Source organism: Rossellomorea aquimaris, from assembly GCF_001877785.1.
GTDB classification, from domain to species: Bacteria; Bacillota; Bacilli; order Bacillales; family Bacillaceae_B; genus Rossellomorea; species Rossellomorea aquimaris_A.
The window spans coordinates 1-112,521 of sequence record NZ_MINN01000150.1 but is presented as its reverse complement, the minus strand read 5'-3'; the positions used below and the strand labels follow the sequence as shown (position 1 = coordinate 112,521).

At 45.3% G+C, this 112,521-nt stretch carries 122 protein-coding genes and 2 riboswitches; of the genes, 76 read left to right on the top strand and 46 right to left on the bottom strand.

The window, feature by feature from the left end; all coding sequences use genetic code 11:
* Nucleotides 1–408 precede the first annotated feature (408 nt).
* Nucleotides 409–1,281, top strand: a complete 873-nt coding sequence (locus BHE18_RS21590; protein WP_083573925.1) for a nuclease-related domain-containing protein — start codon at nt 409–411, stop codon at nt 1,279–1,281.
* An 8-nt stretch (nt 1,282–1,289) separates the two neighbouring features.
* Here BHE18_RS21590 and BHE18_RS21585 read toward each other — a convergent pair whose 3' ends face one another.
* Nucleotides 1,290–1,604, bottom strand: coding sequence for a winged helix-turn-helix transcriptional regulator (locus BHE18_RS21585; RefSeq protein ID WP_071620537.1), 315 nt, complete (start codon nt 1,602–1,604; stop codon nt 1,290–1,292).
* Between the two features lie 140 nt (nt 1,605–1,744).
* Between BHE18_RS21585 and BHE18_RS21580 the strand changes: the two genes are divergently transcribed.
* A complete protein-coding gene (locus BHE18_RS21580) occupies nt 1,745–2,596 on the top strand; it encodes a VOC family protein (protein WP_071620536.1) in 852 nt (283 codons plus the stop codon).
* A 110-nt stretch (nt 2,597–2,706) separates the two neighbouring features.
* Here the strand turns inward: BHE18_RS21580 and BHE18_RS23390 are convergent, their stop codons facing one another.
* Nucleotides 2,707–2,871: a hypothetical protein gene (locus BHE18_RS23390; protein ID WP_169792821.1), complete on the bottom strand. Its 165-nt coding sequence runs from the start codon at nt 2,869–2,871 to the stop codon at nt 2,707–2,709.
* Between the two features lie 137 nt (nt 2,872–3,008).
* On the opposite strand from BHE18_RS23390, the gene BHE18_RS21575 reads away from it, so the two are divergent.
* Nucleotides 3,009–3,992: an LLM class flavin-dependent oxidoreductase gene (locus tag BHE18_RS21575; protein ID WP_071620535.1), complete on the top strand. Its 984-nt coding sequence runs from the start codon at nt 3,009–3,011 to the stop codon at nt 3,990–3,992.
* Here the strand turns inward: BHE18_RS21575 and BHE18_RS21570 are convergent.
* The 6 genes from BHE18_RS21570 to BHE18_RS21545 form a co-directional block, all read right to left on the bottom strand.
* Nucleotides 3,950–4,513 (bottom strand): DUF6944 family repetitive protein, encoded by a 564-nt coding sequence (locus BHE18_RS21570; RefSeq protein ID WP_071620534.1) that lies wholly within the window; start codon nt 4,511–4,513, stop codon nt 3,950–3,952. The genes BHE18_RS21575 and BHE18_RS21570 overlap by 43 nt on opposite strands.
* A 110-nt stretch (nt 4,514–4,623) precedes the next feature.
* Entirely contained in the window at nt 4,624–5,811 is a 1,188-nt protein-coding gene (locus tag BHE18_RS21565; RefSeq protein ID WP_071620533.1) for an NAD(P)/FAD-dependent oxidoreductase, read from the bottom strand.
* Nucleotides 5,812–5,930: 119 nt separating this feature from the next.
* Nucleotides 5,931–6,353, bottom strand: a complete 423-nt coding sequence (locus tag BHE18_RS21560; RefSeq protein WP_071620532.1) for an organic hydroperoxide resistance protein — start codon at nt 6,351–6,353, stop codon at nt 5,931–5,933.
* A 78-nt stretch (nt 6,354–6,431) separates the two neighbouring features.
* The gene (locus BHE18_RS21555) at nt 6,432–6,719 is read right to left on the bottom strand and encodes a hypothetical protein (RefSeq protein WP_071620588.1); all 288 of its coding nucleotides are present in this window, start codon (nt 6,717–6,719) and stop codon (nt 6,432–6,434) included.
* A 140-nt stretch (nt 6,720–6,859) separates the two neighbouring features.
* Nucleotides 6,860–7,396, bottom strand: a complete 537-nt coding sequence (locus BHE18_RS21550; RefSeq protein WP_071620531.1) for a flavodoxin family protein — start codon at nt 7,394–7,396, stop codon at nt 6,860–6,862.
* A 130-nt stretch (nt 7,397–7,526) separates the two neighbouring features.
* The gene (locus tag BHE18_RS21545; protein WP_071620530.1) at nt 7,527–7,982 is read right to left on the bottom strand and encodes a hypothetical protein; all 456 of its coding nucleotides are present in this window, start codon (nt 7,980–7,982) and stop codon (nt 7,527–7,529) included.
* Nucleotides 7,983–8,074: 92 nt separating this feature from the next.
* Here BHE18_RS21545 and BHE18_RS21540 point away from each other — a divergent pair, with 92 nt between their 5' ends.
* The 6 genes from BHE18_RS21540 to BHE18_RS21515 all read left to right on the top strand — a co-directional run bounded on the left by BHE18_RS21540 (nt 8,075) and on the right by BHE18_RS21515 (nt 15,373).
* Entirely contained in the window at nt 8,075–9,643 is a 1,569-nt protein-coding gene (locus BHE18_RS21540; protein ID WP_235860410.1) for a DEAD/DEAH box helicase, read from the top strand.
* A gap of 490 nt (nt 9,644–10,133) precedes the next feature.
* Nucleotides 10,134–11,714, top strand: a complete 1,581-nt coding sequence (locus BHE18_RS21535; protein ID WP_071620529.1) for a long-chain-fatty-acid--CoA ligase — start codon at nt 10,134–10,136, stop codon at nt 11,712–11,714.
* A 373-nt stretch (nt 11,715–12,087) separates the two neighbouring features.
* On the top strand, nt 12,088–12,435 hold the full coding sequence (locus BHE18_RS21530) for a KGG domain-containing protein (protein WP_071620528.1): 348 nt from the start codon (nt 12,088–12,090) through the stop codon (nt 12,433–12,435).
* Nucleotides 12,436–12,515: 80 nt separating this feature from the next.
* Entirely contained in the window at nt 12,516–12,833 is a 318-nt protein-coding gene (locus BHE18_RS21525; RefSeq protein WP_071620527.1) for a KGG domain-containing protein, read from the top strand.
* A 148-nt stretch (nt 12,834–12,981) separates the two neighbouring features.
* Complete coding sequence (locus tag BHE18_RS21520; protein WP_071620526.1) at nt 12,982–13,842, top strand: dimethylarginine dimethylaminohydrolase family protein; 861 nt, start codon at nt 12,982–12,984, stop codon at nt 13,840–13,842.
* A gap of 151 nt (nt 13,843–13,993) precedes the next feature.
* Nucleotides 13,994–15,373: an alkaline phosphatase gene (locus tag BHE18_RS21515; RefSeq protein ID WP_071620525.1), complete on the top strand. Its 1,380-nt coding sequence runs from the start codon at nt 13,994–13,996 to the stop codon at nt 15,371–15,373.
* A 51-nt stretch (nt 15,374–15,424) separates the two neighbouring features.
* Here the strand turns inward: BHE18_RS21515 and BHE18_RS21510 are convergent, their stop codons facing one another.
* Together BHE18_RS21510 and BHE18_RS23385 are read right to left on the bottom strand one after the other, a co-directional pair.
* Nucleotides 15,425–15,604, bottom strand: coding sequence for an H-type small acid-soluble spore protein (locus BHE18_RS21510; protein WP_071620524.1), 180 nt, complete (start codon nt 15,602–15,604; stop codon nt 15,425–15,427).
* A 37-nt stretch (nt 15,605–15,641) separates the two neighbouring features.
* Entirely contained in the window at nt 15,642–15,782 is a 141-nt protein-coding gene (locus BHE18_RS23385; protein ID WP_171910770.1) for a hypothetical protein, read from the bottom strand.
* A 154-nt stretch (nt 15,783–15,936) separates the two neighbouring features.
* Between BHE18_RS23385 and BHE18_RS21505 the strand changes: the two genes are divergently transcribed.
* The gene (locus BHE18_RS21505; protein ID WP_071620523.1) at nt 15,937–17,376 is read left to right on the top strand and encodes a PGAP1-like alpha/beta domain-containing protein; all 1,440 of its coding nucleotides are present in this window, start codon (nt 15,937–15,939) and stop codon (nt 17,374–17,376) included.
* A gap of 65 nt (nt 17,377–17,441) precedes the next feature.
* Here BHE18_RS21505 and BHE18_RS21500 read toward each other — a convergent pair whose 3' ends face one another.
* Nucleotides 17,442–17,756, bottom strand: a complete 315-nt coding sequence (locus BHE18_RS21500; RefSeq protein ID WP_071620522.1) for a thioredoxin family protein — start codon at nt 17,754–17,756, stop codon at nt 17,442–17,444.
* A 149-nt stretch (nt 17,757–17,905) separates the two neighbouring features.
* Between BHE18_RS21500 and BHE18_RS21495 the strand changes: the two genes are divergently transcribed.
* Nucleotides 17,906–18,943, top strand: a complete 1,038-nt coding sequence (locus BHE18_RS21495; RefSeq protein ID WP_071620586.1) for an oxidoreductase — start codon at nt 17,906–17,908, stop codon at nt 18,941–18,943.
* A gap of 469 nt (nt 18,944–19,412) precedes the next feature.
* Here the strand turns inward: BHE18_RS21495 and BHE18_RS21490 are convergent, their stop codons facing one another.
* The 4 genes from BHE18_RS21490 to BHE18_RS21475 all read right to left on the bottom strand — a co-directional run bounded on the left by BHE18_RS21490 (nt 19,413) and on the right by BHE18_RS21475 (nt 24,629).
* Entirely contained in the window at nt 19,413–20,507 is a 1,095-nt protein-coding gene (locus BHE18_RS21490; RefSeq protein ID WP_071620521.1) for a Ger(x)C family spore germination protein, read from the bottom strand.
* Nucleotides 20,504–21,592, bottom strand: a complete 1,089-nt coding sequence (locus tag BHE18_RS21485; protein WP_071620520.1) for a GerAB/ArcD/ProY family transporter — start codon at nt 21,590–21,592, stop codon at nt 20,504–20,506. Before BHE18_RS21485 ends, BHE18_RS21490 begins: the two co-directional genes overlap by 4 nt.
* A 14-nt stretch (nt 21,593–21,606) precedes the next feature.
* Nucleotides 21,607–23,106: a spore germination protein gene (locus tag BHE18_RS21480; RefSeq protein ID WP_071620519.1), complete on the bottom strand. Its 1,500-nt coding sequence runs from the start codon at nt 23,104–23,106 to the stop codon at nt 21,607–21,609.
* A gap of 557 nt (nt 23,107–23,663) precedes the next feature.
* On the bottom strand, nt 23,664–24,629 hold the full coding sequence (locus tag BHE18_RS21475; RefSeq protein WP_071620518.1) for an ABC transporter substrate-binding protein: 966 nt from the start codon (nt 24,627–24,629) through the stop codon (nt 23,664–23,666).
* Between the two features lie 206 nt (nt 24,630–24,835).
* Between BHE18_RS21475 and BHE18_RS21470 the strand changes: the two genes are divergently transcribed.
* The 5 genes from BHE18_RS21470 to BHE18_RS21450 are packed head-to-tail and all read left to right on the top strand — an operon-like array spanning nt 24,836 to nt 28,769.
* Nucleotides 24,836–25,825 carry a FecCD family ABC transporter permease gene (locus BHE18_RS21470; protein WP_071620517.1) on the top strand — a complete coding sequence of 330 codons (990 nt, stop codon included), beginning with the start codon at nt 24,836–24,838 and terminating at the stop codon, nt 25,823–25,825.
* 1 nt (nt 25,826) lies between these two features.
* The gene (locus BHE18_RS21465; protein ID WP_071620516.1) at nt 25,827–26,882 is read left to right on the top strand and encodes a FecCD family ABC transporter permease; all 1,056 of its coding nucleotides are present in this window, start codon (nt 25,827–25,829) and stop codon (nt 26,880–26,882) included.
* Between the two features lie 15 nt (nt 26,883–26,897).
* Entirely contained in the window at nt 26,898–27,713 is an 816-nt protein-coding gene (locus BHE18_RS21460; RefSeq protein ID WP_071620515.1) for an ABC transporter ATP-binding protein, read from the top strand.
* On the top strand, nt 27,710–28,486 hold the full coding sequence (locus BHE18_RS21455) for an IucA/IucC family C-terminal-domain containing protein (protein WP_071620514.1): 777 nt from the start codon (nt 27,710–27,712) through the stop codon (nt 28,484–28,486). Before BHE18_RS21460 ends, BHE18_RS21455 begins: the two co-directional genes overlap by 4 nt.
* Before the next feature lie 19 nt (nt 28,487–28,505).
* Nucleotides 28,506–28,769, top strand: coding sequence for a DUF2573 family protein (locus BHE18_RS21450; protein ID WP_071620513.1), 264 nt, complete (start codon nt 28,506–28,508; stop codon nt 28,767–28,769).
* Nucleotides 28,770–29,300: 531 nt separating this feature from the next.
* Here BHE18_RS21450 and BHE18_RS21445 read toward each other — a convergent pair.
* Nucleotides 29,301–29,660, bottom strand: a complete 360-nt coding sequence (locus BHE18_RS21445; RefSeq protein ID WP_071620512.1) for a spore coat protein — start codon at nt 29,658–29,660, stop codon at nt 29,301–29,303.
* Nucleotides 29,661–29,677: 17 nt separating this feature from the next.
* A complete protein-coding gene (locus tag BHE18_RS21440; RefSeq protein WP_071620511.1) occupies nt 29,678–29,941 on the bottom strand; it encodes a hypothetical protein in 264 nt (87 codons plus the stop codon).
* Nucleotides 29,942–30,227: 286 nt separating this feature from the next.
* Here BHE18_RS21440 and BHE18_RS21435 point away from each other — a divergent pair, with 286 nt between their 5' ends.
* Entirely contained in the window at nt 30,228–31,148 is a 921-nt protein-coding gene (locus BHE18_RS21435) for a proline dehydrogenase family protein (protein ID WP_071620510.1), read from the top strand.
* Between the two features lie 136 nt (nt 31,149–31,284).
* Nucleotides 31,285–32,952, top strand: a complete 1,668-nt coding sequence (locus BHE18_RS21430; RefSeq protein ID WP_071620509.1) for a potassium/proton antiporter — start codon at nt 31,285–31,287, stop codon at nt 32,950–32,952.
* Between the two features lie 13 nt (nt 32,953–32,965).
* On the opposite strand, the gene BHE18_RS21425 is transcribed toward BHE18_RS21430, so the two are convergent.
* The gene (locus tag BHE18_RS21425) at nt 32,966–33,913 is read right to left on the bottom strand and encodes a bile acid:sodium symporter family protein (protein ID WP_071620508.1); all 948 of its coding nucleotides are present in this window, start codon (nt 33,911–33,913) and stop codon (nt 32,966–32,968) included.
* A 174-nt stretch (nt 33,914–34,087) separates the two neighbouring features.
* Here BHE18_RS21425 and BHE18_RS21420 point away from each other — a divergent pair, with 174 nt between their 5' ends.
* Complete coding sequence (locus BHE18_RS21420; RefSeq protein ID WP_071620507.1) at nt 34,088–34,786, top strand: DUF421 domain-containing protein; 699 nt, start codon at nt 34,088–34,090, stop codon at nt 34,784–34,786.
* A 15-nt stretch (nt 34,787–34,801) separates the two neighbouring features.
* Nucleotides 34,802–35,509 carry a YetF domain-containing protein gene (locus BHE18_RS21415; protein WP_071620506.1) on the top strand — a complete coding sequence of 236 codons (708 nt, stop codon included), beginning with the start codon at nt 34,802–34,804 and terminating at the stop codon, nt 35,507–35,509.
* Nucleotides 35,510–35,538: 29 nt separating this feature from the next.
* Here the strand turns inward: BHE18_RS21415 and BHE18_RS21410 are convergent, their stop codons facing one another.
* Both BHE18_RS21410 and BHE18_RS21405 read right to left on the bottom strand, forming a co-directional pair.
* Nucleotides 35,539–36,168, bottom strand: coding sequence for a YczE/YyaS/YitT family protein (locus BHE18_RS21410; protein WP_235860409.1), 630 nt, complete (start codon nt 36,166–36,168; stop codon nt 35,539–35,541).
* A 497-nt stretch (nt 36,169–36,665) separates the two neighbouring features.
* Nucleotides 36,666–36,800, bottom strand: coding sequence for a YuzL family protein (locus tag BHE18_RS21405; protein ID WP_071620505.1), 135 nt, complete (start codon nt 36,798–36,800; stop codon nt 36,666–36,668).
* A 271-nt stretch (nt 36,801–37,071) separates the two neighbouring features.
* Between BHE18_RS21405 and BHE18_RS21400 the strand changes: the two genes are divergently transcribed.
* The 30 genes from BHE18_RS21400 (at nt 37,072) to BHE18_RS21245 (ending at nt 69,111) form a co-directional block, all read left to right on the top strand.
* Nucleotides 37,072–39,456 carry a 3-hydroxyacyl-CoA dehydrogenase/enoyl-CoA hydratase family protein gene (locus BHE18_RS21400; RefSeq protein ID WP_071620504.1) on the top strand — a complete coding sequence of 795 codons (2,385 nt, stop codon included), beginning with the start codon at nt 37,072–37,074 and terminating at the stop codon, nt 39,454–39,456.
* Between the two features lie 34 nt (nt 39,457–39,490).
* A complete protein-coding gene (locus tag BHE18_RS21395; protein ID WP_071620503.1) occupies nt 39,491–40,669 on the top strand; it encodes an acetyl-CoA C-acetyltransferase in 1,179 nt (392 codons plus the stop codon).
* A 358-nt stretch (nt 40,670–41,027) separates the two neighbouring features.
* Nucleotides 41,028–42,812, top strand: a complete 1,785-nt coding sequence (locus BHE18_RS21390) for an acyl-CoA dehydrogenase family protein (protein ID WP_071620502.1) — start codon at nt 41,028–41,030, stop codon at nt 42,810–42,812.
* Between the two features lie 215 nt (nt 42,813–43,027).
* Complete coding sequence (locus BHE18_RS21385; protein WP_071620501.1) at nt 43,028–43,810, top strand: SDR family NAD(P)-dependent oxidoreductase; 783 nt, start codon at nt 43,028–43,030, stop codon at nt 43,808–43,810.
* A gap of 32 nt (nt 43,811–43,842) precedes the next feature.
* Complete coding sequence (locus BHE18_RS21380) at nt 43,843–44,145, top strand: ArsR/SmtB family transcription factor (RefSeq protein ID WP_071620500.1); 303 nt, start codon at nt 43,843–43,845, stop codon at nt 44,143–44,145.
* A gap of 143 nt (nt 44,146–44,288) precedes the next feature.
* Nucleotides 44,289–44,645, top strand: a complete 357-nt coding sequence (locus tag BHE18_RS21375; RefSeq protein ID WP_071620584.1) for an arsenate reductase family protein — start codon at nt 44,289–44,291, stop codon at nt 44,643–44,645.
* Between the two features lie 136 nt (nt 44,646–44,781).
* Nucleotides 44,782–45,165, top strand: a complete 384-nt coding sequence (gcvH, locus tag BHE18_RS21370; protein ID WP_071620499.1) for a glycine cleavage system protein GcvH — start codon at nt 44,782–44,784, stop codon at nt 45,163–45,165.
* A gap of 91 nt (nt 45,166–45,256) precedes the next feature.
* Nucleotides 45,257–45,493 (top strand): YusG family protein, encoded by a 237-nt coding sequence (locus tag BHE18_RS21365; RefSeq protein WP_071620498.1) that lies wholly within the window; start codon nt 45,257–45,259, stop codon nt 45,491–45,493.
* A 408-nt stretch (nt 45,494–45,901) separates the two neighbouring features.
* Complete coding sequence (locus BHE18_RS21360; protein WP_071620497.1) at nt 45,902–46,264, top strand: toprim domain-containing protein; 363 nt, start codon at nt 45,902–45,904, stop codon at nt 46,262–46,264.
* A gap of 1 nt (nt 46,265) precedes the next feature.
* Nucleotides 46,266–46,589 carry a thioredoxin family protein gene (locus BHE18_RS21355; protein WP_071620496.1) on the top strand — a complete coding sequence of 108 codons (324 nt, stop codon included), beginning with the start codon at nt 46,266–46,268 and terminating at the stop codon, nt 46,587–46,589.
* A 244-nt stretch (nt 46,590–46,833) separates the two neighbouring features.
* Nucleotides 46,834–47,187 carry an SCP2 sterol-binding domain-containing protein gene (locus tag BHE18_RS21350; protein ID WP_071620495.1) on the top strand — a complete coding sequence of 118 codons (354 nt, stop codon included), beginning with the start codon at nt 46,834–46,836 and terminating at the stop codon, nt 47,185–47,187.
* 117 nt (nt 47,188–47,304) lie between these two features.
* Nucleotides 47,305–47,411: riboswitch (SAM riboswitch) on the top strand.
* Nucleotides 47,412–47,558: 147 nt separating this feature from the next.
* Entirely contained in the window at nt 47,559–48,581 is a 1,023-nt protein-coding gene (locus tag BHE18_RS21345; protein ID WP_071620494.1) for a methionine ABC transporter ATP-binding protein, read from the top strand.
* Complete coding sequence (locus BHE18_RS21340) at nt 48,578–49,246, top strand: methionine ABC transporter permease (protein WP_071620493.1); 669 nt, start codon at nt 48,578–48,580, stop codon at nt 49,244–49,246. Before BHE18_RS21345 ends, BHE18_RS21340 begins: the two co-directional genes overlap by 4 nt.
* A 14-nt stretch (nt 49,247–49,260) precedes the next feature.
* Complete coding sequence (locus BHE18_RS21335; RefSeq protein WP_071620492.1) at nt 49,261–50,088, top strand: MetQ/NlpA family ABC transporter substrate-binding protein; 828 nt, start codon at nt 49,261–49,263, stop codon at nt 50,086–50,088.
* A 120-nt stretch (nt 50,089–50,208) separates the two neighbouring features.
* Nucleotides 50,209–50,574: a carboxymuconolactone decarboxylase family protein gene (locus BHE18_RS21330; protein WP_071620491.1), complete on the top strand. Its 366-nt coding sequence runs from the start codon at nt 50,209–50,211 to the stop codon at nt 50,572–50,574.
* A gap of 1,213 nt (nt 50,575–51,787) precedes the next feature.
* Nucleotides 51,788–52,573 carry a Fe-S cluster assembly ATPase SufC gene (gene sufC / locus BHE18_RS21320; protein ID WP_071620489.1) on the top strand — a complete coding sequence of 262 codons (786 nt, stop codon included), beginning with the start codon at nt 51,788–51,790 and terminating at the stop codon, nt 52,571–52,573.
* A gap of 17 nt (nt 52,574–52,590) precedes the next feature.
* A complete protein-coding gene (sufD, locus tag BHE18_RS21315; RefSeq protein WP_071620488.1) occupies nt 52,591–53,901 on the top strand; it encodes a Fe-S cluster assembly protein SufD in 1,311 nt (436 codons plus the stop codon).
* Complete coding sequence (locus tag BHE18_RS21310; protein ID WP_071620487.1) at nt 53,901–55,130, top strand: cysteine desulfurase; 1,230 nt, start codon at nt 53,901–53,903, stop codon at nt 55,128–55,130. Before sufD ends, BHE18_RS21310 begins: the two co-directional genes overlap by 1 nt.
* The gene (gene sufU, locus BHE18_RS21305; protein ID WP_071620486.1) at nt 55,120–55,560 is read left to right on the top strand and encodes a Fe-S cluster assembly sulfur transfer protein SufU; all 441 of its coding nucleotides are present in this window, start codon (nt 55,120–55,122) and stop codon (nt 55,558–55,560) included. Before BHE18_RS21310 ends, sufU begins: the two co-directional genes overlap by 11 nt.
* 40 nt (nt 55,561–55,600) lie before the next feature.
* Complete coding sequence (gene sufB / locus BHE18_RS21300; RefSeq protein ID WP_071620485.1) at nt 55,601–56,998, top strand: Fe-S cluster assembly protein SufB; 1,398 nt, start codon at nt 55,601–55,603, stop codon at nt 56,996–56,998.
* 743 nt (nt 56,999–57,741) lie between these two features.
* Nucleotides 57,742–58,593 carry a DUF72 domain-containing protein gene (locus tag BHE18_RS21295; protein WP_071620484.1) on the top strand — a complete coding sequence of 284 codons (852 nt, stop codon included), beginning with the start codon at nt 57,742–57,744 and terminating at the stop codon, nt 58,591–58,593.
* 47 nt (nt 58,594–58,640) lie between these two features.
* Nucleotides 58,641–59,465 (top strand): sulfite exporter TauE/SafE family protein, encoded by an 825-nt coding sequence (locus BHE18_RS21290; RefSeq protein WP_071620483.1) that lies wholly within the window; start codon nt 58,641–58,643, stop codon nt 59,463–59,465.
* 25 nt (nt 59,466–59,490) lie between these two features.
* Entirely contained in the window at nt 59,491–60,849 is a 1,359-nt protein-coding gene (locus tag BHE18_RS21285) for a bifunctional metallophosphatase/5'-nucleotidase (RefSeq protein WP_071620482.1), read from the top strand.
* A 57-nt stretch (nt 60,850–60,906) separates the two neighbouring features.
* Nucleotides 60,907–61,209, top strand: a complete 303-nt coding sequence (locus BHE18_RS21280) for a YunC family protein (RefSeq protein WP_071620481.1) — start codon at nt 60,907–60,909, stop codon at nt 61,207–61,209.
* A 482-nt stretch (nt 61,210–61,691) separates the two neighbouring features.
* A complete protein-coding gene (locus BHE18_RS21270) occupies nt 61,692–62,804 on the top strand; it encodes an HD-GYP domain-containing protein (protein ID WP_071620479.1) in 1,113 nt (370 codons plus the stop codon).
* A gap of 101 nt (nt 62,805–62,905) precedes the next feature.
* Complete coding sequence (gene yunB, locus BHE18_RS21265) at nt 62,906–63,628, top strand: sporulation protein YunB (RefSeq protein ID WP_235860408.1); 723 nt, start codon at nt 62,906–62,908, stop codon at nt 63,626–63,628.
* 159 nt (nt 63,629–63,787) lie between these two features.
* A riboswitch (Lysine riboswitch) is annotated at nt 63,788–63,970 on the top strand.
* A gap of 114 nt (nt 63,971–64,084) precedes the next feature.
* Nucleotides 64,085–65,644, top strand: coding sequence for a Na+/H+ antiporter NhaC family protein (locus tag BHE18_RS21260; RefSeq protein WP_071620477.1), 1,560 nt, complete (start codon nt 64,085–64,087; stop codon nt 65,642–65,644).
* Between the two features lie 136 nt (nt 65,645–65,780).
* Nucleotides 65,781–67,262 carry a flavin monoamine oxidase family protein gene (locus tag BHE18_RS21255; protein WP_071620476.1) on the top strand — a complete coding sequence of 494 codons (1,482 nt, stop codon included), beginning with the start codon at nt 65,781–65,783 and terminating at the stop codon, nt 67,260–67,262.
* A 213-nt stretch (nt 67,263–67,475) separates the two neighbouring features.
* The gene (locus BHE18_RS21250; RefSeq protein WP_071620475.1) at nt 67,476–69,002 is read left to right on the top strand and encodes a sodium-dependent transporter; all 1,527 of its coding nucleotides are present in this window, start codon (nt 67,476–67,478) and stop codon (nt 69,000–69,002) included.
* 1 nt (nt 69,003) lies between these two features.
* Nucleotides 69,004–69,111 carry a methionine/alanine import family NSS transporter small subunit gene (locus BHE18_RS21245; RefSeq protein WP_071620474.1) on the top strand — a complete coding sequence of 36 codons (108 nt, stop codon included), beginning with the start codon at nt 69,004–69,006 and terminating at the stop codon, nt 69,109–69,111.
* Between the two features lie 84 nt (nt 69,112–69,195).
* Here BHE18_RS21245 and BHE18_RS21240 read toward each other — a convergent pair whose 3' ends face one another.
* Nucleotides 69,196–70,188 (bottom strand): M23 family metallopeptidase, encoded by a 993-nt coding sequence (locus BHE18_RS21240; protein ID WP_071620583.1) that lies wholly within the window; start codon nt 70,186–70,188, stop codon nt 69,196–69,198.
* Between the two features lie 410 nt (nt 70,189–70,598).
* Here BHE18_RS21240 and lipA point away from each other — a divergent pair, with 410 nt between their 5' ends.
* Nucleotides 70,599–71,519 (top strand): lipoyl synthase, encoded by a 921-nt coding sequence (gene lipA, locus BHE18_RS21235; RefSeq protein WP_071620473.1) that lies wholly within the window; start codon nt 70,599–70,601, stop codon nt 71,517–71,519.
* Nucleotides 71,520–71,564: 45 nt separating this feature from the next.
* On the opposite strand, the gene BHE18_RS21230 is transcribed toward lipA, so the two are convergent.
* Entirely contained in the window at nt 71,565–72,278 is a 714-nt protein-coding gene (locus BHE18_RS21230) for a YhcN/YlaJ family sporulation lipoprotein (protein WP_235860406.1), read from the bottom strand.
* 115 nt (nt 72,279–72,393) lie between these two features.
* Here BHE18_RS21230 and BHE18_RS21225 point away from each other — a divergent pair, with 115 nt between their 5' ends.
* Nucleotides 72,394–72,669 (top strand): YutD family protein, encoded by a 276-nt coding sequence (locus BHE18_RS21225; protein WP_071620472.1) that lies wholly within the window; start codon nt 72,394–72,396, stop codon nt 72,667–72,669.
* 43 nt (nt 72,670–72,712) lie between these two features.
* On the opposite strand, the gene BHE18_RS21220 is transcribed toward BHE18_RS21225, so the two are convergent.
* Both BHE18_RS21220 and BHE18_RS21215 read right to left on the bottom strand, forming a co-directional pair.
* Nucleotides 72,713–73,021 carry a cytosolic protein gene (locus tag BHE18_RS21220; RefSeq protein ID WP_071620471.1) on the bottom strand — a complete coding sequence of 103 codons (309 nt, stop codon included), beginning with the start codon at nt 73,019–73,021 and terminating at the stop codon, nt 72,713–72,715.
* Nucleotides 73,022–73,083: 62 nt separating this feature from the next.
* Complete coding sequence (locus BHE18_RS21215) at nt 73,084–73,353, bottom strand: DUF3055 domain-containing protein (RefSeq protein ID WP_071620581.1); 270 nt, start codon at nt 73,351–73,353, stop codon at nt 73,084–73,086.
* Nucleotides 73,354–73,493: 140 nt separating this feature from the next.
* On the opposite strand from BHE18_RS21215, the gene BHE18_RS21210 reads away from it, so the two are divergent.
* The 3 genes from BHE18_RS21210 to BHE18_RS21200 all read left to right on the top strand — a co-directional run bounded on the left by BHE18_RS21210 (nt 73,494) and on the right by BHE18_RS21200 (nt 75,335).
* Entirely contained in the window at nt 73,494–73,931 is a 438-nt protein-coding gene (locus BHE18_RS21210; RefSeq protein WP_071620470.1) for a DUF86 domain-containing protein, read from the top strand.
* A 95-nt stretch (nt 73,932–74,026) separates the two neighbouring features.
* Nucleotides 74,027–74,791, top strand: coding sequence for a TIGR01457 family HAD-type hydrolase (locus BHE18_RS21205; protein ID WP_071620469.1), 765 nt, complete (start codon nt 74,027–74,029; stop codon nt 74,789–74,791).
* A gap of 286 nt (nt 74,792–75,077) precedes the next feature.
* Nucleotides 75,078–75,335, top strand: a complete 258-nt coding sequence (locus tag BHE18_RS21200; protein ID WP_071620468.1) for a helix-turn-helix domain-containing protein — start codon at nt 75,078–75,080, stop codon at nt 75,333–75,335.
* Here BHE18_RS21200 and sda read toward each other — a convergent pair.
* The gene (gene sda / locus BHE18_RS22775) at nt 75,271–75,447 is read right to left on the bottom strand and encodes a sporulation histidine kinase inhibitor Sda (protein ID WP_083573924.1); all 177 of its coding nucleotides are present in this window, start codon (nt 75,445–75,447) and stop codon (nt 75,271–75,273) included. The genes BHE18_RS21200 and sda overlap by 65 nt on opposite strands.
* A 244-nt stretch (nt 75,448–75,691) precedes the next feature.
* Entirely contained in the window at nt 75,692–76,192 is a 501-nt protein-coding gene (locus tag BHE18_RS21190) for a phosphatidylglycerophosphatase A family protein (protein ID WP_071620467.1), read from the bottom strand.
* Nucleotides 76,193–76,418: 226 nt separating this feature from the next.
* Between BHE18_RS21190 and yutH the strand changes: the two genes are divergently transcribed.
* Together yutH and BHE18_RS21180 are read left to right on the top strand one after the other, a co-directional pair.
* Nucleotides 76,419–77,420 (top strand): spore coat putative kinase YutH, encoded by a 1,002-nt coding sequence (gene yutH, locus BHE18_RS21185; RefSeq protein WP_071620466.1) that lies wholly within the window; start codon nt 76,419–76,421, stop codon nt 77,418–77,420.
* Between the two features lie 72 nt (nt 77,421–77,492).
* Nucleotides 77,493–78,455, top strand: a complete 963-nt coding sequence (locus BHE18_RS21180) for a 2-hydroxyacid dehydrogenase (RefSeq protein ID WP_071620465.1) — start codon at nt 77,493–77,495, stop codon at nt 78,453–78,455.
* Nucleotides 78,456–78,498: 43 nt separating this feature from the next.
* Here BHE18_RS21180 and BHE18_RS21175 read toward each other — a convergent pair whose 3' ends face one another.
* The gene (locus BHE18_RS21175; protein ID WP_141771959.1) at nt 78,499–78,954 is read right to left on the bottom strand and encodes a hypothetical protein; all 456 of its coding nucleotides are present in this window, start codon (nt 78,952–78,954) and stop codon (nt 78,499–78,501) included.
* Between the two features lie 207 nt (nt 78,955–79,161).
* Nucleotides 79,162–79,398 (bottom strand): NifU family protein, encoded by a 237-nt coding sequence (locus BHE18_RS21170; RefSeq protein WP_032086472.1) that lies wholly within the window; start codon nt 79,396–79,398, stop codon nt 79,162–79,164.
* 880 nt (nt 79,399–80,278) lie between these two features.
* On the opposite strand from BHE18_RS21170, the gene BHE18_RS21160 reads away from it, so the two are divergent.
* Entirely contained in the window at nt 80,279–80,605 is a 327-nt protein-coding gene (locus tag BHE18_RS21160) for a YuzD family protein (protein ID WP_071620463.1), read from the top strand.
* A 96-nt stretch (nt 80,606–80,701) separates the two neighbouring features.
* On the opposite strand, the gene BHE18_RS21155 is transcribed toward BHE18_RS21160, so the two are convergent.
* Nucleotides 80,702–81,769 (bottom strand): NAD(P)/FAD-dependent oxidoreductase, encoded by a 1,068-nt coding sequence (locus BHE18_RS21155; protein ID WP_071620462.1) that lies wholly within the window; start codon nt 81,767–81,769, stop codon nt 80,702–80,704.
* Nucleotides 81,770–82,083: 314 nt separating this feature from the next.
* Here BHE18_RS21155 and BHE18_RS21150 point away from each other — a divergent pair, with 314 nt between their 5' ends.
* Complete coding sequence (locus tag BHE18_RS21150; protein ID WP_032086469.1) at nt 82,084–82,326, top strand: YuzB family protein; 243 nt, start codon at nt 82,084–82,086, stop codon at nt 82,324–82,326.
* Between the two features lie 101 nt (nt 82,327–82,427).
* Nucleotides 82,428–82,802 (top strand): VOC family protein, encoded by a 375-nt coding sequence (locus BHE18_RS21145; protein ID WP_071620461.1) that lies wholly within the window; start codon nt 82,428–82,430, stop codon nt 82,800–82,802.
* A gap of 32 nt (nt 82,803–82,834) precedes the next feature.
* Here the strand turns inward: BHE18_RS21145 and BHE18_RS21140 are convergent, their stop codons facing one another.
* Nucleotides 82,835–83,542, bottom strand: a complete 708-nt coding sequence (locus BHE18_RS21140; RefSeq protein WP_071620460.1) for a DUF2225 domain-containing protein — start codon at nt 83,540–83,542, stop codon at nt 82,835–82,837.
* A 299-nt stretch (nt 83,543–83,841) separates the two neighbouring features.
* Between BHE18_RS21140 and BHE18_RS21135 the strand changes: the two genes are divergently transcribed.
* Nucleotides 83,842–84,204 (top strand): HesB/IscA family protein, encoded by a 363-nt coding sequence (locus BHE18_RS21135; RefSeq protein ID WP_032086466.1) that lies wholly within the window; start codon nt 83,842–83,844, stop codon nt 84,202–84,204.
* Between the two features lie 53 nt (nt 84,205–84,257).
* Here the strand turns inward: BHE18_RS21135 and BHE18_RS21130 are convergent, their stop codons facing one another.
* Nucleotides 84,258–84,899, bottom strand: a complete 642-nt coding sequence (locus tag BHE18_RS21130; RefSeq protein ID WP_071620459.1) for an SDR family oxidoreductase — start codon at nt 84,897–84,899, stop codon at nt 84,258–84,260.
* Between the two features lie 426 nt (nt 84,900–85,325).
* Nucleotides 85,326–86,324: a ferredoxin--NADP reductase 2 gene (yumC, locus tag BHE18_RS21125; protein WP_071620579.1), complete on the bottom strand. Its 999-nt coding sequence runs from the start codon at nt 86,322–86,324 to the stop codon at nt 85,326–85,328.
* 452 nt (nt 86,325–86,776) lie between these two features.
* Between yumC and BHE18_RS21120 the strand changes: the two genes are divergently transcribed.
* Nucleotides 86,777–87,994, top strand: a complete 1,218-nt coding sequence (locus BHE18_RS21120) for an NAD(P)/FAD-dependent oxidoreductase (RefSeq protein WP_071620458.1) — start codon at nt 86,777–86,779, stop codon at nt 87,992–87,994.
* Between the two features lie 408 nt (nt 87,995–88,402).
* Nucleotides 88,403–88,885 carry an NUDIX domain-containing protein gene (locus BHE18_RS21115; RefSeq protein ID WP_071620457.1) on the top strand — a complete coding sequence of 161 codons (483 nt, stop codon included), beginning with the start codon at nt 88,403–88,405 and terminating at the stop codon, nt 88,883–88,885.
* A 42-nt stretch (nt 88,886–88,927) separates the two neighbouring features.
* Here BHE18_RS21115 and BHE18_RS21110 read toward each other — a convergent pair whose 3' ends face one another.
* A complete protein-coding gene (locus tag BHE18_RS21110) occupies nt 88,928–89,692 on the bottom strand; it encodes an STAS domain-containing protein (RefSeq protein ID WP_083573923.1) in 765 nt (254 codons plus the stop codon).
* 319 nt (nt 89,693–90,011) lie between these two features.
* On the opposite strand from BHE18_RS21110, the gene BHE18_RS23895 reads away from it, so the two are divergent.
* From BHE18_RS23895 to BHE18_RS21100, 3 genes are all read left to right on the top strand, one after another.
* Nucleotides 90,012–90,137 carry a YuiA family protein gene (locus BHE18_RS23895; protein ID WP_162266043.1) on the top strand — a complete coding sequence of 42 codons (126 nt, stop codon included), beginning with the start codon at nt 90,012–90,014 and terminating at the stop codon, nt 90,135–90,137.
* Between the two features lie 407 nt (nt 90,138–90,544).
* On the top strand, nt 90,545–90,868 hold the full coding sequence (locus tag BHE18_RS21105; RefSeq protein WP_071620455.1) for a YuiB family protein: 324 nt from the start codon (nt 90,545–90,547) through the stop codon (nt 90,866–90,868).
* A gap of 198 nt (nt 90,869–91,066) precedes the next feature.
* A complete protein-coding gene (locus BHE18_RS21100; protein WP_071620454.1) occupies nt 91,067–91,768 on the top strand; it encodes a 3D domain-containing protein in 702 nt (233 codons plus the stop codon).
* A 52-nt stretch (nt 91,769–91,820) separates the two neighbouring features.
* Here the strand turns inward: BHE18_RS21100 and BHE18_RS21095 are convergent, their stop codons facing one another.
* Nucleotides 91,821–92,612 carry a cobalamin-binding protein gene (locus tag BHE18_RS21095; protein WP_071620453.1) on the bottom strand — a complete coding sequence of 264 codons (792 nt, stop codon included), beginning with the start codon at nt 92,610–92,612 and terminating at the stop codon, nt 91,821–91,823.
* Nucleotides 92,613–92,622: 10 nt separating this feature from the next.
* Complete coding sequence (locus BHE18_RS21090; RefSeq protein WP_071620452.1) at nt 92,623–93,102, bottom strand: divergent PAP2 family protein; 480 nt, start codon at nt 93,100–93,102, stop codon at nt 92,623–92,625.
* 160 nt (nt 93,103–93,262) lie between these two features.
* Between BHE18_RS21090 and BHE18_RS21085 the strand changes: the two genes are divergently transcribed.
* The 3 genes from BHE18_RS21085 to BHE18_RS21065 all read left to right on the top strand — a co-directional run bounded on the left by BHE18_RS21085 (nt 93,263) and on the right by BHE18_RS21065 (nt 97,425).
* A complete protein-coding gene (locus BHE18_RS21085) occupies nt 93,263–94,768 on the top strand; it encodes a leucyl aminopeptidase (RefSeq protein ID WP_071620451.1) in 1,506 nt (501 codons plus the stop codon).
* 650 nt (nt 94,769–95,418) lie between these two features.
* Complete coding sequence (locus BHE18_RS21075) at nt 95,419–96,735, top strand: Na+/H+ antiporter family protein (protein ID WP_071620449.1); 1,317 nt, start codon at nt 95,419–95,421, stop codon at nt 96,733–96,735.
* A gap of 483 nt (nt 96,736–97,218) precedes the next feature.
* A complete protein-coding gene (locus tag BHE18_RS21065; protein WP_235860402.1) occupies nt 97,219–97,425 on the top strand; it encodes a hypothetical protein in 207 nt (68 codons plus the stop codon).
* Between the two features lie 112 nt (nt 97,426–97,537).
* Here BHE18_RS21065 and BHE18_RS21060 read toward each other — a convergent pair whose 3' ends face one another.
* A complete protein-coding gene (locus tag BHE18_RS21060) occupies nt 97,538–97,942 on the bottom strand; it encodes a hypothetical protein (RefSeq protein ID WP_071620447.1) in 405 nt (134 codons plus the stop codon).
* A 169-nt stretch (nt 97,943–98,111) separates the two neighbouring features.
* Here BHE18_RS21060 and BHE18_RS21055 point away from each other — a divergent pair, with 169 nt between their 5' ends.
* Together BHE18_RS21055 and BHE18_RS21050 are read left to right on the top strand one after the other, a co-directional pair.
* Nucleotides 98,112–98,495 carry a PaaI family thioesterase gene (locus tag BHE18_RS21055; protein ID WP_071620446.1) on the top strand — a complete coding sequence of 128 codons (384 nt, stop codon included), beginning with the start codon at nt 98,112–98,114 and terminating at the stop codon, nt 98,493–98,495.
* Between the two features lie 86 nt (nt 98,496–98,581).
* Nucleotides 98,582–98,950, top strand: coding sequence for a DUF2188 domain-containing protein (locus tag BHE18_RS21050; RefSeq protein ID WP_071620445.1), 369 nt, complete (start codon nt 98,582–98,584; stop codon nt 98,948–98,950).
* Nucleotides 98,951–99,013: 63 nt separating this feature from the next.
* On the opposite strand, the gene mnhG is transcribed toward BHE18_RS21050, so the two are convergent.
* From mnhG to BHE18_RS21015, 7 genes are read right to left on the bottom strand one after another with little or no spacing between them, the layout of a single operon-like run.
* Nucleotides 99,014–99,379, bottom strand: a complete 366-nt coding sequence (mnhG, locus tag BHE18_RS21045; RefSeq protein ID WP_071620444.1) for a monovalent cation/H(+) antiporter subunit G — start codon at nt 99,377–99,379, stop codon at nt 99,014–99,016.
* Nucleotides 99,363–99,599: a Na(+)/H(+) antiporter subunit F1 gene (locus tag BHE18_RS21040; RefSeq protein ID WP_440480408.1), complete on the bottom strand. Its 237-nt coding sequence runs from the start codon at nt 99,597–99,599 to the stop codon at nt 99,363–99,365. The genes mnhG and BHE18_RS21040 overlap by 17 nt, the downstream gene beginning before the upstream one ends.
* 47 nt (nt 99,600–99,646) lie before the next feature.
* Nucleotides 99,647–100,123 carry a Na+/H+ antiporter subunit E gene (locus BHE18_RS21035; RefSeq protein ID WP_071620442.1) on the bottom strand — a complete coding sequence of 159 codons (477 nt, stop codon included), beginning with the start codon at nt 100,121–100,123 and terminating at the stop codon, nt 99,647–99,649.
* A gap of 6 nt (nt 100,124–100,129) precedes the next feature.
* Complete coding sequence (locus BHE18_RS21030) at nt 100,130–101,611, bottom strand: Na+/H+ antiporter subunit D (RefSeq protein ID WP_071620441.1); 1,482 nt, start codon at nt 101,609–101,611, stop codon at nt 100,130–100,132.
* Nucleotides 101,604–101,945, bottom strand: coding sequence for a Na(+)/H(+) antiporter subunit C (locus BHE18_RS21025; protein ID WP_032086395.1), 342 nt, complete (start codon nt 101,943–101,945; stop codon nt 101,604–101,606). Before BHE18_RS21025 ends, BHE18_RS21030 begins: the two co-directional genes overlap by 8 nt.
* Entirely contained in the window at nt 101,945–102,373 is a 429-nt protein-coding gene (locus BHE18_RS21020) for a Na(+)/H(+) antiporter subunit B (RefSeq protein WP_032086394.1), read from the bottom strand. Before BHE18_RS21020 ends, BHE18_RS21025 begins: the two co-directional genes overlap by 1 nt.
* On the bottom strand, nt 102,370–104,775 hold the full coding sequence (locus BHE18_RS21015; protein WP_141771958.1) for a Na+/H+ antiporter subunit A: 2,406 nt from the start codon (nt 104,773–104,775) through the stop codon (nt 102,370–102,372). Before BHE18_RS21015 ends, BHE18_RS21020 begins: the two co-directional genes overlap by 4 nt.
* Nucleotides 104,776–105,091: 316 nt before the next feature.
* Between BHE18_RS21015 and BHE18_RS21010 the strand changes: the two genes are divergently transcribed.
* Nucleotides 105,092–105,361, top strand: a complete 270-nt coding sequence (locus BHE18_RS21010) for a hypothetical protein (protein ID WP_071620440.1) — start codon at nt 105,092–105,094, stop codon at nt 105,359–105,361.
* 160 nt (nt 105,362–105,521) lie between these two features.
* The gene (locus tag BHE18_RS21005; protein WP_071620439.1) at nt 105,522–106,097 is read left to right on the top strand and encodes a DUF5366 family protein; all 576 of its coding nucleotides are present in this window, start codon (nt 105,522–105,524) and stop codon (nt 106,095–106,097) included.
* 300 nt (nt 106,098–106,397) lie between these two features.
* Here the strand turns inward: BHE18_RS21005 and BHE18_RS21000 are convergent, their stop codons facing one another.
* Together BHE18_RS21000 and BHE18_RS20995 are read right to left on the bottom strand one after the other, a co-directional pair.
* Nucleotides 106,398–108,248, bottom strand: coding sequence for a transglycosylase domain-containing protein (locus BHE18_RS21000; RefSeq protein ID WP_071620438.1), 1,851 nt, complete (start codon nt 108,246–108,248; stop codon nt 106,398–106,400).
* 17 nt (nt 108,249–108,265) lie between these two features.
* Nucleotides 108,266–109,480 (bottom strand): MFS transporter, encoded by a 1,215-nt coding sequence (locus BHE18_RS20995; protein ID WP_071620577.1) that lies wholly within the window; start codon nt 109,478–109,480, stop codon nt 108,266–108,268.
* Nucleotides 109,481–109,753: 273 nt separating this feature from the next.
* Here BHE18_RS20995 and kapD point away from each other — a divergent pair, with 273 nt between their 5' ends.
* Nucleotides 109,754–110,374, top strand: a complete 621-nt coding sequence (kapD, locus tag BHE18_RS20990; protein WP_071620437.1) for a 3'-5' exonuclease KapD — start codon at nt 109,754–109,756, stop codon at nt 110,372–110,374.
* 54 nt (nt 110,375–110,428) lie between these two features.
* On the opposite strand, the gene BHE18_RS20985 is transcribed toward kapD, so the two are convergent.
* A complete protein-coding gene (locus tag BHE18_RS20985; protein WP_071620436.1) occupies nt 110,429–110,833 on the bottom strand; it encodes a kinase-associated lipoprotein B in 405 nt (134 codons plus the stop codon).
* A gap of 96 nt (nt 110,834–110,929) precedes the next feature.
* Between BHE18_RS20985 and BHE18_RS20980 the strand changes: the two genes are divergently transcribed.
* Together BHE18_RS20980 and BHE18_RS20975 are read left to right on the top strand one after the other, a co-directional pair.
* Entirely contained in the window at nt 110,930–111,664 is a 735-nt protein-coding gene (locus BHE18_RS20980) for a peptidylprolyl isomerase (RefSeq protein WP_071620435.1), read from the top strand.
* 350 nt (nt 111,665–112,014) lie between these two features.
* Nucleotides 112,015–112,218, top strand: coding sequence for a hypothetical protein (locus BHE18_RS20975; RefSeq protein WP_071620434.1), 204 nt, complete (start codon nt 112,015–112,017; stop codon nt 112,216–112,218).
* Nucleotides 112,219–112,521 lie beyond the last annotated feature (303 nt).

Sequence of the window (112,521 nt, the reverse complement as noted above, 5' to 3'; positions counted from 1 at the left end):
GTCATTCTTATTCATGGGAAGGGTGGTTTTTTTGGGGGAGTAGCGTTAGAAGTTTGTCGTTTTTTTGTCGATAAATCGGTAGTTCGCCCTTAAACTTGTGCGTTCGCCCATATTTTAAAAATATCGCCCTTAAATCTCAGATTCCGCCCTTAAAATTAATGAATCCGCCCTTAAAAATAGAAGTGAAATCTTTTTACTGAAAATAAAGGATTTTCCTTCCAATTGTAGAATGATTTATAGATCATATAAGATTGGAGTGGTGAAATGATAATTAAAGATCGTGAAATTCCTCGAATTATCTTAAAACTGCAAGCTTTACTTCGTAGATTCCCCCTGCACCACCATAAAATTCAAATATTAGTGGATGAATTGAATAGAAGAACAGCTGGACATAAGGGTTAAGAAGCCTTGGATTATCCCCTCAGCCTTCTTAACCCTGAGAAATATTTGATATTCCATGGACTACGCCTGCAAATCGGCAATCATTTCTTTCAAATTGACACTTTAGTTATATCAAAAAACTTTATCCTCTTGATAGAAGTGAAAAACTTAGCCGGCACAATATATTTTGATCCAGTCTTCAGCCAGTTGATTCAAATAAAAGATGAGCAAAAGCAAGCATATCCAGATCCTCAAATACAGCTTCTCAGGCAAGTGGAACAACTAAAAAAATGGCTTAAGCACCATGGTTTTTCATCTATTTCTATATTTTCTTTGGTAGTAGTAAGCAACGACAAAACGATCATTAAAACTTCGCCTGAAAACCACAATCTTAATTCCTCAGTCATCCATCGCCATCTGCTTCCAACCCATATTAAAACGTTCGAAAAATCAACTCAATCAGAAGTATATGATCATAAGGAAATTAAAAAGTTGGTTCGCTTGTTGAAGAAAAAACATGTTGAGGCAGAACATTCAATTTTGGAAAGGTTTAATATATCACCAAGTGAAATCAAAAAAGGAGTATTTTGTGAGGTATGCACTCATAGTCCACTTGTCAGGAAACATGGATCATGGTTCTGTACAAACTGCAAAGCAAAGAATTTAAATGGTCATGTTCAAGCATTAATGGATTATTGCCTGCTTATCAAACCCATAATAACAAATGAAGAAGCAAGAAAGTTCCTCAATATCGAATCAAGGTATGTTACAAAAAGACTTTTAAAATCCCTCAACCTCCCAACCACCGGCACCAAAAAATCCACCACCTACGACCTCACCCAACTAACTAAACAAAACGTCCCCACAAACTCAAACAAAAAACCCGCCACCACCAAGTGACGAGTCCTTCATTCCTCCTCAATCCATTCCTGAGACCATTTTTCGATATTTTTCATCAGCGGTTCCAATGAATAGCCTTTTTCAGTAAGGGAGTATTCAATTCTTACCGGGGTTTCCGGGTAGACTTTGCGTTCGACGATGCCTTCTTCTTCGAGTTCTTTCAGGCGCTGGGAGAGCACTCTGCCGCTGATGCCGGTTGCATCTTTTATGGTGCAGTTGCGCTGCGGACCGGAAAGCAGCTGGTAAATGATAAGAGCGTTCCACCGCGGGCTGATGATGCTGATGGCTTTTTCGAATCTTGGACAAATTTCAGTAGTGTTCATCTCATCAGTCCTCCTTTTGTAAGAAAAATTATATCATATGTCATGATAAATTATAAATTAGTTACTTGACTAACTATAGTTATTAAAATAAAATAAGTTACATAAAGTAACCAACTTACATCCATAAAGGAGACAAAACCATGAACTTCCACCAACATCCATATACTCATATCAATCACGTGACCATAAATGTTCAGGATTTGAAAAGATCGCTTGATTTTTATCAAGAAGTTATCGGATTCAGTATTTTAAGCAAATTTGAAGATACAGTACAGCTGACGGCAGACGGGGAGACTCCTCTGCTCACAATCCATCAGCCGGAAAATGTCATCCCTAAACAGCCAAGAACAACAGGCCTTTATCATTTTGCCATCCTATTACCAGAGAGAGCGGACCTGGGAAGTGTCCTCAATCATTTTGCGCAGTTGAATATTCCATTGGGCTCATCCGATCACCTCGTAAGCGAGGCACTGTACCTCAACGACCCGGACGGAAATGGGATTGAAGTGTATTGGGATAAGCCTCATACCATTTGGACGTGGAATGGCGGACAGGTGGAAATGGCAGTCGATCCGATTGATGCCAGGGCCATTTTAGCTGAAGGAGAAGGGGAGCCATGGACAGGACTGCCTTCGAAAACAGTGATGGGGCATCTGCATCTGCATGCTGCAGACCTCGATGAAACAGCCGGTTTTTATACTAAAGGGCTTGGGTTTGAGGTCGTATCAGCTCTGGGGAATCAGGCGCTGTTCCTTTCAACCGGACGCTACCATCATCACATTGGGTTGAATACATGGAACGGTGCCGGGGCGCCAAAACCTGCGGAAAACAGCGTTGGCCTGCAGTCATTCAATGTTCATTTTCCGAATCAGGATGAGAGGGATGCAGCAGCAACCCGCTTGAAAAGCCTCGGATATCAAGTGGAAATTGACCAGGACGGCAGCATCTCAGCTGAAGACCCTTCAGGCAACAAGATGTTTTTAACGGTGTAAGGCTGCAAAGTTGCATGAATTGGTCTAATCCGGAAAATAACGAGACAGTATCTAACGGGTAAAATGATAAAAGCCGTCCCCATCACCAGGGGACGGCTTTTAACCATTTTTCATCCTTCGCTCGGATCGACCTCATCATAAACGAGCCGGGTCACCATCGTGGCCTCCCCGTTCTTCACTTCCTCTTCCGTAGCGTCCTCGCCAAAGGATTGTTCTTCATCATAAGTGGGAGCCACATTGTTTTCTTTTGAAAGGTTCGGGGTTCTCTTTCTCATGGTTATTCCTCCTGTCTTCTGTTTATTGTTTAGTGTAAAGAGAAACATGGAAAGTATACTGCTCAGGCAGATTTTTTTAAAAAGAAGCGCGGTTGGTGGGATACTATTCATATGAAAAGCTTATTGGAGGGGACATCATGAAATTGAGTGTGCTGGATCAATCGGTCATTACGAAGGGTCAGGATGCGGCAGCGGCATTCGAAGAGACTTTGAGGCTTGCCAAATTCACTGAGGAACTGGGCTATACCAGGTTCTGGGTGGCCGAGCATCATAATACGAACGGTATGGCAGGATCTGCGCCGCAAGTGCTGATTTCGCATCTTGCTTCTTTGACAAATCGCATGAAAATCGGATCCGGCGGGGTGCTGCTCCCTCAGTACAGCCCATATAAAATAGCAGAGGATTTCAAGGTGCTCCAGACCCTCTTTCCGGGAAGGATCGATCTTGGGATCGGTCGTTCGCCCGGCGGTTCTTATGAGACACGCCTGGCACTGACGGATGGCTTGAAAAAAAGCATGAATGAGTTTCCCGGTCAGGTGGAGAGGCTTCAGCATTTCCTTCATGGGGAGCCGGGAGTCAAGGCTTATCCTTACGTTGACACACCGCCGGATATATGGATTCTCGGGATTACCCATAGGGGCGCAAGGGTGGCTGCCGAGAACGGTACTGCTTTTACTTATGGACACTTCATCAATCCTTCGAACGGGAAGAAGGCACTTGACTACTATCATCATCAATTCCGTCCATCTGCAGGTTTAGAATCCCCGCTCAGCAATGTCTGCATATTCGTCGTATGTGCACCGACCCAGGAGGAAGCGGAACGGATCGCCAAAAGTCAGGATATCTGGTTATTGGAAGTGGAAAGGGGAATCGATACCCGAATCCCCTCGAAGGAAGAAGCGGACAGCCGGATATTCACCTCCAGGGAGATGGAGAAAGTAAGGGAGAATCGCAAACGTGCAATTGTGGGGACGCCGGAAAAAGTGAAAGAGGAGCTGCTTTTGCTTAGTGAGATATACCGGACCGATGAATTCATGATCATTACGAATGTGTCGGATTTTGGGGACAAGTTGAGGTCTTATGAATTGCTTGCTGATGCACTGATGGATCCGGGGCTTTGAACCAGTGCGGACAGGACCGCACCGACAGCCTGGATCCAGCTTCCGATTACATTCAAATCCCCGCTGTCTTCGTTGTTTAATTCCAAGATGCCTGAAATCGCCTGCAGGGAATTTCCGATGACCTGAAGTGCATTGCCGTAAATTGAAAGCAATTCATCCAGGGTACGTTCTTCATCCAGGGAATCAGCGACTGCAGCAGATCCGCCAAGTGCCTGCAGGAGATTTCCTTTGATATCAAGTTCCTGCTTGGTCACTTCATTAAAATCTAAGACTAGACCTGATAAAACAGTTAGATTTCCTATTGATTGAACTTGATTTCCGATCTTTGTCAAATCGAAAGGGTTTTTAATGGCATCAGCTTCAAGGGCATTTCCTGTAGCCTGCATTTCATTTCCGATAATGTCAAAATTGGTGAGTGTATCGTCTGAAAGAGATTTGCTCGGAGTATTTCCGATTGCGGAAAGGACCGTACCGACAGCCTGGACCCACGCCCCCAACGTTGCTTTGAATTCATTACCCATGGAAATCGCCTACTCTTTAAGTTCTACGATAGTGTATACAAATAGGGCATGTAAGGTTAATCCACACAAGAAAAAGACAGGAGACGCAAATGGTCTCCTGCCTTCTCTTATTATCTGTCCAGTTTAACTAAATCTGCATCCTCATTAGGACGGCCGAGGATCAGATCCCTCAGGATCCTGCTCCCGAGCATGCTGTATACCGTCCCGTTCCCGCCGTAGCCCAGCAAATAGTAGATCCGCTCTTTATCGGGATGCCTCCCTATATACGGAAGATGATCGAGGGATTCACCGAAGCTTGCCCCCCAGGCATATTCCATTTCAACGTTGAGGCCGGGGAACATCTTCTGCACCTCTTTTTCAATCTTTTTACCATGTTTTTCGATTTTTTCCATGCTTTGCGGAGCTTCCGCCGGGTCTTCATCGAGGCCTCCGGCAATGATCCGGTTATCCACGGTGGTTCGCAGATACAAATAAGGCCTGTCCGTTTCCCAAATAAGTGCCCGTTCATGCCACTGTGACAAATCATCGACGGGCTTGGTGGCGATGGCATAGGAACGATTGATTTCGGTCCCGATGTTTTCGCTTAGCGGAGGAGTTTCATAACCGGTAGAATGCACGACGTGAGAGGCGGTCAACGTCCCCTTGGTCGTTTCTATGATGACCTTTTCACCGTCTTCCTTTACTTCAATCGCTTCTGTTCCTTCGAAGGCTGTCGTGTTATGTTCCTTCAAATATTCGAACATCCCATTTACAAACCGGAATGGATTCACTTCCGCGTCCCCGTGGGTGATCAGCGCCCCGGATTTGGAGAACGGGAGGTGTTCCTTCATATCTTTCTTGGACCAGTATTCCACCGGGAAACCGTGCTCCTTCAAAGTTTTATATTCTTTTTTCAGCTTTGGCAGATGCAGCGGCGAGCTCGCATAATAGATGCTCTTCCTGCGGGTGAATTCCGGTGAGACGGGCAGGGTCATCGCCACTTCTTCCAGGTGTCCGACCGCTTCCTGACATAATTTATAAAAACGGACCGCCTGCTCCTCCCCGATCTCGTCGATCAATTCATGGAGCATGATGTCATTTGAAAATTGCAGAAGCCCGGTGTTTGCAGACGAACTGCCGGATGCAAGCTGCCTTTTTTCAATGATGGCCACTTTTAATCCTTCACGGGAAAGCACATAGGCACAGAGAGCCCCGGACATTCCTCCGCCGATGATTGCGACATCGTAATGAGTATCGAACTCTTTTTCTGAATCATTATAAGTGGTGGGCCAAAATAATTTCCCATTATGTAGTTCCATTTTCTTTATCCCCTAACTGTCAGCTTCTTTGTGACTATTGCATTCCCTCTTATAGAATTGTTGAAACGTTATGTTTCAACAAAACAGGGGGAGGCTGTCAAAGAGCCTCCCCGGTAGTCTTAATGTGTGGATGTATTCAGTTTGACTTCGATATTATCTCTTGTGGCTTTTGAATAAGGGCAGACACCATGCGCTTTTTCCACAAGCTGTTTCGCTTCATCCAATTCTAAGCCGCCGACTGAAACGGAGAGGACGACTGCCAGTTTGAATCCTCCGTCTGTATCTTTTCCAATCGAAACTTCTGCAGTGACTTCCGAGTCTATTTTCTTTTTCTCCTGTCCTGCCACGAGGTTCAAGGCACTGTCGAAACAGGCTGAATATCCTGCCGCAAAGAGCTGTTCAGGGTTCGTCGCTCCTTCAGCCCCGCTTCCCCCGAGGGATTTTGGCATGGCAAGGTCAAATTCCAATACCCCGTCGCTGCTTTTTACCTTTCCCTGCCGGCCGCCGTTTGCGGTTGCTTTTGCTGTATATAATGCGTCCATTCTGATCACTCCTATTTAAGATTTGTTCACTCTTACTTTTTACTATTCAGGTTCGGGCTAAACCTGCCAATGTGCTCCTCATTCCACGATCTCCCGCTGTCTCCGGTATGCGAGGAAAGTGGTCTTTAACGAAGCATAATTTCCGATAGCGGCATATCCGTAAAAAAAGCCCATGAAGATTCCGACTACGAGATGTCCTTTATGGCTGATGAAAATGGAAATGAGCAATCCCAGAATGACCGCGATATTCGGGACGAGGAATGCCGGGGGTCTGAATGCAAGCTTTATGGCCTGGGTGATGAGAATGATGATGGGGATCGCGATGATCGCATCCCATATGTTTGTATGGATTGTCGGTAAATTCATGTCGTGCCTCCGATGGTTGGTATAATCATAATGTTTCCAATTGAAGGCTGAATAAACAAAAAAGGATGATCCCATGGATCATCCTTCACTGCAATTGTGTTCAGCTTTATCAAATCTCAGGGCTGAACTTCGATGTTATTTTATCTGAACAAAGCGTTCCAGCGCTCCGCCTTTTCAAGCGCGGCAAGGTCGGTGGCCACTTCACCAGGGCGTACGCCGGCACCGATCATATAGTCTGCGAATTCCATGTTCACGAATTCAAAGATGTAATTGAACTGCTGAACAAGCGGAAGTCCCTTGATGCGGGCGCTTGGTCCGCCGCTGATGACGACATAAGCTTTTTTCTTGGTCAGTTCTTCTTTCAAGTTGAACCGTTCATCGCGCAAGTATTGACTCCAGCGGTCGAAGAAGTTTTTCATCGGCCCGCTCATACCGTACCAGTAAAGCGGAGTTGCAAACAGAAGGATGTCGTGTTCCTGAATCAATTCAACGAGTTCCTCATAATCATCTTCGACAGGTGAGAATCCTTCTTCTGTATGTCTCATATCCACGATTGGCTTAATATTCAAATCTGCAAGCGACACAATGGTATGGTCGGTCCCCTCGACGATTTTTTTCGCAAGGTATTCGGAGTTCCCGTCTTTTCTCGTACTTCCGAGCAGCGCTAATACTTTCATCTGTAACTCTCCTCCTCTTTTGGTTGGGCAGTTATCCCCAGTATATTCATCCATGGGCAAACAGGGAATGGCAACGGATTCCCCGTGGGTTGTTTGTTATTGATATGACTGGGTTATTTTGAAAAAAATATTATCGGATCTTAAATCCTTCTTCCCTCAAATACAAAGCAGCTTCATCATATCCGCCGAAGCTGTCCTCAAGGTTTTCATCGGCATAGATGTTCCAGCGGTCGTCTTCTTCCACGAGAAGAAGGGTGTGGCCTTCGGAATCTTTCCATGTTTGTTGGGCAGCAGGCTCGATTTCTTCTTCCTGGGATAAATAAGTGATCGAGGCGGTGATGATGGTACGGATCTCTTCTTCAGAATAGTCGCGGATATTCACAAGACCCTTTGCATTAGATTCATATTGGGGAAGCTCCCCGGTGTAGACAAATCCGTTTCCATTCGGATGCAGGTGGTATACAACGACTGTTTTATCATAAAGGCTGTCCTCAAAGTGAAAATTCACCCGGTTGAGAGACACCTCTTTTTTGGTCAGTTCATCGAATGTTTCAATGATATCCAGTTTTTCCTGGAAGGTCAGCATGCTCATTCCTCATTTCTATTACAACGATTTTTTCATTATAGCACAGTGCCCTATTTTTATAGAAAGGATAGGGGTATAATGAGGGGGAAGAGGTGACCATATTGAACGATTTCACATCCTTGGGGATTCAGCCCAAGTACACAGAAGCATTAAAAGAACAATCCATTACAGAACCGACACCGATCCAGGTTGAAACGATACCTGTTTTATTAAATGGCGAAGATGTTATTGGACAGGCACAGACCGGCACGGGGAAAACAATGGCCTTCCTGCTGCCGATGCTTGCGAGTATCGATAAAGAAAAAGAAAGCATCCAATCCCTTATCGTAACTCCGACAAGGGAACTGGCGATCCAGGTGACGGCTGAACTCAACCAGCTGCTGGCTGCATCAAAAGAAGACATCAATGTGCTTGCGGTCTACGGCGGCCAAGACGTCGAGAAACAGATCAAGCGTTTGACAAATAAGGCGGTCCACATCGTCATCGGAACACCGGGACGGATCCTTGATCACGTACGCCGCGGGACGGTCGATTTCACTGAAGTGTCATTCCTGGTCTTGGATGAAGCGGATCAAATGCTCCATATCGGCTTTTTCGATGAGGTCGAGGCAATCATCCGCGAGACGCCTTATACGAGGCAGACCGCCCTATTCTCGGCGACGATGTCAAAGGACATCCGGAAAATAGGGAAGCGCTATATGAACAACCCTCATAACGTTCAGATCCGGGAAAAGGAAAAGATCGTCGAGGAAATCCAGCAGGAAGTCATCGAAACGACCGACCGTCAGAAACTTGATGCCCTCAGTCAAACGATCCACGACGTCCAGCCGTTTCTCGGCATCATTTTCTGCCGGACGAAGAGGCGGGTAAGCAAACTGCACATGGATCTTAAGGCAAGGGGATTCCTTGTCGATGAGCTTCACGGTGACCTTTCCCAGGCAAAAAGAGAAGCGGTCATGAAAAAGTTCCGTGACGCCAAAATCCAACTATTGATCGCCACGGATGTTGCGGCCCGCGGCCTTGACGTTGAAGGCGTCACGCACGTCTTCAACTACGATATCCCGGAGGATGTGGAAAGTTATATCCACCGGATCGGCCGGACGGGGCGTGCCGGAAATGACGGACTCGCCATCACGTTTGCGGCATTGAAGGATAAGCAGGCACTCGAAATGATTGAAAAGGGCATCGAGCGTTCGCTGCCGAGGCGTGAGGTGGAAGTGGCGGCTGCTGCTGAAAGCAGCCCGTCCCCGTCCCGCGGTAAAGGGAACAATGAAAGTGCCAAGGATAGAAGGGAACGTAAAATTCAGGAGAGCCGGGAACGCAGCAGGAAAAGCGGACGCGGATCAGGCGGCCGTGACGGTGAACGGACATCCTCCGGAAGAGGCAGTGGACGAGGTTCGAGCGGACGTTCGGCTGCCGGCTCTGACAGCAGACGCGGGCCGAGCGACCGTTCAGCTGGCAGGTCTGACGGCAGAAGTGGAACGAGCGGACGTTCGGGTGATAGACCTGATGGCAGACACGGATCAAGCAATCGTTCAGCTGCTAGATCTGATGGCAGGAATCCATCTGGAAGAGGATCGTCATCGGCTGGCAGAGGCGGCGGCCGTGGACGCAGCGGCAGCTCAAGCAAGGGTTCAGGCGGTAGAAGAGGCCGGTCTTAAATTGAAAAAGCATGGCTGCGCGATGGTGCGAAGCCATGCTTTTTTGTCTTTATTTTATGGATATTATTGGTAAGTGGCGGAATTAATCGCAGAATCGAAAGAATAATTGGGTAAATTCGAAGAATAAAGATGAAAATTAAAAGATTATCGACTGAATTCGAAGATTACGCCACGAATTCAAAAGATTTCCCATTTCAATTCCAATTCAACCTGTCCCAATCCCGAATTTCACTCTATACGGATACCCTAAAAAAGCCCCCAACCACCAATTTGACTAAATATACCCCTTCACATAGCTTCAACCCAGCAATTTTAACTAATCTGACTCCTCAATACACCCCAATTTCAAATCCATCTAAAAAAGTTTCATATACAAATCTTCACTCATCATTTATCAGAAAATTGACACAACTAACTTGATATCTCTCCCGCATTCCCTTTAAAATAAAGTAAACGCTTTACTAATTTGGGAAGGGGATGGAATGACAGCATGCATGTACCTTTAGTGTTAACGGACTTTCTTGATCGGGCGGTGGAGCAATACGGTGATAAGACCGCGATCATCGATGATGAAAAAAGACTTACATATAAACAGCTGAATGCCCGTGTAAACCAGTTATCCCGGGGGCTGCAGGAACTTGGCATTGAAAAAGGGGACAAAGTCGCATACCTCGCGCCGAACACGACGGAGATGCTAGAAGGGTTTTGCGGGGTATACGGAGTCGGCGGTGTGATGACCCCTCTGAATACTCGCCTCAAGCCTGCGGACTATCAATTCATTTTGACCCACAGTGAAAGTAAGGCATTGTTTGTGGATGAAGAACTGTATCCGCTCGTCCAACCGATCCTGTCGAAAGTATCAAACCTGAAACACGTGATCATCCACGGCGATTCTCAGGACGATTACCCTGGATATGACGAGTGGAGGGGGAAGTACAGTACCGAACTATTCGACAGGGTGCCGCTCGAAGAAACCGACATCGCTTCCCTTCTGTACACGAGCGGGACGACCGGGGATCCGAAGGGAGTTCTCCTCACGCACCGGTCTAATTATCTTCACGCTCTGTCCAGCATGCACCACCTGAAGGTTTCGGATCAGGACACTCTCCTTCATGTGCTGCCGATGTTCCACGTGAACGGCTGGGGATCGCCTTTCTACTATACGGCGAACGGTGCGACACAAGTGATGCTGAGGAAGGTCGATCCGAAAGTCATTTTGGAAAAAGTGAAAAGGCACGGGGTGTCGGTCATGCATATGGCCCCGACCGTCCTCAATATGATCCTTGAACAATATGAATCTGAAAAGCCGGGTATCGATCAGCCTTTAAGGGTCGTCATCGCTGGTTCGGCACCTCCTCCTGCTTTTGTGAGAAAAGTGGAAGAGGACCTGAAGTGGGAATTCATCCAGGTGTACGGGATGACGGAGATTTCTCCGCTCATCACGACTTCTGCAATCCGTTCCATGGAACAGGAAAAAACCAATGAAGAGAAGTATCGGCTAAAGGCCAAGGCGGGATACAGCATGATCGGGGCCAGGGTCAAGGTCGTAGATGAGTTAGGGAATGAGGTCCCTCATGACGGGAAAGCAATTGGGGAAATCGTGACCAGGACGAACACGGTCATGGAGGGATACTTTAAAAATCCGGAAGCGACGAATGCAGCGATCAGGGATGGGTGGCTTCATACGGGGGATATGGCGGTTGTCGACGGAGACGGTTTTATCGAGATTGTAGATCGTATGAAAGATGTCATCATCAGCGGCGGGGAAAATATTTCCTCAATCGAAGTAGAGGGGGCGCTTTATGAACATCCGGGCGTCCTCGAAGCAGCGGTGGTTGCCGTACCGGATGAAAGATGGGGGGAAGTCCCGCACGCGGTGGTGGTCCTCCGTGACGGGCACAATCTTGCTGAAGGAGAGCTTATCACTTTCTGCCGGGAGAAGCTGGCCCATTTTAAAGCGCCAAAAGGCATTACTTTTGCGGAGGAACTTCCGAAGACCGCCTCCGGAAAAATCCAAAAAGTCGTGATCCGGAAAGAATTTTGGAAGGACCGGGACCGGATGGTTCATTAATTAGTAAAAAGACGTGTGCATGCACACGTCTTTTTTTATGGAAACGGGGGAGGGTGTATGTAAACAAATTATTTGAAAAATTTTTTATAAAGAGCAAGTCGCGTCCTATTGGGAATCGGAGAAATAATGAAAAAATTATTCCACATCCCCATGTTTATATTTCCAATAAGATGGTAAACAAGCAAATGTAACATTAAAAATCGAAGGAGGATTCTTACAGAATGGCATTCTATTTTAAGAGAAAAGACAAGCCATAGTGAAGGCGAACATGGCATGAGAATTCTGCTTAGGTTTTGGGGAAAGTCATTGGAAACATCATTTCTTAAGAGTCATTGGTCATCACACTAATTACACTTAAAGGAGAGGAAACAAAATGGCAAACAATAATAATAGTAATAACAACAATAATAGTAAAAACAACAATAACAACAGCAACGGAAACATGAGCCGCGAGGAAAGAGGACGTAAAGGCGGGGAAGCTACATCACGCAATCACGATAAGGAATTCTATCAGGAAATCGGAGAAAAAGGCGGAGAAGCGACTGCCCAGAATCATGATAAAGAATTCTACCAGGAGATCGGTGAAAAAGGCGGCAGAAATTCCAGCAACTCAGGAAATTCAAACCAATCAAGAAGCAATAACTCAAACTCCGGATCCAATGGTTCAAATTCCGGTTCCAACAGCTCTAATTCAGGATCCGGCAACTCAAACAACAGTTAATACTTAAAAATCATGTCATAGAAACGTCATTTCCGGTAAACGTCATGGAGACTAATTACATTTAAAGGAGAGGAAACAAAATGGCAAACAATAATAATAATAGTAATAACAACAATAATAACAACAGCAAAAACAACAATAAAATGAGTTATGAAGAAGCGGGGCGCAAAGGCGGAGAAGCTACGTCACGCAATCACGATAAAGAGTTCTATCAGGAGATCGGAGAAAAAGGCGGAGAAGCCACCTCGAATAATCATGATAAAGAATTCTACCAGGAAATCGGTGAAAAAGGCGGTAGAAATTCCAGCAACTCAGGAAATTCAAATCAATCAAGAAGCAATAACTCAAACTCAGGCGGCTCCAACCGTTCAAACAACAATTCAAATAACAACAATTAATATTATCTTAACAAATAAAAGGGATCCTTTGCAAAGGGTCCTTTTTATTATGAGGAGACTGGCTGCAATATAAATTTCCAAGGTTTCATCCCTTACCAAACGGGGAATAGTCCTCCGTAATGAAAAATTTTGGGAGGTAAAAAACCCTATGAACCTGTCTAGAGAAACAGTTCAGGACAATGATGTGAATTGTCCTTCTGAATACGGAAAATTAAAAAAGGTATTGGTGGTTTCGCCTCAAAACATGAGAATTACGGAAATCATCAATGAAACACAAAAACATTTTATGAAAGATAATATCAATATAGATGAAGCCGTGTACCAGCATGAGCAGTTTGTGAAAATCCTTGAGGAAAACGGCGCTGAGGTGCATCACCTCGCACCCCAAAAGGAAATGAACGAGCAGGTATTCACAAGGGATATCGGATTCTGCATCGGGAATGAACTCATCGTTTCATCGATGAATACTGAGCTTAGAAAAGGAGAAGTGAAGGTTCTTCTCGGGTGGCTCGAAGAACATAAGATCCCGCATACCCATCTGGCTGCTCATTCAATCGAAGGAGGGGATGTGCTGGTAGACGGTAAAGATGTCTGGGTAGGTATAAGCGGCCGCACAAACCGTCTGGCAGTCCAGGCCCTGAAAAAACTGCTCCCCGACTATACCGTGCATGCACTTCCTTTGAGGAGTGATATCCTGCACCTTGATTGTGTGTTCACGATCATTTCGGAGGAAGCGGCACTCGTTTATCCGCCTGCTTTTTCGAAAAAAGATCTGGAAAAAATCAAAGAGCACTACAACATCATTGAAGTAAGCGAAAAGGAACAGTTCCGTATGGGACCGAATGTCCTTGCCATCGGTGACAAAACGATTGTCAGCCTCCCGCAGAATGGAGAGTTGAATGGAAGAATAAGAGAAAAGGGCTTCAAGGTCATCGAAACCGACTTCTCGGAAATCATCAAATCAGGCGGCTCCTTCAGGTGCTGCACCCTGCCTCTTGTAAGGGAATAGACAAAGGCCCGCCCCGCGTTCCGTAAAGGAATGAGGGGACGGACCTTTTTGCATTTACAAATCTTTTACAAGATTGTCGTCTCTTTGAAAATAATTCTTTATAATTCTCTATTATCCTAGTAACTGTATTCATAATCTAGGAGGTTGCGACATGAAAAAATCCATGAAGAAGATCCTTCCTTTGGCAGTTGTTTCATCATTGGCAATCGGAAGTGTGATCGGTATGAATCAGGACAACCCTGAGGCGCAAGCGAAAGAATCTAAAAACGGGAAAGCCAAAAATGTCATCTTCATGATTGGTGACGGCATGGGTGTCCCTTATACAACAGCCCTTCGTTATATAAATGACAATCCGGATACACCGGAATTCGAGAAAACGGCATTTGATCCGTATCTTGTGGGACTGCAGTCCACTTATCCTGAAGACGAAAAAGAAAATGTAACGGATTCAGCGGCAGCAGCCACTGCGATGAGCGGCGGTAAAAAAACGTATAATAACGCTATCGCCCTGGATAACGATAAGACAGAAATCAAAACGGTTTTAGAACAGGCAAAGGAAAACGGTATGTCGACGGGTATCGTTTCGACTTCCCAAATTACGCATGCCACACCTGCTTCTTACGGTGCGCATGATGAACACCGTGACAATGAAAATGAAATCGCAAATGATTACTTCGATGAAATGATCAATGGCAAGCACAAAATCGATGTTATGCTTGGCGGAGGGACAAAGTTCCTTGAACGCGAAGACCGCAACATTGCAGAAGAATTCAAGAAAGACGGATACAGTTATGTAAAGACAGCAGATGAAATGAAGAAAGACGATAATGAACAGGTTCTCGGACTTTTTGCTGAAGAAGGAATGGACAAGATGATCGACCGCGATGAAAAACAGCCGAGCCTTGCCGATATGACTACTTCAGCTCTTGACCGCCTGGAAGGGGATAAAGACGGATTCTTCCTCATGGTTGAAGGAAGCCAGGTCGACTGGGCTGGCCATGACAATGACGCAGTGGCTGCCATGAGTGAAATGAGGGATTTCGAAAAGGCATTTGAAAAAGTGCGTGATTTTGCCAAAGAAAATGGTGAGACCCTGGTCGTCGTGACGGCCGACCACTCAACGGGCGGATTCTCAATCGGTTCAGATGGCGACTATAACTGGGATCCAAGTGTAATTGATGCTGCAAAACGCACGCCTGACTTCATGGCAGAAGAAATCGCGAACGGCGCATCTGTAGAAGAAACTCTTTCACAATACGTCGACCTTGAATTGACAGACGAAGAAATTGCATCCGTAAAAGATGCAGCGGCCGCGAAGGATAAAGTGGAAATCGACAATGCAATCGAAAAGATCTTCGATACGCGTTCAGGTACTGGCTGGACGACGGATGGACATACAGGGGATGACGTACCTGTTTATGCATTCGGTCCTCAGAAAGAAAAGTTCGCAGGGATGATCGACAATACGAACCAGGCTCAGTTGATTTTCGAAATTTTAAAGAATAAAGGTAAAATCAAAGAGAATAAATAATGCTAAAAAAGCCACGCGGATCCTTTCCGCGTGGCTTTTCCAATTGTGCTATCAGCCTTCCTGGAGATCCGCAATGCTTACCTGTGATCTCTCTTCAAGCGGACCGCGCAAGTGTACCACTGCTGTCTGTCCGTCTTCCATCACTTCATCGATCCAGACAGAAGCGTCTTGAAATTTCACTTCTATGTCTGCAGATGAAGATAAAATTTGCTTCGCACGTTTAAGCTCCATATTCGGCATCCTCCTTATGTTTAACCGGTGTAAGTTCTCAGTCAGTCTTATTCTTTTGGTCCTTGTTATGTTTGTTGCCCTTGCTGTTATCCCCGCTTGTCAGTTCCGAAGCGAATTCAGTGGTCCCCCGCTTTGGGGAGTTCTGGTTGCTGCTTCCTTTATTATCTTTTTTCGTCATTGGTCATTCCTCCTTCGTCTAGTCACTTTAGTTTTGGAAAAAAGGGTGAGGGATATGCATGGGGATGAAGTCCCTATTTAAAAAGATGGAAGCCGATTAAAGGATTTCAGGTGCGGGATAAAGAAAAGAACTATAAATAGAAGGGGGCGGTTTTATGATGGAGTCTCTAAATTCCCGTATGTCATCGGGCACAGCGGGTGAAACCATTCCGGGAAGCTGGTATACGGGGGAAGAGCCTGACGAAGTAAAGCCCGGCAGCTATCCTATCCTTTTCATTCATGGTATAAACACGACATCTGCAACATGGAGCGTAGATGGGAATGATATCCGTGAAACAGCGCGGGCAAAAGGATACCGGACAGCGTTCATCAATCTTTCAGGGACGGCAGATATGTGGTCGAATGGACTGCTGCTGGCTGAAAAACTGAAGGAGATTTTTGTATCTTTTCAAAAAAAAGTGGTGATTGTGGCTCACAGCAAGGGAGGGATCGATGCCCAGACGGCAATGGTTTATCATGATGCCTCGCAGTTTGTGAAGCGGGTGATCACCTTATCGACTCCTCATCACGGATCCCAGCTTGCAGATCTGGCATTCAGCAAATGGGCAGACTGGATCGCGGATACGCTCGGCAGCAGGAGTGAAGCGGTTTTTTCCCTGCAGACGGGCTATATGAAAGCCTACCGGAAACGGACGGATGACAACATGGAGCGGGGGCATTCATCTTTTTATACATTCGGCGGTACGGGCTGGGGCAGCATGGGATCAGAATTGTTTTGGGGCGGTTTGTATTTGAAGCGGTTCGGTGCAAGTGACGGTGCGGTGACGGTGAAGAGCTCACAGCTTCCTTACGGGGAGGAAGTGATGGTCGGTGACTGGACCCACAAGACAATCAAACTGGGAAATGAAATCTTTCCTTATATAGAAAAATTGGTTCTTGAGGAAGTGGAAGAACTTCCTGGAGCCATTGCCGCGGAATCGACTGAAGAGGAGTTGCCCGTTACAGTCCTCCACAAAGGAGGGGTTTATACGGGTGTCGCAACAGAACGATTCTATGTGGAAGATGGGGTGGATGAGCTGACGGTTGATTGGATCAGTTCATCAACCGATGCCTCCTATGTATTGACGGACCCTGATGGCAGGCGGCATGTCCGTTTTGTCACAGTGGGTGATGAGACCGGCTTCTTTCCGGATGCACTTCACCATTCGATCATCATCCCGTCGCCGGCTAAGGGCAGATGGGTGATGGAGGCAAAGAATGATTCACGGGAGTCCTATTTGCTGAACGTCATCTTTTCAGGCGGTGCGAATGTGGGGATGGATGAATTCATCAGCGGTAAAGTGTCTGAGTCCGAAAGCAAGGAAGTGAAGATGACAGGGATAGTGGATATTGAAAAACAATTTCATCTTTCCCACTTCCCATCAGGGAAAAAGGATCAACCGGCGGATCTCAAACCGGAAACCCTTGCAGGATATGGTGAAGGCATCCATAACATCACGATTGACTTAAAGGGAACGACCGCACAGGGGGATCGGTTCCAACGGACGGTCATCAGAACCGTTACGGTCGATGAGTATGGAAACGTTCATGAGTAATTCATCCAATCCTGCTAAAATGCTTAAAGCCCGTCCCGCCGTAAAGCGGAGGACGGGCTTTGTCATTATAAGGATTCCAAGAAGTCTGTCACCTGATCAGGCGTTTTTGCATTCGCACTGTGAAGATGGGCGGCCTTTTCGCCGTTTTTCCAGACTAGCAGGCTTGGGATCCCCATGACGTCATACTTTTCCGCAATCTCTGGAAGTTCATCCTTGTTGATATCATACCATTTATATTGATCGTATTGTTCCATGATTTCATCAATGAACATGTCCATGCGGCGGCAGTCAGGACACCAGTCTGCATGGAATTTTACGATTACGGGCTGTGCTGAAGAAATGATTTCTTCGAACGTTTCTTTATTTTTGATCGATTGCATTTGTAACCCCCCTTTCCCTCTTATTTTAACCCTATGTGGAACTTTACGTAAACTGCAAGATATCAGATCCCGTCCTGCAAAGCATTTCCCTGATCTGTACAGGACATGATAGTATAATGGATACATTCTATAGAAATTCAGGTGATAAAATGAAACCGATCAACGTTGGACTTGCCGGCTACGGATTTTCAGGACAAAGCTTTCATCGTCCTCTTCTGCAGCACTCCAAGGACTATCATATACATACAGTCTTGTCTTCTAACGAAGAGAAAGTCCGGAAAGACTTAGAAGATGCAAGGGTCGTTCAAACATTGGGTGAACTGCTTCAGGAAGACATCGAGCTTGTCGTCATTACAACACCGAACCACCTCCATTACAGAATGATCAAGCAGTCCCTTCATGCCGGGAAACATGTGGTGGTGGAAAAACCCTTCGTCACCTCAAGTTCCGAGGGAGAAGAGCTGATCTCACTGGCCGAAGAAAAGGGCCTTCTGTTGTCCGTTTTCCATAACCGCCGCTGGGATGCTGACTTCTTGACGATCAAAAAGATTTTAGAAGAAAAGCGGCTGGGGGAAATTGCGACATACGAAGCTCATTTCGACCGTTACCGTCCGCAGGTGAAGGATCGTTGGAAGGAGAACAAAATCGAAGGCGGTGGCGTGTTGTTTGACCTCGGTTCACATTTGATCGATCAGGCGTTATGTCTGTTCGGTACGCCTCAATGGGTATTTGCAGATGTATTTTCACAGCGCGATCCGGATAAGGCGGAGGACTATTTCCATATCATAATGGGGTATGAAGGGATGAGGGTTTCCCTCAATTCCCGCTCAATGGTACTTGATCCCGGACCCCGCTATCAGGTACACGGCCGCAGCGGGAGTTATATGAAATACGGTATGGACCGACAGGAAGCAGACCTGAAAGAGGGTCTCGATCCATATTCGGAAACATGGGGACAGGAGAAAGAAAGTGCTTGGGGGACGCTATCCGTTGCGGACGGAGAAAAGGTGGACACCGTAAAACTTCCTTCTGAAAAAGGAGACTACACTCTTTTTTATCAAGGAATCCTTGATGCCATCAGGAATAATGATGCGTCACCGGTAAAAGCAGCAGAAGCCCTTGAAGTCATCAGGATCATTGAAGCCTGCAAGGAAAGTTCGTCCGATGGAAAGGTAGTCCAACTGTAAAAGCAAGTGAATAGAAAAGTAGACTGGGACGAAAGTGTTACAGCCTATGTGAAACCCGAACTGATTTGCATTATAAAAAGTAAATCAAATCGGGTTTTTAGTTGAATTGTATAATTGGGTGTGAAATATTACCAGCGTTTGATTGGAGTGCAAGACGTAGACTCCTGCGGGAAAAGCGAGACAGGTGGAACTTGTCCAGCTCCAGCGGCTAGAGGCTCGAGGTCATAAGTCAAGCAAGCCAAAAGGCAAAGTACGCCTTTCCGGCTTGCTCGCCTTATGCTTGTCGCCTCTGGGCGAGCCGCTTCCGCTTTTCTAACCCGCAGGAGCGCAGCGACGAGGAGGCTCACCGGCCGCCCGCGGAAAGCGAAGTCTTGCACGGAAATCATTAGCGGTATTAAGAGCCTTTACTGAGATTTTTCGTCTTTTTGTTGAGCTTTTGTCCCAACTGCTTTTTTCAGTCTTCACGAACCTATTCTACAGTCCCTGACTCAAGTATTTCCACATCAGGTTTAATATCGAACTGGACATTCGGATATAATGACTTTTCCCATTCCTTTATATTAAACCCGCGCATTCCGTGTTTTTGCAGCTGCCCGATGCCGATGGGGTCTATACCCAGCTCCTGGAAACGGGCGAGCAGTTTCTTTGAATGGTCCACAATATCCGAAGACATCTTTTCTTCTATTTCTTTTATTTTTTTTGGTGTTAAGCTTTTTCCTGTGTATTCTTTTATGATCCCGCGAATCGTGATTTTGATGGTCACCTTTACTGGATCCGTTTTATTCACTACTTTGATTTTATGCTTCGATTTTATGCTCGTTACCGCTGCTTCGACTCTTTGCTCCGTGCTTCCGTCTTTGCCCCCAAGCTTTACCACATGGCTTCCCTCTGAAAGCTTATCCACCAGAAGTTTGAAAAAGAACAGATCATCGGCTGCAACCCTGTCGATCATCTTGTCATCATCCATCAGGGCTACCCCCGTCACTTCCAGGGTATTGTCGGAAACTTGTTTGATGATCGGCAGATAAGGAGTCTGCCCGTCTTGATAATAATCAAAGAGGAACATATGTAAATTGGTTTCAGGAAGCTCCCGCCTCTTGATGTTCTGATGAAGGAGATTCGAAATGAACATCCCGTTCCCCCTGATTCCGTAATTGCCTTTCAGAATATCTCCTGCATTTCCCTCGGTTATGGCCAGCATTACCCGCGCCCCGATGCTTGCATCTCTCTGCAGTGAATCCGCCACATCCAGGATCCCTTTCTTCGCCAACTCGTCTCCGATAAGCACGACATCCAGGCTTCCCCGAACGAGGGGCTGCTGTGACTTCCTGGATAATGTCTCCAGTACTTCCCGAGTGGAAGGGGCTTCGGCAGACAAGGTTCTGTTTTCAATTGCTCCGTCTTTGATATATACAGGAAATAATGCCGTTCCCCTGATAGTATTCTCACCTATCAGGTCATATCCTTTGGCGGTCTCGATATTCAAGTCATCAAGGATTTCCCTTTCGACACAGCCTGTCAGCACTAATAACAGTGTAATACATAATGTCAGTTGCTTTCTCATGATTTCCTTTTCACCTTCTTCATGATGATCACCAATAAGAGGAGAAGAGGGATGTATCCGTAGTTGATATAGAAACCGACTTCTCCGGAAAGAGTATTCAAGAAGTTCACCTGCTGGCGGTTTGTCAAGAATGTCAGGATGCCGATGACAATTGCCGATAGAATCCATACAGAATGACGCTGTTTGAGGAAGGTAGTCCTCTTCATGATCCTGCTTCCGCACCATAAAGAGATACAGACATTCGGCAGGATGATCAGGCACCAGTTGGCTATCCCGATATATTCGAACCGTTCAACAAATGGCATCTCGACGATTTTCCACATCGATAAAGTGGCCCAGACCGTCTTTGCAAGCTGCTTCTCACTGAAGAAGGCAAACGAAATAAGTGCGATAATGACATATACCGTTGTAGTGGTAAACAGCCCCCATTGTGCATATTTCTGGGACTTCTTCGCATTTTTTATGAAGGGATAAAGCAGCAGGATCGATTCATAGCCAAGAAACGTCAGCGACATTTTTTTTGTGGCCAGCATGATTTCCTTAAACGAATGATCAAAGACGGGAAGCATATTCCGGAAATCGCTGAACGGGAATGTGAATGCGAATGTCAACAACAGATAGCTCGGAAGGATCGTCCCGAAAAAAGCCACCCCTGCAATATTCCTTACCCCGCCCGAAACGATATAATAAGCCAGGATCATAAAGCCAAGGGCGAAATAAAAGGTACTGAGCCTTGGATACATCCATACCTGGACGACCTCGATATAGGTTCTCAAAATCGTGACGACAAGCAGTGTGAAATAAAGGACGAATATAAGGTCCATCACTTTCCCTAACCATTTTCCAAAAACGAGGGCATGGGCTTCTATAAGGTCGCCGCCGCCTTTGTCCAATAAAAGATACATGATGAACATGAGGATATGGGTGGTGATTCCGGCGAGTATTACTGAAATCCATCCATCATACCCTGCAACCTGAGAGATGATCCGCTGAAAGCCCAACACTCCGGCTCCGACCTGGATCGCATGTATAAGAAAGAATACGAGAAAAGGGGAGACTTTTCTGCTTTCAGGAATCGGCTGCATTACAGCACCTCCAATCATTCGTCGATATCAAGCTTTTTCTTCCCTTCGGAGGGATTGAATCGCGTAGATTTATTTGTCCGCAGGAATGAAGGACGGTCCGGCTGCTTGAAAAACGGAAACCTTATGAGAGCGTCCTTCAAATCCTTTAAACGCGGCGGGTATAAAGGCTCCAGGAATGGCCGGCCGAGTGAGGTCAGATTCATTAGGTGCCCCAGAAGGAAACAGAAACAGAAAACAATTCCGAGGAGCCCCCACAGCTGTGCCAATAGTAAAAATGGAAAGCGGAGGATACGGATTGTATTACCCATCCGGTAAACCGGCGTTGTGAACGAAGCCAGTGCGGCAAGGGCAACAAGGATGAGCAGGACGTTACTCGTAAGGCCTGCTTCAACCGATGCTGTCCCGATAACGATACCGCCCACGATACCGATCGTCTGGCCGACCTTCGTCGGGAGCCGCGCCCCTGCTTCCCGCAGCAGTTCAATGGTGAGTTCCAGGAACAGTGCTTCGAGTATCGGAGGCAGCGGGATTTCCTGCCTCGATGTGACGAGTGTGGCCATCAAGTCCTTCGGTATCAGCTCGTAATGATACGTAAGGGCCGCTACATAGATTGGCGTGATCAGAATCGAGAAGGCAACCGAAAATACACGTACAAGACGGAAGAAGGATGCGACTATAAAGTTAAGAAAATAATCTTCATATGCGTTGAAAAATTCAACAAGTGTGGTGGGCCCGATCAATGCATGAGGCGATCCGTCCACCAGTATGGCAATTTTGCCTTCTATCAACACGGAAGCGACGCGGTCCGGACGTTCCGAATCCAATAGCAATGGAAAGGGTGATAAGGTATTATCCGATATCAGCTGTTCTATGAACGAGCTGTCCATAATCTGGTCGAAATCAACGGCATCCAACCGCTGACGGACCGTGTTTACATTCGCTTCATCTGCTAAACCATCAAGGTAAATGAGGGCGATTCTTGTATGAGTGATGGTACCGACACTCAATTCTTCGACCGTAAGCTCCTTTACCGGGACCCGTTTACGCAGGAGGTTCAAGTTGTCGCTCAGTGATTCAACAAATGCCTCTTTAGGACCGACTACACTGAATTCAACTTCCGGCTGTGACACTTTGCGTCCCATTTCATTTTTGGTCGCGATGAAAGCGAATTTCCGATTGGATTTGTCCATCGTCAACATGGAATATCCGTTCAAAAGTTTCTGTTCGATGACGGCTTCGTCTTGTGAGATTTCTATATCCATAATCGGGACGATAGTTTTCAGGTCGTCAAGGTCATTGAAATCCTTTGACAGCACATAGGGAAGAACATCTTCCTGCAGTATTTTTCCGTCAATCAAAGTAGTGAAATAATGAAGGCTGAATTTCACCCCGGTAAAGGGATTCAGGTAATAAGAATGCTGATAATCAACTGATTTATCAAAAGCGGATTTGATGCTATTAAAGGACGGCTTTTTTTTGTTCTTATCATTGTTATTCTTAAAGAAAGAAAACATAGGAATCCCTCAAGTTCGTCTTGGTGTATCCTCTAGTGTTTCCGAAAAAGGGAGAATTATGAAAAGTTGAAGGGGAGCTGGGATGGGTTTTTTAATCAAAAGAGGTTGGACCAAAACTAAGAAATTGCCATATAAAGACGAACAATACGAACAATATCAATATAGGTTCTTTATACCGCTAATGATTTCCGTGCAAGACTTCGCTTTCCGCGGGTAGCCCGTGAGCCTCCTCGGCAAGCCTGCGGGGTCTCACTTGTCCAGCTGCAGGGCTTAGAGGCAACTGTCATAAGCCAAAACGACCAAGAAGGCAAAGAACGCCTTCGTGGCCGATTCGTCTTATGCCACACGCCTCTGAGCAAAGCCCTTCCGCTTTTCTAATAAGCTACTCTTCCCGCAGGAGTCTTCGTCTTGCACTCCAATCAACCGCTAGGAAAGGCTGAAATCTGAATATATTTTTAACAAATTAAAAACCCGAACTAATTTGCCGCATAGTGTGCAAATTAATTCGGGTTTTACTCAGACCAAAACAATTTTGTCCCAGCCTCTTTCGTTGCTTCTTATTCTTTGTCCAAGAAAATTTTCTCGATGTCGTCGAGCATTGCGTTAGCAGCCATTACGCCGCCTGCGGTGTTCCAGATTGCGTCGCTTACTTCGTGGACGTTTCCTGATTTGGCTGCTTCAAGGTTTTTGAACAGTGGATCATTGATCCATTCTTCAGCCAATTTGTTTGCTTCGCCGTCCCCTGTTTCATATGTGAAATAGAAGAGGACATCCCCGTCCATTGCAGGGATACGTTCTTTCGTTACACCATTTTCGGCAAAGTCATCTTTATCCTGCTCAGCAGGTCGTGCGAATCCCAATTGATCAAGGATGACGCCCGAGAATGAATCTTTGTGATAGATGCGGACATCGCCTGCAAGGAAGCGTACCATTGAAACTTCCTGATTCAGCTTATCGCCCAATTTGCCTTTCAGGTCTTCAATGCGCTGATCGTATTCAGCCATTACTTCTTTTCCTTTTTCTTCATTATTCAATGCTTTTGCATACAGTTCGAAGTTTTCTTTCCAGTTGCCTTTAAGTGTTTCAGACATAACAGTCGGAGCGATTTCTTTCAGTTGGTTGTACTGCTCTTCCTGACGGAGTTTCGTACCGATGATCAGATCCGGCTGAAGCTTTGCGATCGCTTCGATGTTCAATTCACTTTCAGTTCCCACTACTTCAACGTCTTTCATATCATCAGCGATGTGATCATACCAAGGATCACCAGTCCAAGATTGGACAGCACCAACAGGAGTCACACCCAATGCAAGAAGTGCTTCCGTGCCTTCATTTGTCAGGATGACGACCTTTTTGGGAGTGCCTTTTATTTCAGTCTTACCCATTGCGTGTTCTACTGTGTATGTTTCTTCTTTTTTGTCATCATTACTTGCTGATGAATCCTTTTCTTCCTCTTTGTTCCCGCAGGCTGCCAGGAAAAGAAGGGAAGAGATCAACAGTAAAGACAATAAACTTCTTACTTTCATATGTATGAATCCTCCTAAAAATAGTTTGGTTGATAATGATTATCATTCACAAACATAATCATAATTGAGAAGGTTTTCATTGTCAACAACTAATTGATAATGATTTTCAAAGTCATTGACGGCACTCCCAATCTTCTCTAAAATAGGAAGTGGGTAAGAAGGATTATTCTACCCATTACGTAAACTGTGACCTGAAAGGTAAACATATGATTAAAACGCAAAAACAATTCATTTTATTTCTAGGGACGGTCTTTTTCCTTATTATATGTATCGGAATGAGCATCGTATACGGATATACGGATACATCCTGGAAAACGGCATTGGAATCGTTTATGAATCCCGACCAGTCCACCGAACATCTGGTTCTGCAGACAATCCGGCTGCCAAGAGCGCTGATCGCTGCCGTTGTCGGGGCTTCACTCGCCATTTCCGGGGTACTCATGCAGACGTTGACGAAGAATCCGCTCGCATCACCGGGCATATTCGGCATCAACGCAGGGGGTGGTTTCATGGTGGTGGTCGCCGTGACTATGTTCGGGATCACCGACCTGCAGACCTTCACCTGGCTTTCCTTCTTCGGTGCGGGGATCGCCGCTTTTGGCGTATATGCCATCAGTGCAGCAGGCAATAACGGTCTTACACCGATGAAACTGACCCTTGCCGGGGCTGCGATCACAGCGATGTTCTCGTCCTTTACGCAAGGCCTGCTCGTACTCGATGAATCGGCGCTTGAACAGGTTCTGTTCTGGCTTGCCGGTTCGGTACAGGGCAGGAAGCTGGAGATTTTGACAGGGGTTTTCCCTTACATCCTGACAGGGTGGATCGGGGCGCTCATACTCGCAGGCAAAATGAATATATTAGCAATGGGTGAAGACGTAGCCAAGGGACTTGGATTGAAAACCAACCTCATTAAGTTCCTGGCGCTCTTGATCGTCGTCCTCTTAGCAGGTGGTTCCGTCGCAATTGCGGGACCGATCGGATTCATCGGGATTGTCATTCCTCATCTGGCCAGGAAGCTGATAGGAGTCGATCACAAGTGGCTCATCCCTTACGCAGGTTTACTGGGCGCGGTCCTTCTTTTGACTGCCGATATAGCTGCACGCTACATCATCATGCCCCAGGAAGTGCCTGTTGGTGTGATGACCGCTGTCATCGGTGCTCCATTCTTTGTGTATGTGGCCAGGAAGGGGTTCTAAAATGAATAGATTCATAGGGAAACGCTGGTTTAAAGATAGAATATCTTTTTTGATCGATTTGTCCGCATTAAAAAAAGTGACGATACTTGGTGTGCTGACTGCCCTTGTATTGATTGTAAGCACCGGGATAGGGGATATGAAGATCGCCCCGTGGAATGTCGTCAGCGTCTTTTTCGGAGGCGGAACGGGCCTTGAAGAGCTCGTCGTGAAATCATTTCGTCTGCCCCGTATCATCATCGCTCTCCTTGCAGGTATGGCCCTTGCAGTTGCCGGCGGAATTCTGCAGGGAATGATCAGAAACCCCCTGGCTTCTCCGGATATCATCGGGATCACCGGCGGGGCGGGAGCCGCGGTCGTGGCATTTTTAACGATTTTCAGTAATGAGGACGGCACGCTTCCGGTCAGCATCCAGTGGATGCCGGTCGCTGCTTTCATAGGGGCAGCCGTTGTCGCATTCCTCGTTTATTTTCTTGCTTGGAGAAAAGGCGTCTCGCCAGTAAGACTAGTCTTGATCGGTATCGGGATTTCAGCTTTGACCCAGGCAGTCACAACGCTGTTGATGATCATGGGTCCCATATACAGGGCCAGCCAGGCAAATATCTGGATCACCGGTACTGTCAACGGGTCGGACTGGCAGGATGTTTCGATCCTCCTTCCATGGAGCATCGTGTTCATCCTGATCAGCTTTTTCATCACACGTCAATTGAATATCCAGGAACTTGGTGAAGAACTGGCCAAGGGAGTGGGAGGGCATGTCCAAAGGCAGCGCTTCTTCCTTCTCATCATGGCGACGGTATTGGTAGGCGGAGCGGTTTCCTTTGCAGGGGGGATTGGATTTGTCGGCTTGATGGCCCCTCATATGGCGAGGCGGATGGTAGGCTCATCTTACGGCGCACTGCTTCCGGCATCTGCTCTCATCGGCGGGATCCTTGTGATGCTCGCTGACTTGATCGGACGGACGCTGTTCCTGCCCCTCGAGGTTCCTGCAGGAGTATTTACCGCCGCAATCGGTGCACCGTATTTTATCTATCTTCTATTTAAAACAAGAAATTCTTAAGGAGTTGGCTGCGTAATGAGCATGCTTGAAACGAAAGACTTAACCCTGGCTTATGGTGAAAGGATTATCATCGATGAACTGAATATTGAAATTCCCAAAGGGGAAATCACCGTATTCATCGGTGGAAACGGATGCGGGAAGTCGACATTGCTCCGCTCCATCGCGCGTTTATTGAAACCGAAGCAGGGATCTGTCCTTTTAGAAGGCGATGCCATTGCCAAGCTGTCCACCAAGGAAGTGGCGCGCAAGATGGCGATCCTTCCTCAATCGCCGACGGCACCCGAGGGATTGACGGTACTCCAGCTGGTTAAACAAGGGAGATATCCGCATCAGACATGGCTCAAACAATGGTCCCATAAAGATGAGGAAATCGTCCAGAATGCACTTAAAGCCACGAAAATGGAAGAACTGCAGCACCGCAAAGTCGATGAACTGTCGGGAGGGCAGCGCCAGCGTGCCTGGATCGCGCTCACCCTTGCCCAGGATACGGACATCATCCTGTTGGATGAGCCCACCACTTATTTGGATATGACCCATCAGATCGAAATCCTAGATCTGTTGTTTGAATTGAACGAGACGGAAGAGCGCACGATCGTCATGGTCCTTCACGATTTGAACCTTGCCTGCCGCTACGCGCACAATATCGTGGCTATCCGGGATCAAAAGATTTATGCACAGGGGAAACCTGAAACGATCATCAGCTGCCAGTTGGTGAAGAATGTCTTTGATATGGACTGCCAGGTGACGAGCGATCCGTTGTTCGGAACGCCGCTCTGCATCCCGTTCGGAAAAGGCAGATGCATCCTCAATTCTATAGGTGAGCCTGTATGAGGACTTCTTCACTGACTCAAGATCAGTGGTCACTTCTGGAGCAGTACCGCTTTTTGAAGGGGGTCCCGTCTGGTTCTGGAGGCACTGAAGCATCGCGGCTTATTTTCGATGAAGGGGAGATGGTCCGCTATCTTGAAGACAGGTTTGCACTAATGGGATCCAGCGAGTTGAAGACAGCCGGATCCCTTTTCATGAAGCGTTATGCGTTTGTCGCAGCTCTTGGGATACTTTCTGCAACCTGCTGGAACCGGAAATTGAATCTGTCACCAGAGAATCTTGTGCTTGTCGATCATGTAAATGATCAGGGACTGTGGCTCCCTCAATTCTATCTGAAAGATCTTGGCGTCGGGGAATTTACTTCCCCTGCTGAAAAAGAAGAATTCATCCGCTCCCTGTTCGCAGGACACGTTGAAAAAATGATCGGAGTGTTGAAACGCTCCGTTAAGCTGCCGGGTCTGATCCTGTGGGAGAATGTTGCGGTCTATCTTTTCTGGATTTATGAAAATGAGGCATTCACTTCTGAAAGGGAACAGAAGCAGCATGATTTTGCCCAATTATTAAGCGACGAAAACAGCAGCTGGTTCGGTGAATATAAGAAGAATCCTTTGAAGAGATATTATACTGAAAAAGTAAAAGTTGAAGGTCTGGACGATGAAATCCGGGTCCGGAAGACATGCTGTTATTCCTATCGATTGGAGAACGGCGAACAATTCCGCTGCAAGAGCTGTCCGCAAATGTGCAAGGTGAAGCGGACGGTTTGCGAATCAAACTAAACTGGAGGTGCTGAATATCATGAGCGAATTTCAGAAACAATTTGATGCACTCCTTGATAAATACACAGAGCTTCTTATCGGCGACACGTCCCCAGAGAAAAAAGAAATGGTGACCCAATATGCACTTTACTCATTCGTCGCCAAACAAATGCCTGCACTCGTGAAGCACTGGAACTCCCTGTATCCAGAGGGCAAAGAAGAAATAAAGAAAATCATCGGTGAGATCAAAGAGCTGAACGAGGCCCACCGGGAGGAAATGAACCGGAAGAAGAAGGATGAATAGATGATTTTGGCTGATAGGTGTTGAAAGTACCCTGGGATGGGTGCTTTTTTTGTGGATTGTATGAGGCTGGAGCAGTGGATGGAGTGTTAATCTGGGTCTGGGTATGCGAGCACGGCACCCATAAAGAAAATTCGACATGTTGCTTGAAAAACGGGGAAAGTGGCTCGTATTTCTGAAAAGTGGCACGTGAATTTGGAAAGTGGACTGTATTTTTCAAAAGAGGCTTGTAAATCTGAAAAGTGGCACGTATTTTACACACAAGCCGAATGCTGCGGTGAAAGACAGGCTGGTTTTTATAAAAATGAGTCAATTTCCATTGAAATCCACGGGAATCCTGCCAAATTCATTAGTAAATCGGGCCCGAAGAGGTCCATTTCTTCTCCATCAATGCATCAAACACCACCCTGAAAATAAACCCGGCCTCTTGTTTTTTCGTCAATGCTGAAAAAGGCCCGAGCCCGTTCCTTTCATCCGCGCGCGCCCACACGAAAAAGCGGTCCCCATAAAAGAGACCGCACCATCAAAAACAAACTATTGAAGCTGTCCGCCTGCACCTGTCCCGTATGGGAACTGGGAAGAATACTGCTGGTGCTGCTGATAGGACTGCTGGATTTTCTGGCTGTCAGCTGCTTCGAGCTTGTACCAGCCTTTGCGGAACATTTCATTGTACAGTTCGCGCTGGGCGTTCTGTGTTTCGTTGAAGATCGTAAGCAGATCTTGATACAGCGCCTGGTGGCTTGCCTCATTAAGAGCCGTGCAGTATGAAGCGGTCATGTATTTTTCGTGAGTCAGTACATCGGTGATGAAATCACGGTCGTTCATTTGCGGAGTTGATGGTACCTGCGTCTGCGGATTTTGGATCTTCTGCTGATTTTGATTTTGCTGATTCATGCGGTTCAGTCTCCTTTCTACATCATGCCCTGATTAGTAGTAGTCGTGTTCAAGTGCACCAATAATTGCTCATAATGACGTTGATGCATCTGCCCGCACTTATCCAGCTCTGCCTTGATTTCCTGGTCCTGGCACTGGGTGGCTGCAAAATGACATTTCTTCATCGCCGTCAGATTCCATGCAAGCATATCATTCAAATACAGTGAATCCTTCGTCGTTAACATTTGAGGGGGCTGCGTATACGTTTGCTGCTGGCTGCCCTGCTGGGGTTGCTGCTGCATAAATGATTCCTCCTTAAAGTATAAGTATTTTGACCTAATGTATGTTTTGAAAATAAAACCATGCTCAAGCTCCAACAACCGTTATTGTGCCTTTTTTCATGCACGTTATGCACCTTCAACAAATTTCGATAATATTCTACTAAGAAAGTAACAAAAGTATATTCAAAACGTTTAATAGGTGATAAAATGTTGGTAAACAGAATACTACACGAAATCTTTTCTTTTTATCAAAAAAGAAAACGTTTTCATAGTATGACATATATGTTCTTTTCAGGGAGGTAGCAACATGGAGCAAGCAATGCGTAATTTCTTTTTATTCCTTTCTAAAAATAAGCCGATAACCAAAATGGCCAAAAAGTACGGCCTGCGTTTCGGGGCGGCCAGATTTGTTGCAGGTTCTTCAATAGATCAAGCAGTAGAGGTCATTCGCGAATTGAATAAACAGAATCTTGTGGTAACAATAGATTATTTGGGTGAGTTTGTCGATAACGTAGAGGAAGCCAATCAAATGGCCCTTGAATGTGTAGAAGCAGTCCGTGCGATAGGCAGAGAGAAATTACGTTCCCAATTATCGCTCAAATTGACATCGATGGGGCTTGACCTCCAAGAGGATGTTGTAACGAAGAACATGAGGATGATCCTTGAAGAAGCAAGGAAGCACGATGTCTTTGTGACAATCGATATGGAGGATTACTCACGCTGTGAGAAGACCCTCGAGATCTTCAAGACACTGAAATTGGAATATGACAATATCGGTACGGTCATTCAGGCGTACCTTTACAGAACAGAAAAGGATATGGAAGAGCTGAATGCCTATTCCCCGAATCTGCGTCTTGTGAAAGGTGCATATAAAGAGTCATCGAAAGTTGCATTTCCTGAGAAAAAAGATGTAGATGATAACTTCAAAAAAATCATCAAGATGCATATGCTGAACGGTAACTATACGGCGATCGCCACTCACGATGACAAAATCATCGACTATACAAAGAAACTTGCTGAAGAACATAACATCCCGCGCGATCAATTCGAATTCCAGATGCTCTTTGGGATCTGCGTTGAACGCCAGCGAGAACTGGTGGAGGAAGGCTACAAAATGCGAGTGTATGTCCCATATGGCACTGACTGGTATGGCTACTTCATGAGACGTCTTGCTGAACGCCCTGCAAACGTCGCATTTGTGTTGAAAGGTGTTATGAAAAATAAATAAGAATGAAAAACTCCACGGCTATCCTTGTGGAGTTTTATTTTTTTAAATTATTTTGAAAAAAGGGGTATTGATTGTGACCTTATTCACAATATAGTATAATAAACCATAACATAAATACTTTCTACGGGGCGATTAAATGGATTTTTCTATTGAAAATGTTTCATTCCTTCTTGCACTCCTGCTTCTTATCGGAGTCCTTTTTGCCAAGTTTTCATCAAGTCTTGGCGTTCCATCTCTTGTTCTCTTCATTGCTGTCGGTATGATCCTGAATTCATATTTTTTCTTTGATAACGCTCATATCACTCAATTCATCGGTACAATTGCACTTATCATCATTTTGTTTGAAGGCGGACTTCAGACTAAATGGAGCGATATAAAAAGTGTCTATAAACCGGCGTTATCACTTGCTACTATCGGTGTCGTTGTTACGACCCTGTCCATAGGGGTCGCCGCAAAATATATCCTCGACCTGACCTGGCTTGAAGGGATGCTGTTCGGTGCCATCGTCGGCTCTACTGATGCAGCAGCCGTATTCTCGGTACTGGGCAATAAGAACATCAAGCCGAAAATTTCAGCTACATTGGAAGCAGAATCGGGTAGTAACGATCCGATGGCAATCTTCCTGACTGTAGCGTTTCTGCAGCTGCTCCAATTCCCTGATTCAAATCCAATCAATCTGATTTTGAACTTTTTCTGGCAGATGGGGATGGGAGCTGTGTTCGGGATTTTATTTGGACTTGCTTCCGTCTGGATCATAAACCGCATCAATCTTGATTCTTCCGGATTATATCCGGTTCTCTCTGTATCATTGGCCATCCTTACTTATTCTCTCACCACCATTGCCGGTGCCAGCGGTCTGCTCGCTGTCTATGTAATGGCGATACTAGTAGGGAATGGGGAACTGACCTACAGACAGTCCATCATCCGATTTAATGAAGGATTTGCATGGATGTTTCAAATCGTCATGTTCATCCTGCTTGGCCTGCTCGTATTCCCGCAGCATCTGCCGGGAATCGCGCTTCAGGGCATCATATTATCTGTTCTCCTCATCTTTGTTGCCCGTCCGCTTGGCGTCTATATCAGCCTTGCGTTCGGTAAAAGCTTCAATATGAAAGAAAAGTTCTTCATATCCTGGTCCGGCCTGAAAGGGGCAGTTCCGATCGTACTTGCCACCTTCCCGATGGTGGCGGGGATTGAAAACAGTGAGATTATCTTCAATGTGGTGTTCTTCGTTGTCCTTTTATCCGCTTTGGTGCAAGGCGCAACGATCACCCCGCTTGCGAATTATCTCAAGCTTGCCGGCAAGGACCGGCCGCCGCTTGCCCACACGATCGAACTTGTGAGCATCGGTAAGACCAATAATGAGATGATTGAAGTCCACATCAATGACGAAGCATTTATTACAGGTAAAGCCATCAAGGAGATCGAACTCCCTGAGAAAACACTGATTTCAGCGGTGATCAGGGAAAATGATCTCATCACCCCTACAGGGGACACAATCATTAAAGCAGACGATACGTTGTATGTGCTTGCGAGTAAAAGTCAACGAAAGCATATTCATCAGCTGTTGAATGCGAAGAAAGATCCTGAGGAGACTGGCGAAGGTTTTGTGAAAAAAGATGAGAGTCCTGGTCTAGCTGAACAAAGCGACGGGATTAAAGAAGATTGTCAAGATGAATGCAGCGGCTCCAGTGAAGCCGGGATTGAATCCACTGAGGACTCCCCTGAACTCGGGGAGGTACACGAAAATCCCCTTCATTCAGAACCTGAATCGAATAGCAGCTCAACAAAAAAGGACCTTTGACGGGTCCTTTTTGTTATGAATTCATTTTCACTTCATGGCGATAAAATAAAAAGCCGAACAGTGAGGCGAGCACCTGCTGAAAAAGCATGCCGATCACGACAGGGACTGCAACGGCAGCGGGAAAGTATTGAACGGCGATGACAGCCCCTGCACTGATGTTCCTCATCCCCCCGGTGAATAAAAGGCTTGCTTTGGTATCTCTTGTTTGTTTAAGCAGGCTGCCAAGCAGCCATGCCAGTGCGAACCCGGAGATGGCGATGAAAAGCACGGTGAAAGCAATCAGGAAGAGTTTAAGACTGATATCTTTTAAATAAGGAGCGACAGCCGAACTATTGATGGCAACCACCACTCCGATTCCGATTTTAGTAAAAGGGGATAACTGTTTCCCGACTGTGTCCTTGATGCTTCCTTTTGTCAGGTGATTACATAGCATTCCAATGATGGATGGAATCACGACCATCCACAATAAACCGCTCATGATACTCCAGCTGTCCATTTCAACCTTTTGTCCGACAATCAGAGACAGGCTGGCCGGCACGATGAAGGGGGAAAGGATTGTATCGACGAGAATGATGGAAAGGGCGAGACCGATATTTCCCTTATAAATGGTCACCCATACGAAGCTCGTGATTCCGGTGGGAATGACCATCGCCAGCAGTAAGCCCGTCACTGTCAGCCCATCCTCAGGAAAGACGATGCTTCCCATCCCGAACGCCCAAAGCGGCATGATGATGTGAAGGATGAGGAGGGAAGCCAAAAGGGGCACCGGGAATTGAACGGCCCGCTTAACGGAATGGAAATTTGAGCTCAAGGACCCCGAAAATGTCATAAATGCGAATACCCAAGGCACAATGAACGTCAAAGGTGATAAATATGGAGCAAACAATACACCGAGCAGAACGGCTGAGGGTGTAATGAAGGGCATAAGCTTCTCTAATTTCTTATTTAATACCTGCAGCATAAAAAACGCTCCTAATAATGAAATAGAATAATAGAAACATCATATCATTTTTGGGCTTGGTTTTGATGAAAAAGGTATTATAAACCGGAGTTTATTGTACCGATGTATTGTCAGCGATGAACTAACAAACAATAGGGAGGGAGGAGAGTGCATAACGAGAAGGAGTGTAGCTGGGTGGAATGGAAAGATATACTTTTTAAAGCAGAAGAATTGAATTATCTGGAATTGTTCATACGTACGACAATTTTATATTTTGTCCTTTTCCTGGCTGATAAATCATTAGGCTTTAGACAGCCGGGAATTATGACACCTTATAATTTCCTGGTTGCGGCGGGAATCAGTCATATTGCAGCTTCACGTATGGTGCAGCCTGAATCCCGTCCAATCGATGCCATCTCGATCATAACCGTTTATATCATCATCATACTCTTGCTTTCCTACAGTTATTTAAAACTGTCACCTTATTTTGCATCAAAAAGAGAGACTGTCATTGTAGAAAAAGGAAAGGTACACAAAAAGAATTTGAGAAAGACGCTGCTTACCATTGATAATTTATTTTCAATCCTGAGGCAGAAGGATGCCTTTGATTTGAAAAATGTGGAATATATGATTGCAGAGCCTAACGGGGATTTCAGTGTGGCTAAAAATAGTAACAGCCTGCCGGTAACAAAGGCAGCCATGGAAGTTCCGATGACTACAAAGCAGTTATCAGATATCGTCATATACGAAGGCAGGATTGACAAGGAAGTATTAAAAAAAAGGAAGTTGGATGTGAACTGGATCATGGCAGAATTGGACAGACAGAACGTTACAGGTTTGGAGAAGGTTTATATCGGACTTCTGACTCCAGCAGGTGAACTGTACATTAATTAAAAGGGAGGTATAAAGATGCCTGAAGTATTTGGAAGGATTGAGGATATCACATTGGCGGGGTTTCTGATCAGAACGGTTATAGTAGGGTGCGTAGGGTATCTGGTCGGAAGAAATGTATATAAACGGGCAGTAAATCAGCTGACCACCTATGATTTTGCACTTATATGGATCCTTGGTGCCATTACGGTATCACCCGTTCTTGACGGAAAGGTTTCTTTCACTTATATGTTCGTACCTTTACTTACCCTATTTTTCTGGCATACCGCATTCAGCTTCATCTCATTGAAAAATCGAACGTTCAGCTTCTTCTTTAATGGAAAACCAGCCATTTTGATTGATAATGGAAAAGTCGTAGTGAAAAATCTGAAACGGCAGTTTATCAGTGTTGATTTGCTTTTATCCGAACTGAGGATACATAATGTTTTTGACGTGAGCGAAGTGAAGTATGCAATTTTGGAGCCGAATGCACATATATCCGTCATGAAGTTTGATGCCGGATCAGCTGTTACCCCTGCCGACATGAACCTGCCAGTCAAGCCTTCACACATCCCGCTGATTATCATAAACGAAGGCAAATTCATCCCTGAAAACCTTGAAAAAGCGGGGGTGGATGAGAGTTGGGTGCTGAATCAACTGAATATGAAACATGTAAAGGATATCAAATCCGTCTTTCTTGCTACTATGGACAGTTCAAAAAAAGTATATCAATTAAAAAAAGGATGAAACTCTCAAAGTCTCACCCTACCCAGCCTTTATTCAGTTGGAACCGCCGCTTTAGAAAACGATTTTTTCTCGAATAACTGTTCAAAAATCGGATACATATATTGTACGACGAATCCTAATAGAACCGTTACAAGAATTGTGCCGATCCCGATATCCCCCTTAAATAAGAAGGCAAGTGTCAATGCAAATCCTTCTGAGAGGATCCGTGAATTGCGCAGGTTCAGCCCGAAGCGGGTATGAATTGCCACCATAAGCGTGTCCATTGGACTTGCAGGGAATTTAGCCTGAAGGTAAATGGAAACACCTAATCCTACTGTCAATATTCCGAGTCCAAGAGCAATAAATTGATTGACCATCATCACTGGAGCAAAGTCAGCCAACACAATCAGCAGCCAGAAATCAATTAACAGGCCAATAACAAAAATCGTCAATGTCGCCAGAACATCTGGACGTTTTTTCATAATAAGGGCGTTGAGAACGATCAACACGATTCCATTAACGAACACCGCGGTACCGACCGTGATGCCGAACATTCTCGACTCGCCCACCGCGAGCGCATCCCACGCAGAAGCCCCAAGCCCCGATTTAATGATCAATGAAACACCCATCGTCAAAATGAATAATCCTATAGTAAAAAATACTGATCTACGAATCATCATCGTATTTTCTCTCCTTATCTGTAAACGTTATCAAAAGACTGTTGGTTGTACCCTCTACTCTGTTGAAGTAAGAGGTCTGACAACCAAACACAATACTTTTAGTTTACTTCATAACGTACAGGGAAGCAAAGTTAATTTTTGCATTTCAGCATATTTTATTTATTTTGTCTGGGGTTTGCACTTTAGTGCGTTATTGAAGCGAGGGATGGGCCTTAAGGGGAAACGGCTGTCATTGCAGAAGAGGAATTTGTTTCCGTTTTTTACTAAAGTCAGCATAAATCTAAATAATTCAGCATAAATAAAAATTTGTCAGCATATATCCGAAAAAATCAGCATAAAAGGATATTTTTAAGCATTCAGCATAAACCAAATCCGGTGGTGAAGTAGTTGGTCCTTGCCGCCGAATTCCCTACCGTTTACTCCTTAAAATCACAACTCAACATAAAAATGGACCAAAAACAATCACAGGAGCCTGCAAAGACGCCTGTGATCATCTCTTATTGCTTTTTAAATTGATTGTTTTGACTGTTTACTTTTCCGCCGCCGTCAGTTTCAACTGTCGGACCGGCATTCCCTTTTACACTGGCAGCGCTGACGCCTGCTCTTGAAGGATCTTTTTTGCGTTTTGCCATGAAAAACACCTCCATTCTTAAAATGTCCTTATGGAGGAGAGTTTATGACATGGGAATTAAGGCACTAGAAAAACTGAAAAAATTTCACAATTTTAAACGTTTAAATATTGCGATATTTTAGAATATCCGATATATTATAGATAACAGAAACTCATTCGGATCTTTTTTTTGAGGAAAAAATGAATGAGTATTCATTCAAAGTTGTCCGGACCAGACCAAATCAGGCCGGTTATCCAATGAAAACACAGTGCAAACAAAGGGGGAGAACACATTGACGCGCAGAATTCAAAAAGCTGCAGTATTGGGATCGGGAGTAATGGGATCCGGGATTGCGGCACATTTAGCGAACATCGGTATTCCAACACTATTATTAGACATCGTCCCGCGTGAATTGACAGAAGAAGATAAAGCAAAGGGTTTAACATCAGAGAGCAAGGCATTTCGCAATCGCATGAGTGAAAACGCTTTAAAAAAGCTCCTTAAGCAAAAACCTGCTCCACTCACTTCCAAACAAAACTTATCGCTGATCACAGCCGGTAACTTTGAAGATGACATGAAAAAAATCAGCGAGTGCGATTGGGTCATCGAGGTCGTAGTTGAAAATTTGGACATAAAAAAGAAGGTATTCGCACAGGTTGAACAACACCGTAAGCCTGGAAGCATCATCAGCTCCAATACATCTGGCATCTCAATCGAAGCAATGGCAGAAGGCCGTTCGGAGGATTTCCAGAAGAACTTCCTCGGCACCCACTTCTTCAATCCGCCGCGCTACCTGAAGCTTCTTGAAGTTATCCCGACTAAGAAGACTGATCGTGACGTCGTGGACTTCATGAAAACATTCGGTGAAGATGCACTCGGGAAAGGTGTCGTCTTTGCAAAAGATACACCGAACTTCATCGCAAACCGAATCGGGACATACGGACTGCTCGTGACAGTGCAGGAAATGCTGAAAGGCGGTTACAGCGTGGGAGAGGTCGATTCCATAACAGGTCCGTTGATCGGCAGACCAAAGAGTGCAACGTTCAGAACGCTTGACGTCGTTGGTCTGGATACGTTCGCGCATGTGGCTAAAAATGTCTACGATCAAGTGGACGGCGATGAAAAGAAAGTATTCGAAGTGCCTGCATTCATGCAAAAGATGCTTGAAAACGGCTGGCTTGGAAGCAAGAGCGGCCAGGGCTTCTTCCTGAAGCAGGGCAAAGAGATCCTTGAACTGGACCCGGCAACATTGGAATACGGGCCGCGTAAAAAGCTGAAAACCGCTTCAGTTGAAATGAGCAAGAATGAAAAGGGACTCCGGAATAAAATCAAGTCCCTTGCCTATGCGAAAGATAAAGCAGGTTCCCTCCTATGGAACATCCTGTCCCCGGTCCTTACTTATTCAGCGCAGCTGCACGGTGAAATCGCCGATGATATCGTGGCGATCGACCGCGCCATGAAATGGGGATTCGGCTGGGAGCTAGGACCGTTTGAAACATGGGATGCGATCGGGATTGAAAAATCCGTCACACGCATGAAAGAAGAAGGCGTGACCGTGCCTCAGTGGGTGGAAGAAATGCTTGAGGCGGGGCATACCCATTTTTATAAAGAAGAAGAGGGAGAGCTGTATTTCTACCATAATGGTGAATACAAGCTTGTAGAGCGCAACCCGAAAGTGATTGACTTGAAGCTGTTGAAAAAACAAGGAAAGCTGATCAAGAAGAATTCAGGTGCAAGCCTGATCGATATCGGGGACGGTGTTGCCCTTCTTGAATTCCATTCTCCGAACAACGCAATCGGCCTTGATATCATTCAGATGATCAAATTCGCGGTTGACGAAGTGGAGAAGAACTATAAGGGACTTGTCATCGGAAACCAGGCCAAGAACTTCTGTGTAGGTGCCAACCTCGCGATGATCCTGATGGAGGCCCAGGATGACAATGTGTTTGAAATCGATATGGTCGTCCGCCATTTCCAGCAGGCAATGATGAAAGTCAAATATTCATCCAAACCGGTCGTTGCAGCGCCATTCGGCATGACGCTCGGCGGAGGAAGCGAAGTCTGCCTGCCGGCTGCACATATTCAGGCAAGCATGGAAACCTATATGGGGCTTGTGGAAGTCGGAGTCGGCCTGATCCCGGGCGGAGGCGGAAACAAAGAACTTTATATGAAACATCTGGCGAACCTTCCGAATGGAGTGGAATTCGACCTTCAGAAAATAGCGAATAAAGTATTCGAAACGATCGCCATGGCAAAAGTGTCGACTTCTGGCGATGAAGCAAGGGAAAACAACTTCCTCAGCAAGGCTGACGGAGTGAGTGTGAACGGCGACCACTTATTATATGATGCGAAACAGGCTGCTATCGCCCTTTATGAGAGCGGCTATAAAGCACCGATCCGCAAGAAAGTCCCGGTAACAGGTGAAACAGGATACGGTACGCTGCTGCTCGGAGCACAATCGATGTATCAATCAGGCTTCATCTCAGAACACGATCTTTTGATCGCCAAGAAGCTGGCGTACGTAATCGCCGGCGGAAAAGTGCCGTTCGGAACCGAAGTCGATGAGCAATACTTACTAGATCTTGAAAGGGAAGCATTCCTGAGCCTGATCGCTCAGCCTAAATCACAGCAAAGAATGCAGCACATGCTTGTCAAAGGAAAGCCATTACGCAACTAATCATATAAATCAAACCAGAAAGCGGGGGAACATCATGCGTGAAGCAGTCATAGTGGCTGGTGCCAGAACACCAGTCGGAAAATCAAGAAAAGGGTCATTGGCGGGAGTGAGACCGGATGACCTTGGTGCCCTTGTCGTAAAAGAAACATTGAAACGTGCCGGGAACTATGAGGGGAATATCGACGATCTGATCATTGGATGTGCCATGCCGGAAGCCGAGCAGGGCCTCAACATGGCGAGGAATATCGGAGGCCTTGCCGGGCTTCCGAGTTCGGTTCCCGCCATCACGATTAACCGTTACTGCTCATCAGGCTTGCAGTCCATTGCCTATGCAGCTGAAAAAATCATGCTGGGCCATTCCGACACGGCGATTGCCGGCGGTGCGGAATCGATGAGTCTTGTACCAATGATGGGGCATGTCGTACGACCGAATTCAAAGCTTGCTGAAACGGCTCCGCAGTACTACATGAGCATGGGTCACACGGCAGAAGAAGTGGCGAAGAAATTCGGCGTATCGCGTGAAGACCAGGATGCATTTGCGGTGAGAAGCCATCAGAAAGCGGCAAAAGCGATAGCAGAAGGAAAGTTCGACGATGAAATCGTGCCGGTTGATGTGGTGCAGCGTTCTGTGAATGCCGAGAACAAACTGGTAGAAAAGACGTTTCAGTTTGCGAAGGACGAAGGGGTCCGTGCTGAAACAAGTGCACAGGTACTTGGCAAACTGCGTCCCGCATTCAATGTAAAAGGGTCTGTCACGGCAGGGAACTCTTCTCAGACAAGTGACGGGGCTGCAGCGGTGATGGTCATGGACCGCGAAAAAGCGGATGGACTTGGATTGCAGCCGATGGCGAAGTTCAGAAGCTTTGCCGTAGCAGGCGTGCCGCCGGAAATCATGGGGATCGGCCCAGTCGAAGCGATTCCGCGCGCACTTAAAATGGCAGGTCTTGAACTGTCCGATATCGGCCTATTCGAACTGAACGAAGCATTCGCTTCCCAGTCGATCCAGGTCATCCGCCAGCTTGGCCTTGATGCAGACAAAGTGAACGTAAACGGCGGAGCGATCGCACTCGGTCACCCGCTTGGATGCACAGGTGCAAAATTGACCCTGTCACTCGTCCACGAAATGAAACGCCGCAACCAGCAATTCGGCATCGTCACCATGTGCATCGGCGGCGGAATGGGAGCAGCCGGGGTGTTTGAACTGATCGGTTAAGAGAATGAAGATATCGAATTTAAAATCGTCTATTTTCATGGAGCTTAATTGGATTAAATGGATCTAGCTGTTGATTGGAGTGGAAGACGAAGACTCTTGCGGGAAGAGTAGCTTATGTGAGACTTGTCCAGCACCGGCGGCTAGCCCCTCGAGATCATAAGCTAAATAGGCAAAAAGCGCCTTTTCAGCCTATTCATCTTATGCTTGTCGGGGCTGAACGAGCCGCCTCCGCTTTTCTTCCCGCAGGAACGAAGTGACGAGGAGGCTCACGGGCTACCCGCGGAAAGCGAAGTCTTCCACGGAAATCAACAGCGGTGTTTATAGAACCTTTCAAAAAAACGTTAAGGGGATGTCAATAATGGCAAATCAAACTGATAAATTGATTAAGGGTGGAAGTTTTTTAATCGAAGATGTGAGCTTTGATCAAGTATTCACACCGGAAGAATATTCCGACGAACAAAAAATGATCGCGAAAACCACTGAAGATTATGTGCTGAACGAAGTGGTTCCGGTCATCGATAATCTTGAAAACCACGAATTCGATCATTCCGTACGCTTATTGAAAGAAGCTGGGGAACTGGGTCTCCTTGGAGCGGATGTCCCTGAAGAATACGGCGGACTTGGTCTTGATAAAGTGAGCTCGGCTTTGATTGCTGAAAAAATGTCCCGTGCAGGCGGTTTCTCCATCTCCCACGGTGCCCATGTCGGAATCGGATCACTTCCGATCGTCCTTTTCGGTAACGAAGATCAAAAGCAAAAGTACCTTCCTGCACTTGCAACAGGTGAAAAGCTTGCTGCTTATGCATTGACGGAGCCGGGTTCAGGTTCAGATGCACTTGGTGCGAAGACGACAGCGAAACTGAACGAAGCGGGCACGCATTATATTTTGAATGGTGAGAAGCAGTGGATCACAAACTCGGCATTCGCTGATGTATTTGTTGTGTATGCGAAAATCGACGCCGAGCATTTCTCTGCATTCATCGTTGAAAAAGATTATCCAGGCGTATCGACTGGTCCGGAAGAAAAGAAGATGGGAATCAAAAGTTCTTCCACACGTACATTGATTCTTGAAGATGCAGAAATCCCTGTGGAAAACCTTCTCGGCCAGGCAGGAAAAGGGCATATCATCGCCTTCAATATCCTGAACATCGGGCGCTATAAGCTTGGTGTAGGTGCAGTCGGTGCAAGTAAACGTGCGTTTGAAGTAACGGTACAATACACAAATCAGCGCCAGCAGTTCAAGACACCGATTTCTTCTTTCAACCTGACTAAAGAAAAATTGGCGACAATGGCAGCGAAATTGTATGCAGCCGAAAGCTCCGTATACCGTACTGTAGGATTATTCGAAGACCGCATGAGCAAGCTTACAGATGAAGAAGTCAAAAATGGAACGGAAGTGGCGAAGTCGATCGCTGAATATGCCATCGAGTGCTCACTGAATAAATTCTTCGCGACGGAAGTACTGGATTATGTAGTAGACGAAGGCGTCCAGCTTCACGGCGGATATGGCTTCATGCAGGAGTATGAGATTGAAAGAATGTACCGCGACTCCCGCATCAATCGTATCTTCGAAGGAACGAATGAAATCAACCGCCTGCTTGTACCGGGCACGTATCTTCGCAAAGCAATGAAAGGCGAACTGCCGCTCCTTCAAAAAGCGCAGGCTCTTCAGGAAGAACTGATGATGCTTATGCCTGAAGAAGTGGGCGACGAGCCGTTGGCACAAGAAAAATATCTTGTGAAAAACGCGAAGAAAATCGGTTTGATGTTAGCTGGATTAGCAGCTCAGAAGTTCGGAAATGCACTCGAAAAAGAGCAGGAAATCCTTGTGAACATCGCGGATATCGTATCGAACGCATATGCCATGGAATCCGTTGTCCTTCGTACAGAAAAAGCGCTTGAGAAGGGCGGAGCTGAAAAAGCGAAACAAAAGCTTCTTTACACGCAAATCTTCTGTCAGGAAGCGTTCAATGAAATTGAAGCACATGCAAAAGAAACCCTCGTGGCAACAGAACAGGGCGACACTCTCCGCATGATGCTTTCAGCACTCCGTAAATTCACGCGCCACACACCGATCAACGTGATCGCAGTGAAGCGTGAAGCATCTGAAAAGCTGGTTGACGCTGAGAAGTATGTAGTTTGATAAGTGAATGGTTGGTGAAAGGAACGGACCTCTTATTTAGTTGGGGGTCTGTTTTTTGTTTTGGGTTTAATTTTGGTAAGGAAGTTAGTAAACCTCAATATTGCAGCTGGAGTAAATGCCGCTTACCTATTGTCTTGACATAACGCTGAATAATAATTATTATATGTTTAAACGTTTAAGTGTTTAAACATAAAGACGAAAGGCGGTTAATATAAATGAACAACAAAACAGTTCTGATCACTGGGGCATCAAGCGGGATAGGTCTTTCCTTCAGTCACAAATTTGCTGGAGACGGACATGATCTTGTTCTTGTTGCCCGCAGTAAGGATAAGCTTCTTTCACTTGCAGAGGAATTAGAAGGGAAATACAGCGTTAAGGCACATGTCATTGAGGGTGACTTAGCGGCCCCAAGGGCTTCAAAATCTATATACGAGCAGGTTACTGCGAAAGGCATTGAAGTCCACACTCTCATCAACAATGCCGGTTTCGGCTTGTTCGGCGAATTTGAACAGACAGAAATCAGGAAAGAAGTCGATATGATACAAGTAAATATAACCGCTCTTACTGAGCTCAGTAAGTATTTTGGCAAAGAAATGGTGAAACGGAAACAAGGACAGATCCTGAACGTCGCTTCCACTGCAGCTTTCCAGCCGGGACCATTAATGGCTGTCTATTATGCAACCAAGGCTTACGTCCTTTCATTCTCTGAGGCTCTGGCAAATGAATGGGAGTCTCACGGAGTAGAAGTTATGGCCCTATGTCCCGGTGCAACCTCTACAGGGTTTAAAGAGGCAGCCGACCTTCAGGAATCGAAACTTTTCCAATCAGGCGTCATGACTGTTGAGGAAGTTGTGGACGAAGCATATAAGCAAATGATTAATCAAAAGAAGGTTGTCATCATACCGGGAGTGAAGAATAGATTGCTTGCAGGGTCCATACGGTTCCTCCCGCGCAGGATGGTCACTAAGATTGTGCGCAAAGTCCAGGAACGGATATAATAATAGCTGAAAGAAAGAGAAGGGTGAACATTATGGGGCAAAAATCCATTGAAATATTTCGTGCTTGCACACCTTTATTTCAAGCATTAAGCGACTCTTACAGGCAGGATATCATTGTCCTCCTCGCCGAAAAGGAACCTCTGACTGTCAACGAAATCACTGAGCATCTCACACTTTCAAGGCCAGCTGTCTCGCATCACTTAAAGATACTGAGAGATCAAAAGCTTGTGTCCCTGGAGCAGAAAGGAACTCAGCGCTTCTATTCGCTTGAGCTTGATCATGCGGCTGCACTGCTTAAAGAGCTCGTCGGGACAATTGAAAATCATTGCGAATAAACCTCCTGCAAAAGAAGGAAAATAACGAAGTCTGTCGAATGTAGTCTAGTGGAGAGAAGCAGCCTTCCGTCGTGAGATGATGGAAGGCAATCTATATGGTTTCAGCAGAAGAAAACCGGGCAAAATCGAAAGGTGGTGGTAATATGTCATTGTCATTTTACTCATATCCAAAATGCGGTACATGCCGCAAAGCCAAGAAATGGCTTGAAGACAATAACGCTGACTTTAATGAAATACATATCGTTGAAAATCCCCCGTCCAAGGAAGAACTTAAAAGCCTTTACGAAAAAAGCGGCATGCCGTTGAAAAAGTTCTTTAATACAAGCGGGAAAAAATATCGTGAGCTTGGATTGAAGGATAAAGTGAATACTGCTTCCGACGATGAACTGCTTGAGATCCTGTCTTCAGACGGGATGCTCATCAAACGTCCGATCACGACTGACGGCTCGAAAGTGACTGTTGGATTCAAGGAAGAAACATTTGAAGAAACATGGAAATAGATCCCTGTCAGGACGGAGTTGGAAGGTTCTGTAACAGTGTATAAAAAGTTTTATGGGAAACTTTTTGTTTTCTTGCTTTTTCATTTAAAAGTGTGTCAATATTAGGTTGTATAACAAGGATTTGGAGGGATTTGAAATGAGTACACCGAAAGATCTTCGATATTCAGAAGAACATGAATGGGTCAAAACAGAAGGGGAAAAAGTACGAATTGGAATTACAGCATTTGCACAATCCGAACTTGGCGACATCGTATTCGTTGAACTGCCGGAAGTTGGAGACGAAGTAACCGCTTCAGAACCTTTCGGAAGCGTTGAGTCCGTTAAGACTGTTTCTGAACTGTATGCTCCGGTTTCAGGTAAAGTCGTGGAAGTGAACGAAGAACTTGCTGACAGCCCTGAATTCGTGAACGAGTCCCCTTACGAAAAAGCTTGGATGATCGTCATTGAACCTGCTGATGCCGGTGAAGTGGACAAGCTTATGACTGCAGAACAATATGATGAAATGATTAACGAAGGTTAATCCGCGGACACCTTGAGTGAATTCTCAAGGTGTTTTGTTTTTTATTTGGGGCATTCTAACGTTAGATACCAATATGGAAAGGATGACCCTTATGACGCTGGAACCGAAGAAACTCGATGTCACCGACCGTGTGACCGGAAAGTTAAAGAATGGAAAGTTGGAATTGTACCTTGATAATCAGTCGATCGGCAGTATGGCTGTGCCGCTTGACGGAATCTCCATGGAACCTAATTTTGAAGCCAAAGAAAATAAAATTTTTCAAAGCTACACCGCCACTGAAGGGTCCGATACACGTTATACGGACTGCGATGAAGGCGGCTGGTGTTAATATTGCCAAAAAGGGTGCAGGACTGACAGCCGGCACCCTTTTGCCTATTATAAAGATGATTCAAGGTATGTAAATATAATTCAAAGATGCTGTCTCAATTGCTTAGTTAGTAAAAATATGTATAAGCCGGTTCCAGCTGTTGATTGGAGTGCAAGACGAAGACTCCTGCAGCTGGAAAAGGGAGACCCCGCAGGCTTGCCGATGAGGCTCACAGGCTACCCGCGGAGGCTCACAGGCTACCCGCGGAAAGCGAAGTCTAGCACGGATATCAACAGCGGGGTTTAAACTAGCCTTTTTTCTTTCTATTTCCTGAAAAAAATGAGAAGATATGAGTAAGTAGTGGACATCATCTCTAAATAATTGAATATACTATCCTAATCTTATTTTCTGAAAGATAAGGTGATGACAATGTTTGAAATTGGTGATGAAAAAGTAATTATCGTCGAAGGTACCACAGATAAACGAAAAGTCGAAGTGATCATAAAAGAACCGATTGAAATAATCTGTACAAATGGGACCATCAGCATCGCAAAAATGGACGAACTGATTGATTCGCTTGAACAGAGAGATGTTTATATACTGGTAGATGCCGATCATGCAGGAGAAAAGCTGAGGAAACAATTCAAGCGTGAATTCCCGGAGGCAGAACACTTATATATCGATAGGATGTATAAAGAAGTGGCATCTGCACCCGAGTATCATCTTGCATCTGTCCTGGTCGGTGCCAATATCGATGTACACACGGAATATTTGGAAAAAAGGATGAGTTAAGTTGAACGAGGTAAGTAATGAAAAAGCGCTGCACGATGCAATCAACACATATGAACTGGCCGCCGTGTATCTATACACCCCGATGTGCGGGACATGCCAGGTAGCCGGGAGAATGCTGGATATCGTAGAAAATCTTCCCCATTCCTTTCATTTTGAAAAAGTCAATTTGAATTACTTACCGAAGTTTGCAGAAGAGCAGTCCATCGAAAGTGTTCCTTGTCTGCTCCTATATAAGAATTCGAAGGAAGTTGAAAGGGTTTATGCCTTTCAATCAGTCCCATATATATACGAAATGATGAAGAAAGTTGAGACCTTTACAATATAAAGGTCTTTTTCTATGGCTTTTATTAGAATAAAGTACGATCACGCGAAGAAAACCTTTCTACAAACAAGGACATATTTCTTGGGAAATTTTTAGAGAAATTGCTCGGAATTTATATTCTGAATATTCAAAACTGTGTATTTCGACAAGAATGCGACATTCCTTCTGAATCATGTCGAGCGACTGCGAGAGGATAAAATACCCAGAAGTAGAATGTATTAGTAAGAAGATTCGCGGGAGGGTATGTATGATAAATCACTTAGAAACTCTAATTGAACAATGCCGTTCGAAGTACCATCTGCAGCTTTTATTTCCATCAAATCCATTCATCCTGGATTTTCAATGTGAAGATCAGCGTTACACCATTTCCCTTTCAAATAAGGAGTGTAAGATCGTGGAAGACCCAATGGCACATGACCCCCAGTTCGTGATTCAAGGGAATGAAGACATGATCGCATGCCTGCTGGAAGGAGAGGAGCTATTATCACGAATGGTTGAAAATAATCAACTGGATATAAAGGGAGGATACCGGCAGCTCCTTTTCATCGAATCTGTATTATGGCTGACAAGACCGGTTGTAAAAGAAACTGTGGAAATATAATGAAAAATGTAATCTTCTGAAAAAAATAATTGACACCCCCTTAAATGTGATGATAGAATCACTTTTGTAATGAATTTTCTGAGACTTTTAAATCTTTAACTTAATATATTTGACTTACTCTTATTAAGAGTGGTGGAGGGAAGTGCCCTATGAAGCCCGGCAACCGTCAATGCAAATTGAAATGGTGCCAATTCACTCAAAGCAGATGCTTTGACAGATAAGAGGAAGGATAGTCATTTGATTATGCCTTTCTGCTTATCAGCGGGAAGGTTTTTTTATTGCCCTTTTTCACAAGGGGTGCACGCTTAATAGGAGTGTTAATTCTTATTAGAACGATTGTTTTACTTAATAGAAGGAAGGTGACCGACATCATGATTACCATCTCAGACGTGAAGAAAATATATCAATCAAAAGCAGGACCGATTTCAGCAGTGAACGGAGTTAACCTTTCTGTTAAGGAAGGTGAAATATTCGGGGTGATCGGCTACAGCGGTGCCGGAAAAAGTACGCTGATCCGGATGCTGAATGGCCTCGAGGTACCGACAGAAGGGACTATCAATGTAGGCGGCCAGGCAGTATCTACGATAAAAGGTAAAAAGCTCAGGGAAGCAAGGCAGTCGATCGGAATGATATTTCAGCATTTCAATCTGCTGTGGTCACGGACTGTCATTGATAATATTCAATTTCCCCTGGAGATAGCAGGGGTTCCGAAGAAGGAAAGAATTAAAAGGGCAAACGAACTGCTGACGCTTGTCGGACTTGAAGGAAGAGGGGATGCGTACCCTGCACAACTGAGCGGCGGGCAGAAACAGCGTGTCGGCATCGCAAGGGCACTTGCGAACAACCCGAGCGTACTTCTGTGTGATGAAGCTACTTCGGCACTTGATCCGCAGACCACCGACTCCATTCTTGATCTGCTTGTGGATATCAACAAGCGCCTGGGACTGACCATCGTCCTGATCACGCATGAAATGCATGTCATCAAAAAGATTTGTCATCGTGTAGCCGTCATGGAAAATGGGAAGGTTGCCGAACTAGGGGATGTGCTCGAAGTATTCCGTAATCCGCAGCAGCAGGTGACAAAACGGTTTGTGAAGGAAGTATCGCAGGATCAGGATTCTGATGAAGTGATCGAGCAGCTGATCAAAGAGTATCCGACTGGGAAGGTTTTGAAATTCACTTTCGTGGGTGAATCGACCGGGCAGCCGCTGATCACCTCGCTCATCAGAAAATTCGACCTTGAAGTGAATATTCTGCAGGGACAGATATCACAGACACAAAAAGGGGCTTACGGCACATTATTCGTCCATCTGGACGGAGAGGAATCCCAGCTTAAGGAAGCGCTCGCGTTTGCCGAAAGCCAGCTGGTGAAAGTGGAGGTGATGGCAGGATGATCGAAACGGTCTTTCCGAATGTCGATTGGGAAAAGCTTTGGGAAGCAACACTGGAAACCCTTTATATGACAGGGGTTTCGGTACTTATTACCTTCGTATTAGGCATCATACTTGGGATTCTTTTATTTTTGACTTCAAAAGAAAATCTGTGGGAAAACAAGCTCACCTATACGGTTACAAGTGCGGTCGTGAATGTATTCAGGTCGATCCCGTTCATCATCTTGATCGTCTTGTTGATCCCGTTCACGAAGTTCCTGCTTGATACCATCCGCGGAGCGAACGCAGCCCTGCCGGCGCTCATAATCGGGGCAGCCCCGTTTTACGCAAGAATGGTTGAAATCGCCCTGAGGGAAGTAAACAAAGGCGTAATTGAAGCAGCAAAGGCAATGGGTGCAAAGACAAGTACAATCATTCTGAAAGTCCTGATACCCGAATCGATGCCGGCACTCATTTCCGGTATTACGGTGACGGCCATCGCCCTTGTCGGATATACCGCTATGGCAGGGGTCATCGGGGCAGGCGGACTTGGCAACCTTGCCTATCTGGACGGCTTCCAGCGCAGCAGGGATGATGTCACGCTGGCATCGACCATCATGATCCTGGTGATCGTGTTCGGGATTCAATTCATTGGAGATTTCTTTACAAAAAAATTAGATAAACGCTAAAAGGAGAGAACAACATGAAAAAATGGTTAGCAGGAGCAGTAGCAGCAGCAAGTATTTTTGGATTGGCCGCTTGCGGTAATGATTCAGGAGCGGGAAGCGATGAAAAGGAACTGGTCGTGGGTGCCTCGAATGTACCGCACGCTGAAATCCTTGAACAGGTAAAGCCGATTTTGGAAGAGAAGGGAATCGACCTTCAAATCGAGACGTATCAGGATTACATCCTGCCGAACAAAGATCTTGATAACGGCGATATTGATGCAAACTATTTCCAGACGATCCCTTACATGGAGCTTCAAATGAAGGATAATGAGGGTTATGATTTCGTCAATGCGGGCGGAATCCATATTGAGCCGATCGGAGTTTACTCCAAGAAGTATAAATCATTGGAAGATCTTCCGGAAGGTGCAACGATTTTGATGAGTAACTCTGTTTCCGATCATGGACGCATCCTGAGCTTATTGGAAAAGAAAGGTCTCATCACATTGAAGGATGGAGTGGAGAATACTCAGGCTCAGATTGAAGACATTGAGGAAAACCCAAGAAACCTGAAATTCGATTATGAATATGAAGCAGGCATGCTTCCTCAAATGTACGAAAATGAAGAAGGCGATGCCGTGGTCATCAACTCCAACTATGCCATCGATGCCGGACTGAAGCCGCTTGAAGATTCAATTGCAATCGAAGATACTGATTCTCCATATGTGAATGTAATCACTGTCAACAAAGGCGACGAAGATAAAGAAGAAGTGAAAGAACTGGTCAAAGCCCTGCGTTCGAAAAAAATCCAGGACTTCATCAATAAAGAATGGGACGGAGCGGTTGTTCCTGTTTCAGAAGAATAAGTTTTAAGAAACCCGATGCTTCCATCGGGTTTCTTTTATGAATAAATTTCAGTCATAAACCATTCCTGATTGGCTCATACTATCTTCGATGAATCTAAATCGAAAATGGAGTTGAACAGGATGCAAATGGAACCAAGAAACACAACCGAAGCGGCACTTCATGACTATAAAATGGGACTCGGGATCTTCACTGAGAAAATGCCTGAGCTTGCACAGCATTATAATACGTTCACTGAATACTGTTTCAGGGAGGGTGTCCTTTCTAAAAAAGAAAAGCAGCTGATCGCCCTTGGAATCAGCCTCTATTCACAGGATGAATACTGCATCATCTACCACACAAAAGGATGCCTCGATGAAGGATGCTCTGAACAGGAAATCCTTGAAGCTGTCGGAGTCACCGCGGCATTCGGCGGAGGAGCAGCAATGAGCCAGGCTGTCACCCTGGTACAGCAATCCGTGCAGGAACTGAACCAGCTTAAACAATAACTAAGAAAGCGGAAGGTCTCGGTTCGGAGTCCTTCCGCTTTTAGTTTCTTCTATTATATATAGGACTTTAGTTCATGAGGGTAAAAAATTTTGATTTGCATACAGGGCCATGGAGGATGCCGGCTCCGACTGCATTAAGATAATCCGACAAGTTGCAAGTAATTGTGAAAAGCGGAATGTATTTTCGAAAAGTGAATTGAAAATCACATATTTGGTTTGTATTTTTAAAATATGGAACGAAAAAGCAGGAAACTGGAACATAAATAAAAAAGGAAATGAACTTACATCCGAAAATCCAGGCTGCCGGTCCATTTATAACCACCCCATCAATGTAAGTGCTTCATCTTTATACACTCGCCTGGATATTTACTAACTTACCTATCATTTGCCAGTATGGTGGCGGAATTTTGTGAAAACTTAATGATACCCTCCTGTAAAAATCTTCTGAATATGTTTTTTAAGAAAAAATGAAGAAATTCGGGTTTTGTGTTCAGAAGGAGGGGGTAGTATAGTTATGAATATAAAATTTGAAAGGAATGATTCATTATCGACTCTCTTGAGGGTTTGTCGTACACAAGTGAAATGGAAAAGGCGATGCATAGTGCCCATGGAATTGGATACGAGGTGTACAAACGAAAGCATGCAGTGAGGATGCAAGTAGAGAAGCAAAGAGAGCAGGATTACAAGGAAAGCCGGAGAATGATTGCCGCACTTGATAGAAAAGTGCATGCTAATATATAATAAATACAGAGGAAAACCAGTGTTGATTCAGACACTGGTTTTTTTCATTAATGCGGTACAAAGTACTGCAGATAATACATGATTATGTTTTATTTTCATTGAAATCTTTAATAAAACTTATAAAAGGTTAGGCATGTAATTAGCCTGGGAGGCTCACACGCTACCCGTGGAAAGCGAAGTCTTGCAAGGAAATCGGAAGTGGGAATAGAAATACATCATTATCATCATGTAATTTCTTCCTATTTATATAAGAAGAAACCCGGACAGGCTCCTTCGCGGCAGGGTCTACATTTTTCTGATTGTTTAAGCACACAATAGAGAAGGATTTACGGGCCGGATAACCGAGTCAGCAGGCTCTGAAAAAGTTGATTATACCTTTTATTTGTTATAAGATTGTAATGATAATAAATTGAGAATGAGTAAGGGAGTAAACTCTTACATTCATTTTATAAAGTCACGGAGGTATTTACACATGGCAGGTTCTACTTTAACAATTAAAGATCTTCATGTTGAGATTGAAGGCAAGGAAATCCTGAAAGGGGTTAACCTTGAAATTAAGGGTGGAGAAATCCACGCGGTAATGGGACCGAATGGTACAGGTAAATCTACTTTATCTTCTGCTATCATGGGTCACCCTAAGTATGAAGTAACAAAAGGAAGCATCACGTTCGACGGCGAGAATGTACTTGAAATGGAAGTAGACGAGCGTGCGCAGGTAGGTCTATTCCTTGCTATGCAGTACCCAAGTGAAATCAGCGGTGTTACGAACGCGGACTTCCTTCGCTCTGCAATCAACAGCCGACGCGAAGAAGGCGATGAGATTTCACTGATGAAGTTCATCCGTAAAATGGACTCTGAAATGGAATACCTTGAAATGGATCCTGATATGGCACAGCGTTACTTGAACGAAGGTTTCTCCGGCGGTGAGAAGAAGCGTAATGAAATCCTTCAGTTGATGATGCTTCAGCCTAAGATTGCAATCCTTGACGAAATCGATTCAGGACTTGATATCGATGCTCTTAAAGTTGTATCAAAAGGGATCAACAAAATGCGTGGAGAAGATTTCGGCTGCTTGATCATCACTCACTATCAGCGTCTTCTTAACTACATCACACCAGATCACGTCCACGTTATGATGCAGGGCCGCGTCGTGAAATCAGGCGGTGCAGAACTTGCTCAGCGCCTTGAAGCGGAAGGGTATGACTGGATCAAGGAAGAACTCGGAATCAAAGACGAAACTGTCGGCCAAGAAGCGTAAGTGTTAGGGGGATAATAATGACTGTAGAAACGAAACTATCAGTAGATCAGGACTATGTCAGCTCCTACTCGAAGCAGCTTGGGGAGCCGGAATGGCTGACGAACCTTCGTACAGATGCGTTCAACAAGATGAAAGATCTCAGCCTGCCGGTTGCAGATAAGACGAAAATCACGAACTGGAATTTCACTTCATTCAAGAAGCATGCAGTTGACAGTGAATCGTTCTCATCATTGAATGAGCTGCCTGAAGAAGCAAAGGCACTAGTTGACTTAGAAAGCAAAGATCAAAGTTTATATATTCAAAGAAATAATACGCCTGCTTTTCTTTCATTATCGAGTGAATTGAAAGACAAAGGTGTCATCTTCACCGATATCTTCACTGCGGTGAAAGAGCACAGCGACCTTGTTCAAAAGTATTTCATGACAGAAGGCGTTAAAACAGATGAGCACAAGCTTACTGCTCTTCATGCTGCATTGATGAACGGAGGGGCGTTCCTTTACATTCCTAAGAATGTGGAACTGGCTGATCCGATTCAAGCGGTTTATGTTCACGATGATGCTGAAGTTGCGATGTTCAACCACGTATTGGTTGTGGCGGAAGACAACAGTTCAGTGACATATGTAGAGAACTATATTTCTACTGCAGATGTTGAAGACGGTGTCTACAACATCGTGACGGAAGTTGTGGCTAAGAACAACGCCAAAGTAGCTTACGGTGCAGTGGACAATCTTACAAGCGGCTTGACGACTTATGTGAACCGCCGCGGTGTTGCAGCAAGAGATGCACGCATTGAGTGGGCACTTGGCTTAATGAACGATGGAGACACTGTCTCTGAAAACGTAACGAACCTGATCGGAGACGGTTCTTATGCTGACACGAAAACGGTTGTTGTCGGAAGAGGAAAGCAGAAGCAAAACTTCACGACCAAGGTTGTTCACTTCGGTAAAAACTCTGAAGGTTACATCCTTAAGCACGGTGTCATGAAAGATGAAGCTTCATCAATCTTCAACGGTATCGGTAAAATCGAACACGGTGCATCCAAGTCGAATGCAGAGCAGGAATCACGCGTATTGATGCTGAGTGAAAAAGCGCGTGGAGATGCCAATCCGATTCTTCTGATTGATGAAGATGATGTAACAGCAGGACACGCAGCATCAGTCGGCCGCGTCGATCCGCTTCAGCTTTACTACTTGATGAGCCGCGGTATTCCGCAAAAAGAGGCTGAACGCCTTGTTATTCACGGTTTCCTTGCTCCTGTGGTAAACCAATTGCCTATCGAAGGAGTCAAGAAGCAGCTTGTCGAGGTAATCGAAAGGAAAGTAAACTAATGGATGTAAAAGAGATTCGTAAGCATTTTCCGATTCTCGACCAGGAAGTCAACGGACATCCGCTTGTTTACTTGGACAGCGCTGCGACTTCACAAAAACCGATTTCCGTCATTGAAGCAGTCAATGATTATTATAGAGGATATAATTCGAACGTTCACCGCGGCGTTCACACACTTGGTACAAGAGCGACGGATGGCTACGAAGGAGCCCGTGAAAAGGTTCGCAAGTTCATCAACGCTCCGTCAACCCAGGAAGTGATTTTTACCCGCGGGACGACAACGTCGATCAATACTGTGGCAGCAAGCTACGGACGTGCCAATCTAAGTGAAGGCGACGAAATCGTCATCACCCATATGGAGCACCACAGCAATATCATCCCATGGCAGCAGCTTGCCAAGGAAACCGGTGCAGTATTGAAATATGTCCCTCTTCAAGAGGATGGGACGATCACCCTTGAAAATGTGAAAGAGACGGTCACATCTCAAACGAAGATCGTTTCGATCATGATGGTATCGAACGTGCTCGGCACGATGAATCCAATCAAGGAAATCACGAAAATCGCACATGAAAACGGTGCGGTCATGGTCGTGGACGGGGCACAGGCTGCCCCTCACATGAAGATAGATGTTCAGGATCTAGACTGTGATTTCTTCGCCTTCTCCGGCCATAAAATGGTCGGGCCAACCGGTATCGGTGTCCTTTATGGGAAGAAGAAACATCTGAATAAGATGGAACCGGTCGAGTTCGGCGGAGAAATGATCGATTTCGTAGGCCTTCAGGAATCCACGTGGAAAGAGCTTCCGTGGAAGTTTGAAGGCGGTACGCCGATTATTGCAGGCGCAATCGGCCTTAGTGCGGCGATTGATTTCCTGGAGGATATCGGACTCGACAATATCGAGGCATACGAGCATAAACTTGCTGCATATGCGCTCGATAAGATGAATAATGTTGAAGGAATGACCATTTACGGTCCGAAAGATCCCGGTCAGCGTGCCGGACTTGTGACATTCAACATTGATGATGTCCATCCACATGATTTGGCGACTGTATTGGATGCAGACGGAATCGCTGTCCGTGCAGGCCACCATTGTGCGCAGCCGCTGATGAAATGGCTGAATGTCTCATCGACTGCACGTGCCAGCTTCTACCTGTATAATACAGAAGAAGATATTGATAAACTTGTAGCAGGCCTAGTGAAGACAAAGGAGTTTTTCAGCGATGTCTTTTAATAACTTAGATCAGCTGTACAGACAGGTCATCATGGACCATTATAAGAATCCCCGTAACAAAGGGTCTTTGGAAGATGGAAGCTTTACGATTGATATGAATAACCCGACCTGCGGAGACCGAATCCATCTAACACTTAAGGTGGAAGACGGCATCGTCCAGGACGCCAAGTTTGACGGCGAAGGGTGTTCCATTTCGATGGCATCTGCCTCCATGATGACACAAATTGTAAAAGGTAAAGAAATTGACGAAGCATTGAAGCTGTCGAAGATTTTTTCTGATATGATGCAAGGAAACGAGTATGATGAAGATGTGGATTTAGGAGATATTGAAGCACTTCAAGGAGTCGCGAAATTCCCTGCCCGCATTAAATGTGCGACACTGGCATGGAAAGCGATGGAAAAAGGAGTGAAAGAAGAAGAGCAGGAGTAAGCTCTTCTTCGGCACTCTATCAAAGAATGGAGGAATCAACATGGCAAAGAAAATGCCTGAGATCGGGGACTATAAATACGGTTTTAGCGATAAAGACGTATCAATTTTCCGTTCTAAACGTGGTCTGACACGAGAAATCGTAGAAGAAATTTCTCGTATGAAAGATGAGCCTAAGTGGATGCTTGATTTCCGTTTGAAGTCACTTGAGCATTTTTATAATATGTCTATGCCTCAATGGGGCGGAGACATGCAGGAACTGAACTTTGATGAGATCACTTACTATGTTAAGCCTTCTGAAAAGTCAGAGCGCAGCTGGGATGAAGTACCTGAAGAAATCAAGCAGACGTTTGATAAATTAGGTATACCGGAAGCTGAGCAAAAGTATCTTGCAGGGGTTTCTGCTCAGTATGAGTCAGAAGTTGTATACCACAATATGCAGGAAGATCTTGAAAATATGGGAATCGTATTCAAAGATACAGATTCTGCCCTTAAAGAAAATGAAGAGCTTTTCCGCGAGCATTGGGCAAAAGTCATCCCTCCAACGGATAACAAGTTTGCTGCACTGAACTCCGCGGTATGGTCAGGCGGATCGTTCATCTATGTCCCTAAAGGAATTAAGGTTGATACGCCGCTTCAAGCGTACTTCCGTATCAACTCTGAGAATATGGGTCAATTCGAACGTACCTTGATCATTGTTGATGAAGGAGCAAGCGTACACTATGTAGAAGGTTGTACAGCACCTGTCTACACAACGAACTCGCTTCACTCAGCGGTAGTTGAAATCATTATCAAAAAAGATGCTTACTGCCGTTACACGACAATTCAAAACTGGGCGAACAACGTATTCAACCTGGTAACGAAGCGTGCTGTGTGTGAAGCAAACGCAACAATGGAATGGGTAGACGGAAACATCGGATCTAAACTGACGATGAAATATCCGGCAGTAATCCTTAAAGGAGAAGGCGCCCGCGGTATGACACTTTCCATCGCGCTTGCAGGTAAAGGTCAGCACCAGGACGCAGGAGCTAAGATGATTCACTTGGCACCGAACACTTCTTCAACAATCGTATCGAAGTCGATTTCCAAGCACGGCGGTAAAGTAACATACCGCGGCATCGTCCACTTCGGACGCAAAGCGGAAGGTGCACGCTCGAACATTGAGTGTGACACGCTGATAATGGATAATCAGTCAACTTCCGATACGATTCCTTATAACGAAATTCTTAACGACAACATCTCGTTAGAACACGAAGCGAAGGTATCGAAAGTATCTGAAGAACAATTATTCTATCTGATGAGCCGCGGAATTTCAGAGGAAGAAGCAACAGAAATGATCGTAATGGGCTTCATCGAGCCATTCACGAAAGAACTTCCAATGGAATACGCAGTTGAAATGAACCGCCTGATCAAGTTTGAGATGGAAGGTTCAATCGGATAATACTATAGTTTATATGATTTCCCCCTTGCTGCTTTAATTGCGGCCAGGGGGTTTTTCTATTTCTGAAGTCTGTTTTCTAAAAGGGTGCTGCTTTTCTTAAATTGGCTTGCAGCCCTAATATAGTTTGAGAAGGTGCTCAAATAGGCGGACGGATAAGCCGAAAATACGCAAATGCCGGTATTTTCTTATGTGCAAAGCAAGTTAGTTGCCGGATTAATGCTTTTTTAGCGGTGAATCCAGTCACATTTAGGAGCAGGACTTTGTTAGATGGCCATTGATCGAGTAAATATGAGGGTGACGGCAACTGTAATTGGAAATGAATTGGTTATTCTTTCGATATTCGGTGATAATCTCTGAAAATGGGTCGATAATCTTTTAAATTCCACCTTTTTTCTTCGAATTTAGCTGGTTATTCTTTCGATTTTGTGAATTTCCACCAAATACCAAGTGTATCCAAAATAATAGCATGTCTGTGGAAGACCAGGAAGACTGAACTCACCACGGGGACAGATACAACGGCAGAGCGGGACAGGTTCCCGTTCTTTCTAAACAAAAATATGTGAAAAGAGCCTTTCAGAAAGAGCCGGCAGAAGGGGTATCTGTTTATTTCAGACAGTTATCGGGAATTGATTTTATATTGAAATTTCAAAAATAGTACCAATCACTACGAATCCATATATCCCTATGATAAAATGAAAAACAAACTGAAAGAAGTTCATCACTGCAAAAGAAGGTGAATACGGATGATTTATATTGGAGTGACCGGATGGGGCGATCATGATACGTTGTATGATAACGTCTCCCCGCGGGACAAGCTGAAAGAATATGGTGCGCATTTTCCGGTTGTGGAAGTGGATGCGAGCTTTTATGCCGTCCAGCCTATACGCAATGCCGAGAAGTGGGTGAGGGAGACGCCCGAAGATTTTAAATTTATTGTAAAGGCATATCAGGGCATGACCGGCCATCAGCGCGGTGATATCCCTTTTGACACGAAAGAGGAGATGTTCCGTGCTTTCAGGGATTCACTCTCTCCGTATCTGGAAGGTGGGAAACTCGCTATGGTCCTTCTGCAGTTTCCTCCCTGGTTTGACTGCAACAGGGATAATGTCGCCTACATCAGATACTGTAAAGAACAGCTCGATGATCTGCCGCTGGCACTCGAATTTCGCCATCAAAGCTGGTACTACCCTCAGTTCAAGGAAAAGACACTTGAATTCATGAAGGATCAAGGCTGGATTCACAGTGTTTGTGACGAACCCCAGGCAGGGGAAGGGTCGATCCCGAGAGTGACGGAGGCGACTCATGAAGGTGCCACGCTCATCCGGTTCCATGGCCGCAACGTCCATGGGTGGAATAAGACCGGCAGCGGGGATGAATGGCGTGAAGTCAGGTATTTATATCGTTACAATGAAGCAGAATTAAAAGAGTGGATCCCCCATATCCACAAGCTCCATGATGAGTCGAAGGATGTGTATGTCCTCTTTAATAACAATTCCGGCGGAGACGCGGCGGACAATGCCAAGCAGCTGATTGATATGCTCGGGATTGAATATGAAGGGCTTGCACCGAAGCAGCTGGATTTATTCCAGGAGTAAGTGCAGCCGGGGAACGTTTTTGAAATAAGAATTGGAGATGAGTGGCAGTGGAATGGATCGTATTGATATGTATCGGTTTATTTGCCGGGACACTCGGCTCCCTTGTCGGCCTTGGCGGTGGAGTCATCGTCGTCCCTGCATTGATTTATTTTGGTACATATACTGGCTGGCTTGAAAACATCACTCCGCAGACTGCAGTCGGCACATCGCTCTTGGTCATGATCTTCACGGGGCTGTCTTCTACTCTAGCCTATCTCAAGCATAAGACCGTCGATTATAAAAGCGGATTGATTTTCTTTGCGGGAGCAGGCCCGGGTTCGATCATAGGAGCATGGGTAAACAAATATTTGAATATGGAAGACTTCAATCTTTATTTTGGGATATTCATGATAGTGATGGCTGTCATCTTGATGGTCAGGGATAAACTGAAGCCGATTGAAACGTTTAAGAATGCCTCTTTTCAAAGGGAATTCACCGATCCGTCCGGGAACACCTTTCATTACGGCTACCCGCCGGTGATCGGCGCGATGATCGCACTCCTTGTGGGATTCACTTCAGGATTGTTCGGGATCGGCGGTGGATCTTTGATGGTGCCTGCCATGATCTTGGTCTTCCTATTCCCGCCTCATGTAGCTGTGGCGACATCGATGTTCATGGTGTTTCTATCAGCACTCGTCAGTTCGGGCACACATGTTGCCCTTGGGAACGTTAAGTGGCTGTATGCACTTGCGCTGATTCCGGGGGCATGGTTCGGGGCGAAGATCGGTTCATTCGTGAACACCAAGCTGGAATCCAAGGTCCTTGTGAAAGTACTGCGGATCATTTTGATATTTATAGGATTACGATTGATTTATCAGAGCATAACGGGATAACCTCCATCGGGAGAGTGAGAGTAACATGAAAGAAACCATTCATATCTACCATACCAATGACCTTCACAGTCATTTTGAACATTGGTCAAGGATTCGGGATTTTTTGAAAAAAAGAAAAGAATGGCATGTCACCGAAGGAGAAGAAGTATTTCTTTTCGATATCGGAGATCATGCAGACCGCTGGCATCCATATACGGAAGCTACATTGGGAAAGGGAAATGTCGGCCTTCTTAATGAAGCGGGCTATGATGCCGTCACGATCGGGAATAACGAAGGGATCACTCTCGAATATGAAGATCTGGAAAGTCTGTATAAAGACGCTGAATTCGATGTGATAGTAGGGAATCTGTTAAACAGTGATAATGAAGTTCCCAGCTGGGTTAAACCCCATCATATTTATGAAACAGGGTCTGGACTGAAGGTTGCAGTCCTCGGTTTGACGGCTCACTTCCTTCCTTTTTACAAGGCGCTGGGCTGGAATATCACCCCTCCGCTTGAGGAGCTGAAAAAGCAGGTGGAACTCGTAAAAGATGAAGCCGATGTGCTGGTACTCCTGTCGCATCTCGGGATCAGGGACGATGAACTCATTGCCTCTTCCTTCCCTGAAATCGATGTGGTCTTGGGTGCCCACACACATCATATCCTGCATGAAGGGAAAGAAATAAATGGTGTGATGCTGGGGGCTGCTGGGAAGTTTGGACACTATGTCGGGCATATGATGATCGAAGTGGATCCCGCCAAAAAGATGGTTCTGTCCAAGAAAGCGCGGCTTTACGCACACGAAGATCTTCCGAAGTCAGTTCATGAAGTGGAAGAAAGGGAGCAATGGTACAGAGAGGGAGAACATTTACTGGAGACAGAAGTTGCCCGTTTGCCGGAACCTTTACAGGCTGAATGGTTCAAACCTTCACCGCTTCCAGGTCTTCTGTGCGATGCCCTGAAGGAATGGTGCAGCGCGGATTGTTCGTTCCTGAACGCGGGACTTCTCATTGAGGGATTGAGTGAAGGGGCAGTGACCAGGAGGGACCTTCATCATATTCTCCCTCACCCGATCAACCCCTGTCTGATCGAACTTTCTGGAGCGGAATTGAAGGAGCTCATTAAAATGACTTTTAATGAAGAATGGCCGCATCTTCAGCTGAAAGGTCTCGGCTTCCGGGGGAAGATCATGGGAGAGTTCGTTTATAGCGGGATTGTGTTTGAAGAAGAGAAACAAAAGATTTATATAAATGGAAGTGAAATCCTTCCAAAAGAAACATATAAACTTGCCATCCCCGACATGTTCACATTCGGTCATTTTTTCCCCGACCTCGCGAGGCTGGATAAGAAATACTTCATGCCTGAGTTCCTGAGGGATGTCCTTGCCTGGAAATTAGGCGGGTGAATGGTTCACCGTTCTTCGGCTCCTCTCATACATATGAGTTGAGAGGAGTGATGCAGAATGATGAATCTTTCTCCAGTTACGATAGAAGGACATACCTTTTTAGCCATATCCGTTGCACTGCCGAAAACCAACCTGCTTGTTGTCACTAGTGATAAGGGATATATCATGTGCGGGGCGCTGGATGTGGGGCTGCTCAATGAAAAGCTGAGTGACAGAGGAATCATTGCCGGCAGGGCCGTGGGTGTGAAAACAATCGACCAGCTTCTCGATGCACCGCTTGAGTCAGTGACGATTGAAGCGGAAAACCGCGGAATCCTGCCCGGTACCGTCGGCCGCGATGCGCTGTTGAAAATGCTATGATTTTAGTTGGATAAAGCTTCTGTGCCGGTTGCATGGGAGCTTTTTTGTTCTTTAGGAACCGGCGGGCGTCTTTTTATGGTGGAATTACGGCCGGGGAGGGGGTATTATCGGACACTAGAAAATTATATTATCAAAAACAGCCCGGTTATTATCAAAAATCATGATATATTATCAAAAACCAGCCATTTATTATCAAAAATAGAAATATATTATCAAACCCATTATTTTGTTTCCGTAAATACCTATTGCCGTATCGAACACCCCCCCCCAACAATTTTACCTTTTTACACATGAAAAGCACACAAAACAAAGTTCCACCAACACCAATTAAACTCCATTCCAAAAACAACCCCTAACAATATTCTTTCGTGAATATTTCCTGTTTTTTGCATAAATTCAGCTTGCAACCCACTTTTTATCCTTTATAATGGAGGTACTAGTAAAAAATGTCGAAAATTGAAAGATTTACATAGGAGAATTCTATGAGGCTGATATCAACTAGGGCTTTGAAGCCTGGAATGGTTATGGCGACAACTGTATATAATGTAAGGGGTCATGCACTGATCCAGCAGAACGTGGCAATTACAGAGCGGATGATTCACAGGCTGCAGGAGCTTAACATCAGGTATGTCTATATTGAAGATGCTTTATCCAACGGGATTAAAGTGACTGAATCGGTACCTGTCAAAGTCAGGCAGGAAGCGGTCGCCAATATAGAAGAAGTACTCAGCCGGATCAATGATGCCAAGATGCCCAGGAGTTTGAATGTCATAGAGGAAAGTGCCAGGCAGCTTAAGAGTATAATTGATGTCGTTTTGAAAGAAGTAAAAGGAAATGATGAACTGCTGACTGTCCTTACAGACGTCTTTTCCTATGATTCTTACGTATTTCATCACTCATTCAATGTGACGCTGTATACGTTATCGATCGGTATCGAATTGAATCTCTCACCGAAGCAGCTGGAAGAGCTCGGAATCGGCGCGATCCTTCATGATGTGGGAAAAATGCTGGTGTCGGAAGAGATACTCATGAAACCTGGAAGATTGACAGAAGAAGAATTTGTGGAAGTCCAGAAACATACCGAGCACGGTTTTGATATATTAAGAAAGCTGCAGACCATTTCCCTGCTGGTGGCCCACTGTGCTTATCAGCATCATGAAAGGCTGGATGGATCGGGTTATCCCCGCGGACTTAAGGGTGAAGATATCCATCCTTATGCAAAGATCATCGCAGTCGCTGATGTCTTTGACGCGATGACATCCAACCGGGTTTACAGGGAAGCCATGCTCCCTCATGAAGCGCTTGAAATCCTCTACGCTGGTTCAGGGTCCTTATTCGACCCGAATGTGGTCGAAGCGTTCAGGAGAGCGGTCGCGATTTATCCTAACGGGATGATCGTAGAATTGAATGACGGGAAAAAAGGGATTGTCACGGGTCAAAACAGAGGGGTGACGGACAGGCCCGTCATAAGGGTGATTGAAGAGAACGGAGAAGAGTTATATACTCCTTATGAATTGGACATGAGTACGGAACTTGATAAAATCATAACAGGTTTTGATGTCGACTATGAGCCGTCACCTAGTAAAATAAAATAAATTTTTTGCGTTAAACCCTCCTTAGGAAGCATAAGAATAGCTTGTAAGGGGGGATTTTTTTGTCTAAATTCAAAACACACACACCCCGAAGAGGAGGACCCTTGCCTTTTCGCCATGTGATGGTCATCACCATTATTTTCTTCATGTTTTCCACAGGGGCGGGTCTTTGGATCGTCAACCTGGGCTTGAAGCCGACCCTGCTTGCCTATGCAGAAACACAGACGAGCAGAATCGGGACGATGGTCATCAATAAAGCGATCAATAAAAAGGTGGCCGGATCAATCGAGTTGGAGGAAATAACAGAAGAAGTGAAAAATGCAGAAGGGGAGGTGGTCTCTCTCAGGTTCAATACACAGAATATCAACAGGGTTCAGGGAGAAATCACTAATTTGGTGCAGTTATATTTAAAGGATGCCGAGAAAGGGAATATCGAGAATCTCGAATACATCACGGATATTGATATAGACGAGGAAGGGACGAAAGCTGACGAAGGCATTGTCTATTCGGTGCCCCTTGGTCAGGCTACCAACAATGCATTGCTCGGGAACCTGGGGCCAAAAGTTCCCATCAGGTTCCATTCGATCGGGGACGTGCGTTCGGATATAAAGCACACGGTCGAGGAGTTCGGCATCAACAATGCCCTCGTCAAAGTATATGTCACGCTTACAGTCAACGTCCAGATCATCATCCCGTTTGCCACCAAAACCGAAACCATCAAACAGGACGTACTGATCGCCATGGATACCGTCCACCTCGATGTACCGCAATTCTTCAATAACAGCGGCGACGGTCCATCCCCATCCATCGAAATGCCGACGAATTGAAGCCGCCCGCGGAAAGCGAAGTCTTGCACAGAAATCAACTGCAGTAATATAAGCTGGAAAAACCTGCCCGTACCCCATCTCGAATTAAAAGTTGTCAAATAAGTGATAGTTTGATATATTTAAAAAGGAAATTTTAATATTATAACCACATCATCAATCCGATGGGGTAGAGGTGCAGGGTTCAAGAGTAAGCTGTTTGAGGATGACAACTGAGACAACAGATGAAAGGGAACCTTTGCCGAAGCAGATATGTTTGTCAAAAGCATATGTGCTGGGGTTATCTTGAAAAAGGGTAACACTGTCATTATGGGGGATACTCTATAATGGGGAGCTACAGATCGTGATGGAGCACTTACATTACTCATTAAAGGTAATGATAGGATCCTCTATCATTACCTTTTTTATATTCCTCTGTCATGCTAATGGTTCCCCCCTATCAAATAGGAGGAGGACATTATGGAAAACACGATTTATTCAATCATCCCGCCCCTTTTAGCCATCCTGATGGTTATTCTGACGAGACGCGTACTGCTCTCACTGGGTGTAGGGATCATCGCATCAGCACTTCTTATTACAGATTTCTCTATCACAGGTACAGCCGCTAAGATATGGGAAGCCGTCAAAGGAATTTTCGTCGCAGACGGCGGATTGAACACCTGGAATGTGTACATCATCTTTTTCTTATTGATTCTTGGCGTCATCACTGCATTCGTCAACATCTCAGGCGGAAGCCGCGCATTCGGCGAATGGGCGATGAAACGCGTAAAGACCAGGAGAGGCGCTCAGCTTCTCGCAGCCGTTTTAGGTATTATTATTTTTATCGATGACTATTTCAATGCGCTTGCGGTCGGACAGGTTGCAAGGCCGATCACGGACCGTCACAAAATTTCACGTGCGAAACTTGCTTATATCATCGATTCGACATCAGCTCCGGTCTGTGTCGTATCACCTGTATCAAGCTGGGGGGCATACATCATCGGGATCATCGGTTCAATCCTTGCCACTCACAGCATCACCGAGTACACGGCATTCTCTGCGTTCATTCAAATGATTCCGATGAATCTTTATGTCTGGGCAGCGCTTCTGCTTGTATTGGTTGTTGCGTTTAAAGGCTTTGATTTCGGTAAAATGAAAGAGCACGAAGACAGGGCAGTCACGACAGGGAATCTTTATGATCCCGATAAGGAAATCCCTGGTGAACTGAAAAATGATCTTCCTGTCAGTTCCAAAGGGACAGTCGGTGATCTGGCATGGCCGATCATTGCACTGGTCGCCGGAACAGTCGGCATGATGCTCTGGACAGGGTATAAGGCAGTCGGAGCTTTTGACATCATTCCTGTATTTGAAAACACGGATGTAACAAAGTCATTATTATACGGCAGTTTATTTGCACTGGCGATTGCGCTTATTCTTTTCTTCCGTCAAGTAAGCTTGAAGGGTGTGGAGGGGAGTGCAGTCGGTACAGCGGTAGTAGAAGGAATCAAATCGATGCTTCCTGCCGTGTATATCCTTATTTTTGCATGGGCCATCGTCACACTGATCGATGAGCTTCAAACAGGCACGTACCTTGCAGGGCTGGTTGAAAAATCAAACATGCCAGTCGAGCTGCTTCCAGTACTGTTGTTCTTGGTGGCCGGCATCATGGCCTTCTCTACAGGTACTTCTTGGGGCTCATTCGGAATCCTGCTTCCGATCGCTGGTGAAATTGCAGCGGCAACCGACGTAAGTGTATTACTTCCTGCGATGGCAGCCGTATTGGCAGGTGCTGTACTCGGAGATCACTGTTCACCGATTTCCGATACGACGATCCTGTCCTCGACAGGAGCCGGAAGTAATCACATCGACCACGTATTGACACAGCTTCCGTATGCTCTTATCGGAGCACTGGCGGCTGCAATCGGATATCTCGTATTAGGCTTCACAGGAAGCACACTGCTTGGTCTGATCGCAGTGGTTGTGATCATCGCGGGACTTGGTTTACTGAAAGGAAAGAAAACGGAATCAGCCGTTTCATAATGAAAGTACAAAAAAACCAGAGGCAGAAAGCTGCTTCTGGTTTTTTTGTTGGCTAACAGAAAAGAAAATAAGCCTTTAGCCCATATTCTACCAAAGATTCTTTTCTCATAAGAATAGGAGAAAAGGGGGCAGTGATATGCTGACAGAGGTGGAAGGCTTTAACGATTTGATCTATCCCGATGACTTGTTATCAATCATCATAAATGGTTTTAAACATTCGTCCAAGCCGAAGAAAGTGCTGATATTCGGAGCTGGACTCGCTGGTTTAACGGCTGCATCCCTGCTTAAGAGGGCAGGGCATGAAGTCAAGGTCCTGGAGGGGAATAACAGGGTGGGCGGAAGGGTTTATACAGTGCGGGAACCTTTTACTTCAGGTAATTACATTGATTTTGGAGCGATGAGAATTCCTGAGAACCACGCTTTGGTTTTTGAATACATCAAACGCTTTAACCTGCCGATAAACCCCTTCATCAATTCATCGCCGAAAGATTTGATCTTTGCGAACAATGTCCTTGTCACAAAACGGGACTATAAAAAAAATCCTGATATCCTGGGTTTTCCAGTTGAAGAACATGAAAAAGGGAAAACTGCCGCAGAACTTTTCCTTGAGTCGACGAGACCATTCTTAGATCTGTATATGAGCAGTACACCGGAAGAACAGAAAGCTTTAAGGGAGGAGTATTCAATCTACTCGATGGGCGACTACCTGGCTTCCAATCCGCTTGGAAAACCACTTTCCGACAGTGCCATCAGAAAAATAGGTGTCATGCTGGGCATTGAAGGATTCCCCGGTTTTTCGTTCATTGATATTTTAACCGATATCATTTACCCGATTTTCAGTGAGGAAATATCCTTTTATGAAATAACGGGAGGCAACGATCAGCTGCCCCGGTCTTTCATCAGTGAGCTGCAAAATGAGATCAAGCTCAATCGGAAAGTGGTGAAGATCATTCAGAAAGAAGATGGTGTCTGTGTACGAACGTTGAATCCCCTTTCAGGCAAGATGTCGAGTTACACGGCAGACTATGCTATTGTCACAATGCCGTTCACTGTCTTTCAGTTTGTGGATGTAGTCCCTCATGAATCAATTTCATTCAATAAATGGAAGGCGATAAGGGAAGTGAATAATGTCCAGGCAGTAAAGATCGGCATCGAATTTAAGACCAGGTTCTGGGAAAAAGCGGGATTTGGAAATGCCGTCACTGACAGCCCATTGAAGTTCAGTTATGTTCCGAGCCATGGCATCGGCTCAGGCGGCCCGGGGGTGATGCTTGCAAGCTACAGCTGGGGCAATGATGCTGTGTTATGGAATAGTCTGCCCGATGAAGAATTGGTGCGGATTGCTTTAAGGGATTTAGCCAAAATATATGGAAGCATCGTCTATTCTGAATTCATTCAGGCAGTATGGTTCAATTGGGGGCAAAATCCTTACTCAGCCGGTTGTTTCACATTATTTACGCCTCAGCAGCAGAAAAATTTCGATGAAATCTCGCGGGAACCGGAAGGGAGGCTACATTTTGCAGGGGAGCATACTTCTTCTTTCCATGGCTGGATGGAGGGGGCGATTGAATCCGGGGTAAGGACGGCTTATGAGATCCAGCACCGGCAGGATCCTTAACTTATTTAATAGAGGATGATAAAAAATATTCGACAAAAACCGCGCCGTATAGTCATTTTGGACCAATTTAAGTGCAAGTGCAGCTAAAACAACGAAATTTTGCTTTGACAATTGTCCTAGAACTAGCTATACTGACTTTAGATTAAATAATCTGAAAATAAAAAAATTTCAATTACCTTATTTCGGGTAGTTGGAAAGCTTGGGGGGACCAACATGGAAAAACGTGCCCAGTTTGGAACACGTGCAGGATTTATCCTGGCAGCAGTAGGATCAGCAATCGGGTTAGGGAACATTTGGCGTTTTCCGGCCGTAGCGTATGAAAATGGCGGAGGAGCATTCTTCATTCCTTATCTTTTTGCTCTCTTGACTGCCGGTATTCCTTTATTAGTATTAGAATTCACGATAGGTCATAAGTACCGCGGATCAGCACCATTATCTTACTTCCGCATGAACAAAAAGACGGAATGGCTCGGATGGTGGCAGGTACTTGTTGCTTTTGTCATCTCGACCTATTATGCCGTCATCATTGCATGGGCAATGTCTTACAGTGTCTTCGCCTTTAACAAAGGCTGGGGGGACGACACGGAAGGATTCCTGTTTGGGGAATATCTTAAGCTTTCTGTCGATCCTGGACAAACCGGCAGCATCGTAGGTGGAGTTTTCATCCCGCTGGTGCTTGTGTGGGTCATCACTCTCGGAATTCTGTTCAAAGGTGTAAAGAAAGGTATCGAAGTCGCGAACAAGATCTTTATTCCCGCACTTGTCATTTTATTCTTGATCATTGTGGTTCGCGCCTTGACTTTACCAGGGGCACTTGATGGATTGGATGCATTCTTCAAGCCGGATTTCAGTAAGATAGCCGACCCGGGGGTATGGGTGGCTGCATACGGGCAGATCTTCTTCAGCTTGTCAATCGCATTTGCCATCATGATTACGTATTCAAGTTATCTTCCGAAAAAATCGGATATTACCAATAACGCCTTCATCACAGGGTTCAGTAACTCAGGTTTCGAGCTTCTTGCCGGTATCGGTGTATTCGCGGCTCTTGGATTCATGGCTCAGTCCCAAGGAGTCGGAGTGGAAGAAGTGGTTAGCGGCGGAGTGGGCTTGGCATTCGTTGTCTTCCCTCAGATCATCAATGAATTCCCGGCAATGAATGGTTTGTTTGGATTCTTATTCTTTGCATCCCTCGTTCTTGCAGGGCTTTCATCACTGATTTCGATTTCAGAAACATATGTGGCTGCAGTTCAGGAAAAATTCGGATTATCACGTAATAAAGCCGTTGCGTTAGGCGGGGGTCTCTCAGCTGTTATCTCCCTTTTATTTGCAACGCAGGGCGGATTGTATTTCCTCGATGCTACAGATTACTTCATCAATCAGTTCGGTGTAGCGTTCATCGGCTTGGTGGAAGTCGTTGTGGTGGCATGGTTCCTGCGCAAGATCAATTCGTTCAGAGATCATTCAAACGGCATTTCTGATATCCAGCTTGGCGGCTGGTGGAAAGTCTGCCTGGGCGTCATTACTCCAATCGTGCTTGGCTGGATGATGTTTGGATTATTCAAGATGAATCTTCTGAAAGAGTTCGATACGGAAACCGGAAACTATGAAGGTTACTCAAATGCTTTCATCCTTTACAGCGGATGGTTCGTAGCAGCCTTCGCATTGATCGTCGGTGTGGCATTAACCTTTAAGCGCTGGCATTCAAAGACAGAAGCTGATAGCTATAAGGAGGTAAGCTGACATGAGCGGTAGTGCAATTGTAATGTTGGTTGTAGGTGTCGTCATCATTTGGGGAGGCCTTGCAGCAAGTATCGCAAATGCGGTATCAAAATCCAAAAAAGCATCCTGATTATAAGAGAAAGCAGTCGGTTGAAATGTCAACCGGCTGCTTTTTTGGTTTGTAAACCATATAGAGGGGATCCTGAATCCCCGCTTACCTCTTCCTGCTTTTCATTCGGTCCTGGCGCTCCCATTGACGCAGATGCGGATATGGATCGAACGACCATTCTGTCAATCCGTTATCCTTATACATACCGTAGTGGAGGTGAGGAGGGAATTTACCGGATGTTCCCGGCGGCCCGTATCCCGAGCTTCCCACTCCGCCGATCATCATACCCGGTTCAACGACCTGGCCGACTTTTAGATTTTCAGAAAAACCGCTTAAATGTGCAAAATAATGATAGGTATTATTGATGTCCCTTATCCCTATTCTCCATCCCCCATAGCGGTTCCAGCCTTTCATTTCGATTATTCCGTATGAGGTGGCTCTTACTGGTACGCCATAGTCTGCAAAAAGATCCGTTCCTTCATGGATCCGGCGTCCGCCCCAACCGCGTGCATCACCCCATGTATTCTTGTAGCTGTAGTTGAACCGCAGCGGCAGAGGGAAGGCTTTCTCATTGAGGTGAATCGTGCCGAAATGTTTATATATTTTGGCTTTTCCCATAATGATGCTGACTGTCTTATCGCGTTTATAATAATCCCATAAGGCCAACTTGAAGTTATCGCGGTCAATCCCGTACTGCAATACATAATCTGTAAAGGCGGCAAGGATGTCTTCATCGCTTTTGATGTTTGCCTTCCCGTCCATATCCCCGTCCCTGCCGAAACCATTAAATAAGGTGATCGTCCTCGGATTGTCATCTTCAGGATTTGGATTCAGGGGACCTGTCCATTTTTCGGGATCAATATAGATGGAAATGAAAGAAGTGGGCTTTTCTCTATCTTTCCGGGCAAAGCGCAGGCTGCGCTCATACTGATCGACTGCTGCAAGATAATACCAGGGAATATGAGTAAGTGCTTCACTTTTTTGAAATAATTCCATTCGTTTTGTGTGTATTTGCTCTTCTGACATCTTCTCTTCTGCATGTATCTTTAATGGAGCTGTAAAACCAAAGAGCAGGATCAGCGCGAGAATCGATCGTATATACAAAGTGAATCACCCCAACTTAGAGTTCTATCATTAGTTTGCGACAAGCATTTGGGATTCATAATCATCAATAAATGGTAAAAGGGTAACATGCTTGTTTTCATATTTTTAGTATGATAAAGTGACAAAAGGAGTATATTGATGATGGCTTTTTCTACATAGAATGAACGATCAGTAAGCGTTTCACTCTTACATAAGGCTGTTTTCTAATTACTGTTGCAACTCGTTCATGATTGCGGGGACTGAATAGTGCGTGTTTACGTGCTCTTTTCGAACTCAAGCTAATAAGAAAGAGGGACGTACATTGGAAAATACCCAAGTTCCTGTATTTTCCTGTCTGTAAGCAACAGTGTATGCGAAAAGAGCTTTGCCTAAATCAGAAATTGTTAGGATTGGAGATGAGGGGTATGACGAAGAAAGACGAATATATTCGTAAACCGGATTGGCTTAAAATCAAGCTGAATACGAATGATAACTATATGGGCTTGAAAAAAATGATGCGTGAAAAAAATCTTCATACCGTGTGTGAAGAAGCAAGATGCCCGAATATCCATGAATGCTGGGGAACCAGAAGAACCGCAACATTTATGATCCTTGGGGACATCTGTACACGTGCCTGCCGTTTCTGTGCGGTCAAAACAGGGCTGCCTAACGAACTGGATCTTAAAGAACCTGAACGCGTAGCCGATTCAGTCCAATTGATGAACCTTAAGCACGTGGTCATCACTGCGGTTGCCCGTGATGATCTGAAAGACGGTGGATCTCAGGTATTCGCTGAAACGGTGCGTGCCATCCGCCGTAAGAGTCCTTTTACTTCCATTGAAGTACTGCCTTCCGACATGGGTGGTGTGTTTGATAATATCAAGACATTGATGGATGCAAAACCGGATATCATGAACTACAATATCGAAACGGTGCGCCGGTTGACTCCAAGAGTCCGTGCACGTGCAACATATGACCGTACGCTCGAATTCCTTCGCCGTGCTAAAGAACTGAATCCTGATATCCCGACGAAGTCCAGCATCATGGTGGGTCTTGGGGAAACGAAGGAAGAAATTCTTGAGACTTTCGATGATCTTCGTGCCAACAACGTGGATATCGTGACACTCGGTCAATATCTGCAGCCGACAAAGAAACATTTGAAAGTACAGAAATACTATCATCCTGATGAATTCGCAGAGCTTCGTGAAGCAGCGATGGAAAAAGGATTCAGCCACTGTGAAGCCGGGCCGCTCGTGCGTTCTTCTTATCATGCCGATGAACAGGTTAATGCAGCTGCAAAAGCGAAACAGGCAGCAGGGGAAGAAGAGCTTAAACAACAGGTATAATAAAGCAAGGACTGACTTTTTAGTCAGTCCTTTTTCAAACTGCATCTAGTCCGTCATTGTCTCGGACTTATCAATGCGTTTTTGATTCGTTTTATTGATTTGATGAACGTCATCTTCAGCCATATATTGTTCGTCCTTCATCTCGCCGTTGGCATTTTCGCCGGTACTGACGTCTTCCCCCTGAGGAGAAGCCTTGAGCATTTGGTCGATCGTGTCATCTATGGACGTATTGACATTTTTGCTGTCGCTGTCCATTTTTGCCAGGTTCTCGACATTCTGCATCAAGTTAGGGTCATCCGTCACATAAACATGGTACCAGCGCGGAACGACTGACAATGCGGTTTTCTTCACTTGATCCGCAACATTGAATCGCTCATCCTTGCCTTTCTTATCCGTTTTATACGAAATCAACACTTCTTCATCCGTGACAAGTGTTGCGCAATCATCTACATTCGGTATGGCCACGCTCATTCTGCTGATGCTGTCGGCAACCTTCTCCCTGTCTAAGCGATACATATTTTTATTTGATATGGCCTGCCCCTGTACAGGACTTTTTTGCTGTCGGACATAACCGAAATCTTCTCCATTTTTCTTGGCATTGTTGCTGACATTCTCATTAAAAAGTTCTTCCTGGTCATTTACATTGATGGTATTGCCGTTATCATGGAACATTTCTTCGTTCGCAGTATCGATGCCGCTGCAGGCTGCACCAAACAATGAAAAGGTTAATACAGTCGTGCCGAGAATATATTTGTTCAATTAAAGCACCCCCTACTTGTTAGGGTGGCCAACTCAAATTATAATTTTTCATAGTAATTAATGGACAATCCGTTATAATTTAAAGTAAGGATAGGCATGAAAGAGGGTGGATGAAATGATTTGTGTGCAAAACATATGCTATGAAATCGTCGAGGAATCCAGGGACGGATTCAATGAGGAAGCATTCAAAGAACGGTACAGTGACATTTTAAATAAATATGACTATATCCTCGGAGACTGGGGATACGGGCAATTGCGCCTGAAAGGTTTTTTTGATGATCAAAATCAAAAGGCTTCGTTCGATACGAAAGTAAGCACCCATAAAGATTATCTTTATGAATACTGTAACTTTGGCTGCGCCTATTTTCTTTTAAAGAAAGTAAAAAAGTAAGAGGGGGAGGGGACATCTCATCGTGAAGAGATGTTCCCTTTAATTATTTGTTTTCATTCTCCGTGTAGGGTGGTTCTTCATTACGGTCTGGATCGGCGTGAACGGGGTGTGCCCCAGGCTCCTGGCGCGGGATATCCTGGTGCAGGGTTTTATTTTCATAATTGAACGCACTGTAATATCGCTGCCCTTCTTCCCATTCCGTACTCTTGTTTTCAACAGGAGAGTATTTACCCCGCGGTGATCCGTAAGGCCCCTCAGGAAGTGTCTCCGGTACAAGGAAGTTGTCTTGAGTCTCTACATTTGAGAAATCACTGTATACTTCTTCTTCTTTGTCGCGATGTTCTTCTTTCATCTTATCTCCCACCTTTCATAAAAGTAGTATGTGAGGGGAGGGAGATGTTCATTCCCGCGATGTTAAAGAATCGTTTCGCTCAAAAATTCTCGCAGTTCTGCTGCTTCTTCTTCCGTAAGCTTATATACGCTTTCCAGGTAGCCCGGCTCATCCAGGTCATCGCGTCCGATGATGGCGAAGCGGCTTCCCTGCAGGTCGAGTACGAGCGATTTCCCATAATATCTTTCGGTTTGTGTAATGGCCAGGTCATAGCGCTGGTTTTCACCCATAAAACTTACAAACCTCGTCTTTGTCTGTTCAGTATCGTCATATAAATAAAATCGTTCTGTCATTACGATTTCCTCCTTTGATTCTTCACCTTTCTTCATCATAACAAACTTCTGGCCGGGTTTGCAGTGAAGATACCGCTATATAGACCGCCCGAAAATTATGTTAAACTATAAGTGGATGTTATTCAGAAGAGGTGAACGGAATGTATTTCGTGGACAGAGAAAAAATTGAAGAACGGCTGGTGTATATGAATGACCAGTTAAGCGTACTTAATGCAGGTTCCAAGTGGGAATCCACCATTGAAAAGCTCGCCCTTGAGAGGATCGGGCATACCCTGATTGAGACGGTCCTTGATGTAGGGAACAGCATGATTGACGGATTCATCATGAGGGATCCCGGCAGTTACGAAGATATCATTGATATTCTGCTTGATGAAAAAGTCATCAGCACGGAGATGAACAAGGACCTTAAACGATTGACTGAAGAGCGCAAGACTCTCGTACAGGAGTATACAAGAGTCGATTGCGATGAGCTGTATGGGATCCTGACTGAAGTTAAACCTACACTCGAACAATTCCCGGTTCATATCCGCCGCTACCTGGAAAACGAACTCGGACCCGTATCAGCTTTTAAAAATTAATACATTCAAAAGCGCTTTCTTTCAGGAAAGCGCTTTCTAATTGCGCGGAGATAATTTAATGCTACACACTAATACCAATAATATGGAGGTACATCATGAAACAATACAAAGGTTATTTAATCGATCTTGACGGAACTATGTACAAAGGGACCGAAGTCATAAAAGAAGCCGGGTATTTTGTGCGCCGCCTGCAGGAAAAGGGGCTGCCTTATCTATTTGTGACCAATAATTCTTCACGCCGCCCTGAACAAGTGGCTGAAAAGCTACAGGCATTCGGGATCCCGGCATCAAGAGAACAGGTATTTACCACCTCAATGGCCACTGCCCAATTCATTGCTGACAAAAAGCCAGGCAGTACAGCTTATGTCATCGGGGAAGAGGGGATCAGGTCTGCTCTTCAGGAAAAAGGCATCACGCTTCAGGACGAGGATCCCGACTTTGTCGTTGTAGGGATCGACCGTGATATCAATTATGAAAAACTTTCCCTTGCCTGTCTCGGGGTACGTAATGGAGGGACATTCATTTCAACAAATGGGGACATCGCCATCCCGACAGAAAGAGGTCTTTTGCCTGGAAATGGATCGTTAACTTCCGTTGTGACGGTATCGACTCAAGTACAGCCGATTTTCATCGGGAAGCCGGAATCAATCATCATGGAGCAGGCATTGGAAGTACTGGGAGTTTCAAAAGAAGATACATTGATGGTCGGCGATAATTACGATACGGATATCAAAGCAGGAATGAATGCAGGTCTGGATACCTTATTAGTGCATACGGGAGTGACAACGAAAGACATTTTGGAGAAGAAGGATGAGCAGCCTACTTATGTGGCCGATACGCTGGATGAGTGGGATGTATAGAAAGGGTCAGGGTGATGGACACTTAGTCTATCGCCGTTTTATTATGACTTTAAAAATGGGATTCGAACATTTCCAGGTTAGACATATCTTTCCTAACTAGGTAAAATAGAACAGGGAAATGAAAGTTATTTCCTGAATTCTTTAAAAAAGGGGTGTAAAGTACATTAAATCGTAAAATGAAGTTTTAATTATGCTGTGTAGGGTAGAAAGGGAACAAGGATATGTATGCATATCCTATCCTATTGACTCTGTTAGCCGGGGAAAATGCATAAAGGTAGTGTGAAATATGAGTATTACTGAGTTGGTTGGAAAAAACATCAGAAGGCACAGGCGCGCAAAAGATATCACGATTCAAGAACTCAGCAAGAGAAGCGGGTTGACTGTAAACTATATCTCTTTAATTGAAAAAGGAGATGCAAATGCATCTATAAACAAGATTCATGCCCTGATTCAAGGATTGGGACTGCAGTGGGAGGATATCATTCCCACTCGCGAAGAAGAGATGACGCTTCGGGCCCCTTCTTCTGACGAGTTGACGGAATGAGGTTTCTCTGAGACATCTCCAGCTTGATCATTTGGATGAATTCTTTGTCAAGTTGTAATGCATTTGCTTTTTTAAACGCTTCTACCAAGGTTTCATCACTGAGTAGTTTGATCTTACATTCACCTCAGTCCGATTCATTGTTGCGACCAATGAACAGGAGGAATTAGCCGTACTCGTGATAGCCTTTATAAAGTGGAAAAGTCATAATATTACAATTATATTTTTAATAATTACAACTATATTTGTAATTATATCGGATATTTTTTGTGTGTGCAACTTTAAAGTGCTGAAAAAAGAAAAATTTACCAAACGAAAAACAGACCTCCAAAGAAGGAGCGTCTGTTTTTCGTTTGTACTTATTGCTGTCCTTCATTCCGATGGGCAAGCCGGCTTGAGGCAGCTGCAGCAATGGCGCCGACGATATCATCCAGGAAAGTATGGCACATGCCGGAAGATTTATCATTCAGCTTTTGCAATATGCCTGGTTTTTGTTTATCGATGAAACCGTAATTCGTAAAGCCGATTGATCCGTAAACATTCACGATTGAGAATGCAAGAATTTCATCCACTCCATATAAGCCTTCATCCACTTCTACAATTGCCTGGAGCGGTTCTTCAAGCATTTTCTTTTCTGCCAGCCGGTCCAGTTGTATCCCCGTGAGAATGGCATTTTGGACTTCCCGCTTCGTCAGGACCCTTTCCACGTTATAAATGCATTCTTCCAGTTCCAGGTCAGGATGGTATTTCTGCTGAAGGTACATAACTAATTTGGCGATGTCTTCAATTTCGACCCCTCTTTCATGGAGCCATCTCCTTGAAGTCTCTTTTAATATGTCCATTGATTTTTTGTCCTTCATCCTATTCACCTTTTCTGTTTATAAATAGTATTCAAGCAGCAGAGCCTTGTTTTTTACTCATATGATTCCATTTTGAAAAATAGACATAATAATAGCTTCTATCCCCATTCATGCCCATCAGTATAAGGTGATATTCCTTGAAAGGGACGAATTCATATAAATATGCAGATACGAAGGCAGCGGCTGCGGGAAGGTTGCCGCTTTTATACAGATAGGAGAGGGTACTATGTCATATGACCTTTTAGCAAAACATTTCGGTTTGACACCCGAGCGCGCTTTCTTTGACGGTGTGATGGACCGCTACATGGCGGGCGGATTATTATATAGTATTGTCAGCGTTTCTAATGTGGAACAGGAAACATTGGTCGAAATGTATAAATTGACGGAGCATATGAAGACACAGGGAGACCGCTATGTTTCATCGTTTGTCCAGAGTAAGGAAGGGCGTTTTCTTGTAACGGAAAAAAATCAGGATTTTGTGGTGGTCAGAAATGAAAATCTGCCTCCTGTTGCTGACGGCAAAATAGGCAGGAAACTAGGGAAGTTCCATTTCCGCGGAAGGCTTTTCGAGGAAAAGGTGGAGAAGATCAGCAGGATGGGGCAGTGGAAAACGTTATGGGAAAGAAGGCTCTCACAGCTCGAAAAAGCCTACTACTCGGTGATTGAGAACCAGCCCGCAGATGAGTTTGAAAAAAGATTTGTAGAAAGCTATCCTTATTACAATGCATTATCGGAAAATGCCATTCAGTATCTGGTCGATACAGAACTTGATGAAGACCCTAAACCTGAAGATGCAGGTACCATCTGTCACGAACGTTTCCAGAACACGACCTGGGGCACAGAAAGCTGCATTCATTTCCCGTTTCACTGGGTATTTGATCATGCAAGCAGAGATCTCGCTGAATGGATCAGGGAACAATACCACTTGAAGAACCAGACCTTCCATCCCGGTCTGCAGGAATTCTTAAGGGAATACGGATCAGTGGCACCGCTCTCGCCATTTGGGTGGCGTCTGCTGTATTCAAGGATCCTGTTCCCCCTCCATTATTTTGAATGTATAGAAGAGTACTATATTTCACAGTCCGACGGGCAAAAGAAAGCCGCAGAGGATAAGCTTGATCGCTATTTGAAAAACTCCAATCATTATGAGGCCTTTTTATCTGACTTTTATCACCTGTCAGAGGTTCCGGTGAAAAAATGGGGAATCCCATTGGTAGGCTGGCTTTAAATCCTTATCCCCCTTCATGAAAACCCTTTTATGATACACTAAAAAGAAACATGAGTGAAGGAAGGGAAAAGGATGAAACCATCTATATTTATCACGAGGAAGCTGCCCCAGGCTGTCATCGAGCCTTTGAATGGGGAATACCAGGTAGAAATGTGGGAGAAAGAAGACGTGCCGGTTCCCAGGGACTTCTTGTTAAAGAAAGCGGGGAGTGCCTCTGCTTTGATCACCATGCTGTCGGATCAAGTGGACGGGGAACTGCTTGAACATGCTCCCTCCCTGAAGGTGGTTGCGAACCTTGCAGTCGGGTACGATAATATCGATCTTCATGCCGCAAAAGAAAGAAGCGTCATCATATGCAATACACCCGATGTCTTGACTGATACAACGGCTGATTTGACCTTTGGGATATTGATGGCGGCCGCCCGCAGGATCGTCGAGGCAGATCGCTATATAAAGGAGGGCCGATGGAAAAGCTGGTCCCCGCTCCTTCTTGCCGGGTCGGACATCCATCATAAAACGATTGGGATCGTCGGTATGGGGAGCATAGGCGAAGCGGTGGCAAAAAGGGCGAAAGGATTTGATATGAACATCCTTTACCATAACCGTTCAAGAAAGCCGGAAGCTGAAAAAATGCTGGGTGCTGCATATGTGTCGTTGGATGAACTCCTGGCCCAATCGGACTTTGTGGTCGTCCTTGCACCGCTGACGCCGGAAACGGAAGGTTTATTCCAAAAAGAACAATTCCAGGCTATGAAAAAATCTGCCTTTTTCATCAATGCTGCACGCGGTGCGATTGTGAATGAAGAGGCATTGACAGAAGCGCTTAAAAAAGGTGAAATCGCAGGAGCGGGACTCGATGTGTTTGTTAAAGAGCCAGTCGATTCCGATCACCCTCTCCTGCATCTTGACAATGTGGTCGCACTGCCGCACATCGCCAGCTCGTCGATTGAAACCAGGACGGCTATGATGAATCTGTGCGTACAGAATGTAATGGCTGTTTTAAAAGGGGACGAGCCCCGTACCCAGGTGAAATAACATATAAAAAACACGCATGGCGTCATGCGTGTTTTTTCGTTCCTTATGCAGGAACCGACTCTTCTTCCACAGCCTTATAATAGGGAGCAAGCGACTGCCGCTCAATCTCTTTAAGGAATGCTGGTGCAACATCATAAAGAATCGTGCGGGCAAACTTCCATGCATTTTCCTCAATCCGAAGCATTAAGCGGCTTCTTTCTTCTATATCAGCTTCATCCAGTCTGCCGGCCAGTACCTCCAGCTCCTTGTCGTGGGCATGGCCCAATTCATGTGCAAGGACTACTCTAAAATATTCAGGCAGGCATTCAGCTTTCCCATACATCCTGAAGCATTGCTCGGTGACATTATCAGTGAACATCGTAATCGAGTGGGTGCTCATGCTGTACTTCCCGCCTACAAGGCGCTTTCCTGGAAAGGTACGCTCCAATATCACATTCAATTCAGAATCCAAACGGCCTAACAACTCATCGACTATCTGTTGATATCTCTCTTTAGTCACTTTCTCACTTTCTCCCCTTAAAAAACAAATCTGAATCATTATAAGATGTATATGAAAAAAAGAAAACGGCATGCATTAAAAATATGCTGGAATTGATGGTGTTTATTGGTTATTATGCCCGATTGAAGGCCTGGGCATTCACCGGGGGAGAACTTTGAGGGCATAAAAAAGATGACTCAAATGCATGAGTCATCAAGTAAGTTTGAATTAGAAAACTTGTTCTACTTCTACGATTCCCGGTACTTCTTCGACTAGTGCGCGTTCGATACCGGCTTTAAGTGTAATTGTTGAACTCGGGCAGCTTCCGCATGCGCCTAACAGACGCAGCTTCACGATGCCGTCTTCCACGTCAACCAGTTCACAGTCCCCGCCATCGCGAAGTAGGAACGGACGTAATTTATCTAGTACTTCCTGTACGGAATCAAATTGTGCTTGATCAGCCATCATTATCTACTCCTTTCCTTACTCTCTATTATAATGACATATCTGTAAAAAATCTATCAACCCGCAAACAATTGGGAATTTCTTTTTTGGGGGTGACACAGTTCTTAACACCGCTGCCCGATTCCGTGAAAGACTTCGCTTCTGCGGGCAGCCCGTGAGCCTCTTGATATGAACGAAACTGTCAAAATACTCACCCAAACTAATTTTTGTTTTTAGGCAACCTAAAATAGAGAAGCTCTTTTTGACTTCTCAACTTTTTTGATTCCTCTCATCGACGCTAATGATTTCCGTGCAAAACTTCGCTTTCCGCGGGCGGTTGGTGAGCCTCCTCGGCTTCGCCTGCGGGTTAGAAAAGCGGAAGGGCTTTGGTCAGAGGCGGGTGGCACAAGGCGAATCGTCCACGAAGGCGTTCTTTGCCTTCTTGGGCAAGTTGACTTATGTCATGTGCCTCTAAGCCGTGGAGCTGGACAAACAGAAAAGCGCAGGCGGCTCGCCCAGAGGCGACAAGCATAAGGCGAGCAAGCCGGAAAGGCGCTTTTTGCCTTTCTGGATTGATTGTCTTATGACCTCGAGCCTCTAGCCGCCGGAGCTGGACAAGTCTCACCTAACACGCTTTTCCCGCAGGAGTCTACGTTTTGCACTACAATCAATCGCTGGATCCGGTTATGAAAATGGATAAGTGCACACCATTTCATCCTGAAAAGGTGGGGTGCCAAATATTTATAGTCTTTAATCCAACCTTTTTTTGGTGTTTTCGTATAAAGGTCCGGTCCACTATCCTCATTTATCAAAAACTTGCTGTGAAACCTCATTTTTATTTCCACTTTGCTAATTTTTTTGTAGAATGATGGTATGAGGGGAAATGAAGGGGGAGATGAGTATGGAACGTAAACCGGTTGAGATTCATGTGTACGGGGCTGAGATCATTTGTCCGAGTTGTGTGAATATGCCGTCATCTAAGGAAACTTATGAATGGCTTGAGGCTGCAGTGGGCCGCAAATATCCGGATCAGCCATTCATCATAAAATATATAGACATCTACAACCCGCCGGAGGATGAAGCCGTCAGAAGCTTCGCCGAAAGAGTGATTGAAGAGGATATGTTTTATCCGGTTGTCCTCCTGGAAGGCAACGTGGTCGGGGAAGGGAATCCCCGTTTGAAGACAATTTACACGGAGCTTGAGAAGTATGGGTATAAGGCTGTTTAATTAAGAGTATAGAAGACTTTCCTTTTAGGGAGGGTCTTTTTTGTTAATAAGCAAACAAAAAAGAAACCGCCGGTCAGAGGCGGTTTCTTCGTCCATTCATCCATTATGATACTTGTACATCCATAAAACACCTGATTTTAGAAGGCGCGCGACGCGTCCTGTGATGGAGCGCTCGTTCACCAGGCCGAATCCGTGCTTTTTACCAAGTGAGCCAAGAATCCCCTTCAGTTTGATCTTGGGCAGTTCTTCCGGCAAAGGCTCATCCTTCCAGCGCTTCAACAGGATCTGGACGATTTGTTCCGCCTGTCCCTCTGCCAGCTGTGCACTCGGCGCCTGTGGGAGGCTCGCGCAGTCCCCGACGACATAGACATGTTCATCGTCCGGAAGGTTATGATATTTAGAAATTACAACGCGGCCGCTTGAGTCTTTTTCCACTTCCATCTCACGGACAACGCGTGTCGGCTGTATGCCGGCGGTCCAGACGATGGCATCGCAGTAAATCTGTTCTTCGTGGTTATGAAGCGTGTTGGGCTCTACTTTTGTGATATTTGAATTATTCACGATTTCTACATTGTTTTCTTCGAACCAGCCGTGTACATAAGAGCTCAAGCGTTCCGGGAACGCATTCAGGATCCGGGTTCCGCGGTCAAAGAGCTTGATCTTAAGATCGGAGCGGCTTTCACGCAGTTCACTGGCAAGCTCGATGCCGCTGAGTCCTGCCCCGACGATCCCAACGATTGAGCCGGCGGGAAGATTATTAAGTGTTTGATAGGTCCTCCGCGACTTGTCGATCGTTTGGATGCTGTATGTGAATTCATCGGCACCGGGCACATTATGATATTTATCTTCACAGCCGAGGCCGACGACAAGGTCATCGTACGGAACGGCATCCTGGTCCTGAAGATGAACAAGCTTATTTTTTGTATCAATCTTTGAAATCTCTCCGTACACATAGGATAATCGATCATGCTCCGGGAAAGATACGCGTACATGGTGATCGGATATCGTGCCTGCTGCCAGAGCGTAGTACTCCGTTTTCAAGCTGTGGTAAGGATTGCGGTCAATTAACGTAATGGATACATCATCCGGGAGTTGGTTCGGTAACAAGCGGAGAAGGACTCGCATATTGCCATATCCTCCGCCAAGCAGCACTAGTTGTTTCATGATCATTTCCCCTTTTTGGCTCTCAGCAATTTTGATAGCGTATTTATGTAAGGATCTCTACCTGGTAGAGTCAGGGCTCTACCTTGGTAAAGGTAAAAGGACGGGTGTCCTGAAAAGTAAGCATTTTCAATATGATTCACATTTAGAACATTTATTCAATAAATAAACCTATTAACATTAAAAGTATATCGAAATAACCTCGTTTTCACAACAGAAATAAGGGAAATAGTTCACAATCTGTTATACGGATATACCATGCGCAATGATTGACGGGGGAAATAAAAAAAGGTAGCATTACAGAGAGTAGAGAGGTGATGAAATTGCTGCCTATTATCGAATTTTGCATCAGTAATTTAGCGAGCGGAGCGCAAAAAGCGCTTGAAATATTAGAAAGAGATCCGAATCTCGATGTCATCGAGTACGGCTGCCTGGGCTACTGCGGTAAATGTGCTTCATCTTTTTACGCATTAGTGAATGGTGAACCTGTCGAAGGGGATACACCAGAAGAATTGGTGGAAAATATCTATAAGCACCTAGAAGAAAATCCGATGTTTTAATATGCAGAAGCTGATCCTTTGGGTCGGCTTTTTTTGTTTTCAGGAAGGAATTGGAAGAGTTATGGTGAATTAGAAAAGTATGATAAGGAAAGGGTGAGGATATGAGTGTTTTCCTGGGTGTCATGCAGACCAACATAATGGTGACCAATATTGGGGCAGCTAAGAATTGGTACAGTGATGTACTGCAGTGTAAAATAGAAAAAGATTACGGTAAGACGGTCGTACTTTCATTCGGAAGGGGTTCTCCCTTAGGGACCCTTTGTTTAATTCAAGACAAAGAAGCAGCAGGTAAAAATCATTCAACTTATCCTGTGCTGCAAATTTCTAGGAAATACAAAGGTACTCTCTATGACAAGCTGCGCGAAAAAAAGGTCAAAGTAGAAGAGGCCCCGGCTCACCAAAGCCACTTTAAGTTTTTTGACCCAGATGGTAACATGCTTGAGGCTTACAGTCCAGGCATATATGAAGAAAGCTAGAGCGGCTGCTCCGGCTTTCTTTTTTTAGCTTATTAAGCGGGGGTGTTCCGTTTCTGATCCTTGTAGCTCTCCCTCATTTCATGCCAGCGTTCCCTGGCCATTTCCACAATCTTCGGCTCAGTTGAAAGATGCTGTTTTTCAATTACTTTTGAAAGATATTTTACAGCTTCATCAACTTTATCCTGACGGCGGAGGAGTTCTGCAATCAGATAGAGAAGTTTCGTTTCGGACATAGCTGTCCCTTTGAAATCATCGTTCAAATAGGACTCGATATATTCATGGGTGGCCAGATTGATGAATCTTCTTTCCTGTTCTGCCTGATTGAGTTTTCGGTACAGCCATGCCGTCCGCAAATAGAGTCCGGCAACCATGATTTTCTTTTCCTTTTTAATCAGTGCGCAATAGGCAGCGAGTTTGTATGTTTTGATTGCATCTTCCAAAGTACGGATATCGCCGTAGTCCTGGGGCTCCCATTGCCGGCTGATTTTCTTCTCGAGGTCTTTTTTTAATACCGGTACAATGTATTTGCTGAATTCATCTGTAAAAGAAAATCCGCATCGGGGGCAGACGGTTACATTGTAGAGTAAAGGGTTGATTTCATTAGAGCTGTATAGGGGACAGAAGTCGCTTTCATGGCCTTTGACTTTGACGAAACGGGAGCGGATTTTGGTAGTGGAATAGGAATGCCTGCATGCGAGGCATTGGATTTTTTTATCGTAGTAAGGAGTTACTTCAGTCATCAATCTCACCTTGTGAAGGGGACTATTTTCCTTATTATACCTTGTTTGAGCGCGTGGAGACTAGTCTTTTCTTCAGGGGAGTGGTTGATTGTTGGGTACTTATACTTGGTGGGAGGGCGGGGGCTGGGTGCCAGGCACAAAGGGGTTGATTTGAGCCAGGCATCATACCACCGGCACCGTCAACAAATGAAATTAATTCAGAAGGGGCAGATGTCATTCACATAGTTCCCATCTGTTGAGTAGTAAAATAGAAAGGAGTATACTAATAGTAAGAAGAGAAAAGGTTGGAGGTGTAGTGAATGAGTGAAGTTGTAATTCTTACGGAAGCTGCTGCCCTTCAGATTAAAGATATGATGAAGGAACATGATGAGGCAGATGCCATGCTTCGCGTATCGGTTAAAGGGGGAGGCTGCAGCGGCCTTTCATACGGAATGGGTTTCGAACATGAGGTGCAGGAAGGCGATGAAGTCCTGGAACAGTTCGGACTGAAGCTGGTTGTTTCAAAGGAAGATGCACCCATTCTAAATGGTACAAAAATTGATTATAAGCAGTCCATGATGGGTGGAGGCTTTACGATCGACAATCCGAATGCAATCGCTTCATGCGGATGCGGATCCTCGTTCGTGACAGCGACGAATAAAGGGACTCCTGAGAACTGCTAAAAGATAAATGAAGAAGGACCCTCCCGATTCCCGGGAGGGTCCTTTTTTTGGTTTTATACCCTTGTCAAAGCTTCTTCAATCGGTGTTTCACCGCTCAGTATTTCAAATACCTTATGGTTCGTATCCGGTGCAGTCAACGATTCCACCAGAACCTTGGCCACATCTGCACGCGGGATGTCACCGCTTTTGTCTTCTATTGATGACTGTGCGATTATTTTTCCTTTCGCATCATCATGTGTCAGTGCACCGGGACGGACGATCGTATAGTTCAGTCCGCTTTCTTTTAGATGTACATCTGCATCATGCTTCGCCTTTAAGTACACTCCCATGCCTTCCGGCGCGTTTTCCGGCTGGTCGGCACCCATCGAACTGAGCATGACAAAGCGTTCGATGCCTTTTTCCTTTGCATAGTCGACCGCTTTTTTTGCACCTTCCTGATCGATCGTGATGGTTTTGTCTTCTCCTGTTTTGCTGCCGCTTCCGGCAGCAAAAATAACCGCATTCACGTTTTCAAGTGCATAAGAAAAGTCCTGTTCAAGATCGGCAACAATCGGTCTGGCGCCGAGATCCTCCATATCTTTAGTCTGTTCCGCTTTACGGATCATCGCTTTGGAAATGTGCTGTGTGCTGTTCTTCAGTTCTTCCAATACCAGTCGGCCGGTATGGCCGTTTGCTCCAATAACAAGTACATTCATCTTTATTCAACATCCTTTGTAAGATTTTTGCCTTTATTATTGGTCTACCCATTCCTTGCTAAAATAAACAAACGGTTAGGTTAGCCATCTGAATTCTCTATTTTCTGCCGATGATTTGAGTCGGCAAAATAAAAACACTTACTTATGTTAAATATCGTGGTATGACCTTTAATCACCGCTAATGATTTCCGTGCAAGACTCCGCTTTCCGCGGGTAGCCCGTGAGCCTCCTCGTCACTGCGTTCCTGCGGGGTCTCACATAAGCTACTCTTCCCGCAGGAGTCTGCGTCTTGCACTCCAATCAAACGCTGGAATGAGCTAAATAACTAAAGGTTTGTTTGTAAAAAACTATAAAAACCCGAACTAATTTGAAATAGTTCGGGTTTTACTTTACTAAAGTAATCTATCCTAAATTCTTTCTTTCTGATCAATCCGTAAACATCGATGTACTGTGCATCGGCTGGACCCGTGCTTTTGGATCCATGTAGGCTTTTGCGTTGTTGACGGCGGTAGGGGCTTCACCGAAGCCGCTGGCAATCAGTTTTACTTTTCCGTCATACGTCGAGATATCCCCGGCTGCATATATGCCTTCTATGTTCGTTTCCATACGGGAATTGACGACGATGGAGTTTTTCTCGATTTCGAGCCCCCAGTCTTTGATGGGGCCAAGAGAAGAAACGAATCCGAAGTTGACAATCAGCTCGTCGATATCCAGAATTTCCTTTTCATCCCCGCGGACTTCTTCAAGGATCAGCTGATGGATTCTTGATTCGTCCTCGACGATTTCAGCTGGTACGTACGGAGTTTTGAGTTCGACTGATGAATTGTGCAAATTCTCCACACTGTGTTCATGGGCGCGGAATTTATCCCTTCTGTGGATGAGATAGACCTTTTCTGCAATCGGTTCAAGCATGAGCGCCCAGTCGACCGCAGAATCACCGCCGCCGCAGATTGCGACTTTCTTTCCTTTGAATTGTTCCATATTGTCGACAAAATAGTGAAGATTCTTTCCTTCATATTGAATGGCATTTTCCAGCTCAAGGCGTCTCGGCTGAAATGCACCGTTCCCGGCCGTGATGATAATCGTCTTTGAATAGTGAACTTCTTTATCAGTAGAGAGCTTGAAACAGCCGTCTCCCTGTTTTTCCACTCCTTCAACTGCCTGCTCAAGGCAGATCGTGGTTTCGAACTTGGCCATCTGTTCCTTGAGGTTGTTTACAAGGTCCTGAGCCTTCACCTTGGGGAAACCGGCCACGTCATATATGTATTTTTCGGGATAAAGGGTGGATAGCTGACCGCCTAATTGCGGCAGACTTTCGATGATCTTTACTGAAGCTTTTCTCATCCCGCCATAGAAAGCAGTGAATAACCCTGTCGGGCCTCCTCCTATGATCGTAATATCGTAAACCTTTTGGTCTTCCTTCAAGTAGATCCCTCCCAAATTAAGTTCCTTCTCAATAACTTTATTCTATCATAGAGGGTTCAATCCTTCCCAAAATTTAGATTGTTTTTTGGAATGTTCAGTTATTAACGGTGGAGGTATTGTCGCAATTTTCCCAAGAATGATTATTTATCCGTAATACCTTGAAAAGATGAGGTAAAAAGAATATTATGTAATGTAGGCATATTGTTAAGAATTTATGACAATTTTTGCGTTCTGGAATAGTACGTGAAGAATGTCACAAACTTATTTTTTGTTTTTATTTTATTCTTTATTAATCACTTTCTGTTCTACAGAAAAATCCCGCTCCATTTGTTTTGGTTCCTTCAAAAGGGGAAAGAGATAGTAGCAGCAGATTGACGGGATAAAAAAGACTGATGTGGAGGACTCTAAGAGTATCCGACGCAAATACAATCAAAAAGGTGGATGTGATTCAGTTGAGAAAGCCAAGAATCGTTGTTTTAGGTGCAGGTTACGGCGGGCTTATGACAGTAACTCGTCTTCAGAAGCAATTGGGTACGAACGAAGCGGAAGTCATCCTTATTAATAAAAATGACTACCACTATGAAACAACATGGCTGCATGAAGCTTCTGCAGGGACTCTTCATCATGACCGTGTACGCTATGACGTCAAGGACGTTGTGAATACAAGCAAAGTGAACTTCTTACAGACAACTGTCGATGACATTAAAGTTGAAGAAAAGAAAGTCATTACAAGCCAAGGGGAAGTCGAATTCGATTACCTGGTCATTGCACTTGGTGCAGAATCCGAAACGTTCGGCATCCAGGGTTTGCATGAGCATGCTTTCATGATTTCTAACGTCAACTCTGCCCGTCAGATCCGTGAGCATATTGAACTTCAATTTGCTACGTATAAGAATGAGGAAGTGCCTAAAGACGAACGCCTGACAATCGTAGTGGGCGGCGCAGGCTTCACTGGTATCGAATTCCTAGGTGAACTCGGTAACCGTGTTCCTGAACTTTGCAAAGAATATGATATCGACCGTTCCAAAGTACGTATCGTATGCGTGGAGGCAGCTCCTATGATCCTGCCTGGCTTCGATCCGGAACTTGTGAAATATGCACGTGCCACACTTGAGAAAAAAGGCGTGGAATTCCATATCGGAACACCGCTTAAAGAAGCAAAAGCAGGCAGCGTCCTCATTGCAAAGAGTGAAGATGAAGTGGAAGAAATCAAAGCCGGAACAATCGTATGGGCAGCAGGTGTCCGCGGTAACCGTGTCATTGAAAAAGCAGGCATTGAAAACATGCGTGCCCGCGTCAAGATCAACAGGGATCTTCGTGTGCCTGGACATGATAACATCTTCATCATCGGGGACTGTTCATTGATGATCAACGAGGAAACTGAACGTCCATATCCTCCGACTGCCCAGATTGCGATGCAGCAAGGCGAAGTATGTGCTCGCAATATCGCAGCTCTTCTTCATGGAAAAGATGATCTGGAAGAATTCACTCCAGATATCAAAGGTACAGTATGTTCACTTGGTGAAAACGACGCAATCGGTGTCGTTTACGGAAAAAAACTTACTGGTACGAAAGCGTCATTCATGAAGAAAGTAGTAGACAACCGTGCATTATACATGGTTGGCGGACCTTCACTTGTATTCAAAAAAGGTAAATTCAAGTTCTTTTAATATGAAGTGAGTAAAAGCAGAGTGGATCCCACTCTGCTTTTTTTAGTTTCTTTGTTACGAGGCTAGTTTATCAACGTTTTTTGAATGGTTATCAACCAAAATGAGGATTTACCAACGAAAATTCACTTTTATCAACAAAAATTCGAGTTTATCAACAAATTCATTTATGTTACCGACAATCCTTTGAAAATCGATAAATTCCGCATATCTTCCAAAGAGCCTTCCTTTCAGCTGCATTGAAACCAAACCCTCAAAGCCGGGCCTGGCTCAAAATAGGCATTATGAGCCAGGCTCACTGGGCATTATTATATAGACCTTCCTTCCTGAAAATCCACACATGCCTTTCCTATCTTCCCATCCTGTAGTACCTTAAAGGAAAGAGAAAACGACAAGAAGAGGAGGAGCAGATTGAAAAGGGGAAAAGTATGGCTGGCTGTTGCCGGACTTGTTATAGATAAAGAAGGAAATTGGCTTGTAGTTAATAAGAGATACGGCGGATTGAAAGGCATGTGGTCATTACCGGCGGGGTTCGTCAATGAAGGTGAAACAGTGGATGAAGCCGTCATCCGCGAGGTTAGGGAGGAGACGGGGCTCACAACAACCGTGAATGGCATCATCGGGGTGCGTACGGGGGTAATCGGCAATGAAATCAGTGATAATATGATTATCTTTCATTTAAATCATGTCGAAACCGATCAAATAAAAATAGAAAAAAATGAATTGTTCGATGTGCAGTGGAAATCACCCAATGCCTTGATGATTGATGGGAAAACCTCCGTGATGATTCATGAGATGTTGAAACAGGGTGACTTACTGCAGCGTCACCAGGCCATAGAAGGATTGGACCCCGGCGAACAGTTTGGGTATACAAGTTATAAATTGTTTATGTAAAAAGGTGATGGAGGCATTTTGGTGCTTCCATCACCTTTTCTATTAGATTTCGCTGTCCAATTTAGACATGATATATTTGAGTCCGACATTTGAATGACTGAACGTAACAATTCCTTTAAACTCACCGATCCGGATGGCAACTTCGGGGGTAATCCCGACGATGATGCATTCGACCCCGATCAACTTCAGGCAGTCATATAGGTTTTGGAGATTTTGTCTGATGCTGTCATCAAACCTGTTGATTCCGCTGAGGCTGATCATGACGTATTCGGTGCCGCCTGAGACACACTCCTCAAGTACCGTGCTGATCACCTTTTCTCCCCGTTCATGGTCCAGTTCTCCTTTGAGCGGCAGCGCGATCGTCTTTTCCCAAATATGCAAAATGGGCACCGACAGCTCCGCAATCATACTCTCTCTTTTCTTTTCCTCTTCAGCCTTGGAGGTAACGTCCATAAGCATGACCATATAGCCCTCTACTTGACCTGAATGGGCTGCACTCGTGATGGGACTGATGACAATATCTGCAGCGAACTTATTCCTGATATTGATCCTTGCCCGATGTGCTTCTTGAAGTCCTGACATGATCCTGCGCTGATACTGCGGCATCCTGTGAAACTCGTCCATATTCATCCCGATGATTTGTTCAGCCCCCTCCAGGCCGAATAGCGGGGCAATGGCTGTCATGGACTTGACTGCTGTTGCATTCATCCATGTGACGTTATAATCCTTGTCGGCGATAATAATATTTTCTCCGATGCTGTTTAAGGCATCGGTACTTGTAATATTGATAGGAATGGAACTGTTCATTTTTGGTACTCCACCTTGTTTATGCGATTTATACATGTATTTCTAATACAAGTATATAACAAACAAGAAAAATGTAAAATGAAATGGATAAAGAAGGGATTGGACTGCGGGGAAAGACTTAACATTCAGGCAAGCATTCGCGTTATTATAATTTATTTAAAAATTCAGTAAATTATATGAAAAAGAGAGATAATAAAAGATAACAAGCAATGTATTCGCTTTCTTAGAGGTACATCCTCTAATATGTCCCTTTTCATTGTAGAGGATAGATGGTATATTATCAGAAAATTAAAAAAACAAACCCAAAGGAGAGGGAATCATGAGAGCTACTGCAAGTACGAAAACAAAATTTTGTCTATACTGTTCAGGAAAAGGATACTTTCAGTTAGTGTTGGGTGGTTCTGAGACTTGCCCTTGCTGCGGTGGCAGCGGGAAACAGAAATAGAACTTACGATTATGTTAAAAAGAGGCTGGAACAAAAGTGTTTTAGTCTAAATAAACCCGAACAAATTTGTCTTAGAGCAGGCAAATCTGTTCGGGTTTTTGTTTAGTTTTATAGGTGTATGGAGGTTCTCTCCAGCGGTTGATTGGAGTGCAAGACGAAGACTCCTGCGGGAAGAGTAGCTTATATGAGACTTGTCCAGCTGCGGCGGCTAGCCCCTCGAGGTCATAAGATAAATGGTCCAAGAAGGCAAAAAGCGCCTTCCCGGCCCATTTATCTTATGCTTGTCGGGGCTGAACGAGCCGCCTCCGCATTTCTATTTTTGTTGATTTTGTGAATACGTCTTCCAAAAGATTGACGCTTTCATAAACATTGAGTACACTAAGCTTTAGTGTTTATGGAGGTGCAGACTGTATATGCCTATACATGTAATGATCATTTCGATGCTTCTGTTCCTGGTTCTGTTTTTTGGAATCGGATTCTTGCTGAATATGTTATTGCGAATGACTTGGATCATGGCGGTCATCTATCCGCTTGTTGTCATTTTTATAGTAGATGATGTCCGCTTTATAGAATATTTCCGGAATGCGGGTGAGTCATTGTCGGAATTGGGAACCAAACTGAGCAGTTTAGCCCTGGCTGATCTTCTGATTTTGGGCAGCGGCCTGACAGGAGCGATTCTATCAGGGATTGTGATGCGGATTTTGAGAGCAAAAGGATACAGAATGTTTTAATTTTCTGCCGTTTAACCGTAAGATATCGGGTTGAACGGTTTTTTATTTGCATCTCTCAGAAGCAAGCCTAAATTCCTTTTTCCGAGGAATTATCACAATCTATTATTTTCCAAAAAATGAAACTATTCGATTTTTTTATCAATTTATGAATAATTCCCAAACCCTTGGGGAAGGAATAAGGGTGAGAGGAGTGAATTCATGAATTTGGTAAGTATATGGACGAAACGAATCATCATGACCAGTTTATTTTTGCTGGCATTAGGCACCACCTTTCAAGCGGTATCGGGGGTGGAAGCCCAGACGTTTAAGTCCTGGCTGAATGACAATCGCGCGCATCAGTCAGAACGTTATACGGAAGATCATAAAACCAATCATATATCATTGTCTTTTAAATTTTTGAAGAGACTTACCGGAGTAAAAACGTTGATTTCATCAAAACCTGTTGAAGGGAAAGCTCCGACGCTCGAAAATTCGGTCAACTGGGATCAGTATCCGAGTAACCGGGTTGTGGCAACCGGCTATACAGCCGGAGTCGAATCCACAGGGAAAAATCCGGGGCACCCAGGTTACGGAATTACATATTCAGGCGTAAAAGTGAAACGGGACCTCTATTCTACGATTGCGGCAGATACATCCGTCTATCCGATCGGGACGATTCTTTTCATCCCTAACTATGGATACGGGGTCGTGGCTGATACAGGCAGCGCAATTAAAGGGAACAGGCTTGACTTATACTACGATACCGTTGAACAGGTCTATAACGAATGGGGAAAACAAACCCTTGATGTTTATCTCGTTCAAGTGGGGTCAGGAAAACTGACAGAAGAGGAATTGGTGAAGCTGAACAGCAACGAGTCCATGCAGGTGTTCAGACAGCAGATATTATCAACAAAGGAATGACAAAAAGCTCGTATTCAGTACAGTCTGAGTACGAGCTTTTCTTATGTCGCATTTAAATATCCAATCCTTCGTATACTTCAGGGTGGAGCTCCTTCGCCAGCTGAACGGCACCTTTTAAAAGAAGCGGGGACGGCCTGCAGTAGAGTGCTTCTTCGAGGACAAGGATCCTATTTCCCTGTACGGCCTTCATTGTGTCCCAGCCGGGGCGCTTCTTTACAATTCCGGGGTTCACCCGTTTCTGCTGAACACCTACCCAGGCAAGGCAGATATAGTCTGGGTCTCTCTTTCTGACATCTTCCCAGTCAGTCTGGACACTGGCAAGGTTGACATCCCGGAAACAGTTCTTTGCGCCTGCCATTTCACTCAGTTCTGAAAGCCAATTGATCTTACCCGGGGTGAAGACGGGCTTTGGCCACCATTCCCAGTATAGGGTCGGAGTACGGCCGATGGTCCTGCTCAACCGCTTCAGTTCTTCAACCGTATGTAAGAACATGTGATGCCTATTCACCGCGGTTTCTTCTATTCCGCATGCTTTCCCGACCGTTAATAGGTCCCCCGCGATATCATTGAAGCTTTGGGGATTCAGTGTGATGTGGGGGATTTCCCGTCTACCCAATTCTTCGATATTCTTTTCCATGCCGGGTACGCTCAGCGAGGATAAGACAAGATCCGGCTGCAGTGACTCGAGCTTATCCATATCGATGGACAGGTCGGGTCCGAGCCTGGGAAGCGACCGGACCTCCTCTGGATAATCGGAAAAATCGTCCACCCCGACCAGATTGGATGTAAGGCCGAGATAATCAATGATTTCAGTATTGCTGGGGCAAATAGAGACAAGCCTCACCGAATCACTCCTACATAAATAATAAATAGTGCAGAATAATGGTCAGGACGATTCCTGAAAGCCCGCCGAAAAAGACTTCGATCGGTTTGTGTCCAAGCAGTTCCTTTAACTCTTTCCTTTTTTCCTGCTCGGGTTTATTCTGCCAGCCTTTGGCTTCGGTCATGAATCGCTGGAAGTCTACCGTCAGCCGGTTCAACACGATGGCTTGTTCCCCCGCCTGCCTTCTTACCCCTGTGGCATCAAACATCGTAATGATGGCAAAGATCGCCGCCACGGCAAAAATAGGGGAGGAAAGACCGGTTTCAAGTGCAACGCCTGTCGATAAAGCCGTCACTGCGGCAGAGTGGGAGCTCGGCATTCCGCCTGTAGAAGTGATTAATGACCAGTTCAATTCCCTCGTTGCAATAAATTGTATGGGCACCTTCACGAACTGTGCAAAGAAGATTGCAAATAAAGAGGCCCACAAAGGAAAATTCAAGAATACTTCCATGCTGTCACCTGCCATCTTTTTTTAAAAGTCTGAAAATAAAATAATGTTCTTATTATATCATACCCGAATGAATTCAGAACTAACTTGCACAGAGCCGATGCCCCCATGTCGAAATCAGCTGACATCTCCGGTATAATGGGAAATGGAGGTGTCAGGGGAAATGAATTTTACAATCAATCAGAAAAACATAACAGAAGCAGATAAAGAATGCCTGGTGGTCGGTGTTTATCATCAGCCGCAATTTGACGGCGAGCTTAAAGAACTTGACCACGCGTTTGAAGGGTATCTTACTTCACTGGTGAAGGATGGGGATATATCATCCAAACCTAAGAAACTATCAAAAATACATACATTCGGGAAAATCGGCAGCAAACGGATCCTGTTCGTCGGACTCGGCAAACAGAAGGAACTGACATTCGATTTACTGAAAGAGGCGATGGGTGTGGCCTCGAAAGCACTGAAAGAAATGAAAGTGTCCTCATTTTCAGTGGCGCTTGATACTTTTTCATCGGAAGAACTGCCTGCAGAAGATGCGGCACATGCTTTCACAGAAGCATTCACGATGTCTACATATCAATTTGAAGGCTACAAGCAAAAATCAAATGAACCTGAAATTTATGTAGACAGCATTGAATTCATGACAGTTGAAGACGAAAAAGAAGTCAAAACGGCGCTTGGAGTGGGAGCGGCTTTCGGAAGAGGAGTCAATTCAGCACGTACGCTTGTGAATACACCTGGAAATCTGCTTACATCCACTAAGATGGCAGAATACGCACTGGAGCTTGCAGAGCGCTATGATTTCGAGGCGGAAATACTTGATAAAGAAGAAATGGAAAACCTCGGAATGGGCGCACTGCTCGCTGTCAATCAGGGATCGGTTGAACCGCCTAAGATGATTGTATTGAAATACAGCGGAAAAGATGAGTGGAAAGACGTCATCGGATTAGTCGGAAAAGGGATTACCTTCGATACCGGCGGCTACTCCATCAAGCCGAAGGACGGCATTGTCGGCATGAAAACGGATATGGGAGGCGCAGCTGCAGTCCTCGGAGCGATGGAAATCATCGGTGAAACAAAGCCTGAGCAGAATGTGGTAGCCGTGATTCCATCAACAGACAACATGGTCAGCGGCTCCGCTTTCAAGCCGGATGACGTCATCACGGCGATGAGCGGGAAAACGATCGAGGTGCTGAACACGGATGCGGAAGGCCGCCTTGCGCTTGCAGACGGTATGACGTATGCAAAACATCACGGAGCGAATTACCTCGTGGATGTCGCTACGCTCACCGGCGGAGTCATCGTCGCCCTGGGTGAGGATAAAACTGGTGCGCTGACTAATAATGAAGCATTCTTCGAGCAGGTGCTTGAAGCGTCGAGCGAATCAGGTGAATTCATCTGGCAGCTTCCTTACACGGAATATGATAAAAAACGTGTGCGAAGCAGCAAAATTGCAGATCTCAATAATTCACCGGGCCGTGCAGGACATGCCATCATGGGTGGTGCCTTCGTAGGCGAGTTTGCCGAAGGGCTTCCATGGGTGCACCTCGACATCGCGGGAACCGCAACCACCAAGAGCCAGTATGATCTTGGCCCTTCCGGTGCAACAGGCGTCATGGCGCGCACACTTGCACTGCTTGTGGAACGATTCCAGCCGTTGGAAAAATAAGTTTGATAAAAGGATTGTTAAAGCCCTTCCTGATCCAGAGAATTGGATCAGGAAGGGCTATTTTATTTAGTTTACTTTTAAAGGATATTGTCAATCTTAAAAAGAAATTAGGGCATGGAGGTCCTGGAGTAAATAAATTTCTGAATACAGTGGCCGTTCCAGCTGTTGATTGGAGTGGAAGACGAAGACTCCTGCGGGAGATGTGGCCAATGTGAGACCTGTCCAGCTGCAGGGCTTAGAGGCAAATGTCATAAGTCAAATCGACCAAGAAGGCAAAGAACGCCTTCGTGGCCGATTCGCCTTATGACAAAGCCTCTGAGCAAAGCCCCTTCGCTTTTCTTCCAGCAGGCGAAGCCGAGGAGGCTCACGGGTCACCCGCGGAAAGCGAAGACTTCCACGGAATCGGGCAGCGGTATATAAAGCCATCTCCCCCTGTATTCAGACATACAAAAACTTACCAACAAATATTTTAACGATTCATCAGACTAAAGTATTGACAACCTCTCTTTATCTTGTTAAAGTTAAAAACGTTGTTTTATTACTCTACCAATTTAGCGAACTAAAGCAAATCTATTGAACAATCAAACATAAACAGTACAGCCTTATTGAACCAGGCTGTACTGAAGACATTTTTTAAGGAGGAATGAACGATGAACGCAGTTGTCATTGCTGTTCTGGTTATGCTCATATTGAGTCTCGTGCGCGTCAACGTCGTGTTTGCGCTCATCACGGGTGCGCTTGTCGGCGGACTTGTCGGCGGCATGGGCATGAGCGAGACGATTTCTGTCTTTTCTGAAGGATTATCAGGAGGGGCCAATATCGCCTTAAGTTACGCATTACTTGGGGGATTCGCCGTGGCGATTTCCTACACAGGGATTCCGAATCTGCTCGTTGATTGGGTATTGAAAGTTGTCGGGAAGAAAGGGGATTCAAGAAAAACAGCTCTTTCTAAAGCACTTATTGTTTTCTCTATTTTACTCATGGCTGTTTTTTCCCAAAACCTGATTCCTATCCATATCGCGTTCATCCCGATCTTGATTCCGCCGTTATTGAAAGTCATGACGGAACTTGAATTGGATAGACGATTAATCGCTTCAGTCATCACATTCGGTTTGACTGCACCATACATCCTGCTCCCAGTGGGATTCGGCCTGCAGTTCCACGAAATCATTGCGCAAAACATGGCAAGCAGCGGCATGGACGTTGCAATGGGTGACATCCCTAAAGCGATGCTGATCCCTGTCGGCGGAATGGTCGTCGGATTATTGATTGCGGTATTTGTAAGCTACCGCAAACCAAGAAAGTACAGTGAAGCAAAAGAAGTCATTTCAGAAGAAAAAATGGTGTACAACAAAAAAGCGATGATCTTTGCTTTTATTTCCATCATCGTTGCGCTGTTTGTACAGCTTCAGCTCGAATCCATGATCTTCGGTGCACTTGCCGGGATTGCCGTTCTTTACCTTTCCGGCTCTGTGAAGTGGAAGGAAGCTGACGGCCTGTTAAATGAAGGAATGAAAATGATGGCGTTTATCGGGTTTGTCATGATTGCCGCTTCAGGATTTGCCGAAGTCATGACAGCAACTGGTCACGTTGAAACGCTTGTTGAGGCAACTGCGGATGCAATCGGCGGAAACAAGGCGATGGCGGCACTCATCATGCTGGTTGTGGGCCTTCTTGTCACAATGGGAATTGGTTCATCATTCGCGACGATTCCGATCATTGCGGCGATTTTCGTGCCTCTTTGTATGGAACTCGGCTTCAGCCCGATGTCGACGATCGTCATCGTCGGAACGGCAGGCGCCCTTGGTGATGCAGGATCTCCTGCATCAGACAGTACGCTCGGCCCGACAGCCGGATTGAACGCAGATGGTCAGCACAATCACATCTGGGATACTTGTGTGCCGACATTCCTGCACTATAATATCCCGCTTATCATCTTTGGATGGATTGCGGCGCTGGTATTTTAATAGGTTGAATGAAGCAGGGGGTCTACGGGTCCTCTGTTTTTTTATGGGCTTCGCATCAGGAATTGGGGATTTTATATGAATATTAGATTAATAATGAAGGATTATGTTCCAAAACGCTGATTTCGGGGCTGTATCATTGTCTGCAATGAATATTGACAGCTGGTTATCGCCCTGGTTTTGAAAAATACGGTCCACTTTTCAGATTTACGAGCCACTTTTCAAAAATACGATCCACATTTGAAATTTACGATCCACTTTCACTAAAATACGAGCAACTTGTCGAAAAACCTTTACAGCAGGATCCTGCCCCAACCCGTCCAGGCCCGGCCCAGAGCCCCTGAGGATCTGCAACTCAGAAGCAGCCACCGCCGGAATAGAACTGACCGCCCACTCCAAACCGTCTCCACTCGCATAAAACAGTAGGGAAGCCTATAAAAATAGACGGCTGTTTATATGAATTTGACCAAGAGGGAGGATGCGGGAATGAATAATCAGTTTATGTATAGAAGAAGGCCTTACGGAGGAATCGGGAGAAGGCCGTTCTACGGCGGTGGATTTTTTGGCGCTCCATTTGTCGGCGGTGTGTTAGGCGGACTGCTGGGGTCGGCTCTCTTATCTCCAGGACCATATCCGTATTATCAACCGTATGGGTACGGCTATGGATATCCGGGATATTACCCATATTATTAATCATAGATAAAAAGGGGCTTCAAGGTTACTGTCTTGAAGCCCCTATTTTCCTTTGCACCCCGATGCCTTAGTCCCTGATGAAACCAAAGGAAAAGGACGTATTTGATGGATTTTACATCACCCTCCATCTCACCTCTACAATCAGATGGCAGCAATCGATTTCTCCGATTTTTTCATCAAACACCATATGGATCCCGTCAGGATTGAAAGAAACGACCGGCACGACCTTTACGCCGGTTTGGCGGATAAGCTTAAGGACCTCTGCGGTATTTGACTGCTGGGCAAGATCCATCAGCTTATGGGCAAATGATGTATCATTTTTTATCTTCGTCAACACGAAATGGGCGCTGTCCATTAACGACAAAGTTTTGTCTGCAGAGGCCATAAATGTCTGGGTTTCTACCGGGGGGAAGTTATTCCGATAAGGGCTGGCCGGATACTGCGGGTAATTTCTCCTCATGTGGTGCTGTTGATAGGGGCTCTGGACTCCATGGTAAAATGGGTGATAGCGATTCATGGAATACCTCCTTATATCCTTGCAAATAGACTCTAAGGAAATGTATTCAGCTCGCAAAGAGATTATTCTTAACCCCGGCTGTCCGGATCGCTTCAAAGCTAATTCATTAAAGGTTATTTCCCATTTTTGGCGAAATCCTACTATATAACGACTTAATGAGGTGAACAGAATGAAAATGGAGAATACATTAATCAGTGCGCTTGGTATCGATTTTGTGGAACTGGGGAAGGGAAAGGTGATCGCGACCATGCCCGTCAACGAGGCGACACGCCAGCCGTTCGGGTTCCTCCACGGGGGGGCGTCGGTGGCACTTGCAGAGACGGTTGCAAGTGTCGGGGCAGTGGAATTGATCGATCTTGATAAAGAAATTTGTTTCGGACTCGAAATCAATGCCAATCATATTAAGGCAAAACGGGATGGACTGGTTACCGCCACAGCAACGGTTATTCACCAGGGGAAAACGACGATGGTGTGGGACATCAAAATCACCGACGAGGAAGACCAATTGATCTGTGTATCACGCTGCACGATGGCAGTCGTTCCGAAACGCTAGTCCTCCCCTCTCACGGTACATAGCAAACGTTTAAAAATCCTTACATTGGGAAATCAATAAGTAACCAATTGAAGGAGGTTTACACGATGCCCTGGAGTAAAAATGATTATCCCGCATCATTGAAGAATCTGCCGGCGGATGTCCGGAATAAAGCGATCGAAATCGGCAACGCCCTTTTGGATGAAGGATATGAGGAAGGAAGAGCAATCGCGATTGCGACTGACCGTGCCCATAAATCCGAGGAAGGCACGGATGCGGATAAGACCGAATATCATGTGAAACCTCATGACGATGGCTGGCAATTGATAAAGAAAGGAAGCAGCCGTGCCATTATGGTGGAAGACACAAAAGGGGATCTTCTTTCTAAAGCGAAGGACTATGTGACTGACCACTCGGGGACGCTTGTCATCCATAAACAGGATGGCAGTGTGGAGCAGGAATTATATGATCAATAAAAAAAGCTTGACCAGGATGGGAATAACCCGCCAGGTCAAGCTTTTTTATTGGTTTTATGAAGCTCAGCTCGATGAATTCTGCTTTTCATATTCCTCTTTCCCTTTTAAATCATCCTGTACGCTGTTTTCCGACAGTCCGACGCCGGAATTATATGCGGCACGTGCAATGAGATGGCCGGCTACAGGGGCCGTCACAAAGATGAAGATGATGGCCAGAATCAAGTTTGAGTTGAAATGGCCGTGCTCCTGATAAAAGTAGAGGAATGTCCCAAGCAGAATCGACATGATTCCTAGTGTCGCCCCTTTTGAGGCTGCATGGTTCCTCGTATAGATATCCGGAAGGCGAATCACCCCGAATGTGGCAACCAGGCTTAGAAATGCCCCAATCAGTAACAATAGTGCGATGATCCAACTAATGATTACGCTCATGTTCGATAATCTCCCCTTTCTCCAAGAACTTTGAAAAGGCTACCGTCCCAAGGAATGCGAGGATTCCGAGGAGGAGAATCACCGATAAGAAAGCATACGTGTCGATAATCATCGAAATAAGGGCGACGATCGCGATGAGGTTGATGCCGATTGCATCCAGCGCGACGACCCGGTCAGGGATTGTCGGTCCCTTGATGACCCGATAGATAAGGCCAAGCATGGATAGGGAGACGAGAAGCAGGGTGATTTGAATGACTGTATGCAGCATCAGCGGCTCACCTCCATGATTGCTTTTTCAAACGAATTCTTGATTTCATTGATTGATTCATCAACATCCGGTATATCGATTGCATGAATGTAGAGAATCTTATTATCGAACGATACATCCACTACCAGTGTCCCGGGGGTCAAGGTAATGAGATTTGCCAGAAGGGTGATCTCCCAATCTGTTTTTAATTCAGTAGGAAGGGCAAAAATGCCCGGTTTGAAATCAAGCTTCGGCCTCAGTACCACTTTTAACACTGAAATGTTCGCCATGATCAACTCTTTGATGAATAAGAACAATAAGCTGACCACTGCCCCCACCCTCAAGAGATAGAAGCGGGAACTGAAAAATCTTCTGAATGCAAAAATCACGAGCAATCCCAATATGAAGCCGATCAGAAATGACTGTGCAGTAAAGGATACTGAAAGAAACATCCAGACAAAGGCTAAGAAAAAGTTTAATAAGATTTGAAAGGCCATTCTACATTACTCCTTTAACACTGCGTCTATATAGAGATCCGGGTCCATTAATACTTCTGCCGCCTGTGAAAACAGCGGGCGCAGGGCTTCTGCCCCTAAGCCGTAGAAGACTGCGAGTACAACCAGTACGGCCGATGTCATCCATAAGTATCGGGCGTGTCCTTTGGTGATTCCGTTGTATTCCTTCGGAGTGCCCCAAATTCCATTCAGGAATATTTTAATGACGGAATAAAGGACAAGAAGACTGGAAGCGAGGATGACACCCGCTCCGAGATACGCTTCCTCACTGAAACTTCCCCTCAAGATCATCAGTTTACCGATGAATCCGCTCAAAGGAGGGATACCGGCGAGAGAGAAAGCTGCCACTAAAAAGGTCCAGCCAAGCCAAGGATATTCCTTTATGAGTCCGCCCATCTTTTTCAGATCCGTTGTGCCGGTGATTTTGATCATGACCCCGACAAGCAGGAACAGGGCAGCTTTGATGATCATGTCATGCACAAGATAATAAACCGAACCTTCAAGTGCGTCCGGATTCATCGTCGAAACTCCGAACAAAATGACCCCGACTGCAATGATGATATTGTAAATGATGATTTTCTTGACGTCCCAATAAGCAATGGCCCCGATGCACCCGAACACGATTGTAAGGATGGAAAGTACTCCCAGGATCTCATGCGTGTAGCCGATATCATGAGGGAAGAACAGCGTATAGGTCCTTGTGATCGAGTAGATCCCCACTTTTGTGAGAAGGGCGCCGAATAAAGCCAGTACCGGTGTCGGGGGTGCATAATAAGAACCCGGCAGCCAGAAGTACAGCGGGAATATCGCACCCTTCAATCCGAAGACGACAAGGAACAGTACGGCGATCGCCGTGATGATACCCGGCTGGTTCACTTCCGAGATCTTCCTTGAAATATCCGCCATATTCAGCGTGCCTAACACAGAATAAAGATAGGCGACCGTGATGACGAAAAGCGCGGAAGAAATCACGTTCACCAGGATGTATTTTATCCCTTCGCGAAGCTGTGCCTTGGTTCCGCCAAGTACAAGGAGAACGTAGGAACTCATCAGCATGACCTCGAAGAAGACGAATAAGTTGAATATATCACCTGTTGTGAAGGCGCCGTTCACCCCGACAAGCAGGAATTGTACGACCGGATAAAAATAGAAACGCTCCCTGTCGATCCCTATCGACTTGATCGAATAGAGAAGGACGATCAGCGTGATGATACTCGTTGTCGTCACGAGCAGTGCCGACAGCATGTCTGATACAAGTATGATGCCGAATGGGGCTTTCCAGCTTCCGAGCTCGATCGTCTGGATGCCGTTCCGGTGTATTTTATTGATGAGTACAAGGGATGCTGCGACTGTCGCAAGTGTAGAAACGACTGAGATCCCTCTCTGCACTTTTACATATTTGCTGATAAACATTAAGATGACCGCTGTGAACAGCGGAATCAATATCGGTAAAATCAATAAGTTAGTCATTGCCTTCAGTTCCTCTCATCTGATCCACATTATCCGTTCCAAGTTCCTGATATGCCCGGTAAGCAAGGACAAGGAAGAAAGCCGTGACCCCGAAGCTGATGACGATGGCTGTCAAAATCAATGCCTGTGGAAGCGGATCGACATAAGATTCAGCGTGTTCGCCCAACAGCGGGGCATCTCCGCCTTTAAGGCCGCTGACGGTAAGGATAAGCAGATGAGCACCGTGGCTCAACAACGCGGTCCCTATGATGATCCTGAGCAGGCTCTTAGAGAGCATCAGGTACACAGCGCTTGTAAATAGTATTCCAACGACAATTGCCATAAGTATTTCCATTATTCACTCACCCCTATTGTCTGAATAATGGTCATCGTTACACCGATAACGACGAGATACACCCCTGTGTCAAACAAGACTGCGGTGTGAAGGGAGGTTTTTCCCAAGAGGGGCAGGTGGAAATAATCGTATGCATGAGTGAGGAAAGGGACATTGAATAGCAATGCGCCCGCGGAAGTCCCCACTGCAAACAGCAAGCCGATAGCCGTCAAGATTTTATAATCCACCGGCAGGATGTTTGCAACTGTCTTGATATCATAAGCAAGCAGCAGTAAAACGATTGCCGCTGAAGTCATCAAACCACCGATGAATCCTCCCCCCGGAGTGTAATGCCCGACGAAGAAGATCCTCAGGGAAAACAAGATGATCAAGAAGGCGACAACGTTCGTTACGGTCTGTAAGATGACGTCATTTGTTTTTGTCTTCATCCTTCTTTCCTCCTTGTCAGACGCAGTTTGATCATGGAATAAATTCCGAGCGAAGCAATGGCAAGCACACAGATTTCAAATAATGTATCGAATCCGCGGAAGTCAACTAGGATGACGTTGACCATATTTTTACCGCCTGCTTCTTCATAAACATTTTCAATATAGTAGCTTGATATCGAATCAAACAGCTTTGTGCTGTATGAAGAAATCGCGAACAATGTCACCACGACACCGACCCCGATCGAAATCAAGGCGTTTTCCAGCTTGAACTTCATTCTTTCTTCATGCCTGCTGAGCTTAGGCAGGTGATAGAAGCAAAGAAGGAACAGTGCAACAGAAACCGTCTCGATCACAAGCTGGGTCAATGCAAGGTCAGGTGCCCTGAATAGAACAAAGAACAGGGAGACCGTATAACCTGCAGCCCCGAGTGCTATGATCGAAGTCAGTCTTGATTTTGCGAAAAGGATCGTCACTGAACTGATGACAAGCAGAAGGGCGATTGCAATCTCATATATGCCGATCGGTGCCAGTTCATCAGTGTTGATCGTGAACGCTCCCTTGAACCATAAGCTGAACATCAGGATCCCAATAAAGAATACGAATATATAGACGAGATAGCTCCGGATGAATCCGGTCATATATCCCCTTGTAAAAGAGAATGCGGCCCGTTCACCGAGGACCAATCCGCCGTCATACATGGAATTCAGCGTTAAACGCTCAGGAATCCATGAGTAGATTTTCCTCCACTTTGGAAGCAGCTGATAGAGAAGGATCCCGAACAGGATGACGCCCAATGTCATGAAGAGCTCCGGTGTAAAGCCGTGCCAGAAGGTAATATGCGTTTCAATCGCATGACCTTCTTCAACCAGGCTCGGCGTGATTGCGGCAACGGCCGGCGCGATGATCCGTTCAGACAAGATGTTCGGGAAGAACCCGAATACAACCACAAGCGATGCAAGGATGATCGGCGAAATCAGCATGCCGAACGGGGCCTCATGCGGTTTTTTCTCCAGTTTTTCAGGCTGATGTTCACCCGTGAATGTCTTGAACACGAGGATCATGCTGTAGATGAACGTAAATACGCTTCCCACCCAGGCAAGGACAGGGAATAGGATGCCGACTGTATCAAGGCTGAAAATATCCATCTCAAGCACCCGGACCATTCCTGTAAAGAACATTTCCTTGCTTAGGAATCCGTTGAATGGAGGAAGACCTGCCATTGAGAAGGCACCGATGACCGCAACGGTAAAGGTGATCGGCATAAAGCTCATCAGGCCGCCGAGTTTGCGGATATTCCTTGTCCCCGTTTCATGGTCGATGATTCCGACAACCATGAACAGGCTTCCCTTGAAGGTTGCGTGATTGATCAAGTGGAATACGGCGGCAAGCGTTGCCACCAAATAAATATTGTCGTCCAAGTGAGCATAGTGAAGGGCAGCTGCCCCAACTCCGAGGAGCGACATGATCAGACCAAGCTGGCTGACGGTCGAAAAGGCAAGGATTCCTTTTAAATCTGTCTGCCTGACGGCGTTGAACGAGCCCCAGAATAATGTGAAGATCCCGAAACCGCCTACGAGCCATAACCATAGGCTTGTCTCTGCAAATATCGGACTCATGCGGGCAACAAGATAGATCCCCGCTTTTACCATCGTAGCCGAGTGCAGATACGCACTGACAGGGGTAGGTGCTTCCATCGCATCAGGAAGCCAGATATGGAATGGGAACTGAGCAGACTTCGTAAAGGCACCGAGCAGGACGAGAATCAACGCTGGTATGAAAAGGGCGCTCGTCATAAGCTGGTCCGATTGGGCAATCAATTCCCGGATACTGAATGTCCCGCCCATGATGTAAAGGAGGATGAAGCCCCCAAGCATCGACAATCCGCCGAAGACGGTGATCAGCATGGATTTCAAGGCACCATACCTTGAGCGCTCACGATGATACCAATAACCGATCAATAGGAAAGATGAAATAGACGTAAATTCCCAGAACATATAAAGGACGATCAGATTATCAGACAGGACCACGCCGAGCATGGCTCCCATGAACATCATCAAATACACATAAAAGTTATGTAATTGTTCCTTTTTCTTATCGAGATAGTAGATTGAATAAAGGACGACGAGCGAACCGATCCCGGTGATGAGCAGTGCGAATAACAGCCCGAGTCCGTCAATATATGCAATGAAGTCGATGCCGAATGAAGGCATCCACTGCGCTGTTTCTTTTATTTCATTTCCATCCCTCGTAATCGGCATGAATTGAATGAAATAGCTGAATAAAGCAACCGGCAGAAGCAGTACGAACCATCCAGTATGGACCGGTCGACATGCTTTATACAGAAATGGAATAAGAACTGCAAATAAAAAGGGCGAAAGGATTGCCCAATGTAACAATGTCATAAAAAACCCCCCTCAACTAAAAGTCATGTCATGTATTTTTCAATATTTCCTATGTAGATAGTTTCATCTTCTGGAGATTCTTCATCCGTTCTTCAAGTATGCCCGGAAATCCTGACCTAAAGAGCATTATAACGTAAAAAAACAATGCTTGCATTCCTCAGCCTTCAGCCTCAGGCGAATCTTTCCTGAAGTATTAAATATGTAGAAACGCGGCGGAAAACAGCGAAAATTTTTAAGATTTTCCTGTTGGATTTAAGGTTAATAAAGAATAGTTTTGGTCATTTTGGAGAATCCTATCCATAGGGTGGTGATTAAATTGAAAAGGAAAGCAGTGGCATTTACCGCGATTCTTTTTGCATTTATCGGTGTCGGGTGGCTGGTTGAATCACAGGACCGCTTTAACAGGGGCATCATCGAAACGGATGACCCGTCAACTGCCAATTTACAGCCTGTCCGTTACGGCGGTACAGGGGATATAGAGGAAGTACCGGCGAATAATCAGAGGATCCGTCAGCCGTTCAGGTCGAGGGAGTATATCCGGGTTGTGCCGAGCAGGAGCCCTTTAACCAATGAAGCAGTGGAGTGACTGTCTTTTTCATGTCCGCATGGGAATGGCAGTCATTTTCATGTGCTTAAATCCCTTGTGACCAAGTACCCAGGATTTTCTTATTAATACCCTTTTCAAGATTCTCATAAACGATTATGATGAAAGTGCTGCATGGAATAATCGTTAGGAGAGTTATCAATTGAAGAATACATATTTAACAAGCTATCTTCCGCTTTTTGCCATCCTGTTATTCAGTTTGACTTTTTCCGTTTACGGGGTGGATGTGCTGGTCAATTTATTTAAGAAAATCGGAGTTTATCCCGGAATGCGGGAATTCCTGTCTGATATTCAACTGAAATTTGTCTTGCTGATCATGCTCATGATCGTCTTTTTCATGGTTTTTGCAGCCCTGAAGCTGATTGCGGAAACGATCAACGGCGTCTCCATGCTTTTTTTCTCGAAAGATTCGGAGGGACAATTATATAACCGCGTCAGGTCCGGCTCGATGATTTATTTTATCGGCGGTCTCGTCTCAAGCGTAAGCATGAAGTCTTTCATGGGACTGGTCGTCATTTTTACCGCAACCTCGATTGTGTATTTTGTGTACTTTGTTTATAAAATCAGTGTGACGGTCTCGAAAGCCGGGATCATCGGTGTCATCAGCCTGCAGTTATTCACTTGGTCCTCATTGTTCATGACGGTTTTTCTAGTGATTTTAAAATTATATAACGGTGTCATGGCCAGCCTGCCGATCATGTCGAAGGTGAAGCTGTGATTGGAGCTTGAGGAGTATGAAACGGTGGTTTTGTACTCTTTTTTATGCGGTGGAAAGAGGCATGGCTTTGTGAATGTTTGAGAAGAATAATCGACAGTTCGAGCATATATTTCGGGTTTCGAGCATAAGTGGAGAGGATTCGAGCGGAAACTTGGTATTTTCGAGCAAAAGGGAATGAAGCTCGAGCATAAAAACTTGATTTGGCGTGATGCATCCTTCCGACTGTTCATTTCATTGGCATGACAGCATCAATTTGACTATCCTGATTCAAAAATAACGCCTGGAGGTGCTCTCCGGGCGTTATTTCATGATTTTCTGCCATATCTTATGGCTTGGCCTCAGTTGTTCGATCCGGCTCATGTTCCGGGGGATGTCGTGGCCGACCCAGACGCCGGTTGTGTATTCGCTGGTCAGGCCCATCACCCAGTAATCATGATAATTATTGGTGGTGCCTGTTTTGATGCCGACATAGGGCTTTGAGACATAAGCTTCCTTTCCTGTTCCGTTCACCGCGGCACCTGCGAGCATCTGCCTCATTTTTCTCGTTGTATCCTTTGACCAGACTTGCTTCGGTTTTTCCTTCCACCTATAAAGCACTTTTCCATTTCCATCCGTCACATTCACGATTGCACGGCTTCTTGTGTAACTTCCGTCTATGAAGGAAGTGTAGGCATCCGTCATTTCGAGCGGACTTAAGCCATTGGTGAATCCTCCGATTGCAGCCGCATACGTCCGGTCTTTTCCACTCAGGCGTTCGAATGAAAAGGCAGAAAGCTTGTTGAATGCCTCATCAACACCGACTTTCTCCATCAAGCGGAGAGCAGAGGTGTTGTAAGACTGGGCAAACGATTGACTCAGCGTGACAGTCCCTGCCTGGATACCGCCATAATTAATCGGGCAGTACTCTTCGATACAATAATTATCCGCGCTCACCTTTTCATAAATGGATGCGCCGGACTTCTCCAGATACGGTGCATAAACGAGGAGCGGTTTGACGGAAGAGCCGGGCTGTCTGTAAGCTTGAAACGCATGATTGAAATTGTATTTCTGATACTCTTTACCGCCTGTTAATGCAGCGATCCTTCTCGTTTCGTTATCGATCGTGACTGAGGCTCCCTGGAGTTTTTCAATGTTCAGCCCGCTGTTCAAGGCATTAACGCTTTTCTTCTGAAGTGCAGGATCCAGGGCAGTCTGGATCCTGACGCCGGAAGCAATCACGCTGTCCACCCGTTGATTGAGCTTTTTGATGATCTGCTCCTTTTCCTGCGGGGAGGACGCCTTTGTCAGCATTACTTTATAACCTTCCTGAAGGGAAATCAGTTCTTTTAATTCCTCTTCCACATAAAAAGCGTAATCAGGAAATCGGTCGATTTTCTTTCGGATATTCAGCTTGATCGGAACTTTCTTCAGCTTGTCCGCTTCATCGCTGGAAAGTTTCTTCCCATCCACAAGAATATCAAGCAGGCGTTCCTGACGGATTTTCGTCTGATCGAAATGATCAACCGGATCGTATTTTCCCGGATTATTCGGGATCGAAGCAAGGAACGCCATCTCTGCTTTATTCAACTCGGAAACACTTTTTTGAAAATAGTACTGTGACGCCGTTTCGATCCCGTACACGCCATTGCTGAAATAAATCACATTAAGGTACAGCTCCAGAATTTCATCTTTGGACATGGAGCGTTCGATTTCGTGAGCATAAAAAAGTTCAGTCAACTTACGGTTGTACGTTTTTTCCTGACCTAAATACAGGTTTCGCGCAAGCTGCTGGGTAATTGTGCTTCCACCCTGCTGAATATGGGTGAAGACCAGATTCTTCACCACCGCCCTTAAGATGGCTCCTGCATCGAAGCCGACATGCTCATAAAAGTGCTGATCCTCTGAAGCGACCAGGATTTCTTTTACAAAGGGGGGGATCTTCTCATCTTCTGCATATAATCGAAAAGGACGGTTCACTTCTGAAAATACGTTTCCGTCCTTATCCAGCAGAAGACTTGTTTTATTAAGGTTCAGCTGATCCGTATTCACGGTATTTTCAAGTTCATTCTGAAACCCCTGCACTTTGTCGACTTCTTCGGTCGTAAAGAACAGTGAGGTGAAGAACAAAGCCATAAAACTAATCACTGTCAGAAATCCTGCAAACACTCTCATACTTCCACTCTACTTTTCTAGTAATCTTGATTCACATGACCGTCAACTTCTGAATGTCTTATACTCCACCATAATAATCCAAATGCCCCCAAGAATAAAGCACCAGTTACATAAAAAACGGAAGAAATTCCAATATATCCGGAAACTGTCCCGCCGAATGCAGGTCCTATCACATTCCCGAGGAACCGGAAACTCTGGTTATAGCCCAATACTTCCCCCTGCATGCTGAGCGGCGCCTCCTGACGGATATAGGCCGTGACACAGGGGATCATGCCGCCGATGGCGATACCGAACAAGAAACGAAGGAAAACGAGCTGCCAGAGCTCTGTCACAAGCGCCTGCGGTACAATCAGGATGGAAGCAAACACGAGCAGGATGGAGAGGACCTTCTCATACCCGATCTGGTCGCCGAGCTTTCCCCATTTCCGTGTCGCGATGAAGTTCCCGAAACCGGTAGCCGAAAACGCAAGACCGGCTAAAAAGGCAAGATTTGAAGATGAAGTCAGTTCATTCACATACAGAGCCAGCAGCGGCTGGATGCTGAAATTCGCGACTTGGATGATCATAGAAAGAGTGATCACGGTCACAAGGAGTTTATGACTGAATATGTGCCTGAGCACCTGCCTGCTTGAATATTTGCTTTGCTTATTCCTCTGTTCCTTATTCCTCTGCTCGTTTATGCCGAACAGGACCACAGTGGCCGCGATGGCGATTGAAATCGCCGTGAAGATAAAAGTATAAGAAAAACCAACATTATCAGCAAGGATCCCGCCGATGACAGGACCGAACAACCCGCCGGATACCGTTCCCATCTGAAGTGTGCCCAATATTTTGCCGGCTTCTTTCTTGGATGTCTGTGAAGAGATAAGCGCCATCGACGTAGGGATGAACCCTGTGACCGCCCCCATCACCATCCTGAGGATGAACAAGCCGTGTACCGATTCCATAAAGCCCATTAAAAAAATAGATGTTGCAATCCCATAGCCTGTGATCAAGAGGATGGGCTTATAACCATAACGGTCCCCGAATCTTCCCCATAAAGGTGAAACAAAGAACGCCGTCAAAAACGTGACGCCAAAAACAAAACCGGACCAGCGCTGCACATATTCCGCGCTGTAGTCGCCGAACGTCTCAATATAAAGAGACAGAAACGGAAGGACCATGGTGGCGCTGGCAGCAACTAAGAAATTCGCCGTGACCATGATGACAAGATTCTTTTTTTCTATTGTAATGATGAACACCTTCTCAATTCATATTTATTTCGGATTACTAAATATCTATCTTATAAGAGATCCCCCCATGAGTCCACTGAATGAAATCTTTTCTGGCTGTTTAAAAGGATTTAGTCATAATTTCCAAGGGGAACATGATATAATATAAGAATAAGAATTATGTTCACCGGCCATACAGGCCCTGCATTGTGAGTGGACATAAACTCGTTCGTTTTCACAATAGTAATTCACCGTAAAAAATTGGGGTCTGTACAAGATTGAGGAGGGAGTTACGTGGTAAAAGCAAAGCAGCTTGTGTTCATTGACTTTGAGTTTTCAATGCCTGAACGAAATAGAGTCCCCAAAGGCTTTTTCCCTGAGATCATCGAAACAGGTGTAGTAGTGGTTCAGAATGGGAAGGTGACAGATACGTTTTCAACCTATGTAAAACCATCTGCCTTTCCCAGACTAACCAATCGATGCAAACGATTTTTATCGATCACGCAAAATGAAGTGGACGGAGGCATCTCCTTTCAGACCCTTATCGATTATTTCAATCAGCTGAACTCAAAAGGCATTGAGAAAGTCGTGACATGGGGCAACATGGATATGAAAGTGCTGAGGGATAACTGCGCACAGTCCGGCATCGATTTTCCCTTTCAGGCCCAATTTGTCGATTTATCGATGGAATATAAGCGGTTTTTCGGCGACCAGAATCAAACGGGGTTATGGAAAGCAGTCCAGGAATATGGCAGGGAAGGGGTCGGCAAGCATCACAAAGCTCTGGATGATGCGATGACCACCCACCACATCTACAATCTCGTCGAAAAAGATAAGAAATATCTCGATAAAGCGGAACCTACCACCATCGGCGACCGGATCGATTTAAGCAAGTTATATAATCAGCTTGCTTAATATAAAAAACGTGCCGCTCATATAATGCGGCACGTTTTTTGGTATGATCAGAGTTTAAGATTGAAACGTCAGCCCATACATCAGTTCGTACTCCCTCTGCACGCCGGCCAGGGCTTCAAGGCTTTTCAGCGCATGCGGGGAACCGTCTGTTTCCAATTGCTTCTTCATGTCGCTGAAAGCAGTGAGAAGGGTCTCGTTGTAATCAGGGATCTCCCCATCATAAGGCTTTACCATCTTCTCGGGCATATTGGCTTGTTCCCGGTGAGCGAGTGCCTTCCTTTCATGAAATAACGGAACAGCGATGTCGGCAGGATTATGCAGATCACCTTGCCGGGGGTGCTTTAGTACAGCGAGGATCCTTACGACATAAGCGCCAGGACGTTCTCCCGTTACCTCACCGATGTATTTTCCCGTTTTATAAAAAGCCGTGACTTTATCCCCTATTTCAAAATTTTGCAAAAAAACCCCTCCTCTTCATTGTCTAAGTCTATTATAATGGAACACAAAGTGATTTTGATGGCACTTACAATAAAAGTAGCATGTGGAGGTACATAAATGAAGCGATTGGTACTATTATCCTTGTGTCTGATAGGTTTAATCCTGGCCGGATGTGGACAAACAGAGAAAGATGAAAGCAGCTCAGGGAAACCTGCAGAAAAAGAAAAAACATCTGAAGCAGAAACTGGAGGAGAAGAAAACATGACATACCCGCAATTGACAACAGAAGTTGCTGAAAATGAAAAAGTAGTGGATATGAAGACATCGATGGGCACCATTAAAATAAAATTATTCCCGGAACAGGCACCTAAAACGGTTGAGAACTTCATCACTCACAGCGAGAAAGGTTACTATGACGGATTGAAATTCCACCGCGTCATCAAAGATTTCATGATCCAGGGGGGTGACCCGAACGGTAATGGAACAGGCGGGGAAAGCATCTGGGGAGAGTCTTTCGAAGACGAATTCTCCATACAGCTATTCAATATCCGCGGAGCGCTGTCAATGGCGAACTCAGGTCCCGATACAAACGGAAGCCAGTTCTTCATCGTCCAGAACGATGAAATGAACCCCGGATTCGAAGAGAAGATGAAGGAAGCGGGATTCCCGCAGGAAATCATCGATGCCTATATGGAACACGGTGGAACTCCTCATCTTGACTTCAAACACACGGTATTCGGCCAAGTCATCGAAGGCATGGATGTCGTTGACAAAATCGCGAACGTCGAAGTAGGAGAGAATGACGCTCCAAAGGAAGACGTGGTTATTGAGAAGATTACTGTTGTGAAATAACGGAGAAAACCGGACGATCAATATCGTGTGCGTGTAACGCATATCGCGCCCCGATATGCCGGCTCTCACGGTAAGTGAATATGATTTGTTGAAAAGAACCTTGATGATTCAAGGTTCTTTTTATCTGAATAATATAGTTTACCTTACTGGGGATTTTGATGGAACCTGTCGCTAATTTCCCCGGAAATTGTCGGAATGAGAAGGCCCTTCTCTTTGGCTGCTGTCGAGAAATAAAGGAGGGGCCTGCTTGTTCAAGGAATCGTTAAATTATTCTTACATGGTATTGGTTTCTGCTTTTTTATCTTGGTATAATGGGGGAAGAGTTTGTTGCCAGACGAAAGGAGCTTGTTATGCTTTCTTCATTTGTATTAAATTTGTTTCTGTATTTTCCAGAAGATAAGACAGAGTATATCCCGGCCGCGATTTGGATGGCGATCTTTTTTATATTGACAATCTTGACTTTCCGCTTGATCAAAAAGGTTTCGAAGAAGGAAGAGCTTAAGACGAAAGCGATCGAGGAAGAAATCAGGCAGAGGAATCGGGGAACTGAATAGTCATGAGAGCACGCCGGCAAGTGATGCCGGCGTGTTTTTTTATTGACGGGATTTGGATGTGACGGTCGGCGATAGTGGTGGAGTTTTTCAGTTTTGTGTCGATATTTGTAGAATTGCCGGTAAGTGGTTGTTTTTTGTTGATAAAATCAAATTTTCGTTAATATTTATTTAAAAATTAAAGTTAGTCTAAAAAGTGGACACACAAAGATGATAATAGGGCATAACTATAACTATTATTAATAAGGACGTGTATCCATGGGAAAGTACTATACAAACGAATATAAAGAATACGTAGCTAAAATG

What these genes read in the sequence shown, in the direction of transcription:
- BHE18_RS21575 (WP_071620535.1), top strand. Translation starts at nt 3,009, where the DNA reads ATGAAATTGAGTGTGCTGGATCAATCGGTCATTACGAAGGGTCAGGAT.
- sufU (WP_071620486.1), top strand. Translation starts at nt 55,120, where the DNA reads ATGTCTTTTAATAACTTAGATCAGCTGTACAGACAGGTCATCATGGAC.
- lipA (WP_071620473.1), top strand. Translation starts at nt 70,599, where the DNA reads ATGACGAAGAAAGACGAATATATTCGTAAACCGGATTGGCTTAAAATC.
- BHE18_RS21015 (WP_141771958.1), bottom strand. Translation starts at nt 104,775, where the DNA reads ATGACATTGTTACATTGGGCAATCCTTTCGCCCTTTTTATTTGCAGTT.
- BHE18_RS21415 (WP_071620506.1), top strand. Translation starts at nt 34,802, where the DNA reads ATGCCTGAAGTATTTGGAAGGATTGAGGATATCACATTGGCGGGGTTT.
- BHE18_RS21140 (WP_071620460.1), bottom strand. Translation starts at nt 83,542, where the DNA reads ATGACTGAAGTAACTCCTTACTACGATAAAAAAATCCAATGCCTCGCA.
- BHE18_RS21270 (WP_071620479.1), top strand. Translation starts at nt 61,692, where the DNA reads ATGAGGCTGATATCAACTAGGGCTTTGAAGCCTGGAATGGTTATGGCG.
- BHE18_RS21410 (WP_235860409.1), bottom strand. Translation starts at nt 36,168, where the DNA reads ATGATGATTCGTAGATCAGTATTTTTTACTATAGGATTATTCATTTTG.
- BHE18_RS21505 (WP_071620523.1), top strand. Translation starts at nt 15,937, where the DNA reads ATGATGGAGTCTCTAAATTCCCGTATGTCATCGGGCACAGCGGGTGAA.
- BHE18_RS21535 (WP_071620529.1), top strand. Translation starts at nt 10,134, where the DNA reads ATGCATGTACCTTTAGTGTTAACGGACTTTCTTGATCGGGCGGTGGAG.
- BHE18_RS21390 (WP_071620502.1), top strand. Translation starts at nt 41,028, where the DNA reads ATGGCAAATCAAACTGATAAATTGATTAAGGGTGGAAGTTTTTTAATC.
- BHE18_RS21085 (WP_071620451.1), top strand. Translation starts at nt 93,263, where the DNA reads ATGAATTTTACAATCAATCAGAAAAACATAACAGAAGCAGATAAAGAA.
- mnhG (WP_071620444.1), bottom strand. Translation starts at nt 99,379, where the DNA reads ATGAGCGTAATCATTAGTTGGATCATCGCACTATTGTTACTGATTGGG.
- BHE18_RS21445 (WP_071620512.1), bottom strand. Translation starts at nt 29,660, where the DNA reads ATGAATCAGCAAAATCAAAATCAGCAGAAGATCCAAAATCCGCAGACG.
- BHE18_RS21255 (WP_071620476.1), top strand. Translation starts at nt 65,781, where the DNA reads ATGCTGACAGAGGTGGAAGGCTTTAACGATTTGATCTATCCCGATGAC.
- BHE18_RS21345 (WP_071620494.1), top strand. Translation starts at nt 47,559, where the DNA reads ATGATTACCATCTCAGACGTGAAGAAAATATATCAATCAAAAGCAGGA.
- BHE18_RS21200 (WP_071620468.1), top strand. Translation starts at nt 75,078, where the DNA reads ATGAGTATTACTGAGTTGGTTGGAAAAAACATCAGAAGGCACAGGCGC.
- BHE18_RS21565 (WP_071620533.1), bottom strand. Translation starts at nt 5,811, where the DNA reads ATGGAACTACATAATGGGAAATTATTTTGGCCCACCACTTATAATGAT.
- BHE18_RS21550 (WP_071620531.1), bottom strand. Translation starts at nt 7,396, where the DNA reads ATGAAAGTATTAGCGCTGCTCGGAAGTACGAGAAAAGACGGGAACTCC.
- BHE18_RS21510 (WP_071620524.1), bottom strand. Translation starts at nt 15,604, where the DNA reads ATGGAGCTTAAACGTGCGAAGCAAATTTTATCTTCATCTGCAGACATA.
- BHE18_RS21065 (WP_235860402.1), top strand. Translation starts at nt 97,219, where the DNA reads ATGAATAATCAGTTTATGTATAGAAGAAGGCCTTACGGAGGAATCGGG.
- BHE18_RS21050 (WP_071620445.1), top strand. Translation starts at nt 98,582, where the DNA reads ATGCCCTGGAGTAAAAATGATTATCCCGCATCATTGAAGAATCTGCCG.
- BHE18_RS21260 (WP_071620477.1), top strand. Translation starts at nt 64,085, where the DNA reads ATGGAAAACACGATTTATTCAATCATCCCGCCCCTTTTAGCCATCCTG.
- BHE18_RS21150 (WP_032086469.1), top strand. Translation starts at nt 82,084, where the DNA reads ATGAAATTGCTGCCTATTATCGAATTTTGCATCAGTAATTTAGCGAGC.
- BHE18_RS21190 (WP_071620467.1), bottom strand. Translation starts at nt 76,192, where the DNA reads ATGAAGGACAAAAAATCAATGGACATATTAAAAGAGACTTCAAGGAGA.
- BHE18_RS20980 (WP_071620435.1), top strand. Translation starts at nt 110,930, where the DNA reads ATGAAGCGATTGGTACTATTATCCTTGTGTCTGATAGGTTTAATCCTG.
- BHE18_RS21440 (WP_071620511.1), bottom strand. Translation starts at nt 29,941, where the DNA reads ATGCAGCAGCAACCCCAGCAGGGCAGCCAGCAGCAAACGTATACGCAG.
- BHE18_RS21170 (WP_032086472.1), bottom strand. Translation starts at nt 79,398, where the DNA reads ATGGCTGATCAAGCACAATTTGATTCCGTACAGGAAGTACTAGATAAA.
- BHE18_RS21110 (WP_083573923.1), bottom strand. Translation starts at nt 89,692, where the DNA reads ATGAACAGTTCCATTCCTATCAATATTACAAGTACCGATGCCTTAAAC.
- BHE18_RS21160 (WP_071620463.1), top strand. Translation starts at nt 80,279, where the DNA reads ATGGAACGTAAACCGGTTGAGATTCATGTGTACGGGGCTGAGATCATT.
- BHE18_RS21585 (WP_071620537.1), bottom strand. Translation starts at nt 1,604, where the DNA reads ATGAACACTACTGAAATTTGTCCAAGATTCGAAAAAGCCATCAGCATC.
- BHE18_RS21020 (WP_032086394.1), bottom strand. Translation starts at nt 102,373, where the DNA reads ATGAAGACAAAAACAAATGACGTCATCTTACAGACCGTAACGAACGTT.
- BHE18_RS21295 (WP_071620484.1), top strand. Translation starts at nt 57,742, where the DNA reads ATGATTTATATTGGAGTGACCGGATGGGGCGATCATGATACGTTGTAT.
- BHE18_RS21000 (WP_071620438.1), bottom strand. Translation starts at nt 108,248, where the DNA reads ATGAGAGTGTTTGCAGGATTTCTGACAGTGATTAGTTTTATGGCTTTG.
- BHE18_RS21520 (WP_071620526.1), top strand. Translation starts at nt 12,982, where the DNA reads ATGAACCTGTCTAGAGAAACAGTTCAGGACAATGATGTGAATTGTCCT.
- BHE18_RS21570 (WP_071620534.1), bottom strand. Translation starts at nt 4,513, where the DNA reads ATGGGTAATGAATTCAAAGCAACGTTGGGGGCGTGGGTCCAGGCTGTC.
- BHE18_RS21155 (WP_071620462.1), bottom strand. Translation starts at nt 81,769, where the DNA reads ATGAAACAACTAGTGCTGCTTGGCGGAGGATATGGCAATATGCGAGTC.
- yutH (WP_071620466.1), top strand. Translation starts at nt 76,419, where the DNA reads ATGTCATATGACCTTTTAGCAAAACATTTCGGTTTGACACCCGAGCGC.
- BHE18_RS21360 (WP_071620497.1), top strand. Translation starts at nt 45,902, where the DNA reads ATGTTTGAAATTGGTGATGAAAAAGTAATTATCGTCGAAGGTACCACA.
- BHE18_RS21220 (WP_071620471.1), bottom strand. Translation starts at nt 73,021, where the DNA reads ATGAAAGAAGAACATCGCGACAAAGAAGAAGAAGTATACAGTGATTTC.
- gcvH (WP_071620499.1), top strand. Translation starts at nt 44,782, where the DNA reads ATGAGTACACCGAAAGATCTTCGATATTCAGAAGAACATGAATGGGTC.
- BHE18_RS21580 (WP_071620536.1), top strand. Translation starts at nt 1,745, where the DNA reads ATGAACTTCCACCAACATCCATATACTCATATCAATCACGTGACCATA.
- BHE18_RS21350 (WP_071620495.1), top strand. Translation starts at nt 46,834, where the DNA reads ATGATAAATCACTTAGAAACTCTAATTGAACAATGCCGTTCGAAGTAC.
- BHE18_RS21405 (WP_071620505.1), bottom strand. Translation starts at nt 36,800, where the DNA reads ATGGCAAAACGCAAAAAAGATCCTTCAAGAGCAGGCGTCAGCGCTGCC.
- BHE18_RS21280 (WP_071620481.1), top strand. Translation starts at nt 60,907, where the DNA reads ATGATGAATCTTTCTCCAGTTACGATAGAAGGACATACCTTTTTAGCC.
- BHE18_RS21340 (WP_071620493.1), top strand. Translation starts at nt 48,578, where the DNA reads ATGATCGAAACGGTCTTTCCGAATGTCGATTGGGAAAAGCTTTGGGAA.
- BHE18_RS21075 (WP_071620449.1), top strand. Translation starts at nt 95,419, where the DNA reads ATGAACGCAGTTGTCATTGCTGTTCTGGTTATGCTCATATTGAGTCTC.
- BHE18_RS21430 (WP_071620509.1), top strand. Translation starts at nt 31,285, where the DNA reads ATGGATTTTTCTATTGAAAATGTTTCATTCCTTCTTGCACTCCTGCTT.
- BHE18_RS21480 (WP_071620519.1), bottom strand. Translation starts at nt 23,106, where the DNA reads ATGTTTTCTTTCTTTAAGAATAACAATGATAAGAACAAAAAAAAGCCG.
- BHE18_RS21215 (WP_071620581.1), bottom strand. Translation starts at nt 73,353, where the DNA reads ATGACAGAACGATTTTATTTATATGACGATACTGAACAGACAAAGACG.
- BHE18_RS21210 (WP_071620470.1), top strand. Translation starts at nt 73,494, where the DNA reads ATGTATTTCGTGGACAGAGAAAAAATTGAAGAACGGCTGGTGTATATG.
- BHE18_RS21130 (WP_071620459.1), bottom strand. Translation starts at nt 84,899, where the DNA reads ATGAATGTACTTGTTATTGGAGCAAACGGCCATACCGGCCGACTGGTA.
- BHE18_RS21180 (WP_071620465.1), top strand. Translation starts at nt 77,493, where the DNA reads ATGAAACCATCTATATTTATCACGAGGAAGCTGCCCCAGGCTGTCATC.
- BHE18_RS21470 (WP_071620517.1), top strand. Translation starts at nt 24,836, where the DNA reads ATGATTAAAACGCAAAAACAATTCATTTTATTTCTAGGGACGGTCTTT.
- BHE18_RS21145 (WP_071620461.1), top strand. Translation starts at nt 82,428, where the DNA reads ATGAGTGTTTTCCTGGGTGTCATGCAGACCAACATAATGGTGACCAAT.
- BHE18_RS21090 (WP_071620452.1), bottom strand. Translation starts at nt 93,102, where the DNA reads ATGGAAGTATTCTTGAATTTTCCTTTGTGGGCCTCTTTATTTGCAATC.
- BHE18_RS21490 (WP_071620521.1), bottom strand. Translation starts at nt 20,507, where the DNA reads ATGAGAAAGCAACTGACATTATGTATTACACTGTTATTAGTGCTGACA.
- BHE18_RS21135 (WP_032086466.1), top strand. Translation starts at nt 83,842, where the DNA reads ATGAGTGAAGTTGTAATTCTTACGGAAGCTGCTGCCCTTCAGATTAAA.
- BHE18_RS21475 (WP_071620518.1), bottom strand. Translation starts at nt 24,629, where the DNA reads ATGAAAGTAAGAAGTTTATTGTCTTTACTGTTGATCTCTTCCCTTCTT.
- BHE18_RS21375 (WP_071620584.1), top strand. Translation starts at nt 44,289, where the DNA reads ATGTCATTGTCATTTTACTCATATCCAAAATGCGGTACATGCCGCAAA.
- sufD (WP_071620488.1), top strand. Translation starts at nt 52,591, where the DNA reads ATGACTGTAGAAACGAAACTATCAGTAGATCAGGACTATGTCAGCTCC.
- BHE18_RS21330 (WP_071620491.1), top strand. Translation starts at nt 50,209, where the DNA reads ATGCAAATGGAACCAAGAAACACAACCGAAGCGGCACTTCATGACTAT.
- BHE18_RS20975 (WP_071620434.1), top strand. Translation starts at nt 112,015, where the DNA reads ATGCTTTCTTCATTTGTATTAAATTTGTTTCTGTATTTTCCAGAAGAT.
- BHE18_RS21395 (WP_071620503.1), top strand. Translation starts at nt 39,491, where the DNA reads ATGCGTGAAGCAGTCATAGTGGCTGGTGCCAGAACACCAGTCGGAAAA.
- BHE18_RS21250 (WP_071620475.1), top strand. Translation starts at nt 67,476, where the DNA reads ATGGAAAAACGTGCCCAGTTTGGAACACGTGCAGGATTTATCCTGGCA.
- BHE18_RS21455 (WP_071620514.1), top strand. Translation starts at nt 27,710, where the DNA reads ATGAGGACTTCTTCACTGACTCAAGATCAGTGGTCACTTCTGGAGCAG.
- BHE18_RS21425 (WP_071620508.1), bottom strand. Translation starts at nt 33,913, where the DNA reads ATGCTGCAGGTATTAAATAAGAAATTAGAGAAGCTTATGCCCTTCATT.
- BHE18_RS21025 (WP_032086395.1), bottom strand. Translation starts at nt 101,945, where the DNA reads ATGGAAATACTTATGGCAATTGTCGTTGGAATACTATTTACAAGCGCT.
- BHE18_RS21525 (WP_071620527.1), top strand. Translation starts at nt 12,516, where the DNA reads ATGGCAAACAATAATAATAATAGTAATAACAACAATAATAACAACAGC.
- BHE18_RS21100 (WP_071620454.1), top strand. Translation starts at nt 91,067, where the DNA reads ATGAATTTGGTAAGTATATGGACGAAACGAATCATCATGACCAGTTTA.
- BHE18_RS21435 (WP_071620510.1), top strand. Translation starts at nt 30,228, where the DNA reads ATGGAGCAAGCAATGCGTAATTTCTTTTTATTCCTTTCTAAAAATAAG.
- BHE18_RS21060 (WP_071620447.1), bottom strand. Translation starts at nt 97,942, where the DNA reads ATGAATCGCTATCACCCATTTTACCATGGAGTCCAGAGCCCCTATCAA.
- BHE18_RS21040 (WP_440480408.1), bottom strand. Translation starts at nt 99,599, where the DNA reads ATGCTTGGCCTTATCTATCGGGTCATCAAGGGACCGACAATCCCTGAC.
- BHE18_RS21030 (WP_071620441.1), bottom strand. Translation starts at nt 101,611, where the DNA reads ATGACTAACTTATTGATTTTACCGATATTGATTCCGCTGTTCACAGCG.
- BHE18_RS21450 (WP_071620513.1), top strand. Translation starts at nt 28,506, where the DNA reads ATGAGCGAATTTCAGAAACAATTTGATGCACTCCTTGATAAATACACA.
- BHE18_RS21035 (WP_071620442.1), bottom strand. Translation starts at nt 100,123, where the DNA reads ATGGCCTTTCAAATCTTATTAAACTTTTTCTTAGCCTTTGTCTGGATG.
- BHE18_RS21530 (WP_071620528.1), top strand. Translation starts at nt 12,088, where the DNA reads ATGGCAAACAATAATAATAGTAATAACAACAATAATAGTAAAAACAAC.
- BHE18_RS21515 (WP_071620525.1), top strand. Translation starts at nt 13,994, where the DNA reads ATGAAAAAATCCATGAAGAAGATCCTTCCTTTGGCAGTTGTTTCATCA.
- BHE18_RS21555 (WP_071620588.1), bottom strand. Translation starts at nt 6,719, where the DNA reads ATGAATTTACCGACAATCCATACAAACATATGGGATGCGATCATCGCG.
- BHE18_RS21205 (WP_071620469.1), top strand. Translation starts at nt 74,027, where the DNA reads ATGAAACAATACAAAGGTTATTTAATCGATCTTGACGGAACTATGTAC.
- BHE18_RS21310 (WP_071620487.1), top strand. Translation starts at nt 53,901, where the DNA reads ATGGATGTAAAAGAGATTCGTAAGCATTTTCCGATTCTCGACCAGGAA.
- BHE18_RS21335 (WP_071620492.1), top strand. Translation starts at nt 49,261, where the DNA reads ATGAAAAAATGGTTAGCAGGAGCAGTAGCAGCAGCAAGTATTTTTGGA.
- BHE18_RS21560 (WP_071620532.1), bottom strand. Translation starts at nt 6,353, where the DNA reads ATGGACGCATTATATACAGCAAAAGCAACCGCAAACGGCGGCCGGCAG.
- BHE18_RS21495 (WP_071620586.1), top strand. Translation starts at nt 17,906, where the DNA reads ATGAAACCGATCAACGTTGGACTTGCCGGCTACGGATTTTCAGGACAA.
- BHE18_RS21380 (WP_071620500.1), top strand. Translation starts at nt 43,843, where the DNA reads ATGGGGCAAAAATCCATTGAAATATTTCGTGCTTGCACACCTTTATTT.
- sufB (WP_071620485.1), top strand. Translation starts at nt 55,601, where the DNA reads ATGGCAAAGAAAATGCCTGAGATCGGGGACTATAAATACGGTTTTAGC.
- BHE18_RS23895 (WP_162266043.1), top strand. Translation starts at nt 90,012, where the DNA reads ATGAGAGCTACTGCAAGTACGAAAACAAAATTTTGTCTATACTGTTCA.
- BHE18_RS21055 (WP_071620446.1), top strand. Translation starts at nt 98,112, where the DNA reads ATGAAAATGGAGAATACATTAATCAGTGCGCTTGGTATCGATTTTGTG.
- BHE18_RS23385 (WP_171910770.1), bottom strand. Translation starts at nt 15,782, where the DNA reads ATGACGAAAAAAGATAATAAAGGAAGCAGCAACCAGAACTCCCCAAAG.
- BHE18_RS21385 (WP_071620501.1), top strand. Translation starts at nt 43,028, where the DNA reads ATGAACAACAAAACAGTTCTGATCACTGGGGCATCAAGCGGGATAGGT.
- BHE18_RS21285 (WP_071620482.1), top strand. Translation starts at nt 59,491, where the DNA reads ATGAAAGAAACCATTCATATCTACCATACCAATGACCTTCACAGTCAT.
- BHE18_RS21460 (WP_071620515.1), top strand. Translation starts at nt 26,898, where the DNA reads ATGAGCATGCTTGAAACGAAAGACTTAACCCTGGCTTATGGTGAAAGG.
- BHE18_RS21500 (WP_071620522.1), bottom strand. Translation starts at nt 17,756, where the DNA reads ATGCAATCGATCAAAAATAAAGAAACGTTCGAAGAAATCATTTCTTCA.
- BHE18_RS21545 (WP_071620530.1), bottom strand. Translation starts at nt 7,982, where the DNA reads ATGCTGACCTTCCAGGAAAAACTGGATATCATTGAAACATTCGATGAA.
- sufC (WP_071620489.1), top strand. Translation starts at nt 51,788, where the DNA reads ATGGCAGGTTCTACTTTAACAATTAAAGATCTTCATGTTGAGATTGAA.
- BHE18_RS23390 (WP_169792821.1), bottom strand. Translation starts at nt 2,871, where the DNA reads ATGAGAAAGAGAACCCCGAACCTTTCAAAAGAAAACAATGTGGCTCCC.
- BHE18_RS21225 (WP_071620472.1), top strand. Translation starts at nt 72,394, where the DNA reads ATGATTTGTGTGCAAAACATATGCTATGAAATCGTCGAGGAATCCAGG.
- BHE18_RS21485 (WP_071620520.1), bottom strand. Translation starts at nt 21,592, where the DNA reads ATGCAGCCGATTCCTGAAAGCAGAAAAGTCTCCCCTTTTCTCGTATTC.
- BHE18_RS21365 (WP_071620498.1), top strand. Translation starts at nt 45,257, where the DNA reads ATGACGCTGGAACCGAAGAAACTCGATGTCACCGACCGTGTGACCGGA.
- BHE18_RS21465 (WP_071620516.1), top strand. Translation starts at nt 25,827, where the DNA reads ATGAATAGATTCATAGGGAAACGCTGGTTTAAAGATAGAATATCTTTT.
- BHE18_RS21245 (WP_071620474.1), top strand. Translation starts at nt 69,004, where the DNA reads ATGAGCGGTAGTGCAATTGTAATGTTGGTTGTAGGTGTCGTCATCATT.